This window comes from Methanococcus maripaludis, assembly GCF_013760955.1.
GTDB lineage: Archaea > AGJL01 > Methanococci > Methanococcales > Methanococcaceae > Methanococcus > Methanococcus maripaludis_A.
This window is the reverse complement of sequence record NZ_JACDUL010000003.1, coordinates 254,872-370,214: the sequence shown is the minus strand read 5'-3', so window position 1 is coordinate 370,214 and position 115,343 is coordinate 254,872. Positions and strand designations below refer to the sequence as shown.

Here is a 115,343-nt window from a genome sequence, read left to right as displayed (position 1 = left end):
AGTTCTTTTTTGTCTTGATCCATCAGTTCATTGACTTCTTTAATACTTTTAGCCATGTTATTAAATGAATTAGCCAATTCTTCTAATTCATCGCCAGTTTTAACACTTACGACGTGATCGTAATTTCCTTTACCGAAAATTTCTGCACCTTTTTTAAGTTCATCAACCGGTGTTGTAATTTTTTTATTGCTGAATAATGTGATAATTATTGCAATTATTAGACCTACTAAACCAATCAAAATGATCGTTGAAAGTATTTTGGATACTACGTCATCAAAAGGAGCTGCAGGAGTTCCGGTAAATACCATACCAACGGCATTACCCTGGCAGTCGTAAAGTGGAGCATATCCACAAAGGTAAGGCGTTCCTAAAACATCAGTTCTAGCATAGTAGTCCTGTTTTTGATTAACTACTTCATTATATATTTCGTCAGAAATTGCAGTTCCAACAACCCTTTGACCATTATTTTCTAGGTTTGTGGATATTCTGTATTTTCCAAGGGAAATCGTTGCAACATCTCCTGTAGCTTTTTTAATGCTATCAACTATAGTGTAATCATTATTTAGTACATCAATTGACACGATGTATCCTACAACGTTATTTCCATCGTAAACTGGTGAAGAAACAACAATTGCAAGAGCACCTTCAACGCTAGATATCTTGCCACTTGAAATTTTTTCTGTCATTTCGGTAGATATTTTTTCAATAGAATATGTATTTCCAGATCCGGAAATTTTTTTAACAAGAGAACTAACGGAAACATCTGAATTAATGTTAGATCCAATAATAGTTCCATCGGAATCTGTAAATCCGACAAAATCTGCTCCTGCAGATTCATCAACAATATTTGCAATTCTAGATAGTTCATAAGAATTTTTTTCTTCAATATCATCAATAATTTCACTATCTTTTGAGTTATATTCAGTAAAAAGTTCTAATTTTTCAATATGTTCTTCAAACATTGCTTCAGAGATTCCAAGATCTTTTTCTATCGCATCTTGGCCCTGTACTTCCATGCTGTCTTTTACAGTATTTGTTGATATAACGCCCAAAATTAGTATGGGAATCAATACAGTTAATATCGAGTAAAAAAGTAGCTTAGTACTTAATTTTTTAGTACTCAATTTCATTTTAGCACCTATTGGATATTGTGGGAATAGTGTTTTTTAATCGGGGAGAATATATAATATTTTTATGTATGTGCTTATGTAGGTAGTAATAAAAAAATATAAAAAATGAGTTTAAATGTAATATTCTCATTATATGGGTATTGATGTAAACAAAAAGTCCTAGCAAAAACCATATATACTAAAAAAAGGTATTTTTGTTGCTTATCGTAAGGGTAAGCTAAATACTGTTACATTTTTTGTTAACAGTGTTCGAAATATGCTCTCAACTATGCCGTACTTCGTATTGGCACCAAGACACTCTATTAAATATTTTACCTACAAATCTATCAGATAGGCGCTTTTAAGTACATGGACACCACCCATGTACTTTTCCAAGATAATTTTATTTTACAATTATTTCTGACGTTAAATCGAATGGATTTGACCGCATTGCAAGAGAAAATAAATATGGATAGTTGTTTTTTAAGTACATCATGTAATCTAACCATTCTGACACGAGTCTCTCGTATGCCCTTACAATGTCTCCGGAAATGTGTTCGATGTCTGATTGCGGTAAATTATCAATATCTTTTCTTTTCATGAGTTCTTCAGAAATGTGTGAAATTGCCCTCAAAAGTCCTGTAAATTTTTCATGTTCTAAAAGTGCAGGATTTTCCATTAATCGGAGTATAAATTGGGATTCACTGTTTAAAAACTCTTTTAATTCCTTGATATTATCAGGTGTTATTTTTATACTGTATTTATAAGTTTTTAAAGTTTTATGGGCGTTTTTGAATTTTTTCTCGTCCCAGTTGTTAGTTACCAGTAAATTTTTTCGAATTTCTTCTAAATTCGGGTCATTATCCGAAAAATATGTCAATAATTCTTCTCCAACGCTCGAAAAGAACGAACCTATAACCATATTTAATTTTTCAAGAGTCTGTTTTTTATCCCTGTGTTCGAGCAACCTGTGAAGAATCAAAGTTACAAGAAGGACTTCTATTGGGGTAAATGCGATATCGCCCAAAAGATATATCGAGATATGGTGGATATCGTGGAATATTAAAAAATGAATGTAGTAAAGAACAGTAGATAGTGCAACCAAAGTTACTGCAATTCCTATTTCCCATTTAGTATCACTCAAAATATCACCTATTCTATTGGAAACCGCAACAGTGCCGAAATTCCACCGAGCGCTTTCAACTGTTTTCCTGCATCGTGTTCTGTTGAAATGATAAGTATGCTTCCATTGATATTTTCAACACTGTTCATTAATTCTTCGATAGTTCGCCTATTTCTTCTCAAATATTCATCAGTTAGTAAAAGGGTGTCGATTGCAGAGTAATTCATTGCATTGTTTACACTTTCAATTCCGTAAGCTGCAAGACCTTTTTTAGAAATTTCTTCGAGTAATTTTTCTATAATTTGTGTTTCCTTGCTGATTCTTGCTTCTCCGTAAATTTTATCGATAATTCCTGATTTCAATATTTCAGAAAGCCCTGATTTTCCAGTATGGTTTGCGGATTCCACGACCACGTTTGGAGCCAGATCTTTATGCTTTTCAGAAATGTAGTTTTGAATATTGTTTTTTCCAAATCCTGGGCCTGCAAAGAGTATTTTTCCTTCAAATTCTGAAATTGAATTGATAATATCAGAATAGTAGCTAAATTTGGCCTGTTCGTTCTGTTTATAATCTAATTTTTTAGAAACGCCCGATTTAATACTTGCAAGTTCTTTAATTCCAAATTCACGAACTAAAAATATATCCGCTTCGCTATCATCCATAATAACGACTACTACTTTTGGCTTTTTGGAAGAGTCTTCTGCATCTTTTAATCTTGCAAGATCCCATTTTTTCCAGTTCTTTTGAACTGAAACCTGTAAAAGAGGTTCAATATCGATTGTGTGGTATGAACCAATCGGGATGTCCTCTGGAGCATGAATAATTTTTCCGCTTACCCGAAGTCTATTGAAATCTTCATGGAAATTAATTTTTTCAGCTTTTATTCCTAAAAAAACCTTTCTCTTAGTTCCTCTATCTGCACGTAGTTTGTCCCCTTTATCCTCAGTTCTACGTTCAGTAACTGCATAAATTGCATTATATGGCTGTATTATGTTTGATAAATGCCATAAATCATCTAAATTTTCTGGAATTAGTTTTATTATATTTTTTTCAGGTATCTCTTGAATGATCTTCATTATATCTCTTTTTTTACTTATTGCTCACTTTCTTCATAATCGTGAACGAATATATCTCCGTTTTGAAGTATGGTTACAATAAATGGCTCCACTACCATTCTGTTTTTAATGTACCTTTGAGCATTCTGGTTTACAAACTCCATGATTTGAAGTGAGGAGTAGTTTACGTGTATTTCGTCCTGATCTGACTTAGAAAAAATAATCTTTGGAATATTAAATACGTCTGTACCCTTATCTATCTTAATTTTAGAAGGTGCGATTATATCGTTGTAAATACTCAATGTATTTCGCGCCTTTTCAATATTTTCACGAGCTCTTTTTTCGATCATACTGATGTTCGCCCTACTTGTCCCCATAATGTTGGCAATCTCATCTTGTGTGTGCCCTCGTTTTCTGAGGTTTAGCACATTTATTTGAATTTCTGTCAAAAACGATTCCATAGTTCCACTTTTCATAATTAATTATCATATATTATCTTAAAATTGGTATATAAAATAAATGATTTAAATGTTTTTTAATTCGTGAAAAGGTCTGTTCTTTAAAAATTCAAAAAAAGTTTTTAAAAGTGAAAAATTATCTTCCAAGTTCAGAATGCGCTTTTGCAAGATGTCCTGCAGCAAGGGCGCCAATAAGTGATAATTCACCTGCTAAAACAACAGCTCCTGCAATTTCTGCAAATTTAACTGCCTTTTCAGCACCCGCGCATCCAATTATTTCGAGACATTCTCGCTGGGTTTCAACTCTTGTTCCGCCACCAATCGTGGCTACAGGTAAATCTGGAAGCGTAACTGAGAAATAAAGTCCGTCGCCAGTACATTCTGCAGTTGTGATTCCCATACTGCCTTCAACGATGTGTGCTTCGTCCTGTCCTGTCGCTAAAAATAGGGCTCCAACAATATTTGCATACTGCGCGTTAAAGCCTAAAGAGGAACTTATTGCTGAACCAATCAAATTTTTGTAAGTATTCACCTGTTCAATCGCTTTTGAGGTAGTTTTTAAATATTTTTCAACGTATTCTTCTTTTAAAAATACTTCTGCAACAACACTTTTTCCCCTTCCTTCAATCAAATTTATTGCAGCCGGTTTTTTATCAGTACACACATTACCGCTCAATGCAACAGTATCCACAATTATTCCTTCTTTTTTAAGTTCCGATTCGATAAATGAACAGGCTTTTTCAGTTGCAATAGTAACCATGTTCATCCCCATCGCATCTCCTGTTTTAAATGTAAATCTTGGATATACATTTCTTCCAACTATTAAAATTGGGGATATTTGAATTAGTTTTCCATGTCTTGTTGTAGATTCAGCGACTTCTTTTATCTTCGTGAAGTTGTCTAATATCCACTCTTTTAATTTCAAAGCATCGACTATAGAGTTCGTTTTAATTATTGGTGCACGGGTCATCTTGTCGTCAATCACGCGTACAGTTGCACCACCACATTTTGTGATAATACTGCAACCTCTGTTAATAGACGCAACGAGAGCACCTTCCGTAGTCGCGAAAGGCACGTTAAACTCACCTTGTGCATACTTTCCATTAATTGAAATTGGTCCCGCAAATCCGAGTGGAATTTGAATTGCACCAATCATGTTTTCAATGTTTTTCTGCATCGCAAGTTTTTCATCAAGAGTGTATTCCTGAATATGTCTTGTTTCAACGTTTGATAGCTTTTCAAGGTATTTTCGTCTTGCAGTAACTGCATTTCGTTCTCCAAATTCTGAATCAAGCTGGTAAACTTTTATTTCTTTTTTAATCAGTTTTTCAACGATTTCTTCAATATTCACGTTATTTTCCATTTTTCCACCATGCCGAGTTCATAAGGTCTTCTTTTGAAGTATTCAATGAGTAGGATACAAAATCATGAGTTATTCGTTTTGCAAAAGCTTTTGAGAAATTTTCCATGATTTCTTCAGGATCTTTACTTTTGGAAAGTTTAATCGCTTTTTCAAGCTCTTTTACCCTAATTTCTTCAATGTATGTATTAAACTCCTTTAAAACTTCTTCAACATTGATTTTTTCAATCTGTTTCATAAGAACATCGTATTCTTCTTCAATAATTTTTTCAACAGTCGGTATCTCTTCAATTCTTCTTTGCAGATTTTTATCAGATATATTTCTTAAATCGTCAATAGTATACAGTTCAATATTTTCAAGTTCCCGCACCGAATCGTCAACGTCTCTTGGATTTGCTATATCGATTATTATTTTATTTCCCACGTCAATTAAATCTTCTTTTTCCAATATGTAATGGGGTGATGATGTAGCACATATTATAACATCACTGAAATTAACTGCTTCCCTTAATTTATCAAAATGAACAGCCATTCCTTTTAATTCTTTTGCAAGCGTTTCAGCTCTTTCGTAAGTTCGGTTTGCAACGATAACGGCTTTAATATGCTTTTCTACAAGTGCTTTTGCAACCAATGTTCCAATTTCTCCCGCACCGATTAGTAAAACATTCCTGTTTGTAAGTCCGAAGTTTTTTTCCGCAAGTTCGACTGCCGCACTTCCAATTGAAACTCCGCCTTCGTTAATTTTAGTTTCTGTTCGTGCACGCTGTCCGACGTGGATTGCTTTTAAGAAGAGACTGTCTAAATATCGGCTCGTTTTTTTAAATTCACGTGCTTTTTGAAAACTTGTTTTTATTTGGCCTAAAATCTGGTTTTCTCCAAGTATCATCGAGTCCATTCCACAGGACACTTTTAAAAAATGAAATGTTGCATTTTTTCCTTTTAAAATGTCAAACCCTTGAAAATCTTTTAAAATGTCATCAACGTTTGAGTTTACTTCCGTATCAAAATACGCTTCAATCCTGTTGCAGGTTTGGACTACAACGCAAGCCTCGTATTTTTTATAAAATTCATCCTCGTCAATTCGCATCTTTTCAAGAACTGGTATCGGATATTTTTTGTAATCTGCTTTAACAACCAACATAGATTCACCTATGTTTTTCAATAAGTTCTAAAAGTTCTTTTTTAAATTTTTCATCGCTAAAAACGTTTTCAAGAACCTTTTTTCTTTCATTCTGATCTTCAATCTCATTTTTCAAAAAATCACGGAGTTTGTTTTGAAAACTGATTTCAAATTCAGAATTTTTTAAATATTCTTCAACATTTTTGCGAATTTCTCTTGCAACTATCGGGCTTTTTCCACCAGTGTATACTGCAAATGAAACACCATCAACACTGCAATATGCAGGAACTATTAAATTTGATTCCTTTTCAAAAGTTGAAGAGTTTATGAATTTATTTATGCTTTTTGCAATTGAAACAATCCTTTTATTGTTTTTTTCGTCGATCGCGGTTATTATAATATCGTGATTTTTTATTATTGAATATAGTTCTTCATCACTTAAATTACTTACATCGCATTCAAAAAATCTCGCATTTTCGTATTTTGAGATATCCTTTTTCGCAATGCTTTTGGAATAAACGGTAATTTTTGCACAACTATCCAAGAATTTTTCAAATCTTCTTTTTCCAACATTCCCAAATCCAAAAATTAAAACATTAAATCCTTTCAACTCTAAAAAAACAGGAATCATATTTTCACAAGCAATTATTCCGTTAATAATGAATTATATATTTCATAGGTTTTTTTTGCAGAATATCTCCAAGAAAAGTTTTTTGAATAGTTCAAACCTTCTTCTCCGAGAGATTTTCTTAAATTTTTATTATAAACAAGCATGTTTATTCTGTCTTCAAGCACTTTTGTATCTTTTGGATAAACAATGTATCCATTTATTCCATCTTTTATTAGTTCAGGAATCCCTCCAACATCAGTTCCAATAACTGCCTTTTTACAGGCCATGGCTTCGATAATGCTCATTCCAAGTCCTTCTGAAACTGAGGGAAGTATTAAAAAGCTGCAATTTTTTAAATACTCTGAAACTTCGGCTTGTGTTTTTGGTCCAAGTAATTCAACGTTTTTAATTTCGTTTAATTTTATAAAATCCAATATTTTATTATATAATGGACCATTACCAATAATTTTAAACGTAAAATCGATATTTTTGATACTTTCTAAAAAATAAAAGATTCCCTTCTGTTCAACAAGGGATCCGACAAATAATCCGTAATCGCAATCATTATTCGAAGGATTAAATAATTCTTCATCAAATCCGTTGTATATAACGTTCGAATCAATATTAAAATTTGTTTTTAAATTAGTTTTTAAAAATTCGCTAACACATATTATTTTTTCGGAATTGTTAAGTGCATATTCAAAAAAATATTTTCCAAAAGTGTTTTTTGAGAGATTCAATACATCGCTTCCATGAAGTGTCAAAACTGTTGGAATATTGCATTTTTTTCCTAAAACTGCCCCTAAAAAACCCTGTGGTGCTGCATAGTGGCTGTGGATTAAATCTATTTTTTCATTCTTAATTATTTTTTTTCCGAGTTTATATCCATTTAAAATGTAGCTTGGGCCCCTTAATTTTGAAAAGTACGGAATTTTATGGACTGTAACATTTTCAAAAGAATTTTCAATGGTGACATCAAAATTGTAGTTTAAAATATGAAATTCAAAAGAGTCAATTTTGTTTAAATTTTTTATTAAATTTTCAACGTGGATTGAAATTCCACCAATAAATGGATAGTATATTGAAGGAAGTAATATTTTCAAAATAACACCAAAAAAGAGATTAGTGGCTAATTTTCCACTTTACAAAGATATAATGTTTTTGAGGTTCTTTTAATTCCTCTTCAATTCTTTTTGCGAGTGGATCAACTATATTTTTCCTAACTCTATCTTCAAAATCCTTAAAGCTTTCAAATTTTTTTATTTCCCTTTCTTCGATTACTTTCCACATTGATGTTTTACCAATTCCTGGAAGTAACTGTAATGTGTGCATTCTGTTTGTAAGTGGCCCACAATTATTTAAAAATTCAACGAATCTTTCTTCCTGGGCTTTAACTGCTTCTTTTATTACGTGAAGAAGTTCAGTTTTTGCAGTAGGGGTTAGTTGGTCGTATTTTAACATTTTTGATACGAACTCTACTTTTTCCCTTTTTCCCTTGCCGATATAGAGTTTTTCTGCAAGATCTGCAACCTGATTATCCTTAAATGTTAATTCCATCATTACAAACTGTTTTTCACCAAAAGCTTGTGCAATCGGTTTTTTTTGGTGAAGTGGCCTAGTATCGTCAGGGTACCCATATTCTAAGAAGTCCAAAACGTATGCGTATTCTTCAAACTCTCGTTTATTTTGTTCATGCCCCTCTCTCATACTTACACCTATCAAATGTTGGAAATTAAAATAACATTACTTAATATCGAGTTAATTCAATAAAAAACTAATTGTTTCAATAATAAAATGGTAGAAAAGCGTTATTTGAATTTACTAACTACTTCTAAAATGTCGTCCTTGTTTTCAGGAACATCGACTCTGTAAAATATGATTTTCAGGTCTTCTTCTGTTTCTGGAAGTAAGTCTATAATTTTAACTGCCATTTTTTCAGTTAGCCCTAAATTTGTGAGCTGTTCAAACATGGTGTCAGCATCTTCTTTACTTATTGTTGAAAATTTTCTTAAATAGTCGAGTGAACAACCGTGTTCGTACGATAATTCGTCAAAACCTGCTCTTTCATCCATAATTTCGGTTGCATGAGCAATTGTTGTGTACTTTTCGGAAATAATTTCTTTTCCAATCATAATCTCCCTCAAAACAGATTAGTCTAAAAAAAAGATATCTAAAAATAATTATAATTTAGATTCTCTTAAGTGTTGCGGTCTAGCAATAATGTCTTTGTATTTTCCGCCATCTTTTACTCTAACTAAGAATGATCTTCCTCTTTGAGCAACAACAACTCCAGTTTTACCGTGGAATTTTGGGTGCGGCATTCCTTTCTGTACTGAAGGGTCGAGTACTACGTGAACTCTGTCTCCTTCGGTGTAGCATTTTAAAGCTCTTGTTAACGGAGCCATTCCTTTCTGTCTTGGGTGTTTCTGAAGTTTATATCTTGTTTTGCTTCTAAATCCTTCACTTTTTTGCATAGTTATTCCTCCTAATGTGTTTCATGAACATAATTGGCATAGTGTCTATCCTTTTTTTCACTACCAATATATAACCATTTCTATTTTAGATATTTTCTACATCATCATAGTCGTGAACATCCAAAACATCTAAAAATTTACAGATGCATTTATTGTTTAGCAATTCCGAAACGGAAGGGGTAGTTCTCCCTTCATCGCTGCTAATGAGTTCTTTGATGTATAATCCGCCATCGCAGAATATCTTAAGTTCAAAGTTATAATCATCAATCATATGCGGCCAAGCTTTATATACCTTACGTACACGCACGAGGTCAGCCCTTCGATGTGAGACCCTATCGGGCGTCCTTTGGTCAATTACTAAATCTTCGAGTTTATTTACTAATTCAGCCACTTCTTCACTCGACACTTTTTCGTCGCACTCAACTTGAGCAAGATATGTTTTTTTATGGGGCTCATTTTTGAAGAAGTGAACGTCTTTTTTAAGGCCGTATTCGACATTTAGTATTTCAACAGTCTCAGATGCATTAACTTTTGAAGCAAGTTCTTCTAAATTAACTTTTCTTACCTTTGGCTCTTTTATTTCAATTACAAAAGGCCTTCCATTTCCAAGCATTCTAACATCAATGTCTTCTCGCCCTGCACCGTGAAGTGCTTCTGAACTTCCTTTCATAACATCCATAAACGGTTCTGCAATGATTTCTTCAACTGAAGTCATGTACTGTTTTCCAGTGAAGTTACATTTTTCACAGCCTTTTCCTTTGCAAGACCTGCAATGCCAGTGGCTTTGCGGAATTCCTCTAACTAGCTTTTTATATCTTCCTTTGATAAATACGGGGTTTACTTGAAGTGTAACTTTTTGATTGTATGGATTTACCATGACTACGATATCAGGATTTTCCTTGTCAACTCGTCTTTTAACTAATGGTACTACTACTTTTCCAAGTTCTCTTCCAAATTCCTGCCTTATACTTTCCATAAATGGAGTTTCAATCTCATTTTCAAGTTCTTTAAATCTTTTTGGAAGTTTTGTACCGATTAAAAAGCTGTCAAATTCGTATTCAGAAAGTGCATCAACTACATTTTCAGCAACTTTTTCAATATTTTCAATTTCAAAAATTCCTTTACACCATGGGCAGAGTTCTTCACACTCTTCGGTTTTTTCATATTCAGCTTCATTTTTAAATTTTGTTTCGTATTTTTCAATATCTTCAATTAAATCAAGTTTTATTCCTGAAATTCCTGATTTGTAGAGGGAATACATCAGTTCTTTAATTTCTTCCAATTTTTCAGGATTAATTTGATTATCAGAATTTTCAGAAGATTCATTCATTTTTTCAAGGGCATTTCTTAAATCTTCTTCAAGTTCGATTGCTTTAGCAAGTTTTAAAGCATGTCCTCTCTCAAAATTACTGGATCTAATAAGTTTTCCGTAAAGTCTTCCAAAACATCTGTCGCACAAGGGGTATTTTTTTAAAACAGAATAATCTATATTCATATAATCTCACCAGGTGATTTCATGATAATTAATGCGGATCTACATATTCACTCAAAATATTCTATGGGAACTTCTAAGTATATGGATATCGAGCATATATTAAAATATGGGCCAGTAAAAGGTCTCGATTTAATTGCGACAGGGGACTGTTTACACGCAAAATGGCTCGAAGAAATCGAAAAATACGCGGATAAACCACTTCTTCTTTCAACAGAGGTCGAGGATAGAAATCGGGTTCATCATTTGATATATCTGCCACAAACTTCTCAGGCTCACGATTTAAGAGATAAATTCTCAAAATATTCAAAAAATATCGATGCTGATGGAAGGCCGAGAGTTTCATTAAATGGACTGGAAATTATGGATGCAGTGCAAGATGTAGGGGGACTTATCGGGCCAGCTCATGCATTTACGCCATGGACAAGCATGTACAAATCATTTACTTCAATTTATAATTGTTATGGAAAAAAACCTGATTTTATCGAGCTCGGACTTTCAGCAGACACGGATATGGCAGATATGGTCGAAGAACTTCGAGATCTACCTTTTTTAAGTAATTCTGATGCGCACTCATTCTATTCCCACAGGCTTGGAAGAGAATTCAACCAAATGGACGTAGATGAACTTGAAGGGCTTGAAACAAACTTTGAAGAGATAAAAAAGGTTTTAAAACACAATAAAATAACTGCAAATTATGGACTCGATCCAAATCTTGGAAAATACCATTTAACCGCATGCACTAGATGTTTTACCAGGTTTAAATTGGAAGATGCAGAAGAAAATAACTTTAAATGTCCTGAATGCAAGGGAACGATTAAAAAAGGAGTTCATGATAAAACTTTGGAACTATCAAAGGATAAAAAAGTAATCCACCCTGATTTCAGGCCGAAATATCACAAAATAATTCCCTTAGCAGAAATAATTTCACTTGCAATCGGGAAGAATATCGGAACAAAATCAGTAGATACCATCTGGGAGCAGTATATTAAAAAATACGGAAATGAAATCGATGTTTTGATTAACGAAGATATCAATGAAGTTAAAAAGATAAATGAGCACGTTGGAAAAATAATCGAGCTTTTCAGAACAAATAAAATATATATTTACCCTGGTGGCGGCGGGGAATACGGCCATATCTCAAAAGTTCCGGTAACCGTTAAGTGGTACAAACCAAAATTAACCCTTGATTCATGGGTAAAAAAATAAAAAAGTAAAAATTAAAAGTTAATTTAAATATTCTTTTAAAACTTTTGAAAGTCTTTTAATTCCTTCAATTATTTTTTCATCGGGCATATTTGAGTAGTTAAGTCTAAATGTATTTTCATGGCCTCCGTTTGGGAAGAATGACCCTCCTGGGACAATTGCAACATTATTTTTCAGACATTCATCCAAAAATTCACGTGCACTGTATTTTTCAGGAAGTTCAACCCATGTAAAAAGTCCCCCTTCAGGATTTGTATATTTAATTCCTTCTGGAAATTCTTCTTTTATCGTGTTTATCATCAAATCTCGTCTGCCTTTGTATAATTCTTTTAATTTTAACACTCGTTCATCAAAATCATAATTTTCAAGCATTTTTGAGATAATTCTCTGGGAAAATGACGAAGTATGTAAATCCGCACTCTGTTTTACAAGAATATATTTTTCGAGGATATTTTCTGATGCAGCAATCCATCCTACCCTTAAACCCGGACAAAAAGTCTTTGAAAACGTTCCCAAATGAATTACAAGACCTTTTGAATCCATTGATTTTAATGAAGGCAACATTTCCCCGTCAAATCTTAATTCTCCGTAGGGGTTATCTTCAATTACTGGAATTCCATATTTTTCAATTATTTCCATGAATTTTTCCCTTCTTTCAAGAGTCCACGTTTTTCCAGTTGGATTTTGGAAATCAGGAATTGTATAAATGAGTTTTACATTATCTGTTGTTTTTAAAATTTTTTCAAGTTCTTCTGGAATCATTCCAAAGTCGTCAGTCGGAACTTCCTTAAACTGGGGTTCGTATGATTTGAATGCGTTGATTGCTCCAAGATAAGTTGGACTTTCACATAACACCACATCATTTTCATCCAAGAATACTTTTCCAGAGAAATCTAATCCTTGCTGGGATCCACAGACGATTAAAATATTATTTTCTGTAACATCTGTTTCCAGTACTTTATTCATTCTTTCTGAGATTTTCTGTCTAAGTGGGGGGTATCCTTCCGTTACATCATATTGGAGGGATTCTGGGCCCATTTCATCAAGAACTATTCCAGAAATTTCTTTTATTTCTTTTACCGGGAAGAGTTCGGGTGCGGGAAGACCTCCTGCAAAGGATATAATTTCAGGGCTCTGGGTAATCTTTAATATTTCCCTTATTTCAGACGATTTAATTTTTTCCATTCGTTTTGAGTAGCTCAATGCCATATTCGTCCCCTAAATTTCGATAAAGATTTAATCATGGAAGTTCATAACATACAAATATACGTATATTGAATATGGTAGTATATCTTAATCTATATATACATTATAGTGCACAGGAAAAATCATGAAGGACTTAAACGACGTAATTTCTAAAAATTTAAAAATCATCCGAAAAAGAAAAGATTTAAGTTTGGATGCTTTATCTAACATAACCGGAGTAAGTAAAAGCATGCTCGGCCAAATAGAGCGAGGAGAAGTAAATCCTACAATTTCAACAATTTTAAAGATTTCCAATGGATTAAAAGTTTCATTTACATCACTTTTAAAGAATGAAAAACCCGAAGTTGATTTAATTCCATTTGAAGATTTAAATCCAGTTTTTGAGGGTGAAGGCCATAAATTATATCCTGTAATTCCATTTGAAGATGATAAACGATTTGAAACATATATTGTTGAGATAAAACCCGGACATAAATACTATTCCGAAGGACACGTAAAAGGAACTGAAGAGATCATAACTGTTTTTGAGGGTGAACTTGCACTCAAAATCGGTGAAGTTGATTATTTCCTTAAAAAAAATGATACAATTAGGTTTAACGCAGAAAAATCCCACGTATATGAAAATAGGGGTTCAAAAATTACAAAATTAAATCTTATCCTTCATTATGAGTAATTTAAAAATAGATTAAATTGGGAATGTATTATAGAATTTCAAATTTATTCTTCTTTAATGCATGCTACAGGGCAGATGTCAGCACAATCGCCACAGCCAGTACATTTAGCAGGATCGATAACTGCTTTACCGTCAGCTTTTTCTGAGATAGCGTTTTCAGGGCATGAAGGAACACAAGCTCCGCATGCGATACATTCATCTTCGTTTACTTTATATGCCATAATTACACCTCAATTGGTATTTTTTTCTAGTTTATTTCCAATAAGCATTACATATTTTTATAGGTTTGTAAACTTTACTGATTGCCACATAGTATTTATCTATCAAATGCGAGTGTATTATAAAAATAAAATGTGAAAAGTCATGCAGGAAAAAATGAACGGTATTTACGTTCTATGGATCACAATTTTTGTGACGATGCTCGGTATTGGTCTAATTGCGCCACTTTTAGCAATATTTGCAAAATCGTATGGTTTATCAAATTTTCAGATCGGGCTGATTTTTGGTTCTTTTGCACTAGTTAGGACAATCTTTCAACTTCCTGCAGGAACACTATCAGATACTTACGGAAAAAAAATATTTTTGGTTGCAGGAACACTTCTTTACGGGGTAACCACTCTATTTTATGGATTGGTATCCGGATTTGCAAGCATGCTCATAGTCAGGACTTTCACAGGCGTATTTTCGGCATTTGTAAATCCTGTTGCAGGTTCGTATATTGCACAAGTCTCTCCGAAATCAAAACTTGGGGAATATATGGGAGTATTTAACTCCGCAGTATCTTTAGGATTTGGCGTTGGACCATTACTTGGAGGATTACTTGCGGATATGTATGGAATTATGGTTCCATTTTACGTATGTGGTATTTTAGGAATTATCGCATCAATAATTGCTTATTACAAACTGGAAGATATTTCCAAATCACAAGAAAAACAAAAATTATCTGGTAAAAAATTATTTTCGCTTGAATTTTTAAAAATGAGAAATTTTAGCGCAGCTTTTATAATAAATATCGCGATAACAATTTCAAGGGGTGCACTTCTCGCATATTTAGCAATTTACGCGTATGATTACGGAGTTTCTGCTTTTAAAATTGGAATAATGCTTGCAGCAATGAATATGGTTCTAGCAGTGACGCAGAAAAAATTTGGAAAAATTTTCGATAAAAATGGAAACAGAATAATATTAAATGGAATAATTATTGGAAATTTAGGGATGTATATTCTTGCAATGTCCACATCGTTTACTTCAATGTTTTTTTCATTAATTATCGCATCAATTGGGGCTTCAATGAGTACTCCAGGGATAAATTCAATTGCAATTCGAGATATTCCGCATGAAAGAAAAGGTGAAGCAATGGGGCTTTACACTGCAAGCATAAATGTTGGAATATTCGTTGGTGCAGTACTGCTAGGATATATTTCAGATATTGTTGGAATTTCAAACATGTTTAAAATAGGGGCAGTATTTTCATTTTTAATAAGTTATATTGCGTATGTTTTAATAAAAAATAAAAAATAGATTTAATTTTCCACTTCTTCTGCAAAAGCCCATTTTAATAGCGGGGGCGTTGAAATAATTGATATTGTGATGAATATCATCGTTGCAGCAATGAATTTTCCGACATTGGCCTCGGAAATTACTCCTGCATGTATTGCAACCATAAGGTTGATTAACGCAATTTCAGCTCTTGGAATTGAACCAATTCCCATTTGAAGCGATTTTTTAAGATTCCATCCCATGATTCTCGCACCAAAGCCCCTTCCAACAACCTTACTTACAATTGCAATTGCTGTCAGTACCAAAGCAAGGTAAAGTGCGTCAAAATCTCCAAAAATTGTTAAATTTAATGATGCCCCAGTATACACGAAGAATAATGGAATTAAAATACTGTAACCTATTGTTTTTACATCTTCAATTAAGTTTTTACCTTCGGGAGTTCTTGAAAGGACTAGCCCTGCCATGAAAGATCCTTCAATAGCAGCTTCAAACCAGTTCTCTGCTAAAAACGAGAATAAAAACATAACTGCAATTGCAAGGGACAGTATTCCTTTTTCTACTTGGAGTTTTTCTGAAAATGAAATGAATTTATGTACAAATTTCATGGCGAGGAAACCTGTAATTATAAAGAAAATTGCAAATTTTCCTAAAAGTCCAAGAATACTGCCACTACCCACTGCAAATATAATCAACATAATGCCTAAAAAATCATCCATAATACTTGCACTAAGCGATGCTGCACCAACTTCACTTTTTAGCACGCCTAAATCCATCATTACTCTTACAGTAATTCCAATACTCGTCGCAGTTAAAACCACACCGCCTGCAAACGATTCAACATTGTTGTATCCCATATGTTGCATTGCAAAATAACCCATCACTAGCGGAACTAAAACACCAAAAACTGTTGAAACAGTCGCAATTTTGCCAGTTTTCTTTAAAACCGATAAATCTGTGTCAAGCCCCCCTAAAAATAACAAGAATATAATTCCTAACCTAGATAAAAAATCGAAAACCTCATTGTTATGAATTGTGAGATGCTCAGGACTTACTACTCCAAAAAATACTAGATTTCCAATTAGCATTCCCATAATCATTTCGCCGAGAACGCCCGGAAATCCCAATCTATTCATCAGGTGGTCACCAAGTTTACCAAAAATTAGCGCAATTCCTATGGTAAACAACACCCAGCTAGCTTCCATTAAAAACCCCTCTATATGTTATTGAGCTAAGCAAAGACTCAAAAATTTGTTAATTAGTATTTTTAAACTTATTTCACCAATTAATCTTTCATCATCATCGAGCACCGCTAAAATCTGAATTCCATATCGTTTCATCTTTATCAGGGCTTCGAGTACTGTTGCGTTGTGATTAATTGCAAGTGCATTTTTTTCCATAACTTCTTTTGCAGTTTTTGCACCACCGATTACGGATTTTAGTGCAGAACGAGTACTTCCGATGTATAAATTATGCTTATCCGGAGGTAATAAAAAGTCTATGACGCTTAAATATTTGATTACTCCAAGTAAACTGCCTTCTTCTTCGCAATTTATAACCCAAACGTGATGTCTTGATCTTAATATTTCCATAACTTTAATAATTGGGTCATTACAGCAAACAACCGGCATCGTGTTTATTGGAGGTATTACATGTTTTAATTTAATCTCATGATACTTCCCAAGTGCATTTTCAAGATTTTCCATATAGTCCACCTAAGAGTTTAAAGCCGATTTATATATCTTTTTGAAGATATAAATATTAATCAATTTTTTAGGGGGGGGGCATGCCTTTAAACGAAATTGTCGGGGTTATTGGAAACTTAATTTCAAACGGCTACATCAAAAAACAAAGCGTAATAGATGCATTAATGACCGTTCCAAGGCACAAATTTATTCCAAAAAGCATGGAAGAGTATGCATACATCGACAGTCCTCTGGGGATCGGATACGGCCAGACCATTTCTGCAATACATATGGTCGGGATAATGTGCGAAGAACTCGATTTGGATGTTGGTCAGAATGTACTTGAAGTTGGAACTGGTTCTGGATACCATGCAGCAGTAGTTTCTGAAATAGTTGGAGAATCTGGAAACGTTACAACAATAGAAAGAATACCTGAACTTTTCGAAAAATCAAAACAAGTACTTTTAGAACTTGGATACGAAAACGTTGAAGTGGTTTTAGGGGATGGTACAAAAGGATATCTGGAAAATTCACCATATGATCGGATATATGTCACTGCATCGGGTCCAGATGTTCCAAAAGCTCTTTTTGAACAGTTAAACGATGGTGGAATTATACTCGCACCTGTTGGAAGCCATTTTCAGACTTTAATGAGATACAAGAAAATACATGGTAAAATATTTGAAGAAAAACTTTTAGAAGTTGCATTTGTTCCATTAATTGGTGAAAATGGCTTTTAAGATCACTTATTTTTTCTAAATTAAATATATTAAAAAAATCGACATACTTTTTTATATTTGAAAACAAAATTAATTTTGAAACGCTTATTAAATTAGGGCACACCATACATGGGGAGATAGAATGAAAAAATTAGGAACAGACCTTTTAAAACGAGGATTTGCTAAAATGGTAAAACACGGGGTTGTAATGGATGTTACAAACGTGGAACAGGCACAGATTGCAGAAGACGCGGGAGCTGCTGCGGTAATGGCTTTGGAAAGAGTTCCTGCCGATATCAGAGTACAGGGCGGCGTTGCAAGAATGTCTGACCCAGAAATGATTTTAGAAATTAAAGACGCAGTATCAATTCCAGTAATGGCAAAAGCAAGAATTGGACACTTTGTAGAAGCTCAGGTGTTGGAATCAATCGGTGTTGACATGGTTGACGAGAGCGAAGTTTTAACCCCTGCTGATGAAGTAAATCACATCGACAAAAGAGCATTCACAGCACCATTTGTTTGCGGTGCAAGAAACTTGGGCGAAGCTTTAAGAAGAATTGATGAAGGGGCAGCAATGATCAGAACTAAAGGGGAAGCTGGAACTGGAAACGTTGTTGAAGCTGTAAAACACATGAGGGCAGTTAACGAAGGAATTGCAAGGGTTGTGGGATACAAAGAAATGGGCCTCGAAGCAGAATTAATCCAAATGGCAAGAAACGAATTAAAAGTTCCAATGGAACTTATTTCAGAAGTTGCAGAACTTAAAAGACTTCCAGTTGTAAACTTTGCTGCGGGTGGAATTGCAACACCTGCTGATGCTGCTTTAATGATGCAGATGGGCTGTGATGGGGTATTTGTTGGATCAGGAATTTTCAAATCCGGAAACCCTGCAACAAGGGCAAAAGCAATTGTTGAAGCAACCTACAACTTTGATAAGCCAGATGTAATCGGAGAAGTAAGCAAAAACTTAGGGGAAGCAATGGTTGGAATAAACATCGATGAAATTCCAGAAGAAAAGCTCCTCGCAAAAAGAGGAATCTAACTCTACATTTATTTCTTCAATCTTTATTTTAAAATGATTTTATAATATCTTTTTAAATCTAAAACACGATAATTATTTGAAAAAATAATTTAACAAGAATATTGAACTACCGAAAGCTTTATATATAATGATACTATTATTGAGTATGCGAACAAATTGCCTCGGTGGCTCAGCCTGGTAGAGCGCCTGACTTGTAATCAGGTGGTCGGGGGTTCGAATCCCCCCCGGGGCTTGAGTTACCTTTATAAATAGGTAAGTTCAAATATAAGTCGTCTTATGGGCCTGTGGGGTAGCCTGGTCATCCTTTGGGATTTGGGATCCTGAAACCCCAGTTCGAATCTGGGCAGGCCCACCACTTATATTCCCGCGATAGTTCAGACTGGTAGAACGGCGGACTGTAGATCCGCATGTCGCTGGTTCAAATCCGGCTCGCGGGACTCACATATTCTTTCGGGGCCCGTAGCTTAGTCTGGTAGAGCGCCTGACTTTTAATCAGGCGGTCGAGGGTTCGAATCCCTTCGGGCCCGCTCAAAAAACACGTACATTGGAGTTATTAACTCCTAGCTGTTTTGATACGGCGGTCAAAGCGGGGGTGTCCATCCGATCCCATCCCGATCTCGGAAATTAAGCCTCCCAGCGATTCATTAAGTACTGCCATCTGGTGGGAACAATGTGACGCTGCCGGTCACTTCTTATTTCACATGCCCTGGTGGTGTAGCTCGGCCTATCATACAGGACTGTCACTCCTGTGACTCGGGTTCAAATCCCGGCCAGGGCGCCTTACTTCTATTTTCAAAACAAGCAATCTGGGCCCGTAGCTTAGTCTGGTAGAGCGCCTGACTTTTAATCAGGCGGTCGAGGGTTCGAATCCCTTCGGGCCCGCTCAAAATTATTTATTTCACATGCCCTGGTGGTGTAGCTCGGCCTATCATACAGGACTGTCACTCCTGTGACTCGGGTTCAAATCCCGGCCAGGGCGCTTTTTTGATAATATTCAAACTAATTGATACATTTGGATTTATTGTGAAAACATGTCTTACGACGACGAAGAGTTTAACAAAATTTTTACAAAAGGAAAATTTTTGAAAAATATTATTTTTAATTTATTTAAACCACATAAAAATCCAGAATTTCTCGGAGAAACTAAAAGCCCGGAACTTGAAGAATGCATCTGTTGTGGATTGTGTGTTGATGTATGCCCAACTAATGCAATATCTGTTTTTAAATTTAGGGATACAATTTGTGAACACTGTGGAGCATGTTTGAATGCATGTCCTGTTGAAGCAATTGAAAAAAATAGGTTTTCAGTAGATCCTGAAAAATGTATAAAATGCGGGTACTGCTCAATAGTTTGTACAATTCCTATTTTAAAAAATGAAATGCCAGTTTCGAAAGTTCCAGAAGTTACAAAGGAATGCAATAACTGCAAACTCTGTATTCAAAAATGCCCTAAAAAGGCAATTTCTTTTGAGAATGGTAAAATATTGATAAATCCTGAAAAGTGCAATTTATGCTTAAAATGCGTTGAATTCTGCCCTCTAAATGCATTATTATCTCCAGAAGATGCATTAAAATCTAAAATTATCAAAGTGGATTTAAATTCATGCATTTTTTGTAAGGACTGCGAAGAAGTATGTCCTGTTAGAAAATAAAATCTCTAAATCCTTTCAAAACTTAACCTTTATATATTACTTTTTTGGATAGTGTTAATATCACATTTGAGGGGATGTTTTGAGATACGGAGTTTTATTTTCTGGAATTTTATTGCTTAGTATGGGACTAAATATTTTTGGTTCATATGTTGAAAGTGTTTATCTTTTTCCACTTTATCTTGACAGTATCGGAACGATATTCAGTGCAATGGTACTGGGCCCACATATTGGGGCGCTTGTAGGGCTTGCCACAAATTTGATAACTGGTATTTTAATATCTAAGGAAAACTTTCTTTTTGCAGTCGTAAATGTTTTAATCGGGCTTACTGCTGGAATAATGCTTCACACAAAAAATATTAATTTTAAAACAATATTTTTAGCCGCAATAGTTGTATCAATAATTTCTTCAATCATGGGAAATATGGTTTCGATATATTTCTTTGGCGGAATAACTGACGGTGGAGTGGGACATATTACTCAAACGATAATTGCGCTTGGACAGGGGATTCCAACTGCTGCATTTGCCGCAGGACTTTATACAAATTTCGCAGACAAAATTCTCTCTTTCATGGTTGCATTTTTTATAATATACTTATTACAGGACAAACTTTCTGTTTATGATTTAAAATTTGGAGATTAACTTTTACTTTTAAATTGCACCCATATCCATTAATAATTTTAATGACAGTATTAAATACTTTATAATCCAGAATATTGCCATTAAACTTTAATGGTGCTATAATGAACAAAAAAGTACTTTACATGACAACAATTCCCGTTGGAATCGCAATCAATGCGATCGGTGGCCAAATTGCAACTTTTTTAAATTTGCCTATCTTTTTGGATAGCATTGGAACAGTATTGAGCGGTTTTTTGTTAGGCCCTGTTGGTGGAGCTTTGGTGGGTCTTTTTACAAATATTTTACTTGGATTTATACTCGACCCATCATACATTCCGTTTTCGCTAGTAAATATTGTAATTGGAATTGTTTCAGGGTTTGCTGCAATGAAAGGGGGAATAACCCTTAAAAATTCAATAATTGTGGGTCTTGTACTTGCAATACTTGCACCAATGGTTGGAACACCAATCGCAGTTTACCTATACGGCGGACTTGTTGGCGGAGGTGTTGACCTATTAACTGCGGTATTTTTACATTCTGGCCAGGATATTTTTTCATCAGCATTTTTAGCCAGAGTTCCAGCGAATTTGGTGGATAAACTCCTGTCGTGCGTGCTTGTTTACTACATAATAAAACCATTCCCAAAAGACATACTTTCAGAATTAGGGGTAAAAATAAACTAGGTTAAAATATGGAAAACGGTAAAATAAAGATATACATAATTTTTACCCTTTTATTACTCATTTTAATAATTTTCAATCCATTTTATGGTTTTTTAGTATCAATTACAGTTGTTGTAATAACTAAAAGATTTGAAGTAATATCAAAAAAATGGATTTTCTTTTCAATATATTTGGTGCTGTTTTATTACTTTGTAATGGGCCAAAATGGGTTAATTAACGCTTACAGATTGCTTGCTTATGTTTTTACAATACAGTGGTTTATCAATTCAGTTTCAATTGAAGCATTAATTAAATTTATTTCAAATTACAATCGAGACCTTGGAATTGGGCCTTGGATGACATTTTCAACGATCGAAGTTGCCAAAAGGGAGTTTGAAACTACAAAAAATGCCCAACTTTCAAGGGGCCTAAATAAAAAAGGTTTAATTAATAAATATCGATCTTACTACTCAATAATATCTCCTTTAATTGTAAAACTCTATATTTCTGCACTTAACAGGTCAAGATCCCTTCTGTCAAAATGCTACGATTAATGTTTATTCATATTAATTTTTATAATTGGCATATTCTATATTTTTTAATCTAATGACATTATTAAATACTATAATAAACACTAAGTAATGTATTTCGGAGGTGTAATCTTGAAAAAATTAAATGGCATACTCGCTATTTTATGCATTATGGCAGTTCTCGTATTTGCAGGATGTACTGAACAACAAGCTTCAGCAGTTTCTGAAGAAGAAAAGATTGTTACCGTATATGTTGCATACGGCGGACTTGATCTAATTGCAGAAGAATTTGAAAAAGATACTGGAATAAAAATGGAATACGTATCATTATCCTCTGGTGAGGCACTTTCCAGACTAAAGGCTGAACAAAGTAATCCTTCAGCAGATGTATGGCTTGGAGGGGGAATAGATGCATTTATAAGTGCACAAAACGATGGATTGCTCGAAGCATACAAATCTCCAAACGCAAAAGAGATTGATCCATTATTTGTTGAAGAAAATGGTTATTGGACAGGAGTTTCCCTCGTTACAATAGGAATTTTGGAAAATACTGATTTAATGTCGGAAAAAGGATTACCTGAGCCAGAAACTTGGGATGATTTAATAACTGAAGAATACAGTGGCGAATTAATCGCATCAAACCCGACTGTGTCGGGCACGGCATACTTTACAATATGTGGAATTCTTCAAATGTATGGTGAAGAAGAAGGTTGGAACTACCTTGATAAATTCTACCAAAACACCCCGTTCCTTACAAAAAGGGGAAGTGGACCAGGAAATTTAGTAACTGCTGGTGAATACGCTTATGGTGTAGCACCTGATCCACACACGACATTAATCGCAGATTCAGAATTACCTGTAAAATCTGTATTTTTAGATAACGTTATCTGGTGGCCTTCACCAGTTTCAATAGTAAGTGGTGCAAAACACCCTGAAAACGCAAGAATATTTGTTGATTGGTGTCTTTCAAAAGAAGGTCAGGAAGTGTTGATGCAGGCAAGCCCTCGTGTACCGGTGAGGGGAGATATTGAAGTTATTGAAGGAGTTCCAAACCCTGAAGAGCTCGACTTCATCGACATGGATTTCGTGTACTGGGGAGAAAACCGAGACAGAATTTTGGACGAATGGGAATCCAGATACCGGGAAATTTCAACTACTGAATAATTTTTTATCTATTTTTTTGCAGGTGCAGTAAATGAAAGAACTTTTTAAAAAAGAAATGCTACAAAAAATTTACCCAAAAATCCTTGAAAATGGTTTTTATATACTTGCAAATGCTTTTTTATTGTTATTCATAATGTACCCAGTACTTATTGTATTTATGCAGTCAGTTTACGGTTCAAACGGTTTTACACTCGAATTTTATTCTAAATTTATTTCAGATTCGTACTATTTTGGCATTTTAAAAAACAGTGTCGTTGTAGCATGTTTTTCAACAGTAATTTCTCTCGCATTGGGTTTTATTTTTTCAATAATAATTTTTAAAACAGATTTTAAGTTTAAAAATTTTTTTAAAATTGCAGTTTTTCTACCCATAATTACTCCGGGCTTTATTTCATCACTCGCATATGTTTTTCTTTTTGGACGGCACGGGGCCATCACCTATGGATTACTGGGACTTGAACCAAGTATTTACGGCTGGAAAAGTGTTGTAATAATGCAGTCTATCGACTACACGACAACCGCATTTTTTATAATTTCTGCGGTACTTCTTGGAATTTCTGGAGAATTTGAGGATGCTGCAAGAAATCTCGGTTCAAACGAATTTCAGGTTTTCAAAAAAGTAACGTTACCCCTATTAATTCCCGGAATCTTGAGCGCGGGGCTTTTGATATTTATGCAGTCAATGGCTGATTTTGGAACCCCAATAATCGTCGGCGGAAATTTTAACACCCTTGCAACAGCATCGTATTTTGAGATAATCGGGAGGTATAATACCCAAATGGCATCAACACTCAGTGTGATACTTCTTTTTCCTTCATTGGCCCTTTTTTATTTATATTCAAAATATCACAAGGGTTACGGACTTAAAAACTCTAGATTAACAAAATATTCACTAAGTAATATGCAAAAAGTAATTCTGGGACTTCCAGCGGTATTTTTCTCAATAATTGCATATCTTTTGTTTTTCGCAGTGTTTGTGGCTTCATTTACGAAGAGTTTTGGCCATAATTATACTTTGACGTTAGATTATTTTTTCGAAGCAATCAGCGCAGGAGAGTTGGCGATAAAAAATACGCTTTTATATTCACTATCGTCAAGCATATTGGTGGCATTTTTAGGGGTTGCTTATGCTTATGTCGTATATCGGGGGAAGTTTTTTGGTCGAAAACTGATGGATTTGATAATAACACTTCCATTTGCAATACCTGGAACATTTATGGGTTTGGGATATCTTTTAGCATTTAATAATTATCCGTTGTTACTTACAGGAACGTCTTCAATTATAATTTTAAATTGCATGGTTAGAAAGCTCCCATTCTCATTTAAAACTGGAAATTCGGTACTTTCCCAGATAGAGGAATCTGTTGAAGAAGCATCCCTTAATTTGGGTGCAAATAGGTTAAAGACATTTTACAAAGTAGTACTCCCCTTATTAAAGCCTGCAATAATATTTAGCATGATATATACATTTATTGCAACAATAAAGTCGTTAGGATCCATAATTTTCTTAATGACTGCAAATACAAAAGTTTTATCTGCAATGGTGTTTGAATCCACGATAAATCGGCAACTTGGTGTTGGGGCATGTTATTCACTGTTTATGGCCATACTCTCGATAATTGGAATTCTAGGGATATTGAGATTGAAAGGGGATAAACAATGGTTTTAAAACTTGAAAATGTTTCAAAAAACTTCGAAAAAAACACAGTTTTAAAAGATATTAATTTTGAGTGCGCTGAAGAACTGGTTTCTCTTGTTGGTTCCAGCGGGTGCGGAAAAACGACGTGTTTAAGGGTTATAGCGGGGTTCGAAAAACCTGATCAAGGCAGGCTTTTTTTGAATGGCGAGGATATAACAAATATTCCACCAAATAAACGGAATATTGGCATGGTATTTCAAAACTATGCATTGTTTCCCCATTTAACTGTTTTTGAAAATATCGCATATGGTTTAAAGCTAAAAAATCTTGGTAAATGTGAAATTTCTGAAAAAGTGAAAAATTCAATAGATATCATAAATTTAGGCGGGTATGAAAAATATTCCATTGAAGAATTGAGTGGGGGAATGCAGCAACGAGTTGCGATTGCAAGAGCAATGGTAATTGAACCAAAAGCAATGCTTTTAGACGAACCCTTAAGCAATTTAGATGCAAAACTTAGGATAAAAATGAGAAAAGAGCTTAAAGAATTACAAAGGAATTTGGGAATTCCAACGATTTATGTGACACATGACCAAGAAGAAGCACTTGCATTATCGGATAAAGTCGCAGTAATGAATAAAGGGGAAATCGAACAGTTTGGAGAACCTTATTCGGTTTATTCAAGCCCTAAAACAGAATTTGTCGCTAAATTTATTGGGGTCGTCAATGAACTCCCTCTTTCAGTTATCGAGGAATTAAATATTGAAAATCACGCTGATAAAAAGTATTTTGTGAGGCCAGAATCACTGGATCTTGGTAATGGAAAATTTCAGGGAAAAATTTTAGATCGTGAATTCTTAGGCAGTATTACACGATATGTTATAAAACACAGTGATTTTTTATTCACGGTTCAAACTAATACTCCAACAGATTTTAAAATAGGGGACGAAATTTCGTTTGATATTGATAAAAACAGCATAATTTTAATTTAATTATTTTTAACAAATTTTTAAAATTTTTAAGTATTCATCAACTATTTTTTGATATTTTCCATTAAATTCAAACTCAGAAATATTATAAAATGAATTTTTTTTCCAGTTTTTACACGTACTCCTATCAATATTTAATTTTTTTAGAAAATCGCAGTTTCCGTTTAAAACAAAGTTTTTAAAAGATTCTAATTCAATGTTGAACTTATTTTTCAAAAACGCATCAAAATAATTGTAGATTAAGGCATTTTCTTCAATCGAAATATTATTTTTAAGCCTTATTTCATATTTCCAGATATTATCTAAATACAAATGAAGTTTATACCCTTTTAAAAACGATTTTTCAGAACCCGTATTATTTTCAAAAAATTTTTCCGGAGCAGAATCGTAAAAATGGGTAATTTTTCGTTCAACATCTGAAAAATACCCAATATCGGGTACACAGGCCCCCAAGTAGAAATTATTTAAATCAAAACTATTTTCAGCAAATTCCTTCTCAAGAAATATTTTTGATAAAACAAGATGGGAGTATAAATTTGGCATAATTATTACCTATCTCAAATGTTCAATCGAATCATCGTCTGGAATATATCTTAAAAATTTATTTCCAATTCTTGTATCATATAATGCCGCTTTGTTTGTGTAAAGCAGTATTAAATTCATCAAATCTTTTGATTCGATCTTTATATATCCTTTTGAGCATTCTTTTTCGTTAAAATATTTATTTGAATCAGTTATAATTCCATTTTTAAATACTGCAATCGGAACTTCTTCTCCAGAATGGATTAATGTTCCAACAGAGGGCGTAGAATGGTCAGACGTAACAATTATTAACTCTTCGTTTAATTTATTTATCTTTTCAAGACATTTATCTATTTTTTCAATAACTTCAACTTTATTAGCTGGATTTTTAGTATGTGCTGCTTCATCGGGTTCTTTGGTATGGATGTGTACAAAATCGTAATTTTTTAATTCAATTCCTTTTAAAAATGCTTTTTGAAAATCTCCTTCAGGATAGTAATCCATTTTCAGCAATTTTGACAGGCCCTTAAAAACGCTACTTTTTGCAATTATGGCAGCATTCATACCCCACCTATCTTTAAATGAGTCAATTTCAGTTTTTTGACCTGCCCACTTTGTAAGTAAGAAATTTGCAAGTTGAAGTCCATTTTCTTCTCGTTCAATATTTAGGGGGTGGTTTTCCAAAATTTCGTTACATTTTAAAAGATATTCGTTCAATATGTTGGCAGTTTTTTTTGCATTTTCAAATTCTAACGATTTTAGTAGATTATTAAGTGGTTTTATTTTCAAAACATGCCTTTCTCGATAAAATGGATCGCTATCGGATATTTTATCAGATATTTCATAATTTGGAGAAGTTATTTCTAAAATACAGTGTGTATCAAATGAATAATGTAATTTAAATTCATAATTTTCAATTTTTTTTGGAAGGGACTCTATAAGGCGTTTTATTTCTTTGGTTGAAACATTTTTAGTGCGCCTGTCTTTTACAAAAAATCCATTTTTTCTTTCCACGTACCCAAAAGTAGCCCTTAGATAAATGGCATTATCTTTAGGTTCAATATCTTCGCCTAAAGCTTCAATAACGCCCCTTCCAGGAAATTCTGATAAACTGTATCCCCATAGTAAAAAATGGGCAACTTCCGTTCCAAGCGGTACGCCCCTTTTATATGGTGTCATCAACCCAGTTATGCTTTTTTTCGCAAAAGCATCTAAGTTTGGAGTTTTTGCATATTCGAGTGGAGTTTTATCGTTTAAAATACAAGAAGGCCTATCTCCAAGCCCATCTAATAATACAAGCAAAGTTCTCATGTTACATCCATTAAAGAAACTTTTTCACTGTTTCGAGATAGTTAAAATTGTTTTGGTATCCTTTTTTCAATATTTCAATGGATGCAGGGTATATGAATTCGTTTAATATTTTTACAATTTTTTCCTTTTCAAATATTACTTTGCCGTCCAGATCTCGGTAATTTCCACTAAACATGCAAGAATACTGGTTTTGACCCTGTTCCCAATTATCCCCAATAATTTCTTTTATTTTGGACCCATCTTTAATGTCTTTTACTGGAAAAATAAGTTCTACATCGAATTCTTCGCATATTTTGTAGTAAGTTTCGAGAGTTTCTTTGAACTGGTCTATTTTAAAGTCATTATCGTGGAGTATCCTCTCCCCACTAATAATTTTTTTTCCAAGATGTTTTGCAAGAGGAACTCTTAACATTCTTAAATAAGCATGACACCCGATACACGGCGTGTAATAACCGTATTTTTGAACAGTATATGCAACAAATCTTCCGTTAAGCGCATTCCAGAGTTTCGGTTCAAAAATAAAGTGAAGGGGCAGTAATATTTTATTTTCGTAAGTTTCTTTAATTTTTTTATTTATTACATTCCAGTTTCGATAAAAAATTTCCTTTTCACCGTAATCTGTACCAGTAAATGCTAAAATGGGTAAAACTGCATCAATTTCTGGATTTTCAAAAGCTTTTATAATTGCAGCCGCACTATCCCTTCCAGAAAATTCTCCAATTGCAATTTTTTTTAAATCAATTTTATTTTCCCCTATAATTTTTAAGCAATCTTTAGATAAAGTTAACTCTTTAAACGATTTTTTAAACTCGATATCCAAAATAACACCCAAATTAATTAGAAATACTTAATTTATTTATGGTATTCAAGGTATTTATTTAACATGTTTTTCGTATTTTTTATTTCTTCGACATTCATCAATTCTATAAGCCAGAAATCACAGCCAACATCTAAAAGGCCATCTAAAACAGGTTTTAAATTTGTTAAATCTTTTGGAGCAACATGCCCTATTTTGTCGTATTCTTTTTCGTAAGTGTGTACGTTGTAAATTTTATCTGAAAAAAGGTCGATACAGTGCATTCTGTTTTCATAGGCAACATGTCCGATATCAAAAGTTATTCTGCATCCGGTTTCCTCTGCAACATTCATTATATTTTCAGGTTTTGAGGAAAATCCCTTTCTTAAATTTTCGATACAAAGTTCAATGTTTCTTTTTTTTGAATATTCGTTCAATTTTGAAACATTATCTAAAAGAGTATAGTATTCAGGCTCTTTTCCATTGTGGAGGTGTATTGTTAAATAATCTGCTCCATGGATATTATCAATTATATTTTTTAATTTTTCAAGTCCTTCTGTTTTATTCGGGGTTCCTATATCTACGATAGGCGCATGAAACCCATTAAGTTTATTTTTGAAGTGTTCATCAATATTTGGGCAAAAATGAAGGCCCCAATCTGTAAAATCTACTCCTTTTTCAGGTTTTGAAAATCGCATGCACGTTCCTATCATATGAGCACCGATAGTCACTATAGCAATCAAGATATATAAAATTGTCATTAGGTTATCTAATAATTAGCACTCAGTGGTAAAATATATGTCTTTGAAGGATTGATATTTTATATGTGGAAACCAAATTTAGGGGTTAAAATACATTTAAACGAAAAAGAGGGGTTAAAATATGAATGCAGTGTTTGAAAGAAGAAGTATCCGACACTACACTTCTGAAGACGTTTCAGAAGAAATTGTCGACGATCTGCTCAAAGCAGCAATGTCTGCACCGAGTGCCTGTGATCAACGACCTTGGGATTTTGTAGTTGTTCGGGATAAAGATATGCTTTCAGGAATTTCTAAAATAAGCAGGCAAGCAGAAATGTTAAATGAAGCACCGGTTTCAATAGTAGTTTGCGGAAATATGGGTAGGGTAAATGGGTCATGTAAACAGTTCTGGGCTCAAGATTGTGCCGCAGCAACTGAAAATATATTAATCGAAGCCCAGGATCGGGGAATCGGCGGGGTTTGGCTTGGATTTTACCCCGTAGAAGAAAGAGTCGAAAAAATGAGAAAAGTTTTGCATGCACCGGAAAATGTGATTCCATTTTCAGTTGTGGCGTTAGGACATCCTGCAGAAAAGCCAGTTCCTGTGGAAAAATTCGATAAAGAACGAGTACACTACGAAAAATGGCAGATAGGATACTTTTAATTATTTTTAATTTTTGAAATATGCAAAATGATTTCTAATGTGGAAGAATCATTACTTTTTTATTTTATCAAGGTTTATTTTATACAGCAAAAATATTCGTATTATTTTAAAAGGTGGTTTTAATGAAAACGGTTTCGATAATAGGCGGAACGGGTTATACAGGTTCAGAACTTTTAAGACTCCTTTCAACTCACGAGAAAGTCGAAGTTTTGAATGTGACGTCACGAAAAGAGGCTGGAAAAAAGTTAACCGATTTTCACCCGCAGGTAAGAAATTTAAGAAACTATAATGATTTAGAATTCCAAAATATTGCTCCAGAAGATATCGATACAGATATTGTGTTTTGTGCAACGCCTCACGGGGCATCAATGGCAATAGTTCCGATACTACATGAAAAAGGAATCAATATAATCGATTTGAGTGGAGATTACAGGTTTGAAGACATTGAAATGTACGAATCATGGTATGGTTTGAAACACACTGGAAAAATAGAATCTGCGGTTTACGGCCTTCCAGAACTTCACCGGGAAAAAATAAAAAAGTCAAAAACAATTGCAAATCCTGGATGCTACCCAACAGGAGCAATTCTTTCAATGGCACCATTGGTTGCAAATGATCTAGTTGATGAAAGGATAATTTTTGATTCAAAATCTGGAGTAAGTGGTGCAGGGGTTGAAGCAAGTCAGACCACGCATTTTCCAAACGTAAATGAAAATCTTGGGGCATACAAAATAACGAAACACAGACACAGCCCTGAAATTGGAAAAGAACTCGAATATCTTGGAAATAAAAAATTAAAAGTCTCATTTACTCCCCATTTACTTCCAGTTACAAGGGGAATTTTAACCACTGCACATTCGTATTTAAAAGAAGACGTAAGCAGGGCGGATGTAATTGAAATTTATGAAGAATTCTACGACGGCGAATTTTTCGTAAGAATTTTTGAAGAAGGGATGGTTTCATTAACTGGAGTTCGTGGAACTAACTTCTGTGACATCGGAGGATTTGAAATCGACCAGCACGGAAGAATTGTCGTAGTTTCAGCAATAGACAATCTTGTAAAAGGAGCAAGTGGTCAGGCAATTCAAAATATGAACATTATAATGGGATTCGACGAAAAAATGGGTTTAAGTGTTGGGGGCATGAGACCCTAACTTATTTTTAAAAATATATTTTTATTTTCTTATTACATTAAATCTTCCGGCGGACGAATGTTTTGGCAGTACTTCTATACCGAGATTTTTTAAGTACTGATATGTTTTTGTGTCAGTTCCATGAATGTAAATTTCTCCTAAGTCTTCAACGGTGTTTACATCTATCGAAGTGTAGAAAGAATGGCATTTTATTACTTTTAAATTGTTTTTTTCGGCTTCTTCAATATGTTTTAAAAAGCTAAATCCTTCAAACTGTGTTTTGATGCACTCTTTGGGATTTAAAAGGAGCAAATTCGTGCCACCACCCCTTGAAGGACATATAACTATCGAATTTTTAACTGATTTATCGGTAACTGCTTTTAAATTCTCTTCTTTTAAGAGCGGAACATCTGCAGGAGTTATTAAAATAGAATCCTCTTTTATAAATTTTAAAGAAAAGCTTATAGCTTCGTTTAATCCTTTAACGCTGCTATCTTCTCTAATTGGGATTATTCCAAGATTTTTTGAAAATTCTAAAATTTCTTCATCCTTACTTACAACGTAGCAGGCATCAGAACATTCTTTCACGGTTTCGTAAGTATCGAGAAGAATGTTTTTTATGAGTTCAATTCGTTCTTCAGAACTTAAAAATTCTTTCAGTCTTGATTTAACATTTGATAGGGGGGATACGGGTATTAGTGCCGCCAACATCTTTTACCACAACATTTTAAAACGATGATTAGTTTGGGGGTTTAATTTATATAAATAACATTGCATTTGAAAATGCGCTCAAATCGCCAGCTTCTCCGTGGCCAGGGTATATTTTTAAAACTCCGTTTTTATAGGCTATTTTTTCGAGCAAGTTTATGGATTCTCGCAAACTTATAAGATTTCCTGTTGGAAGATCACTACGTCCAACGCCGTACGCAAATAGCGTATCTCCAGTAATTAGCGAATCTTTATACAAAATGCTTATTCCTCCAGCAGTATGTCCTGGAGTATGTATTATTTCAATTCCAATTTCGTTTAATTCGGATTCAACTTCCCCAATTGTAAAAATATCTTTTGGGGGCGTTAAATTAACACCAAAAAGCCTGCTAACTGTTACTTCAGTATCTGTTGCAAGGTGTTGTAATTCGGATTCATGTATTAAAACAGGAGCATTGAATTCTTCCTGAAACAGATAATCGCTTCCAGCATGGTCAAAATGGCAGTGGGTGTTTATAATATAATCTATTTTGTCAGTATACTTTAAAACATCCTTTTTTAAAAGTTCAAAGGTTCCTGGAGTTCCAGGATCTATTAAAATGACCTTTTTATCCACTATCAGGTACGAATTTGAGTCATAACCTCTTCCATTCAATTTGTAGATCAAATTATCACCTTTTTATCTTAAATGGATGCAATCTCCAGCGTTAAATACTTCAACGTAATTTCCGGTGTTGATATGAATTCCGTTGTATGAGATATCAACAACCTTTCCAGTTACTGTTTTTTCGAGGATTATCAAATTCACATTTTTAAACATGGTTTTTGAGTATTTTTTGTAACGTTCAAGAAGTAATTCATCGTCAATTTTTAAATTTTTAGTAAATATTTCAATAAATTTATTTAAAATTAAATCAACGTTAAATTCTAGATTTTCTATTTCTTTTAACGAAGTTCCGATCTCTTTAATTTCAGAATCAATTGTATTGTTTATATTTAGTCCAATTCCAAGTACCAAATAACCACTACTCACGTTTAATTCAGTTAATATTCCGCATATTTTTTTATTTTCAAATAAAACATCATTAGGCCATTTTATCTCAAATTTTTTATCCGAAAATTCTTTTAAAGTTTCTACAACCGAAAGAGATCCAAGGAAATTTATTTTTTCAAGTTTTCCAACGTCTTTAATATCCATTAAAACCGAGAAATAAAGTCCACCTTTGTTAGAAAACCACGATCTGTCCAACCGGCCTTTCCCGTGAGTTTGAATTTCTGAAACTACGATTTTATTTCGTTTACCCAATTTTCCCAAATCGTAAGCGTAAAGATTTGTGGAATTTATCGTTTTGTAGGATATTATTTCAAAATCCACTCTAACCACACTAGTAATTTTCAAAGACATTTAAGAAAAATTCGTCAGCTTCAACTTTTCTAACGATTTCAGGAAATACGTATGTATTTTCTTTTAAATCTTTTCTAAGCCTTCCAACAACGAGTACAACGTCTCCTTTATTGAAATTTTCAAGTTTTTTGGCCATTCCTTTAAAACCTGAAACTCGAATATCATCAGTTAGATCTTCGACAGTAACAGAACAGAATTCCTTTGCAATATTTGAGTATTTTGAAACTATCACACCATATAGTGCAACCCTTGAGACCTTTTCCGAGTTTTCGGTTACAATGTAATTTGATTCCCACTGGCCTTCGGTTTCAACAAATTTTCCAGAAGTTATTTCTTTTATCGGTATTTTTTTTACAGGTATCCTCATGATAATACACCGTTAAATATCGTAATTTTCTATTTTTTCCATAAATTTCCCAAGTAATTTTGGAGACGACTCGCTAACATCCACTACAGCTTCTGAAAATATAATAAGCCCTTTTGGAGTTATTTTTACAGTTCCAAAAACCAAAACACGTGAACTAGGAATTATTTCAATAGATTTATCCTTAGACACAAGAATTTTTCCAGAAGCATCTTCAATTTCTAATTTATCGTAATTATCTTCATTTTCCATTCCAATAACGGTCCCGATAAGTGCGATTTTGCCATCAATCAGCGACTGGTCAACGTCTCCAATTTTTTGAAGTTTATACATGATTTATCCCTTTAATTTATTGTTAAATTCGTCCATAACATTTATTTTATTCCATGAATTGCATCTAAAAGCCGTATCTTTTAGATATTCATCGTATATTGTAAATCCGGATGCTAATATGTCTAACCCCAGCATTTTTTCGTTTAAAACATCCAAAATATTTTCATCATCGATAATAATTCTTTTAAGTTCTTTAAATTCTAAATATTCCGTATTATCATTTAATGTAGTTCTAATGGTTTCTGATCCATCATCAAGCGTGCAGGTGCATAAAAACAGCCATTTTAAATTTTCATCTTCTTCATCAACTTTATTTCCGCATTTACAAATCGCATAACCTTTTTTTAAGACCATTTTTTTATTGCATTTATCGCAAACTGGAAAGTAGGGTTCTTTTGAATGAATTGCAACAATTAATCCCCTTAATTCAGCACCCATTCCCTCTTTTAGTTCAGAAATAAGTTTCCTTGAAAAATCGTTCTTTTTAGCATTGGAATTTTTCAAGAGTTCATCAATGCTGGGCAGACCTGACTCATATTTTGAGATATTACCAGATTTTGAGAGTGCCAGATGTATTCTATCTTTATATTTTTTTGGAGCATGCGCATTTTCAATCAATATTGCATCTCCTTCGTTTATACCGTTCAAAAGATCAATCTGTTCAGACCAAAGAGATAAAAGCCCTCTTGCAGATCCATCATTTACAACGACGTTTACAACTGGGTTTCCAGACACGATCTTTTCTTCAAAGATTTTTTCAATTCTAACGATCGAGTTTATTTCGATCATTTTTTCGATTATATCGCTCAATTTTATGGTTTCGATATCTTTATTTTGGGACATATTTTCCAATTTTTCAGAAGTTTCTAATATATCATCAAGACAGGAGTCTTTTTGAGGCATTTAGTTCACCGATTAGTTTCAAAGTTATATCACAAGTTTTGATTTTATTTCAAAACAATTAAAAAATGTTGAAATTTAAAATAAGCCATGATTAAACTTATAATATATTATAACAAAATTTATTTATATTTTTTATCTATAAAATTTAGAATACTGTTATGAATTAACACGCTTGGTGAAACAATGGTTGGTACTCCTCTTTTTTCAAATGCTAAGAAAATACTGCTTCTTGGAAGTGGGGAATTAGGAAAAGAAGTAATTATCGAGGCTCAAAGGTTTGGTGTAGAATGTATTGCAGTTGATTCTTACGAAAATGCACCTGCAATGCAGGTAGCACATAGATTCCACGTAATAGATATGAAAGACGGTGGAGCTTTAAGGGCAGTAATTGAACGGGAAAAACCTGACTTAATTGTTCCCGAAATCGAAGCCATAAACACGGATACATTAAAAGAACTGGAAACAGAAGGATATCACGTAGTTCCAACTGCAAATGCAACAAAGCTTACAATGGACAGGGAAGGAATCAGAAGGCTTGCATTTGAAAAATTGGGGTTAAGGACAGCAAAATATGAATTTGCAGAATCACTGGAAGAATTAAAAGAAGCAGTTCAAAGAATTGGAATTCCATGTGTCATAAAACCAATCATGTCATCATCAGGAAAAGGACAGAGTACGATTAAATCTGAACGTGATATCGAGAAATCATGGGATTACGCAAAAAGCGCTGCAAGGGGAATCGGAACAAAGGTAATCGTCGAAGAATTTATCAAATTTGATTATGAAATTACTCTTTTAACTGCAAGAACTTCTGAAGGAACCAAGTTCTGCGAACCAATAGGGCATATTCAAATTGACGGGGATTACCATGAAAGCTGGCAACCTCACCCAATGTGCGCACCAACAAAGGCAAAAGCACAGGAAATGGCAAAGAAAATAACCGATGAACTTGGTGGATACGGTATTTTTGGTGTAGAACTCTTCGTTTTGGATGACGAAGTGATATTTAGTGAAGTGTCACCTAGGCCACATGATACAGGAATGGTTACAATGGTAACTCAAAAAATGAGCGAGTTTGAAATTCATGCAAGGGCAATATTGGGACTCCCAGTAAACGTTGACATATTGTTTCCAGGTGCAAGTCACGTTATAAAGTCAGAAATTCTCAAATGGGCCCCAGAATATGAAATCCACGAAGCTTCAAAAGTAAAAGACACAAAAATAAGATTATTTGGAAAACCTATCGCAAAAGTTGGAAGAAGAATGGGTGTTGCCCTTGCAGTGTCAGATGATATTACAAAAGCAAGGGAAAATGCAGAAAAAGCAGCGCACCTTGTAAACATCAAATAATTTTTATTTTAGTTTATTTTTTATTTTTAATTTAAACGAGTTTTACAACATAAAAGACCAAGAGTGCCCATATTGCAACTCCAAAAAAACCTTCTTTTTTTCTAAATGTATAATTTGATGGATAAAGTGCCTTGCACCCCATTGGCGTTATGCAGTCACCCACGATATGTGACAAATAACCGATAGCGATTGGAATTATGTAAAATTTTAACCCCTGAAATGTCGTAAAAGACGTCGAAATCATACTGTACAAAACCCATGCAAAAACAGAAATTGCAATACTTTTTCCAAGCAAATTGTTGTTTGTAACCATTATCAAAGCAATCAAAGAAGCCATTATTGGGGATATTATCGATAATTTAAACGTTAAATATCCCAATATAATTGACATAACGCCCAAACTAAAAAAAGTGTGCGTAATTCCCCTATGTTCTGCATAATATGGAATAACGTAGATTAAACTGCTCAAAATTGCAGCTATAAAAAATCCCACGTTGAAATATTCTGGTCGAAATAGGTATGCTAAAATAGAAACTAAGATAAGGCCTCCTGAAATATAGAGTCCCCTTTGAACTATTTCTGATTTTACGTCGTGATCTAGATCTGGATAGAGTGCTCCAGCAACCAGTAAAAAAATCTGTTCAGGAGCAGATATAAATGGAAGCCCCATTATTATTCCAAGAGTAATATGTCCTTTCCAGTTCATCTGACCACCAAAAGAAGCGCCTGCCTCTCTTGGCAGGTTTAAATTAAAGATATAGCATCAAATTTATTTTTAATTCTGATTAATATTTCAGGTATCATGGTAGTAATTACTGATTTGTCAGCACTTTCAAGAGCCTTTTTATCACTACCATTGCAAGCATATGCATTTATTCCGTTATCATTTAAGATTTTGACGGTTGCATGCTCAACCCACGGGTCAACATCGCTTACGTATAATTCTTCAGGTTTCAGTGCATCTGCAATACCCCACGAAATATACCTTCCGCCAAGAACCCCGACTTTATTACAGTCTAATTCTTCTTCGAGAGAATCAAGTGTTTTTCCAAAGTATGGCGAGTTATACATTTTGCTGTTCGTAACCGCTACCCAGTGGGCGTCACCCATAAAATAATCTCCAATCATCGAAGGATATATCATATGGTTTCCTTTGTAGTTTAAAAATCTGCTGCTTTTTGCAAGCACTTTTAAAAGTTCCCTGTTTGCAATACAAATGTTAATTTTTTCAGCTTCTTCTTTCATTATTTTTAAAACTCTTGGAAGTCCAAAATTATTCCGTCTAGCTTCCTTAATATTATATCCACACATGTATCCGTGGTGGTTACCACTAAATCCTGATAATATTACGTTTAATCCACTTCTAAGTCCAACTCTACATTCATCTTCGTATGCACCGTTTGTTGCAACAACTCCCCCTTTAACGAGGATTCTTGAAACAGCAACTGCTTTTGCAAAATCTTTGAGTCTGTCATCTGACCTGTTAAATGGCCCCCCTTCGACTACGAGTGCATCAACTTCCAAATCGTTGCAGGCCTTTAAACCGGATATTAAATCTTCGTAACCGTTTCCGATATGGAATATTCCTTCAACCCCCCTACCAAATTTATGAGCCGCTTTTGAAACGTCTTCCATTTCAGAAATATCTGCACCGTGGTCTCCAGCACCCTGTTCTTCAACAACATTTACACAGACTGTTGCCGATTTTTTTACCCATTCTCCAAATTCGTTGGAATATTCCCTTTCTTTTATGCTGAGTCTTTTATGAATCCTGTCCCTTGGGCAACCTTTGTACGGCGGTCCGTTATAGTAGCAGTCTCCCATACAGTGTGTTATTTCTTTTGGAAACCTCATTGGACCAAATCTTCCAAAATGGTCGAGATCGAGTGGAACTTCAACGTTATCATATACTTCGTTCATAACCGCAACTGGTGTTAATCCTTCTTTTTCTGCAATATCTGCAAGAGCATATCCGCAAAGGTGTATTGGAAAACCCATATGATCTGTTAAAACACAGTTTTCGATAAATTGTGGCAGGGTTAATGATGAAGCACAAGGCCCAACCCCAATTTCCAATATATCGCAACCTAGTGGGAATCTACGAAAAATACTTCCTAATTTTTGTGTATCTTCAAAACTTAGATCATCAACAGCATCTACAATTTCGATAATATCCGATTCTGTTAATTTTTGATTGTTAATTTTGTTGATAACAATTTCACGAAGTTCCATTGCAGAATCAAGATCATTTAATGAATTTTGTATGAGTTCTTTCATAATTTCACCTTATTTGCGGATGGGAATAATTAATTTAGTTTTGGAATTAGTCCAAGTTCTTTTATCATACATATGACATCGTTGAGATTTCCTGTTTTTGGATTTCCAACACCTTTAATGTTCATCGGGTGGTTATCGGGAATTACTGTAGCAATATTACTTGCACCGCCCAAAAGTGCAAATTGGGCTAATTCTGGGCCCATTGTTGGAGTTGGTGACGTAATCCGAATATCTGGGAACAATAGTCTTGCAATCGCGATAGTTTTTGCCTGCTCAATTGCAGAGCATTTCGGACACTTTTCCATAGGCGTATCTTTGTACGGATTAAAGCCCATTATTGGAATTTCTTCAACATCCCGTTCTTTTAAAAAGAAGAGGTGTTCAGCCCTATCTTCGTAAGTTTCCCCTATTCCAATTAAAAGACCAGAAGATAGTTCAATTCCATATTTTTTAACTAGATTACAAACAGTTATTCTATCATCCAGATTTTCTCCGGGTTTAACTTTATTAAAAATGGATTTATTAATGGTTTCAAGATTGCAACATATTGTGTTTATATTATATTTTTTAAGTTCTAAAATACAGTCTTCAGTTAAGTCGGCTCCAGCATTTACCAAAACTTCTAAATTGGAAGCTGATTTAACTGCTTTAAGTGCCCTTATTACTTCTTTTCCACTGTAACCATGTCCGGAGGAACAGCTAACTCTTTTAATACCTGAATTTTCAATTGCAACAGCAGAGGATTTTATCTGATCATCATCTGATCTAAATGGTTTTACATACCCTTCAGAGCTCGTTCCTGCAGCAAAACCGCAGTATTCGCATTTTGGATTTACAGAACAGACGTTTGTTACGTGAACTGTTGAAGTGATTTCAATCTCAGTTTTAAAAAAATCCCTAACTTCAGAAGCTATTGAAAAAAGTTCTAAATAATCCTTCCAGTTTTTAATATTGAATAATTCAATTGCATCCGATTTTGTGATTAAACCCTGTTTTACACTTATTTTTCCATCTTTGAGGTCTTGAAAATTGCCTCTTATTTTCGAAAATATCATTAAACCACCGGATTGTAAATTACGCTGAAAATTAAAAAAGAAATATATTTTATTGTATTTAAGGTTTTATTGAATTGCCACATTCGCATTTGTTTTCGTTTGCGTGTTTTTCGAGCACTTTTAATGAAGCAGGAAGAATATCTGCTAAAGGACCAAAGCACATGCTGTCCGCAGTACCGGTTAATGCTTTAGGATTTAATTTATCTTCCATGTTTTTAATGCCTTCGCTTCTCATTAAATCTAAGAGCTGTGTAATTGCTTCGTCAGCCATCATTTGAGCGAAGTCTGCAGGAGCACCTAAAATCTGGGTTACTGCATCTCTGTAAGCTAAAATACCTGCGTAAACAGGTGCGGTAACTGCTGAACCCATGTCACATACCGGGCTGATTAATTTTGCAGGCATTTTGAATGCTTCTCCTCTAGCAGCTTTTGCAATACAGTAGAATTCTTCTACTTTTTCTGCATCAGCTAAACCTTCTGAAAGGAATGCCTGGCCTTTATTTTCAGGAACTGCTCCTGGGTGGTATGCAATAATGTTTAAATCGTCTCTTCCTAAGTCTTTGAAGATTTTTGCGAATTTAGGTGTTGGAATTGTACATGCGTGTGTTACAATTGCACCTTTTTTGATTTCGCTTGCGAATTTTTCAATGATTGCTGGCTGGCTTCCGCCTTTTGGTAACCATGTAATTACAATGTCTGCATCTTTTACAGCTTCAACATCGCTTGCAGTTACTTTTAAACCTATTGTTTCAGGGTGTACGAAGTGAATACATCCTTTAGGAGGTTTTGGAGTTTCCTTTGCTTTAGCTGTCACAGCTGCTCTGATTTCAGGCATTACTTTTTCAGCTTCACCTGCTAGGTGTGCTTCCATAACTGCTTTGTAGTCAAACTGGTCGAGTACTATCATACCAGGTTCTTCACCAAAGCAAGGGTCTGAAACAACAACTTCTGTAATTTCAGGGATTAAGTGTAACAATTCTGCACCCATTGTAATTGTTGAATGCGTCATTGCAATTTCTGGCATTCCTGCTTCTTTTGCAACTTGAGCTGCTCTTGAAAAGTTTGTAATTCCGGATGCCGCGTGTGTTCTGTAACATCCTGCACCTAATATTGCCACTTTCATATCTTACACCTCAATATATACTATAGATTAATCTAGGTAATATAAAATCTATTAAGGGTTAATACCTATATAAATATTGGTCATTAACTTATCTAATAGATATAGTTGAAGATAGCTATTTTAATAAAATATTTGCAATATGTCATATCAAAGTATTTGTTATTAGTATATAATACATACAGAAAAATTATTTTTTTGTCAATAAATACTATTATAATCCTTAATAAAAAAATCAATGTTATCAAAAAATCAAATACCAATACAACACTTTTTTAAAAGGTAAATTTAAAAAATAGTATTTTTAAAGAAATGCAACCGCATTAATTGGAGATCCATCTATTTTTTCAATATTCAGTGGAAATCCAAAGAATTTGAACGATTTATTTTCCAGAATTTCAAGATTTTTCATATTTTCAATTATTTTAATTTTTGAAGATAAAATTTTTTCATGAACTTCGAAGTTCCCGATAGAATAGCAATCTATTCCAACAGCGTTTAGATTTAGGGAAATTATCTTTTCAACATATTTTCCAATATCGCATTCCTTTTCAAAGTACTCTTCATTTCCCCAATATTTTGAAAAACCCGTATTTATTAACAATATTTCTAAATTTTTGGGCGGATTTTTAAAAAAATTGTCTAAATTTTCAATTGAAATACAGTAGCCCTTTCCAAAAACATTTTCAAATTTTTCATTTGTAAGCCCAATATGCAGCGGGTAATCGATATGCGTTCCCGTATGAACGCCCATTTTTAATTCTGAAACCGAGTATTTACCATTTTTTTTAGTTTTTACGCTAAATTCAGGGTCATTCGGATATACAAAATTCTTAATTTCATGAGACAAGTTTATTATTTTTTCTTCTGCCATAATTTCTCCACATGGAAATTATTTATTTGATATTAGTTATAATTGGATACATTATAAATTTGGGCTTTGGTGATATTTTGAGGTACGACTTTCACACCCACACGATATTCAGTGATGGGGAACTTATTCCTTCAGAATTGGTAAGAAGGGCTATTGTATTGGAACACAGGGCAATAGGAATAACCGATCACGCAGATGCAAGTAATTACAAGGAATTAATCGAAAAAAATACTTTAGCAAAAGAAGAACTTTCAAACTACTGGGGCGATATTGAGATTGTTGTGGGTGTTGAATTAACACACATTCCACCAAAATCAATCCCAAAAATGGCCAGAAAATGTAAAGATGAGGGTGCAGAAATTGTTTTAGTTCACGGAGAAACACCAGTTGAGCCTGTGGCGGAAAAAACAAATTATTACGCATCATCTTCAGAAGATGTGGATATTTTAGCACACCCTGGATTAATTGACATCGAAACTGCACAAAATGCTCTTGAAAATAATATATTTTTTGAAATAACATCTAGAAAAGGCCACTCACTTACAAACGGTCACGTAGTGTCTGTTGCAAGGGAATTAAAAATTCCAATGGTTATAAATACAGATACGCACGCTCCAAGCGATTTAATAACCTATGAATTTGCAAGAAAAGTGGGACTTGGTGCAGGAATGTCATTTAGGGAACTTGAAAATTCATTAACAACAAATCCGTTAGAAATTTTAAAAAGGATATAATTATTGGTGTTTTTATGGGTAATATTTCAGAAATAGTTGTCGAATTATTTAAAGAAGCCTCAATTTATCTTCCAGATGATGTAAAATCCAAATTAAAACACGCTGAAGAAATAGAGCATGGTGCATGTAAGGGTATATTAAAAGCAATCGAATTAAACAATAAAATTGCAGAAGAAAAACAGATCCCGCTTTGTCAGGATACTGGGGTTCCAGTTATTTTTTTGAAAATTGGAACTGGAATTTCAAGTGAAAAAATAATTGAAATACTTAAAGAAATTGAAAACGGCGTAAAAAAAGCAACAGCCGAGGTTCCACTTAGGCCAAACGTTGTAAATCCGATTACAAGGGAAAATTTGGGTACAAATACAGGAATGGGGGCACCATTTATAAATTTTGAATTTAGTGAAAATTTGAATAATGAAATCGAAATATCCGTATTTCCAAAAGGCGCAGGAAGCGAAAACATGAGCGCTTTAAAGATGCTGACCCCTTCTGAAGGTTTAAATGGAATAAAAAAATTTATACTCGAAACAATTGCAAATGCGGGCGGTAAACCATGCCCTCCAATCGTATTGGGTGTAGGAATAGGTGGAACTGCGGATATTTCATTAAAACTCGCTAAAAAAGCTCTTTTAAGGGATCTTGGAACTAGACATCCTGAAAAAATAATCGGAAATCTGGAAAAAGAATTACTGGACAAGATAAATCAGCTGGGAATCGGTGCAATGGGGCTTGGTGGAAAAATAACTGCCTTAGATGTGTTCATTGAGGTAAATGGATGTCATACTGCATCTTTACCTGTTGGAATCTGCATTCAATGCTGGGCTGACAGAAAAGCAAAAAGAAAAATAAAATTGTAAATATTTACAAAAATCTCTTTTTTAAATAGTTGAATTAACTGATTAGATGTGATTTTAAAATTACAATAATTTTATAAACAATTAAAATTAACAGAAATTAGAAAATCTTTACTGGTAGATTACTGATGGACGAACAGGATATTTTAAAGGAATTACGAAAATATAGGAGCCAGGATTTAAAATATGAAGAAGGCTACATTTTAGGCTCAATGTGCACAAAACCACACCCAATGGCTCGAAAAATTTCAGAAATGTTTTTTGAAACAAATTTGGGGGACCCAGGATTATTCAAAGGTACTTCAAAGCTAGAAAAAGAAGTAGTTTCAATGCTCGGCGGTATTTTGCATAATAATAACGCTTTTGGATATATTATTTCTGGTGGAACGGAAGCAAACCTCACGGCAATGAGGGCATTTAAAAATATCTCAAAATCAAAAGATAAACAGCAAAATATTATAATTCCTGAAACTGCACACTTTTCTTTTGATAAAGCAAGAGATATGATGGATTTAAACGTTGTAAGGCCCCCTTTAACGGAATATTTTACAATGGATGTAAAATTCATTCGAGATTATATTGAAGACTCTAAAAACGAAATTTCTGGGATTGTCGGGATTGCAGGATGTACTGAACTTGGATCAATCGATAATATCTATGAATTATCCAAAATTGCGGTTGAAAACGATATTTTGCTCCACGTGGATGCTGCATTTGGCGGTTTTGTAATTCCATTTTTGGACGATAAATACAAATTAAAAGGCTATAATTACGATTTTGATTTTTCACTGAACGGAGTTTCTTCAATTACCATAGATCCGCACAAGATGGGACTTGCTCCAATTTCTGCGGGAGGAATTTTATTTAAGAACAATACCTTTAAAAACTATCTGGATGTTGATGCCCCGTATTTAACTGAAAAACAGCAGGCAACATTAATTGGAACTAGATCTGGAGTTGGAGTCGCGTCCACTTGGGGAATTATGAAATTACTTGGAATTGATGGATACAAAAAACTTGTAAACGAATCGATGGAAAAAACAATGCATTTGGTAAAAAAAGCCAGAGAATATGGTTTTGAAACTGCAATCGATCCAGTAATGAATATTGTTGCACTAAAAGACGAAGATAAACACGATACCTGTATGAAATTGCGAGAAGAGAACTGGTACGTTTCAGTTTGTAGGTGTGTCGAAGCATTGAGAATTGTTGTAATGCCGCATCTTGAAATCGAGCATATCGATGGATTTTTGGAAAGCCTTTCAAATACAAAAAAATATTAAGAATTAAAATCTAATCTGCATTAAACGTATTTTTGATGGTGGTTTAATCATGAAAATTTATCTCGATGGAAAATTCGTAGAAAAAGAAGATGCGAAAGTATCAGTATATGACCACGGATTGCTTTATGGTGACGGGGTTTTTGAAGGAATCAGGGCATATGATGGAGTAGTATTTAAATTAGAAGAACATATCGAACGTTTATATGACTCAGCAGATTCGCTTGCAATGAAAATACCTGTTTCAAAAGTAGAAATGGAAGAAATCGTTATTGAAACGTTAAAGGCAAATGAATTAAAAGATGCTTATATAAGGCTCGTAGTTACAAGGGGAGTCGGGGATTTAGGACTCGATCCAAGAAAATGTCCAAAAGCAACAATTTTTTGTATTGCAGAATCCATGAAACCGCTTCTTGGAGAAGACGGAATAAAAGTTATAACCTCCTCGATAAGAAGGTTGCCTGTTGATGTTTTAAACCCTGCAGTAAAATCCTTAAATTACCTAAACAGCATTTTAGCAAAAATCCAGGCAAATTATGCTGGAGTTCAGGAAGCTTTTTTACTTGATAGCGAAGGATACGTTGCAGAAGGAACTGGGGACAACATATTCGTTATTAAAAATGGGAAAATAAAAACACCGCCTCTTTCTTCAAGTGTTTTAAAAGGAATTACAAGAGATACGGTTGTAGATCTTGCAAAAGAAGCAGGATATTCAATTTTCGAAGAAAAAATGACATTACACGATTTATTCGTTGCAGATGAGATATTTATCACTGGAACCGCAGCAGAATTAATCCACGTAGTTGAACTTGATGGAAGAATAATTAACAACGGAAAATTAGGCCCAGTTACAAAAGATTTAAGCGACAGATTCAAAGAAATAAGGTCAAAAATCGGTAAAAAGTATATCGAGTAATATTTAATTTTTTTAAATTATTTTAAAAATATTTTAAACTTTTTTTAAATAAATAAAAAATAAAAAAGAGATTTATCTTTCAGTATTTATCGGATAGTTTGGAGCTTCGTTCGTGATCAAAACATCGTGAGGGTGGCTTTCTTTTTGACCACTTTGGGTGATTATAACAAATCTTGCCCTTTCGTGCATTTCAGAAAGGTTCTGTGCACCGCAGTATCCCATGGATGATCTCAAACCACCAACGAGCTGGAATATAATGTCGCTTGTAGGCCCTTTGTATGGAACTGCACCTTCAATTCCTTCAGGTACAAGTTTTGAGTGTTTCATGTGTCCGCTCTGGAAATACCTGTCTGCAACGTTTCCAGAACTTCCGCACATTGCACCAAGGGAGCCCATTCCTCTGTATTGTTTGTATTTTCTTCCGTTGATGGTCATTAATAATCCTGGAGCTTCTTCAGTACCTGCTAAAAGACTTCCAACCATTACGGCATCTGCACCAGCTGCAATTGCTTTTGCAATGTCACCACTGTATTTTATACCGCCATCTGCAATTACTGGAACACCGTGCTTTTTAGCAACTTCTGCAACTTCTGCAATTGCAGTTAACTGTGGAACTCCAACTCCTGCGACAACTCTTGTTGTACATATTGAACCAGGCCCAATTCCAACTTTAATCGCATCTGCACCAGCGTTAATTAAATCTTCTGCAGCTTCTTTTGTTGCAATATTTCCAACGAATAATTTTGTTTTGGATCCTTTCAAAATTTCTTTTAATTTTTTAACGTTTTCTACGACCTGCATATTGTGTGCGTGTGCACAGTCAATTGCAATTGCGTCAACGCCAGCTAAAAGCAATGCTTCAGCCCTTTCAAAGTCGCTTGGACCACAAGCTGCTGCAACAACGAGTTTTCCATCACTATCCCTTGCTGCATCAGGGTATTTTTTCCTTTTTAAGATATCTCTTAAAGTAACCATTCCAAGCAATTCTCTCGTGTTTTTATCCAAAATAGGAAGTCTTTCAATTTTGTTTTCGTAAAGTCTATTTAAAATTTCTTCGTAAGGTGTATCTTCGTGTACGTGGAGTACGTCCTTAGTCATAACTGTTTCTACAGCTACCTGTTTATCCGGAACGAATTTTAAATCCCTTGTAGTTAGAATTCCGACAAGAGTTTTGTTCTCGCAAACTACTGGAAGACCGCTTACGTTGTATTCGTACATTATTCTTTCAGCTTCTAAAACAGTACTGGATGGGGTAACCGTCACAACATCCCTAATTACAAGATTTTCTGCCATTTTAACAGCTCTGATGTGTTTCAGCTGTTCTTCAACAGTCATGTTTCTGTGGATTACTGCAATTCCCCCCCTTCTTGCAAGAGCAATTGCTAAATCTTTTTCAGAAACTGTGTCCATTGCAGCAGAAATAATTGGGATGTTGAGCTTTAAGCCTACAATATCAATAGAAACGTCCGTAGTTTTTGGATCAACATAGGACTTGTTTGGAACCAATAATACATCGTCAAAAGTGTAGGCTCTTTGAGCACTAACTATTTTATCTAAAAACAAAATAACCACCATTACCTTTTTTTGTATATTATTTTAATTAATATATAAATTTGGTGGTAACGTGGATGAAATCGGTATTGCTTCAAAAGAGCTTGCAAAGGGGGCAAAAATGCTCGGAAAACACTGCAGTTCATGTGGGTTTCCAATATTTGAAAAAGACGGTGTAGAGTACTGCCCAAACTGCAACGCTCCTAAAATCGAAATTAAAGAGTATTCAGAAGATTCGAAAAAAGAAGTAAAAATAACGTCTGAAAATTCAAAAAATGAATATAAATTAAGGATAATCGATAGAAAAATCGAGTATTTATTTTCAAAATTGGATTCAGAAGAAGAAATTGGTAGAATTAATGAAATAACTTCGTCAATTAAAACACTATTAAAAATAAAAAAATATCTGTAATGGTGGAAAGAAAAAAAGCTTTCCAATGAAAATAGAACTTATCCAAGATGCACAATATCTACAATGGTTTGATATCAATTGGTGGCATGATAGTTACAAGATTATGTTCCCCAATTTCCTTATTCGATTATTAGTATTTATGATTTATGCTATTAACTTTTCTAAATCGAAAGTTTTCAAGATTTTTAAGGTATCGATAATCAATTCTGAAGTTCTTATTTAGTGATACATTTATATTTTATAATTCGATAGTGGTATTCAATCAAAATAACAAGTGAGAATATGATTCAAAAATGCAGAGTATGCGGAAAAGAATACGATGTTGACACCATAATTTACAACTGTGAATGCGGTGGATTACTCGAAATTAAATACGATTTTGAAAGCATCAAAGAAAAAGTTTCAAAAGAGTCCTTAAGGGAAAGAGAACTCGGTGTATGGAGATATTTAGACTATTTACCTGTTAAAGATCCTGCAAAAATTGTAAGCCTTCACGAAGGTGGAACGCCTCTTTATAAATGTGAAAATCTCGCAAAAAAATTGGGATTAAACGAATTATTTGTTAAAAACGAAGGTGCAAACCCAACAGGAAGTTTCAAGGATCGGGGAATGACTGTAGGAGTTACAAGAGCAAATGAACTCGGTGTTGAAACAGTGGGTTGTGCTTCAACAGGAAACACGTCTGCATCACTTGCAGCGTACTCTGCAAGAGCAGGTAAGAAATGTATCGTTCTCCTTCCGGGAGGAAAAGTAGCTCTTGGAAAACTTGCTCAAGCAATGTTTTACGGTGCAAAAGTTATTCAAATCAACGGAAACTTTGATGAAGCTCTTGTAATGGTTAAAAACCTTGCATTAGAAAACAAACTCTACTTATTAAACTCTGTAAACCCATTCAGACTTGAAGGTCAGAAAACAATTGGTTTTGAAATCTGCGACCAGTTAGACTTTGAAGTTCCAGATATGGTAATTTTACCTGTCGGAAATGCTGGAAACATCAGCGCAATCTGGAAAGGATTTAAAGAATTCAAAGAAACAGGAATGATTGACAAGTTACCAAAAATGACTGGAATTCAGGCAGAAGGGGCACAGCCAATCGTAAAAGCAATAAAAGAAGGGCTTGAAGAAATAGTTCCTGATGAACACCCTGAAACAATCGCAACTGCAATTAGAATCGGAAACCCCGTAAATGCTGCAAAAGCGCTTGAAGCAATCAAATCTTCAGGCGGGCTTGCAGAAAGTGTAACCGATGAAGAAATTATTGAAGCTCAGAAACTTCTCGCACAAACAGAAGGAATTTTCGTAGAACCTGCTTCAGCTTCATCAATCGCAGGTCTTATCAAGTTAATAAACATGGGATTGATTGACAAAGAGCAAAAAATCGTATGTATTACAACAGGTAACGGATTAAAAGATCCCGATGCTGCAATCAAAGCAAGTACAATGCCTACAGAAATTGAATGTGACATGGAAGTACTCAGAAAAGCAATAGAAGAATAATTAAATTGGTGGAATTATGAAAAAGACTGTCGAAGGCAAAACATGGGTTTTTGGGGATAATATCGATACTGATGCGATATTACCTGCAAGATACCTTGTATACACTACCGAAGAACAGCTTGCAAAATACGCAATGACTGGAACCGACCCAGAATTCCCGGAAAAAGCTACTGTTGGCGATATAATCGTTGGCGGCAAGAATTTCGGTTGTGGAAGTTCAAGAGAACACGCCCCAATTGGTTTGAAAGGTTTAGGAATATCAATGGTTATTGCAGAAAGTTTTGCAAGAATCTTTTACAGAAATTCCATCAATATTGGATTTCCATTATTGGAATGTAAAGATATTTCAAAACACGTGAAAGAAGGCGACGTTTTAAGAGTGGACCTTGATAAAGGCACTATTAAAAACGTTACAACAGGCGATGAATTAACTGGCCAAAATCTTCCAGATTTCATGATGGAAATCTTAAACAATGGTGGGTTAATGCCACACTTGAAGAAAAAGATTTCAAAAGCTTAAATTTTTTTATTTAATTTTTATTTAATTTTTATTTTATTATTTTTTACATTATTTTTCGGTGATTTTTATGTCAGATCCAAAAAATGTAGTTTTTAAGGAAAGCGAGGATTTAAACGGTGTTTTTATCGAAGGACCCGATTTTGATAAGACTATCGATTTAAAAGACGTTTTAACAGATTATTATGAAAAAATAGGTTTTCAAGCAACGCACCTTGGAAAAGCAGTTAAAATCTGGAAACAAATTGAAGATATCCGTAAAAACGAAGAACTGGTCGTTTTTATGGGATATACTTCAAACATGGTGTCGTCAGGTCTTAGGGAAATTATATCTTACCTTGTAAAGCACAAAAAAGTTGATGTGCTTGTTACCACTGCCGGTGGAATCGAAGAAGACTTTATAAAATGCATAAAACCGTTTGTTCTTGGAGAATGGGACATGGCAGGTTCAGATCTTCGAGAAAAAGGAATAAACCGGATTGGAAATGTATACGTTCCAAATGATAGGTACATTGAATTTGAAACATACATGACCAGATTTTTTGAAATCCTTTCTAAAAAACAGCAAGATGAACATAAAATAATAAGTGCAAGCGAGTTTTGTTTCGAACTTGGAAGATTCATGGACGAAAATTTAGGCGAAGAAAAAGAAAAATCAATTATCTACTGGGCATATGTAAACAAAATACCGATATTCTGCCCCGCAATTACTGACGGGTCAATTGGAGATATGCTCTACTTCTTTAAAAAGAATGAGAATGAAACTGATTTAAAAATTGACGTTGCAAGCGATATCGTGAAATTAAACGATATGGCAATCGATGCAAATAAAACAGCATGCATCGTTTTAGGCGGCTCACTTCCAAAACACAGCATAATAAATGCAAATCTATTCCGGGAGGGAACTGATTATGCGATATACATTACAACCGCGGTTCCATGGGATGGTTCATTAAGCGGTGCACCTCCAGAAGAAGGTGTTTCGTGGGGTAAAATCCAAGAAAAAGCAGACTTCGTTGAGATATGGGCAGACGCAACGCTCGTATTTCCTATGCTCGTTTATGGGGTATTTAAATAAGAATGACAAAAATATCATTTTAAATTTTTTTAAAGTTTTTGAAAAAAGCTCTTTTAAAAGGATATAAAGAAAAGATATTTCTTGATATCTCTCTATTGTTGGGACAAATATTTTGGGTGATCTTTAAAAGTGGAATATGAATGTCACTTTTTAAGATGTGCAACTATCGCACATTACAATATGGAGTTCCAGTAATATATATAAGTTACTATATGGATCGAGGTAATGAATATATAAAAGACCACTCTACGAAATATCAAAAATAAATATTTTTTTATATTTTTATTATTTAACAAGTTTTATGTTCTATTTTTCGTTTTTAATGGTTTTATGTAGAAGTTAACTGATTTGGAATATTTTTTAACGAATAATAATTACGTATTAATAATTTCTAATTACATAAAATCGATAAGTAATTATATGTAGTAAACCTATATGTGAAGGTGTGGCCCCACAAGACCACAATATTCACAATGGAACAAGCGAAATTTTTGAGATTAATTTTTACATTTTTCTCAAAAAATATTTTTAAATTAATTTTTAACTTTGAATTTATGATTCACAGACTTTTAAATTTTTAATTTAGTCAGGATTTTAAATTTACGGTTAAAATATTTATAACAAATCAAAAGGTGGATAAATGACCGAATTTAAGGTTGTTCATACCATATGCCCCTACTGCGGTACGGGTTGTGGTATTGACCTCGTAGTTAAGGACGGTAAAGTAGTAGATTCCCACCCTTTCAAAAGACACCCTGTAAACGAGGGTAAGGTCTGTATAAAAGGTAATTACTGTTATGAATTCGTTCATAGCGAAGATAGGCTAACAAAACCACTCATCAAAAAGAATGGGGAGTTTATTGAAGCTACGTGGGATGAAGCATTAAGTCTTATTGCAGGAAAATTAAAACAATATTCTCCTGACGAAGTAGCATTCTTTTCATGTGCTAGGGGCACTAATGAAGAAAGCTATGCTTTGCAGAAATTTGCAAGAACAGTACTGAAAACGAACAACGTAGATCACTGTGCTAGGATATGACACGCGCCAACGGTTGTAGGTCTTGGAGAATGTTTTGGGTCAGGTGCAATGACCAATTCAATCACTGATTTAGCACAAGCAGATGTACTGCTTATCTACGGTTCCAATACTTTTGAAGCTCACCCTTTAATAGCAAGAAGTATTGTAAAAGCCAAAGAAAACGGAACAAAAATAATTGCAATTGATCCAAGAACAACGCACACTGCAAAAATGGCAGATTTGCATTTAAAACTTATGCCTGGATCAAACATTGATTTAATAAATACTATCACGAATGTCATTATCCAAGAAGGACTGGCTGATGAAGAATTTATTAAAAACAGAACTGAAGGCTACGACGAACTAAAAGAAGTAGTTTCAAAATACACTCCAGAAAAAACAGCAGAAATTTCAGGAATTCCTGCAGAAACAATAATTGAAGCAGCAAGATTGTACGGCGGTGCAAAAAATGCGGCTATAATGTACTGTTTGGGTGTTACCGAATATACCTTTGGTGTGGACAACGTTAAATCATGCTGTAACCTTGCAATGGTTACTGGAAACCTTGGAAGACCTGGAACTGGTGTAAATCCATTAAGAGGCCAGAATAACGTTCAAGGTGCATGTGACATGGGTGCACTTCCAAACGTATTCCCTGGATACCAGAAAGTTGGGGAGACTTATGAAAGACTCGAAGAGTTATGGGAAACAGCAGATTTAAACCGGGAAATTGGATTAACAAGTCCTGAAGTATTACACGAAGCCGGAAAACAGATAAAATACCTCCACATTGTTGGGGAGGACCCAATGATTGCTGATGCAGATATAAACCACGTTGAAAAAGCTTTAAAAAGTCTGGATCTATTTGTGGTTCAAGATATATTCTTAACTGAAACTGCAAAACTCGCCGATGTTGTACTTCCTGCAGCTTGCTGGGCTGAAAAAGACGGAACATTTACAAATTCCGAAAGAAGAGTACAAAGAATTAGAAAAGCAGTGGACGCACCAGGGGAAGCGCTTCCAGACTGGCTCATCGTTCGAAAACTTGCCGAAAAAATGGGCGCTGGTGAAAAACTCAATTTCGAAAGTGCATCAGAAATATTCGATGAAATGGCAAAAGTTATTCCGCAATATGCAGGAATGTCTTTTGAAAGACTCGGTATCGATGGACTTCAGTGGCCATGTAAAACTCCAGAAGACCCTGGAACACCGATCCTCCACAAAGAAAAATTCTTAAGGCCAAACGGACTCGGTAAATTTGTTCCAGTTGAACACAAAGATGCTGACGAGCTCACAGATGAAGAATACCCACTTATACTCACTACTGGAAGGATAATATTCCACTACAACTCTGGAACCATGACCAGAAGGTGTGAAAGTATCACAAACGAAATTGACGAAAATTTCATTGAGATAAACACCGAAGATGCCAAAAACTTAGGGATAAAGGCAGGAGAAAAAGTTAGAGTTTCTTCAAGAAGAGGAACTGTAAATGCGAATGCTAGAGTAACTGAAAACGTCATAAAAGGAGTAGTTTACATGTCATTCCACTTTTTAGAGGAAGCAACAAACAAACTAACAAATTCCGCATATGATCCTGTATCAAAAACCGCAGAACTCAAAATATGTGCCGTTAATGTTGAAAAAATTTAATAATTATTTTTGAGGTGATTTAAATGAGCTATTATTTAGTTCAGTCAACGGACGAAGATATTTTAAAGCATGCGGAATGTGGTGGGGCAGTTACTGCATTTTTCAAGTACCTTCTTGATAAAAAACTGGTTGATGGAGTTTTAGCACTTAAAAAAGGAGAAGACGTATATGACGGACTTCCCTATTTAGTTACTGATTCAAAAGAACTGGTTGAAACTTGCGGTTCACTTCACTGTGCTCCAACAATGTTTGGAAAAATGATAAGCAAGCACTTAAAAGATATGAATCTTGCAGTATCTGTAAAGCCATGTGACGCAATGTCCATAATAGAACTCGAAAAAAGACATCAAATTGACAAAGACAAGATATACACAATTGGATTGAATTGTGGTGGGACAGTACCTCCACAAACTGCAAAAAAGATGATTGAACTATTTTATGATGTAGATCCAAGAGATGTAATCAAAGAAGAAATCGATAAAGGTAAATTCATAATTGAATTAAAAGATGGAAGCGAAAAATCCGTTAAAATCGATGAACTCGAAGAAGAAGGATATGGAAGAAGATCAAACTGTCAAAGATGCGAATTAAAAGTTCCAAGAAATGCAGACCTCGCTTGCGGAAACTGGGGTGCTGAAAAAGGATGGACTTTTGTTGAAGTTAGTTCTGAAAAAGGAGAAGAATTACTTAAAAATGCGCAAAAAGAAGGCTACATAAATGTTAAAGCACCTTCTGAAAAAGCGCTTGAAATTAGGGGAAAAATCGAGAAATCAATGATCAATCTCGGTAAAAAATTCCAAAAAGAACATTTGGATGAAAAATACCCTTCAAATGAAAAATGGAATGAATACTGGAGCAGATGTATAAAATGCTACGGTTGTAGGGATGTATGCCCGATATGCTTCTGTAAAGAATGTGCTTTAGGTGAAGATTATCTTGATAAGGGAACAATACCGCCTGATCCAGTAATGTTCCAGGGAATAAGGCTGTCACACATGAGTTTCAGCTGTATAAACTGCGGACAGTGTGAAGATGTATGTCCTGTGGAAATTCCACTATCAAAAATCTACCACAGAGCACAGCAAAGAATTCAAGAAACAACAGGTTTCGTGCCAGGAATTGATGACACAATGCCATTTTTATACAAATAAGATAGTTACAGGTAATGCCCTTTCTTTTTTCTTTTTTTTAAATAAATCAATTGGAATTTAAAAGATATCCGATAGCTTGGCCAAAGGAAATTCCGCCATCCCCATTTGGAATTCGCTCATGAATCAATGGTTTTAATGATTCTTTTTCAATTTTTTCAACAATTCGTTCAGAAATTATTTTGTTGTACGAAACTCCGCCAGTTATTCCGATATATTCAATACCTTGTTTTTTTGCAGTTTCAATTGCAATTTTTGATAGCCCGTCTGCAAGCGCAATATGAATGAAATACGCTATTTTTTCAATTTTTTCATTGTTATTCAACATTTCTAATGATTTAACGATCAAAGAAGTCGTATCGATTATATTATTTTCAATTTTAAGAGAATCTTCTACTAATGTTTCAATTTCCGAGATTTTTCCATTATATGCATTTGCAAGTGCTTCAAGCCTTATCGATGGCTCACCATCGTAAGTTCTCTCAAAACAAAGAGAAACAAGTGCAGAAATTGAATCCAGAATCCTGCCAGTTGAGGTAGTTTTTGAAACATTTATGTTTTTTTCAAGCTGGAATAATATCAATTTCAGTTCTTTTTCTGAAAAATAGTTATATCCTTTAATAATTTCAGAAACGTTTAGATTGGCTTTATGTAACACAGAAGCAAGCATTCTTAACGGATATTTTGATGCAAGATCGGCTCCAGGCTGAATTTGTTCTTCAAGGTGACCAGTTCTTTCAATTTTTCCATCTTTAAATAAAAATATCTCTCCACCCCAGATATTTCCATCGTTACCGTATCCAAGGCCGTCAATTGCAATTGTGACGTTATTTTCAAAAATATCTGAATCTCCCATTAATGAATAGCAGTGGCTTTCATGGTGTTGTATTTGGGTTACAGGAATTCCATACTTTTCTCCAAGTTCTTTTGCAAAAATCGTTGAATTAAAAGAAGGGTGCAAATCGCAGACTATTGTATCAATTTTGTTCGTGTTCGTGATTTTTATCAAATTTTCTACAGCTTCCTTTAAATAATTAAAAGTTTCGTATTTTCCAGTATTTCCAATATACTGCGTTAAATAAAACTTGTTATTTTTAACCAAACATGCAACCGAGTTTAATTCAGGGCCAAGAGCAAGAATGTTTTTGTTACTGTTTTTAATTGTTCCATAATTTACTTCAACAGGTTCTGGAGCAAAGCCTCTAGAACGCCTTAAAAGTTCCATTTTTCCATTTATTTCTTTTAAAACGCTGTCGTCACATCGATTTACAATTTTTCGGTTGTGGAGTAAAAAATAATCTGCAATATTTCCTAATTTTTCTAAAATCTGTTCATTGTCTATCGACATTGGAAGTCCGGGCATGTTTGCAGAAGTCATTATATATGCAATTTGGTCAGTATTTTCAAAAAGAAGGTGGTGAAGTCCGGAATAAGGGAGCATTACTCCAATGGTGTTTAGGTTTGAAACGTGTTTTGAAAAATATTTTCCATAAAGTTCATTTTTTTTCAGGGCAACAATTGGTTTTTTTGGAGATTTTATTGCATTTAATTCGTTTTCATCAATTTTTGAAAATAAATCTAAATATTCTTCTCGACTCATAATTGCAAAAGCTTGAGTTGGTCTGTTAAGTCTTTTTCGAAGTTCTAAAACAGTTTCATCGGAATTAATTGAACAAACGAGGTGAGTTCCACCAATCCCTTTAATTGCAAGGATTTTTCCATTTTCTAGGAATTTAACGGCATCAACAATGTCATTACTTACTATTTTTCCAGAATTGTTGGTTATAAAAAGTTCTGGACCGCAAAATTCACAGCAGGTGGCCTGAGCGTGGAATCTTCGATTTTCTGGACTTTTATATTCTTCGATACAGTTTTCACACAATGGAAAATCTTTCATTGACGTGTTTTCTCTATCATAAGGCAGTTTTTCAATGACAGTAAATCTTGGACCGCAGTTTGTGCATGCGGTGAATGCGTAATTTGATCTTCTGTCCGTTTTATCCATTATTTCTTTTAAACATTCATCACATATCGAAATATCGGGAGGAATAGTTCCTTCTTCTTCAATTTCGGAGTTTTCACTTAATGTTATTGTAAAATCGCTGTAAATTTCGTTTAAATTTTCATCTATATTTTTAATAGAAATGCTATCGATTTTTGATAGTGGCGGTTTTTCGAGTTTCAAATCTGATAAAAAAGCATCAATATTTTTCAATTCTCCAGAAACTACTATTTCAACGTAATTTCCCATGTTTTTGACATAACCTTGCATGTCGTTTTTTTTAGCAATTCTGTATACGAAAGGCCTAAAACCAACGCCCTGAACGATGCCTTTGACATCTATTCGTTTTGTAGTCATTGAAACGTCACCAAAATAAATCGATAATTAAAAAAAGAATTATTTTATTTTTTATTTAAAAATCGCCTGTAAAGGCATGTTGGATAAGAGGAGCAACCTAAAAATTCTCCTTTTTTGGTTCTTATGAGCCTTAATTTTTCCCCACACCAAGGACAGGTATTTTCGTCGTTATGTTTTTTCAACTCTTCTGCAAGCGAATATCCTGAAGTACAGAGCCTTTCACCATTGTATCTAACGACACTGTTTATCGTGTCAACGTAGATAAGGTAGTTTTCGAAAACTTCTGTATTTTCAAGGTCTATCGTTAAATCACAGTCTTCTTCAACGAAACCTTTTGTTAATTCCATCTGGGTTTTCAAAGGAAGTAACCAGTAGCCTTGACCGGAATAGTTGAATAATTTGCCTTTATATTTTAATCTGCCGATTAACCAGTTGTAATCTCTATCAGCAATATACTGAGCACTTTCTTCAACAGATTCAAAGACATTTCTATCTTTCATTCTTTCTAAAACTTCGATTGTATGTGCATCTCCTCTTTTGTACTCTTCAAGGAGCATACTTTTGAAAGTGTTTATAAATTCAGTTTTTCCTATTTTTATTCCGAGTAATAGGCCGTTAAATCCGTTTGCAACAACGTATTTTTCCTTTTCAACAATTGTATCCTTACAGAATCTGAAGTAAACTCTGGCATTTATGTATTTATTGCCGTTTTCTGAAGTTCCTTTTTTTAAAACGAAGTTTGTTCTGTAATTTTCAGTAAGCCCGTAGTAGAATACAGGTTTTTTACCATTCTTAAGTCCTACAATTGTAATCAGGTTTTCAGGAACCATCCAGTTTTGATTCCACGTTTTTCTACCCATTTCTGTCACATTAAAGTGAATATTACTTGTAAGGGTTTCAAATAATTCGTTTGACATATTTTCACCGAATAAGTTATGTGTTAATTTTAAATAAACGGTTTTGGAAGTTTTTCATTTTCGCATTCTACAACCATAACGTATGGAATGCTCTTTTTTAAGAAGTAAGATACATTTTCACCGATTTCATCGCTGTTTTGGATGTAAACATTTTCAATTCCGTATGCATCCGCTATTTTATTGAAATCGGGCGTATTGATTTTGCCAAACATGTTTAAATGATTGTTTTTCATCACTACAATAAGTATTTTTAAATTGTTTTCAGCGACAGTCCCAAGTTCTTGGATATTCATCTGAAAACCGCCATCTCCACTGATGGAAACGACTTCTCGGTTTATATTGTAATCATTGCATCCAAATTTGACACCGATTGAGGCAGGAAGCCCAAAGCCCATAGTGCCCATTGAATGAGAAGAAATGATATTTCGTGGAGCCACACATTTTTTTAATAAAGAAACGAAAACAGTGTGATTTCCAGCATCCGTAGTTATTATTGTATCTTTTGGTAAATTTTCCAATATTTCATGGATTTTAGTAGAATAGTCGCCGAATTTAAATTCGTTTCGGCTTAAATTTTGTCCGGACAGCTTAACGTGGCCGGAAGAAACGTTTTCATTAAATGTATTTACAATAGTCTTAATGTCGTTGGTACTATTGATACCAAAATTAAGGGGAATTACATTATATAAAATTTTATCCCTTATGCTTTCTGGAAGTGTGTTGTATGAAAGACTTGCACCTATTGAAAATACTGCATCGCTTTTTAAAATGAGTTCATTTGACTCTAAACTTCCCCTTCTTCCAACCATTGCGTATACATTTTCAAAATTCTCATCAACTACCCCTCTTGCAGGATAAGTTGTTAATATTGGAATTTGAAGCTTTTTTAAAATTTTACCAATTTCAATCATTTCATAGTATTTTAAATTTCCATAAATTCCCTGTCCGATGAGTAAAACGGGATTTTTAGCATTTTTGTACTTTTTTATCGTTGAAACCGCATTTTCAATCGATTCACCAAAATTATTTTTTAAATCCATTTCTGAATCAATAACGGATTGGTCGTAGATATCTGCAGGAATATTTAATGAAATCGGTTTTTTAAGTTCATAAACATCATTATATGAATTAATTAAATATTTGGAGTCAGGACTCTCGATAAAATATCCTTTTTCAAAATTTAAGAAATCCATTGGAATTTCTTGAAAGTAGTTTTTTCCAATATAATTTGTAGAACACCGTCCAGTAATTGCAAGAACTGAAGAAGAATCTTTAAAGGCAGTTGCTATACCAGTTGTTAAATTTGTAGCGCCTGGGCCAGCAGTTGCAAGGCAAATTCCAACTTCATTTGTACCCCTAAAGTATCCATCTGCCGCATGAGCAGAAGCTTGTTCATGTTTTACATCGATACAGTTTATTTTCGAGTTTTCATGAAGTGCCCTATAAATTGGAAGAATCTGCTCTCCAGGATATGCGAAAACAGATTTAACGCCTTTATTTTCAAAAAAATCTATCATAAAATCCAAATATTTCATAAAATCCCCATTTTAAACTCAATGGATTATTTATTTTCTTTATATTTATTAGACTTGTATTTTGCACTACCGTGGCCAAAATGTTCTGAAAGTGGTTCTTCACAGGAATGTATTATGTTATTGTCTTTATCCATTATTATTTCTTTATATGTGTTATTTTCTCTATCTATTATCATTTCCCGATGATTCCAGACACCTGATTTTTTATGTAAACTATCGCCTTGTTTAAACTCAAATAATGGCTTTTTTAAATCCATTTTTTTAGTTTTACCACGTATTTCTTCATGCACGGTTATGGTTGTTGTATCGACAATATCAATTATGATTTCCTGTTTTAAACTTCCACAATTTGGACACGTTTTATCGTTCTTATTTAATTTTAATCCGCAATCCATACAAAATATTTCCATCATCTTTTCACATAATTACGTTAAATAAAAATGGAGTTATGATTTAGTTAATAGATTATTTCTTCAAATTCAATACATTCTCTCTTCATTATCTGTTTTATAGTTTCCACGTATTTTTCAAAATTCCCCAATTTTTCAAAATTACCAAGTTCTTTTTCAAGTAATTCCCCGACATCGTCATCTTTTTGATTTTTAATCAGAAATACAACAGAACCGCTTAAAATACTCGGATTTTTTAAAATATCGTCTTTATCCCCGTCAGTAATTCCAATTATTTTAACTCCAAATCTTGAGAGGATATCTCCGCAGATTGTTGTTGTATCGTCACCAACCGTTATGACAGCACATATTTTTTTATGCTTTATGGTTTCTAAAACGTCTTCTCCAGCATGATTTACAAATAAAACTTCTCCTAAATCAGAATTTAAGTTATATTTGGCAATTTTCTGGTTTTTTGAAGGGTGGCGCCTTAAAAGTCCTGTTTTTACAACAACTTTTTCAAGGTCGATATTTCCTAACTTTTCAACACCATGCCATTTGACAGTTCCACCAATAATATCCACGATATTTCCATTTTCAGAAACTATTGTAACATCGTTTTGATTAGATCGTCCAATTATGATGCCGTTTAGCATAATGGACTCGTCAATATCTACACCATTTATTTTTCTAAACGATTTAGTTCCTTCAACCCAGAAATTTAATCCTTTACTGATACATTCGTCAACGTTTAAATCGAGTTTATCCGAAATTTCGTCCACAATATTTCTTAAATTTTCATCATCTTTTGTAGTATTCCATAGTATTATCGTTCCATCAGATTCTCCAGGCCTTTCAATCTGAATAACTGGCTTTTCAACGTTTGATCTTTCAACAACGATTTTTCCGAAAGTGTGGCCGGTAATTTTTGATTTTCCATAGTTTAAAAGAATTAATATGTCATTATTTTCAAGTTTTTTAAGTGATTTTGATGGAACCAGCTTTTCAGAAATATCGATGATATCTTCAAGGGAATTATCGATTACTGCAACCCTTCCAATGGTTCCGCCTAATTTAATCTGTAAATTGATATTTTCATCTAAATTTTTTAAAATAGCAAAAATTTTTTCTGCAAATCCCGAATCAATGATTTCAGGCCCATGTACAACAATTCCTACGTTCAAAGTATCACACATAAAAAAATATTAAATTATTCAACGAAATTTTTCAAAATTCCAATGTTTTCAATTTCAATTTCGACAGTATCTCCTTTTTCAAGTTTTCCAACTCCTGGCGGAGTTCCTGTCGAAATAATGTCATCCGGATAAAGTGTCATTACCGATGAAACAAATTCAACAAGTTCTTCGACATCAAATATCATATTATTGGTGTTAGAATCCTGTTTTATTTTTCCATTAACTCTTAACTGGATTTTTAAGTTGTTTGCATCTATTCCAGATACTATTTTTGGACCAATTGGACAAAACGTATCGAAGGATTTGGCTCTTGTCCACTGCCCATCTTTTTCCTGAATGTCTCTTGCAGTAACATCATTTAAAATTGTAAATCCTTTTATGTAGTTTTTAGCATCTTCTTTTTTTACAGATTTACAGGTTTTTCCAATTACAATTGCAAGTTCAGCTTCGTAATCAACTCTTTTAGATGCTTTTGGTATTTTTATTGCTTCTTCGTTAAATATTATCGAAGAAGTGGGTTTTAAAAATATGACTGGCTCTTTTGGCAACTCCATTTTAAGTTCTTTGGCATGGTCTTTGTAATTTAATCCAGCACACACTATTTTTGAAGGAATTATGTCCAAAATTTCACCCAAATTTACTCTAATATCTGTACTTTTCCATCAACAACTTCAATTTTTACAAGAGTTTTTACTTTGTATCCTGTTTTTTCTTCAACAACGTTCTGCCCGTTTCCTCTATCGATTATACACAAAACATCTTTGATATCTGCACCAGCTCTTTTCAATGCGTTTATAATTGCAACAAGGGTTCCACCGGTTGATATAACATCATCGAGGATTACAACTTTGTCTCCTTTATTTATCCCGTTTAAGTAGAGTTCCCCCTTACTGTATCCAGTTTCTTGGTGAACTGGAATTTCGCCTTCGAGTAAGTATTCTCTTTTTCTCATTATGACATAAGGAATATCTGTTGCAATCGATACTGCGGTCACGATTGGAATCCCCATGGCTTCTGCGGTCACTATTTTATCAATGTCTGTGTCAATCATCTTGATGACTCTTGTTGAAACGTCTCTTAATAATTCTGGTTTAACAAGTGGAACTCCATCAGATATGGGGTGTATAAAGTAGTGGTATTCTCCTCTTTTTACAATAGGGCATGTTTTCAATGATTCTTCCAATAATCTGCTCATAAAATTCACCGATTTAAATTTAATTTATTTTTTAGCTGATTCGTTCTGAGTATCGTAGATATTTTTAAATTCAGATAACATGACTTCAACAGAATATGCGGCTCTTGTTATGCCCATACTTCGGGGATCAGAATCTGTTCCAACAACAAAGAAACTATCATCAATTTTCGGGTAAACGAAGAACTGTCCAATTGAGCAAGATGCCTGCTCTGGAACCGTTTCTTGAACATAGAGCATATCGACTTTATCGGTATTTAAATTTAGTTTATTTTCAATAGTTTGCAAAGCATCTTCTCTCTTTGAATTTACGAAAGAAAAGCCCATTAAGTGTTTTCCTTTTGGAGCTAGGCTCTCATCGTAGTTTGAAATGGTAGACGCCCAGCAAGGATTCTCTATCCAGATTTCAGAACCCAAATATGGGAAGTAATTTTTTTCGTCCCCGATCCAGACAGTAGTTGATTTTGTAAACTTGATGTTGCTTAATTTTTCCTTATTCTTTTGAATTTTAGTTATTTTCGCCACTTTTGGTAACGTAATTGCAGGTGCAGAATAAACAATAATATCTGACGTGTATTCTCCTTCAGAAGTCTTTACAGTGTATTTTTTACCGTTTTTTGTTATTTTTTTGACTTCTTCGTTTTTTATTTGGGTATTTGTAAGTGAATAAGTTACACAATTACAGATAGACTGAACTCCACCAACAGGATAGCCTTGTGTTGAATATCTGTGCTCAGTCATGAATTTATTGATGTATTTTTTTGAACCGTTTTTTATGGAGCTTATAAATCCGGCATTTAAGATATTGATGATTCTTTCAGTTCCAAATTTCTTTACAAGTGTTGATTTCAGCGGATTTATTTTCATATCCTTGTAGATGAATGGTAAAATATCGTCTTCAGGAATATAGCCTGCACCGGTAAAAAATCTCCAGAGTGGTGTGTGTTCAAGGTCTTCTCCACTTAAAAAATAAGCAATAGTGTTGAAAAAGTCTATTGACGTTTGACTAAGGCCCATTTCTTTTACAAAATCATGTACAGAAGCATCTTTTGTAAAACCCATCGTCATTAAGTCCATAATCTTTGAAGTGATCAAAACTTTGTCTTTATTTGGAATTACTGGTGTAGTCATCCATTCATGCATCGAAACAGGGATTCTGTGTAATTTATCAGTTCTTATGTAGTAATCCCCATAATTTCTGAAATTTGGAATGTATCGCGAGTACTTATTCAAAAGTCTGATTAAAGGTCCGTTATCGAGCATGGTAATTGCGTGGACTCCAATATCAACAGTATATCCGTCAATTTTTTCACTCCTACATAAACCGCCTACAACATCTTCTTTTTCAAATACGATTACATTATGCCCTTCTTTTTCAAGTGCAAGTGCTGAAAGAAGTCCCGAAGTTCCGCCACCTACTACAATTACATCCATTGTTTCACGCATCTCTTATTCGACAGTTTTCTGTTTTTTTATTCTTTCTTTAATCATTTTTCCAATCTGCATTATTTGGGCGTTTTCAAGCGGTTTTGGAGTCGTTCCAGTATTATTTTTATATATCGTTTCTGCAAGTTCCATGTATATTTTACTTATTTCTTCTTCTGGAGCGTATTCTATTGCAGTCTGTCCATCGATTTCAGCTTCGTTAATTATTGAAGAATTTGGAACTTTTCCAATGATATTTGCATTTAACTGACTCGCAAATTCACTTACAATATCAAATGCATCCATAGATCCCCTGACGTTGTATACAATGCCTCCAAGTGTACTTCCTCCACGTTTTACAAACTGGCTTATTCCGTTGCAGATATTGTTTGCTGCATAGAGCGCCATGTAATCTGAAGAAGTTACTACGTAAATCTGGTCAGCAAGCCCCATTCTAAGCGGCATTGCAAATCCTCCGCACACAACATCCCCTAAAACATCATAAATAACTATATCTACACCGAGTTCTTCAAAAACGTTCATTTTTTTTAAGAGGTCGATTACAACAATCACTCCTCTTCCCGCACAGCCGTACCCGGGTTTTGGGCCGCCTGCTTCAACGCAGTAAATTCCATTAAATCCTTCGTAAATTATGTCTTCTTTTTTTAATAAATTCTCGCGAATTATGGTTTCAATTCCAAGTTTATCAATTCCTTTTTCTCTCAAAACATCTAAAACAGTAGGTATATCTTCACCACGTCTTAAATTGGACGTACAATCGTGTTTTGGATCACATCCTACAACGATAACCTTTTTACCACTTTTTGATAATGCCGCTGCCAAATTACAAACAGTAGTCGACTTTCCAATGCCTCCTTTTCCGTAGAACGCAATCTGTTTCAAAATATCACCGATTAACCTGAATATGATGGATTCTCGCAATTTAATTAAAACAATATAGTACATATAATCTAAATAACTAATATAATTTATTATGGGATTATTGATTGAAAAATCCATAGTTAGAATCTTTGAATTATCAAAACTAATTTTTTTAAAACCGATATTAAACGTAATCGCTATTTTATTTAGAATTATTTCGTCATCAGACTAACATATACCTACTTCATCCGAAATTTATATATACTTTGTCGTATCTATAATGATTAATAATGACAAATAAATTTGAGGGATGATAATGAAAACTGGAGACAAATACATAATGCTCGAAAAATATTCGGAAATGCAGCAGAAAGCTTTGGATGACCCTGAAAAATTCTGGGGAGAACAGGCAAAATGTTTAGAATGGGATAAAACCTGGGATAAGGTATTGGACTGGAATCCTCCTTACGCAAAATGGTTCAAAGGCGGTATTTTAAATGCAAGTTACAACTGTGTTGATAGACACATAAAAGGAAACCGGAGAAATAAAGCTGCTATAATCTGCGAAAAAGAGGATGGGAGCTGCGGAATTTTAACATATTATGAGTTATACCGGGAAATAAATAAATTCGCAAATGTTCTTGAGAATTTGGGCGTTGAAAAAGGCGATGTTGTTACAATCTACATGCCGATGATGACAGAGGCAATTATTGCAATGCTCGCATGTTCGAGAATTGGGGCAATCCACAACGTTGTATTCTCTGGATTTTCATCAGATGCGCTCGCTGATCGGATAAATGATTCAAAATCAAAAATATTGGTTACTACAAACCTGTTGTACAGGCGTGGAAAAGAGATTGACCTTAAAAAAATACTGGATAAAGCACTATTAAATTGTAATTCAATAAAACACGTAGTTTATGCAAAAAGAGGCAGTGAAGAATTTAATTTAGTTTCCGGAAAAGAGTACTTCTGGGATGAATTGATGGGCGGAGCTAAAAGCTACGTAGAACCGGTTCCTGTAGAGTCAGAGCACCCACTATTTATTCTTTACACGAGCGGTACAACAGGAAGTCCAAAAGGGGTAGTTCACTCAACAGGGGGATATTTAACTTACGCTACGAAAACCATGGATTGGACATGGGGATTAAATGAAATGGATGTATTTTGGTGTACTGCAGATATTGGCTGGATTACCGGCCACACGTATGTGGTTTATGGGCCGCTATCACTTGGTGCTACGATAGTTCTTTACGAAGGTGCGATAGATTACCCTGAACCTGACAGATTGTGGGGTATTGTAGAAAATCACGGAGTTACATTACTCTACACTGCACCAACCGCGATAAGAATGCTCATGATGTACGGTGAAAAATGGGTAAATACTCACGATTTATCAACACTGAGACTTTTGGGAAGCGTTGGTGAGCCGATAAACCCAAGAGCTTGGAAATGGTACTATAAAGTAATTGGAAAAGAAAAATGCCCAATATGTGACTGCTACTGGCAAACAGAAACAGGGGGACACATGATATACCCTGCAATTGGACTCCAGTCAGTCCCATTAAAACCAGGTTCTGCAACGTTCCCAGGAATTGGAATTGACGTTGATGTTGTAGATAACGAAGGAAATCCAGTTGATGCAAATGTAAAAGGAAATCTTATCATAAAAAAGCCATGGCCAGGAATGCTTGCAGGGCTGTGGAATAATGATGAAAGGTACCGTGCAGCATATTGGGATAGGTTCAAAAACAAATTCTCAACATCTGACTATGCAATAAGAGATCAGGATGGATATATATGGGTACTGGGACGATCTGACGAAGTATTGAATGTTTCAGGACACAGAATCGGAACTGCGGAACTCGAACACGAACTTGTATCGAATAAAATGGTTGCAGAGTCTGCAGTAGTTGGAAAACCTGATGACGTGAAAGGAGAGGTTCCTGTTGCATTTGTGATATTAAACGAAAAATACCGGGAACTTCCATCAAATGAAGTAAAAGCTACACTTATAAGGCATATCCGGGATACTGTTGGTCCAATTGGAACTCCAGCAATGATATTCTTCGTAAATAAACTTCCAAAAACAAGAAGTGGAAAGATAATGAGAAGAATCTTGAAAAAACTTATAATGGGCGAAGATATAGGGGATGTTAGCACTTTGGAAGACAATACCAGTCTAGAAGAAGTTAAAAAAGAGCTTGAAGATTTCAAGTACGATTAAATAATTTTTTCTTTTTTAAATTTAATTTTTCCTATAAACGTGAATATACCTTGTAAGGCTTTTGTGAACTCTCATTTCGTAGAATTTAACTAACTCTAAATTAAGTTCCATTTTATTTGGGGCTGCAAAGACTAAATAATCGTTATTCTTTAAAACACCAGCAATTTTTTCGAAAATTTCTAACATATCTCCTTTTTTGAACGTGGAAATCCCGTATGGGGGGTCAGTTACAATTCCATCTATTTTTTCAATTCCCAATTCTCCTAAATATTTTGAGACGTTTTTAGCATCGTTCTGCTTTATTGAAATGACCTGTTTTGATAAATCATATGTATTTAAGTTTAAAATTGCACCTTTTACCATCTGTTCATCGATGTCACTACCAATTAATTTGCATCCTAAAAATCCGGCTTCAATTAAGAATCCTCCTGTTCCGCAGAATGGATCTAAAACAATCTCTCCTTCTTTAACTCTCGATAAATTTACAAGACACCTTGCAAGTTTTGGCATTATACATCCTGGGTGGAAATATGCTCTTAAATGGGGCCTGTTATTTTGGAAATATTCAATATCTCTTTTTTCAAGAACGAGTCCTGTATAGATCTTATTATCTGAAATAACAACTCGAATAGTTTTTATCGGGTTTTTTAAACTTACTTCAGCAGAAGTTTTTTTCTTTATAATCCCTCCGAGTTTTCTTTCGATTTCCATCGAATTGAACGGGCTATCTTTTTCTAATTTTAAAACACGAACTGCAAAAGTTTCATCATGTTCAACTGGAAAATCAAGAGTTTCAGAAATTTTGAAAAAATTATGCAATGTTTCGTCTACATTCTGGTTAATTATCGGAGTTTCTGAGAATAAAACGTGTCCTTCGTTCGTATACCCACCTCTACTAACCATTTTTTTTATAATATCTTCTGAAATTGAACTTTCCAGTATCACGTAATTTTTAAAGCAGTTTAAATTACCATCAAGACTAAAAATATCGATTAAAGCATTTAGTTCTGCCAGTGGGAGTTTTTCGTGCTCAGCACTCAACAAAAAACCTGCTTTTGTGTTTCTTAAATTCAACATATCACCAGTAGGTTTAAATTTCAAAACATCATAGGTGTTGTATTCATATATATCTTAGTGATTTCAATGAAACTTTTCATATACCATGAAAAACAGTGCGACCCAAAACGGTGTACTGCACTAAAAATGGGAAAACTCGGGTACGCAAAGATAATTACAAATCCAAACAAGGTTCCGAGGAATTCACTTTTACTAAATCCATATTCGGAAAAGACAGTTTCCGTTGAAGATAGGGAAATTATCGAAAAATATGGAATTTTGGGACTGGACTGTTCGTGGAAACAGGCTGAAGTTGTATTTAAAAAAACAAACGCCAAGAATCAGAGAGTTTTACCGTTCTTGATTGCAGGAAATCCTGTAAATTACGGAAAACCCTGTAAACTAACTACTCTGGAAGCAATAGTGGCCACCCTCTATATAGCAAACTATAAAAATGAGGCCGTCTCTTTATTGAATGGTTTCAAATGGGGAAACACTTTTATAGATGTTAATAAAGAGTTACTTGAACAGTATTGTGGAAAAACATCTGATGAAATCATTAGGATTCAGAACGAAATTTTAAATAACATACGAAACAGGTGAGATAATGGCATTCGAAGAAGCAATCAAAAGAGTTTTCATGAAAAAGATTTGCATGAAATGTAATTCAAGAAACTCATGGAAAGCTACAAAATGTAGAAAATGTGGATACACAAATTTAAGGCCTAAAGCTAAAGAAGCTAGAGCATAATCCATTACTTTTCTTTTTTGGTTTAAATTTATATTTTATTTTACAAAATCGCTTTTTTAAAGAATTATTTTTTAAGTTCAGGGCACTATTTTTTTCCGATTCAAATGAATAGTAATAAATATTACACAGAATATAGGAATAAAAGTTCCTGATAGAATCTAAGAAAAATCTATTCAGGCAATATGTCGGAGACTAAACTTTTAACTCGAGAAATTCCTCGAAGTTCTTTAAAAACTAACAATTTATCCAGTTAGTATTTATTCAAAGCCAATAAACCTAGTTTTATATGCATTCTACTTTTATACGATTTTTTCAAAAGTTTTTCTAAAGTCGATTCGACGAGGTGAATTTATCGAAATTTAGATAACGAGGTGATTTTATGAAAAAAGCACTAATTTTACTCGTGCTTGCCGTATTTTTAATTGGTTTTACAAAGATCACGTACGTGGATGAAGAATCTGCTGACGGAATAAACAGCCAAAAATCGATAATCACGCTTATAATTTTGGGAACTGCAGCTGTAATGTTTTTTACAGAAGCACTCCCTCTACCCGTTACTGCAATGCTTGTTCCGGTCGCTTTAAGTTTTCCCGGGATAGATATACTGTCTAGTACGCAAGCTTTCGCTGATTTTGGGAATAAATGGGTAGTACTGTTTATGGCCGCATTTATACTTGGTGAAGCCGTATTTAGAACCGGTTTTGCAGATAAAATCGGGCAAATGACTGTAAAAGCAGCTGGAAAAAGCCAGTTAAAATTAATGCTACTTGTAATGCTTGCAATAGGTACAATGTCTGCATTTTTATCAAACACTGGAACAACAGCAGCATTTATACCAATTGTAATGGGAATCTGTGTTTCCGCAAGTTTAAAACCTGGAAAATTGTTAATTCCTATGGCTTATGCAGCGTCCCTTGGTGGAACCTTAACGTTAATTGGAACTCCTCCAAACGGGCTTGTAAACGATGCACTTGAAAAATCAGGAATTGCTCCATTTGGATTTTTTGAGTTTGCAAAAATAGGAATTTTAATATTCATTGCAGGAATTTTATATTATGGTGCAATTGGGCACAAATTACTGCCCGAATCAAAAGCAAAAGCAAGAGATTTTGTTTCTGATACTTTAAAATATAGAACTAACAAGATGTGGATTGCAACGCTGGTCTTTACATTTGTTGTATTGATGACCGCAACTGGAACGATTCCACTTGTAACTGCATTCATGCTTGGTGCATGTGTGGTCGTAATGACCGGATGTATCACGATGCAGGAAGCATTTAACAGTATTTCGTGGACAACGATATTTTTGTTTGCAGGAATGCTTCCGCTTGGTACTGCAATGGGGGTTACCGGTGCTGCTACAATGATTGCAAACACAGTTATCACATATGTTCATAGCCCACTTGCACTTCTTGCAGCAGCATATATCTTGACTGCATTAATTACTGAAGTAATGTCAAACACTGCAACAGCTGCTCTGGTAATGCCACTTGGAATAGCTCTTGCAGATGCATTTGACGTTAGTGCAAAACCGATATTGATGGCAATTGCAGTTGCAGCATCATCATGCTTCTTAACTCCAATTGCGACACCTCCAAACATGATTATACTTGGTCCTGGAGGTTATTCATTTAAAGATTACGCAAAATCAGGCTGGCCACTTGAAATAATCTGTGCAATAATTGCAATTATATTTATTCCAATAATTTGGCCATTTTAATTCTTTTTTTATTTTGATTTTAATTGTAATACTAATTTTAAGAAATATAATTTTCAGTATGATTTTTTTTTAATTCGTAATACTTATATAGTATAAGTGTGAAGTAATAGTATGGTTGCAACCATTAGACCATCACTAGCCATATGCGTACAAACATGATGTTAAACTATCTCTCTATCTATCTCTTTTAGTCACCACTCCAACTAATCGGGAAAAATTTCTATTTTTAAAATTTTTTAAAAAAATTAATAAAAAATTAAATTAATACGCTAAGCGCGTAAACAATCAGAATTATCGCTGCAAAAAGCAATATTAATTTTATTGTTGTAAATACCATTTTAAAAATAAACTTTAAGATCAAGAATACGATAATTGCGGCAATAATTGCAGTTATTATCCAGCTAAACAAGTTCCCACCTTAAAAAAGTTTTAAAGTTATTTAATAATCTTATCGACAATGTTTTTAAACACTTCGTCGCTTATTTCGGTACCTTCTTCCCTAGTTTCTTTTGTTTTCTTTACAATTTCCCAGAGTTCATTTCTGGATGTTTCAAGACCAAGTTCTTGCAACCTGTGAGCAACTGCCCTGCAACCTGAATGTTTTCCAAGTATGATTTTTCTTTTCTGACCGATTTTTTCAGGTAAAAATGGTTCATATGTTAAAGGATTTTCTAAAACCGCATCAACGTGTATTCCACTTTCATGGTAAAATGCCATTTCCCCAACAAGAGGTTTATTTTCAGGAATCCTGATTTTTGAATATTTTTCAACAAGTTTTGACATTTCGGTTAAGATTTCAGTGTTTAAGCCCATGTCGTAGTCGTAAAGTACTTTTAAAGCCATTACAATTTCTTCAATTGCAGCATTTCCTGCTCGTTCGCCTATTCCATTGACTGTGGTAGATACTGCTTTTGCCCCACCTAATAACCCATATATCGAGTTTATAACTGCAAATCCAAAGTCATTGTGGCAGTGTACTCCAATATGTGCTTTTTTCAAATGTTTGCTTAATTCAGAACAGATGTAGTACATTGATTGGGGTGTAGCACATCCGAGGGTATCTGCAATATGAACCCTATCAGCACCGTGTTCTTCTGCATTTTTGTGAATTCTGATGATATCTTCAATCGGAGTTCTTGTTGCATCTTCTGCAGAGAACGCTACGAAAAGTCCGTGGTCTTTTGCGTATTCAACGGCTTTCATACCCATTTCTTCGACTTCATCGAGGCTTTTATGTAATTTATACTTCAAATGCATCGGAGAAGCTGCAATAAATGTGATTATCCCATCAACGTCACATTCTATTGCTTTATCAATATCTTCCTTCAAAACTCTTGATAATGCCAAAATTTGTGCGTTCAGTCCTTCGCCAGTAATGGATTTAATACATTTTCTCTCGTTTTCAGAAACAATTGGAAAACCTGCTTCAATCTGCTTAATTTTAAGTTCATCCAATTTTTTAGCAATTTCAAGTTTTTGATCATGTGTAAAACAGACCCCGGGGGTTTGTTCACCATCTCGCAATGTTGTATCATACAAGTAACAGTCTTTTAAATCTAATTTTGGGTTGTATGGGGATACCGCTTTCCAATCCATAATCATTCCTCCAGTTAAATAATAAAGAAATAAAAGTTTCACATAAAGTTACTAGTTTTTATTAACTTCAAGTATGTATATGTTTTCGCCCTGTTTAACGCTTTTTAAAATTTCCGAGTTTTTAACTACTTTTCCAACGACATTTGTACCTTCAAAAGTTTCTCCCGTAGGTCCATATTTATCGTTTGAAGAAGTTCTAACTCCAATATATCCTTTGTATTTTTTAACCATGTTTGTAACGGCAATTATTCCAGGATCAACAGATTTTTCAGGCGTATTTTCAGGCAGTAATCCTTTTGAATAATCCCAATCTCTTTCAAACATTGAAATGTCATCGTGTCTGAAATAAATCTTCAATGTACCGATTCTTTTTGTAGTAAGTCCCGTGATTTTTCTAAAGTACCAAGCGGTAGTTGGGGCATCTTTGTCGTATATTTCGACATATAATAATTTTTCAGGTTCGATTCCCTTTGTAGTAACTTCTTTTGATTTTAATATATCCATTGTACATTCCGGGATTTGTTCAACGATTATGGCATCTTCATTTATATTTCCATCCATTTTTAAGGCTATCCCATGTTTTCCAAACAAAATTTTGGCATCTTTTTGTGTTTTTCCAATTACATTGAGTCTTTCAGGGCTCGTTTTTACTGTAATATACCCAGAATTTGAAAAATCAACGATTTCAATTCCATCTGTAACTTTCCCAACTACGGTATGGGACAGGGATGATGCACGGTTTTCTTGATAGATGTATACTTTCCCAACGCCATTTCCAATATTTCTAACAGTAATAGTTCCTCTATCTCTATCTTCAGGATTTTCTTCATCTATCAAAAGGGTTTGAAGTCTACAATCTGCAACATACGTGTTTGTATTTTCCGATATTTCTAAAGTGCCGTTTTCAAGAATTGCAAGGGTATGTTCCGTACTTTTCGAAGGGCCATCAAATTCTGCTTTACAGTAAGTGTATATTTTCCAATCATCCTGAATTTCTTTGTCTAAATCAGTAGTTATTTCATAATTGATATTTTCTTTTGATTCCCGCATCTGTTCTATTGATATTATTGTATCCTTGGCAGTCAATGTTTTTAAAACTCGTTTTCCACCAATTAATATACCTATTTTTGGATTTTCAAGCCCGTATAATTCCAATACATCTCTTTGAACGAATATCAGATTTCCTTCACTAGTATCTAGTCCTGAAACGCTTAAAACAACGTCCCACTTTTTAAAATTTTGTTTTAAGCTACTTACCGGAAGGGGTATCTCTATAGATCCAAAAGATACATCAGAAATACTTTTCCAGATCAGAGATTTATCTTCAAATGATTTGTAATTTTTATTCCAGAAAGCAACTGTTTCATTTTCTTCAGTTATTCCAACTACAAATGAGCCCTTGGTAGTTTTTATCAGGTATTTCTTAGTTTCTTCCTTAATTACTGTGGAGGTTCCTTTTATAATCACGATATTTGATCCCGGAATATAATATTCGTCTTTTATTACGTCTTTCAAGGTTTTTCCGGATTTTGGGTTGTTGTTTACTAGTACATTCATATAACCAGCCCCTTTTGGCTTCTTAAATAATATTCCAAATAGTATGATAAAAATTTTCCAAAAATATATTTATACTTAAATAACAATAAGTATGTTGCTAACTGTACATTATATATATGATATTTTAAATAACTTAGCGGACAGATTAATTTATTGATTATCGTAATAATTTTACTGTTTTAATGGAAAATTAACTCATGACATCAAATTATGCGCATACATATCAAGGAGAGAGATTATGACCGAAAATACTGAAATAAAGATATCATCCAAAGCCAAAAAGATGTTAAGGTCCCAATCACACGAAATCGAACCAGTAGTCTGGGTTGGAAAGGAAGGGATCGATAAAACTATCGAAGAAATTAAAAGGCAGATAAAAGATAAAAGCCTTATAAAAATTAAAGTAAGAAAAAGTGCACTTGAAAGTGGCGATAAAACAGAAATGGCTGAAAAAGTTGCTAAAGAAACCGGTGCAGAAATTATTAGCGTAGTTGGAAATGTTATTACTATTTTCAAGCCAAAAGAAGGATGGAAAAAGTATTCAACAAAGAAAACAAAGAAAGAAAAGTATGTTGAAGAATTTGAAGAAATGCGGTCTAAAAAAACACTCCTTAAACGATAAAGGATTATTTTAATAAAGGATGATATTTTAACCTTTTTTTCATTTTTTACTCTTTTTTTACTCTTATTTATATTGCTGAAAATCGGGGAAAGTAATATATATGGGATACGATTATTATAATAAGATTGCTCGGTCTTAAGGATTTTTAAATATTGTTTTAATGAATCCGTTAATTGTCCAGATTATCCGAATATGAGTTACAAAAGGATGAACTGAACGTTATTATTAGAGGTGTTTACATGGTAACCGTTTACGATGTACCAGCAAACGATTTAATCGCAAAGTTAGCTGAAAAATTGAAAGAAATGGGCGTAGAAGAGCCTGAATGGACAAGCTTCGTTAAAACAGGGGCTCACAAAGAAAGAAGACCTGACAACGAAGACTGGTGGTACGTAAGATGTGCTGCAATATTAAGGAAAGTATACATCAACGGCCCTGTTGGTGTTGAAAGATTAAGAAGCGTATACGGTGGAAGAAAAAACAGAGGATGCGCTCCTGAAAAATTCGTTAAAGGTAGTGGAAACATTATCAGAACAGCTTTCCAAGCTTTAGAAGCTAAAGACTTACTCGCTAAAGCTGAAAATGGTGGAAGAATCATTGCACCAAAAGGCCAATCTTTAGTAGACAACACTGCAAAAGAAGTAGCTGATTCAGTAGCACAATAATTTAATTTTATTAGAGGGGGTTTCATGAACCCGGAAGAAATAAGGCAAAGAAGATTGCAGGAAATGCAAGCAAAAGCTCAAGAGCAAGGGGCAGCAAATGATCCTGAAGCTCAGAGACAAGCGCAAGAGCAGCAAATGCAATACGAAATGCAAAAACAAAAAATTCTCAGGCAGATTCTTTCTGAAGACGCAAGATCGAGATTAGCAAGAATAAAACTTGCAAAACCTCAGTTTGCAGAACAGGTTGAAATGCAGTTAATACAACTCGCACAGGCAGGAAAACTTCCAATTCCACTCACTGACGAGTACTTTAAGGGCCTTCTCGATAGAATATACGAGATGAACAAACCTGCTAAGAAAGAAATCACAATAATGAGAAGATAATTGATTCATATGAAAGCTCACGTTTTATTCAGCGGTGGAAAAGATAGTTCCCTTTCTGCCATAATTTTGCATAATCTGGGCTATGAAATTCAATTAGTAACCGTTAATTTCGGAGTTTTGGATTCATACCGTCATGCAGAAGAAACTGCCAAGATAATTGGCTATTCTCATAAAGTTGAGTCATTGGATAAGGAATTAATCGAAAAATCTGTTGACATGATTTTAAAGGATGGATATCCTGGAAACGGGATTCAGTTTGTGCACAAGCAGGTTCTCGAAATAATTTCCGAGAAATACGATGTGATTGCAGATGGTACAAGAAGAGATGATCGTGTTCCAAGACTCGATCACTCTGAGATCCAGAGCCTTGAAATGAGGAAAAATATTCAGTACGTGACTCCTTTAATGGGATTTGGTCACAAAACTTTAAGAAATCTAGTTAACAATTACTTCATAATTTCTGAAAAAGAAAGTGAAGAACTTTTGAAATCAGATTATGAAACCGAAATAAGGGAGTTAATACGGCAAAGAGGAATCGATCCGCTTGAATACTTCCCAAAACATATTCAATCAAGAGTTATTGGTTTAAAACGATAAGTTCAGAGGTGAAAAGATGGCAGGCAACAAACCTTTGGGTAAAAAAATCAGACTTGCAAAAGCTTTAAAACAGAACAGAAGAGTTCCTATGTTTGCTATTGCAAGAACAAAAGGAAGCGTTAAACAGCACCCAAAAATGAGACACTGGAGAAGAAAAAACCTTAAAAAATAATTAAAATATCTTCTTTTTTTCATCAAATTTAAAATTAAAAAAATAATTGAATTTAATCGAAGTTTCTTAAGTCTTTTACACGTTTTGCTTTACCTTCAAACCTTTCAAGGGTTCTAGGCTGGACTATATTTATTTTAGAGCTTAAACCAAGTACTGTTTTTAATTTGTGATCTACTTTTTTACTGATCTGCTCAAGGCAGCTGAATTTTTCGAGGAATTTTCCATCCGCAAGTTCAATGTTGATCGTCATCTGATCAAGGTGCCCGTTTTTAGTAACAATTATTTCATAGTGTGGTCCGATTTCTTCGATTCCTTCTAAAACACTTTCAATCTGTGTTGGAAATACATTTACTCCTCGAATGATTAACATGTCGTCGCTTCTTCCTTTCATTTTTAACATTCTTGCGGTGGTTCTTCCGCATTCACATTTTTCGTAAGTGAGGCTCGTCATGTCTTTTGTTCTGTATCTAAGAACTGGAAGAGCTTCTTTTGTAAGTGTTGTAATGACGAGTTCTCCAACTTTGCCTTCAGGTAACACTTCACCGGTTTTTGGATCGATTATCTCTGCAATAAAGTGGTCTTCAGAAATGTGCATTCCACATTTGAATTTGCATTCTCCAGAAACCCCTGGACCCATTAATTCACTCATACCGTAGTTTTGTGTGGCCAACATTCCCCATTTTGATTCAATCTCCGCTCTTGCAGATTCAGAGCACGCTTCTCCACCGAAAAGACCTATTTTTACTTTCAAGTCTTTTTTAGGGTCAATTCCCATTTTCTGTGCAACTTCTGCAATATAAAGGGCGTATGATGGAGTGCAGATCAAAACTGTTGTTTCGAAGTCTTTCATAAGCATTAACTGTTTTTCAGTATTTCCGCTTGAAATTGGAATTACAGAAGCTCCAACGTTTTCAAGACCGTAATGTAGCCCAAATCCCCCTGTAAAAAGTCCATAACCAAATGCAACTTGAGCAGTATCTTCATCAGTTACTCCTGCAGCACTTACAACTCTAGAAATTAGTTCTGCCCAGGTATTGAGATCTTTTCTAGTGTACCCTACAACAGTTGGTTTTCCCGTGGTTCCCGATGACGCATGGATTCTCACAACTTCTTTTTTTGGAACTGCAAACATTCCAAAAGGATAATTAGCTCTGAAATCATCTTTTACCGTAAAAGGAATCTTTTTAAGGTCATCTAACGTGTTTATATCTTCCGGTTTTAATCCAATACTGTCAAATTTTTCCTTATATAGTGGGACATTTTCATAAGCCTTTTTTACAGATTCTTTCAATCTTTCAAGCTGTATTTTTTTGATTTCATTTCTATCCAGTGTTTCTTCTTTGGACCAGATCAATTTGCTCTCCCCCATCTTTTTTATCCGATTTAATCTTAAATTACCAAACTCTGACGAAATTAAACAATTAAATTAAAAATAATCCTTCAATTATAAGATTATTAATATAAAAACTCAAGTTTAATTATATATTATTTTCTAAATTAGATAGGTAAAACGGTTCCAGATTTTTTATCAAAAATTCCAACGGAGTTCTGGCTGTTTTTCGAAGTGCAGAATATTAAATCTTCAAAGTAACCTAATTTTTTCAAGTTTTCTCCGGAATTTGACTCAAATATCTTTCTTACCCAGTCAGATTTAGTCAAAGATCTTGCAGGAATCAATTCTTCAAATTTTTCATTGGGAATTTCTTCATCGTATTCTTTAAAAAGATAATTTGCAATAATTCCGGCCCCGATAAAATCTTCAACTGCGAAATTTCCTTTTCTGTGTGCTGGAACAAGCATTATTCCTTTTTTATTTTCTTTTGCAATTTTGTAGGCTTTTTTAGCAACTGCTTCTGCGTTTGTAATTGAACCTATCAGGACGTGGTTTGAAACGATACTTTCAAGAACTCTCGTTCCGTTTGTTGTAGTTAATACAATATTTCCCCCGTTATTTGCATGCTCTTTTATTAAATTTTTATTCACAATTAATTCAACAGGAGAATTTCCAAAATCGAATCCTTCAATTTTTTGAGCGTTTCTTTCACCTATTTTAATAGAATTTTCTATTTTTTCGGCTTTTTCGAGACTGTCTGTTATATATATCTTGTCACATAACTCAAGTAGTGTACAAATGGTAGTAGAGGCCCTTAAAACATCGATTACAATAACGCAATAATCGCTAAAATCAACTGTTTTTGGGTTTTCATCGCTATCAAAAAAATCAAAAGAAATTGAAATTTTCATTTAGTTCACCGTGATAAAATGGATATTAGTAGTATGTGGATTTTTGAGTATTTGGGGATAATTTCATCAATATTAATTGTTTTAGCAATTCTTTTATTGTTAACTGCAATTATTCTCGGATATTATCTTTTAAAGAAGAATAAAATCCTTTTTCCTAAATTATCATTGTATATTACAAATAACTTTTATTCCATTCTATTAAGAATGTTTCTAATAATTGGAACGGAAGATACATTTTACAAAGTTGCGAGTGACTTTTATAACAAGTACTACTGCGAAGAATTTAAAAAATCAAAAAATAAAGTTTTAATCCTTCCACACTGTTTGAGGGACTTAAAATGCCCTGGAAAACTCGGTCCTGATGGGGTAGAGTGCATATTCTGTGGAAAATGTCCAATTGGAAGAATAATAAAAGTTGCTGAAGAAAATGGCTACAAAACTTACGTGGTTCCAGGTTCTACTTTTTTAAAGAGAGTTTTAAAAGAGAAAAGGCCAGACGGAGTTTTTGCAGTAGCATGCCATAACGACATGTTTCATGGAATGAATTCACTTTCGAGAAAGAATATACCTATTCAGGGACAACTTTTAATGAAGGATGGATGTATTTCAACACTCGTAGATGTTGAAGAATTAATTAGTCGACTTAAAAATGAACCGTGTTAATTAAAAACCTATAAAAACGTGTAACTACTAAGTATCTTAGATTATCAGTAAGGTGATATTTTGGTATTATCTAAATTAAAGGAATCATTAAAAGGAATTACCGCTAAAAAACTTGAAAAAGAAAACGGAACCAAGTACATCATGTTTGGTGGAAAAGGTGGAGTTGGAAAAACTACAATGAGTGCCGCTACAGGTATTTACTGTGCAGAACAAGGCATGAAAACAGTTGTAGTTTCAACAGACCCTGCTCACTCATTAAGAGACAGCTTCGAACAGTCATTTGGTCACGAACCAACAAAAGTAAACGGCATGGAAAACCTCTATGTTGTAGAAATTGACCCGGAAGTTGCAATGTCTGAATACAAAGAAAAATTAAAATCACAGATGGATGAAAATCCAATGATGGGCGGAATGCTTGAAGATCAACTTGAAATGGCTTCATTATCTCCTGGAACTGACGAAAGCGCAGCATTTGATGTATTTTTAAAATACATGGACAGCGACGAATTTGACATAGTTGTATTCGATACCGCACCAACTGGACACACGTTAAGATTCTTGGGTCTTCCAGAAATTATGGACAAATACATGACCAAAATGATCAAGTTCAAAAAACAGATGAGCGGTTTCATGAACATGATGAAAAAAGTCATGCCATTTGGCGGTAAAGGCGAAGATGTAGACTACGATAAAGCCTTGGAAGAAATGGAAGTAATGAAAGAGAGAATTACAAAAGCAAGAGGAATTCTTGCAAATCCTGATAGAACAGCATTCAGACTTGTTGTAATTCCTGAAGAAATGAGTATTTTAGAAAGTGAAAGGGCAATGCAAGCTTTGAACAAGTTTAAAATACCTGTAGATTCAGTTATCGTAAACCAGATAATCCCTGAAGATGTGGAATGTGACTTCTGTAGGGCAAGAAGAAGCTTACAGGAAAAAAGACTTGAGCTCGTAAAAGAAAAATTCGGCGACAAAGTTATCGCAAACCTTGAATTATTGAGAACTGAAGCAAAAGGACTCGAAGTTTTAAAAGAGATTGCACACAAACTCTACACAGAATCTAAATCTGAAGAAAAAGAAGAAGTAATCGTAGCGTAATTAAATAAAATACTTTTTTTATTTTTTTAAAATTAAAAAAATTTAAATTAAAGTCCGTTAGCTCTATCGAGGACTATATCTATAATTCTATCATCTGCACCCATCGGTTTTCTGTAAACTAATTCAACACCTTCTGGAATATCTACCTTTTCAGTGTCGTGATGGTGGTGATGGTGTTCGCAATCGTGGTCGTGATGGTGGTGATGTCCACAATCATCGTCTCCTTCATAAATTCCAAGTATTTTTGGAATATCTCTTTCAGTATGGTTTCCTGGAGCTAAAAATACCGGGGTTACGATTACTTTTTTAGCGCCTGCATCAATTACTTTCTTTATCGCTTCAGGGATTGTAGGTTCGTTGAATTCCATCATACCTACTTCTACAATGTCGTAAATATTTCTTGCTTTTATTTTTTCAGCAACTTCTGTAACAACGTTTTTTGAGTGTGGGAGTCTGCTACCGTGACCTACCAAAACCAATGCTTCCATAATATGCACCTGTAATATTTTTGAATTCATTTTTAATATTTAGGATTATTTTACTTTACAGCCATATATAACTTACGTTTTAAATAGAAATTATTCGATAACTGCCTTTTCAAACGTATACATGGCTATAATTACGAGAGAAATGCTGAGAATCACTAAAATCGAGACATCTAGCATAATTGGAAATCTCGAAAAACCTGCCAGAAAATATCTTGCAGAATCAACAGCATATGTTAGTGGATTTAAGTATGCCAGAGTTTTCATCCAAATCGGCATTGCATCTATCGGATAAAATGCACCGCTCAAAAATATCAACGGTTGCATTAAAAGACCAAATATCAAATGAAAACCTTCTTGGCTGTTTATTTTTAATCCAAGGGTCATTCCAACACTCGCAAATGCTGTGGCTAGAACAAAACTTGTAAAAACCACCGGAATCATTCCATACGGGTTTAATGATACTAAAAAAAGGCTCAGTACCATTATTAAAACACCTTGAACGAGTGCTGTAAGGGAGTCCCCCATAATTCTACCTAAAATTGCTTCGCTTCTCGAAGTTGGGGCAACTAACGTTTCTTTTAAAAATCCAAACTGTTTATCCCATATAACAGTAACACCGCTAATGAAGCTTCCGCTAAATACTGTCATTGAAACTACTCCTGGAATCAAATACGTCAAGTAGTCAACTCCACCAAATATTTCTCTTGCTGCAGGGAAATTAAAGGCCCTGCTCCATCCGATTCCAAAGAAAACTAGCCAAACTAGCGGGTTTAATAAGGATCCAATTACCCTGGATCTTGCACGGGTAAATCTCCTAAGTTGTCTGTAAAGCATAGCTGAAAATGCGTCCATATCAATCACTTATCTAAATTTTACAGTTTCTGGTGTTAATGTTGTTTTTAATTGTTTTATTGTGTATAGTCCAAGTAAAAATGCAATGGATACTGCAATAACGTGCCCTAAAATCATTCCAAACCAGACGCCTGTTAGCCCCTGGTTAAATACTACTCCAAAGAGGTATGCCATTGGAACTTGCAGGATTATCGTTCTTAGGAATGAAATAAACAATGAATTTTTTCCCTTTGAAACGCCCTGAAACATTGCAGCAGTAAGCACTGCAAGCGGCATTGTCGGGTAGAATACAAACATGTATTTTAAAAATACGAGCAAATCTCCCAAAATATGCACTGAAGTTTCCGAGTAGGTAAATAAATAAGCAATCTGATTTTCAAATAATAAAATTAACGCTGCAACCACCAATTCAATGAGAATTCCCATTTTTATAGCATATTTGTATGAAATTTCCAGTTTTTCAGGATTTGCAGAGCCATACGCTGCTCCAGTTACCGCAGTAACTCCTGCTGCAAATCCCACCATAGGAATGACCCCTGTGGACACTATTCTCCAGCCGGTGGAGAAAACTGCAATTCCATCGTTTCCACCAGCTTTTGCTACAATTGCAGTCAATAAAAACATTGAAAAAGCCATCGTAAGCTGTGAAACGGAAGCAGGAATTCCTATTGAGAATATTTCTTTTATAATGTTCAAATTCATTTTAAAATCCTTAAAATGAATATTCACAAACGTATCTTTTTTTACGAAAAGCCAGTATACAAATAAAAGGCTTGTAATTAACATGGAAAGCAATGTGGCCCATGCGGCACCTGCAATGCCCATATTCAATACATATATAAAAATCGGATCTAGGACGATATTCAAAACTGATCCAAGAATTATTGCATACATGGCTCTTTTAGTGTCTCCTTCTCCTCTCAAAATTGCATTTGCAATATTTGTAAAGAGCAGTACAACAGCACCGCCGAATAAAATTGTGGAATATTCAACTGCCATTGTAACTGTGATTCCAGATGCTCCGATAACTGAAAAAATGGTCCCCAAAAATGGAATAAAGCTAATTAATAAAATTCCAAGAATTATTCCAAGTACGACGGAATGAACCGCAATATTATCTGCTGCGCTCTTATTATTCTGTCCAATTCGTCTTGAAATTGCGGAACTTCCACCAATTCCTACACCGTTTGAAATCGCTATCAATGCGAACGAGAATGGAAAGAATAATCCAATTGCTGCAAGAGCGTCAGATCCAAGTCCTGCAACCCATATTGCATCGATTATGTTGTATAACGACTGAAAAGACATTGCAATAACCATGGGTATCGAGATTTTTACAATGGCTTTTTTAGGGTCTCCAAGTAGGTTTTGAACACCTTTGGTGGTTTTCATTTAAAATCCTCTCCTTCCCATCATCATTAGAGGACGCATACTTATTTTTGAGTTTTCCCGTTCAGCCCTTATTTCTCTTCCAGTTAATTTTATAAAGACGTCATTTAAATTTGGCTTTTTATAGCTTATTTCCTGAATTTTCAGGCCATGTTCCTGTGCGAATTCGAATATTTTTGGAATTTCAGAATCTGCATTTTCAGTGTAATAATGTACTCTGCCATCTTCTTTAAGTTCACACTTTTTCGAATCCAAGTCTTTTGGAATTTCTTCAAATTTTATAGAAATGCAATCATGTCCAACGATTTTTTTAAGCTCGTTTACAGTTCCTTCGGCAATAATTTTTCCGTTATCGATTATTGCAACTTTATCGGCCAAAAGCTCTGCTTCATCCATATAGTGGGTAGTTAAAAATATGGTCATATTATTTTTTTTCTGCATCTTTTGGATATACTCCCAGATATGTGACCTGGTTTGAGGGTCAAGTCCGATTGTAGGTTCATCCAAAAATAAAACTTCGGGTTCGTGAATTAGTGACCTTGCAATTTCAAGTCTTCGAACCATTCCCCCACTGAAATTTTTTACAACCGTGTCTTTAACTTCCAAAAGCTCTACGAAGTATAATAATTCATCAATCCTCTTTTTTAAGTCCTCTCCTTTATATCCATATATTTTTCCATGAATATAGAGATTCTCATAAGCTGTTAATTGATTATCGAGGGTAGAATCTTGAAAAACAATTCCTATGGTTTTTCTAACTTTTTTAGGATCTTTAGACGCATCAAATCCTGAAATCAATGCACTGCCCGATGTTGATCTAAGTAGTGTTGTGAGCATGTTTATTGTGGTGCTTTTTCCAGCACCGTTTGGACCCAAAAATGCGAAAATTTCTCCTTTTTTAACATTAAACGAGACATTATTTACTGCAGTATTCGTATCAAATTTTTTTACCAGATTTTTTACTTCGATTGCATACATGTTATTCATCCCCGTATTCAATTAGATAACGAATATCTTTTGCGCATTTTTGCATTATCTCGCCTATTTTTTTCCTTTTTTCTTCATCCATATCAATAAATTCTTCAAAAGCCAAATGAACCGCTTTTTTAAGTTCACTTCCGCCGCCATTGTGGAAATAGTAAAGCGCTTCAGATTTTTTCATGCAGTAATCTACTTTTTCACGGTTTTTTTCTAAAAATGAATAACCTGTTTCAGTTAATCTGTAGATTTTTTTACCCCTATCTTCTGTTTTTTCAACTTCAATAAGGCCATTAGTTTTTAGATTGGATAATATCGGGTAAACCATGCTCGGGCTAACTGAAATTCCCGTGATTTCTCCGATTTTCGAAATCAAAAGGTAACCATGAAGGGGTTCTTTTTCAAGAAATTTTAGTATCAAAATTTTTATTAGTTCCTTTACTTTTTTACCATGCTTCATTGTATCACAAAATATATCTTAAGATATATTGTATTATATATAATATAAAAAGTTAAGTACTTTTGAAACATTTTTATTTGTAACTCTGATAATTACAAACGGTGAAGAAAAAATGGAACTTACGTCAACCGCAGTACTGTTGTTTTTTTTAATATTTTGGACAGTTCTGTATATTACAAATTATAATAAAGATAAATTGAGAATTAATTTAGATTTAAAAACATACCTGGGAATTTTTGGTATTTTAAGAACACAAATTGGAATGAATACGATAAAAAAACTTGGAAAATACAAAATATGGCAGAAACTTGCATATCTTTCAATTCCCGTATGTGTTGTAATAAGTATTTACACATTTTATGCATTTATTCTATCCACTGTTGGACTTTTTGATGGAACTGTTGAAAAAGAAGCTGCTAAACCGATTATATTTTTATTTGGAAGTACAATTCCATGGATTCCAGGAATTTTGGCAATAATTATTGGAGTTACAATTCACGAGCTCTCACATGGGATTGTTGCAGCATCATTTGGGCAGAAGATAAAGAGTTCTGGACTTTTAATGGCTTTGGGAATTCCTATGGGTGCATTTGTAGAACTCGGCGAAGAATTTAAGGATTCAAAACCTAAAATCAGAGGTGCAATTGCAGCAGCAGGCCCGATTTCAAATGTACTTGTGTTTTTCCTCGTACTTTTTGCAATGCCCTATTTTACAGGAATGAATTCAAACTTAACGATAACTGAAGTTTTAGAAGATGCTCCAGCTTATGGAATAATCTTTGAAGGCGATGTAATTTATTCTATAAATGGAAAAACGGTTAATTCTTTAAATGATTTTTACAATGCAGTAAGTGATATAGAACCAAAACAAACTGTCAAATTGGTCGTTTTAAGAAATAACGAAGTAAATTCGTATTTTATAAATACATCAGAAGAAGGAAAAATGGGGATAGTTTCAGAACCTTCAAAAACCGTATTATATGTACTTCAAACGCTTTACTGGACTTCACTATTAAACATGCTTTTAGGATTTTTCAATTTACTTCCAGCAGCCCCTCTCGATGGATATCACATCTGGATGGCATTACCTGATACAATAAGGGACTTTAGAAAGAATAACTGGTTAGTTTCAAAACTCGCAAATTTGGTTGGATGGATAATCAGTGAAAGAAATTTAAACTCGATAAGTATATTTGTATGGCTGGTGATACTAGCTTCAATGATATACTCATTCATTTAAACGTTAATATTGGGTGAATAATGATAACGATTGCCTGTGTAGAAGGAGGCTCTACAGTAAACTCCATTAAAAAAGCTATTGAAGATTTGGGCGAAAAATGTGATGTATTACTGCTTTCTAGCGATAATTTATTGATTGATACTGAATTTAATATTGAAACAGACCTGATACACTCAAGATGCGGTATTGGGGATTATTTGGATAGGTTGACCCTTTTTTCATGGCAGGTTCTAAAAAATCTGGAATCAGAAGGGCACTATTTCATAAACCCGCTTGAAACAATTTACAATTCATCAGATAAATTTAAAGCAGCAAAAATACTTAGTAAAAACGGACTAAAAACGCCAAAAACTGCACTGGTTCGTGATTACGAGGACGGAAAACACTTTTTAAACACGACTAAAATGGATTATCCTGTTGTATTAAAAAATTCCTTTTCAAAATGTGGGACGAAAGTGGATCGTGTAAATTCAGATTCTGAGTTAAAGAAACTTTCAAGAAATGCAATCTGGGAGAACAAACTGATTCAGGAGTATGTGGATTTTAAAGAAGGGGACACATATAAAGATATGAGAATACTCGTAATTGACGGGGATGTTATCGGGGGTTATCGAAGAGTTAGCGATAACTTCATAACCAATCTTCATATTGGTGGTCGAATTGAGCCTTTAAACGTATCCTCAGAACTTGAAGAAATGGCATTAAAGTGTTCTGAGTGCATGAATGGTTATATTATGGGAATCGATATCCTGCCTAAAGAGGGTGAATACTATATTGTCGAAGTAAACACTGCTCCGGGTACAATTGGTTTTCGATCTCTTGGAATCGATGTTGATAAAAGAATTGCAGAGTGCCTTATAAAATACAAAAAAAGCTAAAAGATGATAAAAAGTGTTTGAATCTCTTTTAATTTCCTTTTCATTTGTGTTACTTTCTTTAATATTGATATTTAAGGAAAAACTCGGTATCGGAAAAGAAATATTTGTCGCAGAACTTTTGGCACTGGTTCAGCTTTTTATTTTGGGATATATCATCGTTATCGTATTTGATCTAGGAATTTATTATGCGGGAATTATGATACTATTTATGATATCAGTTTCAGCGTTCATGGTCAAAAGAAACGTAACAAAAGAAAAAAACAGAAAAATTGTATTCACAGCATTTTTATCGAATCTTACCATTGCGATTATAGCTTTGACTATCTTAACCCTGTCAAAAACAATATTATTCGAAGTACGTTACTTAATTCCTTTAATGGGCATGGTTATTGGGGGTTCTACAAATGCAATGTCAATAGGGCTTGAAAGATTTTTGAGTGATTTAAAATCCGAAAAAGATGTACTTTGGGGTTATCTTGCACTTGGGGCAACTGAAAAACAATCGGTACATAGTTTTGTTAAAAAAGCAGTTCGGGCGGCACTGACACCGCATTTAAACTCTACAAGGGCAGTTGGACTTATATTCATTCCTGGGGCAATGGTTGGAATGCTTCTTGCAGGGACTGACCCTTTAGAAGCTGCAAAGATTCAGATAACAATAATGTGGATGATAATGTCTTCGAACATATTTTCTGTTACAATTGCCTGTTACCTGCTTTATAAAGAATTTATCTATCAAATATCTTAATAAATTATCGTACCGATCTGACCAACACTATAAAAAAAATACTGAAAAAACGGCCACAAGAACGAGTGCAACAAGTTTGCATGCATAAGGGGTTACTGAAAATGCCATAATAATCAAGGCAGTTATTATCAACGCAATAATACTTTTATTTGGACCCCTAAAAATGAAAAAAACAGATATGGAAACAATTCCACTCACAAATAACGGATAATATACACCACAATGCCCGAAAACCTGTTCAAATAATAAACTGTATAAATTAACAATTAATTCGAAAATTTCTGTAATACTCAAAACTATCCCTCGGATAATTCCCAAGAAATATTAATTAATGATTTAAAAATGTAACAAAAACAATTTTCTGGTGAATAAATGTTAATCATCGATATTAATCACGGTGCTTTGGATCTTGCAGTAGAATATGAAAAATCCGGGAAAAATCCGGTAATTTGGGATATCTATGGAAAATTGGAGCGAGATGAAAAATTTAAAGAGTGTAATAAAAATATTTTATCAAAATTTAAAATAATTTCAAAAAAAGAAATGCCGGATTTTTCAAATTATACAGAAGTTATAGCACCAGTGCACTGTCCTATCGATGTTGAATTTAAAACGTTTCACGATGCAGTTTCTGAAATCATTTCTAAAAAGTATCCAGGAGTTATCGAAAAAATGATAACTGTAACAGGAGTTAAGGGAAAAACTACAACCACTGAACTTTTAAAACATATATTGTCTGAAGAATATACTGTTTACTGTCACAATAGTAATGATGGATCGATTACTCCGATAACTGTGCTGAATATATTAAATAATTTAAGTGATGAAAGAAAACTTCAAATTTACGACTTTTTTATATTTGAAATTTCACTCGGGATTGTTTCTTCAAAATATTCTATTTTAACAAATATTTTGGAAAACTACAAAATTGCGAGAGGGATGAGAAGTGCTTCTATAAAAATAGATTCTCTAAAAAATTCCAAAATCGCAATTATTAACGACGATGTGATTAATATTTTCGATGTGAATCATAAAAATTTAAAAGTCGTTAAAAATGCAAATATAATTTCAAAATACCCTTTAAAATTTAATTATTTGAAAAATGACTTCGAATTCAATGAATCTATTCTTGGAAGTCACTTTATAGAAAATTCAATTTTTGCAATTGAATTGTGTTCAAATTTTTTAAGTTTTGAGAAAATAAAAAACAGCCTTAAAAAATTTAAAATCGAAAACCGGATGAATGTGGAAAAAAAGGAAGAATATACAATTGTAAAAAATATAAATCCTGGGCTCGATTTAAAAGCAATAGATTATGCGATATCTGATTTTTTAAGTTTGTTTGAGAATGGAATGGTAATTGTTGGTGGGGACTTTGGATGCACCTGCGAAGAAATAAACATCGAAAAACTGGCAGAGTTAATAAACCAATATCTTAAAAAAGGAGTTAAAATTACGATCGCAGGAGATGTTGGAATATATTTGAAAAAATATGTTAATTTGGAAATGGTCGATATTAAAAATTATGAATTTAAAGACAATACTTTGGTAGTTTACCGCTCGAAACTGTGTTAAATATCTATGGAAACCGCAGTGTAATCGTATCTATATGTTCCGCGTACGGGTTCAACTTTTTTGTCAACTAATCCGCAGAATATCAATTTTTGAAGTTCAGAATGGAATTCTACATCGTTTGGACTTTTTTTCAGGAGACCTGCTAGTTTTGTAACTCCTTGAACGGTCCCCTGTTCGTTTAAAACATCTAAAATTGAATTAGCAATTGGTTCGTCACCGATAAACTCAAATAAGAATTTTTCCTTCTCTTTTATTAATTCAGATAGTTTTTTTGCAGATTCGGGTTCTGAATAGACCATAATACTCCAAGATTTCTTGTAAGCTTCTTTTAGACTCTCTGCAAGAGGGGATATTTCATCGAGTCTTTGTTTTCTGTCCCCCATCATGACAGTGATTCTATGTTCGGCCATTTTAGGAGGTTTTGGAATATCTAAAAAGATTCTCGATTCAAAATATTCGGTCATTTCGTTTTCAATGAGGCCCATTTCGTTTTCAGACAGATTTATTAAATTCCATCTCTCTTCGGGGGACAATTCATTGTACCGTTGAATGGAAATGCTTTTAAATAAATCTCTCTTATCCAATCTCTTCATCATTTCATTTGCAGGGCCTTCAGATTGCCTTAGTGTGCATATAAGATCAATATCATCCATTACCGATAAATCGCTTAGTTTGAAGACGTCATCTTTTATTGCATCGATCGTTGCATTTTTTATCATAGTTTCTGAAATTCTGGATGCGGGATGCATATAAACAGTTGGATACATCTGATATCGTGCAGTAAGGAGTGATTCTACAGTAGTTCTTCCTTTTTCAATGATTCCGAGTTTATTAGTATCTTCAAGAACTACAATACTTCGTATAAGTCGTGGAATATCGATTGAACCATAAGCTACCCCGGTGTGGTGGCTATCTCTTACCAAATAATCCATTCTGTCAGCATCAACATCCCCGTGAATCAAAGAACCTTCTAAACCCTTTGATGAATAGACATCCAAAACATCTTTTGAAGTATAGTTCTCAAAACTCATTTTTTTTATTTTTTCTTTAGTAAATTCTTCATGTTCATATCCTGCAACTTCTAAAGTATGTGAAAAAGGAGGGTGGCCAATATCATGCAGTAATGCAACGATTTTGGTTAGATTTTTATCAATATTTTCTAAATTTTTGGCAATTTCACCTGCAACGTGCATTGTACCTATAGAATGCTCAAAACGAGTATGGTTTGCACTAGGATATACTAAGCAAGTAAGTCCGGTCTGCTTAATATTTCTCAATCTCTGAATTTCGGGCATATCAACTATTGAAATCTCTTCTTCATTAAGTTTGATATCTTTGTGGATTGGATCCCGTATTATTTTGAGTTTTGACATGCTACAAAATATATTTAAACAAATATATAAATTTATATGGATATATTGGTAGTTTAGTTGATTTTTCGTTTAATTTTGGCTTTAGCATAACTATAATATATGAAACTGAGATATTACGTCATTAAGACTTCAGGTGGCAAAAATGGAATTTAACAATAGCTCATATTTTGTAGATACGTTTTCAGAAAATAGTTCAATTTCATCAATGATCAAAAAATATGAAGAAAAGCTTTTAGGGCTAGAAAAAGACTCTTTCAAGGTAAACGACCCCTATAAGTATATAAAATTTTGTTTATACTCTATTTTAATATTTAGGATACTTGAAAAAGAAATTTCAAAATTAAACCTTTCTGAAGAAGAACTAAAGACCGTAAATCTTCTTAAAAAATATAAATACCGTGAATTTGAAGCCCCTTATGAGGAAAACTATATTAAATTTACAGTATGGAAAAACGAATCAGGAATATTGGTTTATCAGTTAAGTGATTTAAGGGATAATATCTCTGCAGGGGAAGGATGGAACAGGATTTATTCTGACTATGCAATTCGCCCAGAATATTTTAAACAGGTTAACCAAATTATTTCAAAAATAGTAGAATAAAAAAATTAATTAATATTTGTTTATTTTTTTATCTTTGTTATTCAGTATTTTCAGAAGTTTCAATTTCAGATACTCCTGTAGTTCTTCCATACTCTTTTGCAAGGTCCCTATACTCTTCCATGTCTTCATCTTTTACCGAAGGAGCAATTCTTTTGAACGCTGCTTCAAAATGCCTTAATTCAACATGTTTTGAATTGATGTCTTCTCTTAGTGCAATCATTGCAGCTTCTCTACATAATGCTTCGATGTCTGCACCTGTGTATCCATTAGTTTCTCTTGCAAGTTTTTGGAGATCCACGTCTTTTCCAGTAGGCATTCCTTTTGTGTGAACTTTAAATATTTCAAATCTTGCATTTTCATCAGGAATGGATACCAAAACAATCCTATCGAGTCTTCCAGGCCTTAAAAGTGCAGGATCTAATAGGTTTGGTCGGTTTGTTGCAGCAATAATTACAACGTCTTTTGGTTCTTCAAGACCATCGAGTTCAGTTAAAAGCTGGTTTACAACTTTTTCGCTAACTCCGCTACCGCCAAAGCTCATTCCTCTTTTTGGAGCTATGGAGTCAATTTCGTCAAAGAAAATGACTGTTGGTGCAGCCTGTCGTGCTTTTCTAAAGATTTCACGGATCGCTTTCTCGCTTTCTCCAACCCATTTGCTGAATATTTCAGGACCTTTTACGCTGATGAAATTTGCTTCACTTTCGTTTGCAACAGCTTTTGCAAGGAGTGTTTTACCAGTTCCTGGGGGACCAAAGAGTAATACTCCTTTTGGAGGCCTTATTCCCATTCTTTCAAACATTTCCCTGTTTTTAATTGGCCATTCAACAGCTTCTTTTAAGTCCTGTTTAATGTCTTCAAGTCCACCAACATCACTCCATTTGATATTTGGAACTTCTACCAATACTTCTCTTAATGCTGAAGGTTCTACTTCTTTTAAACCGCCCATGAAGTCGCTTTTAGTTACTTTAATATTATCGAGTACTTCTCGCGGAATTTCTTCTTTTTCGAGATCGAGATTAGGAAGCAATCTTCTCAAAGTTTTCATAGCAGCTTCTTTTGAAAGAGCAGCCAGATCAGCACCTGCAAATCCATGGGTCTTGTCTGCAAGTTCTTTTACCATCATCTGGTTTAATCTTACTTTTACTTTATCTTCTATATCTTCATCTTTGAGTATTTTTTCGATCTGTTCTCCAGAAGGTATTTTTTCAATATTTTCAGGGAGTTTTTTAATTTCTTCGTCTGAAGGTACTTTTTCAACCAATTTAACTATATTTTCAATTTTACTTCTGTCAAATTCCCCGATAAGTTCATTTAATAGGGGAATTACTTCATCTTTCTCATAATCTGGTTGAAGTGGCATATTTCTTGTATGTATCTGTAAAATTTCGTTTCGTGCATGTCTGTCAGGAATTCCAATTGTGAGTTCCCTGTCAAGCCTTCCAGGTCTTCTTAACGCCATATCGATTGAATCAGGTCTGTTTGTAGCTGCAAGAATTACGACCTGACCTCTACCTTCTAGACCGTCAAGCAATGTCAGGAGCTGAGCAACCATTCTTCTTTCAACTTCACCGCTTGCTTCATCCCTTTTTGGAGCAACTGCATCAATTTCGTCAATGAATATAATTGAAGGCGAGTTTTCTTCCGCTTCTTCAAATATTTTTCTTAAATTTTCTTCGGTTTCACCGACGTATTTACTCATAAGTTCAGGACCATTGATCGTGTAGAAATTAGCACCTGCTTCATTTGCAACAGCTTTTGCAAGCAATGTTTTACCTGTTCCTGGAGGTCCTGCAAGTAAAACTCCTTTTGGAGGTTCAATACCTAGTTTCTCAAATAATTCAGGATGTCTCATTGGAAGTTCTACCATTTCCCTGATTTTTTTGACTTCTTCTTTTAAACCACCAATGTCTTCGTATGTGACATTTGGAACTTTGGTTTCTTTTAATTCTGTAACAGGTTCAGTTTTTAACTCAATTTGAGTGTATTCGTTAATTTTTACCGGTCCTTTTGGATTGGTACCTGTTACAATGAATGGAAATGCAGTTCCAAGTACTGCAATGACTACCCTTGAACCCTTATCTACAACCTGATCTGTAAGCCTGCTCCCAACATAACTTTCAAATCCTGTGCTGAATCTTACCGCTTGCATTGGAGCTAAAGTTACCTTTTTAGCTTCTTTTACTTCCACTACAGTAATTTTTACCTTATCCCCAATACCTGCTTTAGTATTCTGTCTCAAAAGGCCGTCCATTCGTATGATACCTTTACCTTGGTCTTCAAGGTAACCTCTCCAGACAGTCGCGTAAGTTTTTTCCTTTCCTGCAATTTCTATTGCATCTCCGGCTTTTATCGACAATTTTTCCATTGTTAATGGATCAATTCTTACAATTCCTTTACCTACATCTCCCTGATAGGCTTCTGCAACTACTAAGTCTACCATATACACACCTCGCAAGTATAATTCGATAAATGTTGATATTTTTTATTAATTAAACTTAATAATCATTTGAGGTTCTATATATAGATTTCGGTTATATATTATTAATTTATTCGAATTATTCTCCCCCAGCAGGGTCGTGAATGTGGTATCGGTAGTATCTCGTAAATCCACAATTTCTACATCTGACATATATTCCATTTTCAGTAATTAAAATATCTTGAGGTCCAAACTCGCCGCATCGGGCACAATCTATATCTTTTTGCAGTACCCAGTTATCGTATTTTCTTTTAACGCTTAATTCTTCTTTTAACAGACTTTCGTCTTCAATATCTGCTTTTTTAATTACGTAGTATCTTGTAGCATTACAATTACTGCATCTGACTAACGCCTGATTTGGATAAATTTCAATAATTTGATCTGCAACTTTTCCACAACTGTAGCATTTTGTAGAATGGCTTAACTTCCAGTTTTCCATGAAATCCCCCTTTTAGTTATAAATTTAAAATATGTGGGCGAAATTATTTATAAATTTCTAAAAAAGTTAAAATTTCAAATTAATCTACTGAAAAATGTTTAAAAAGAGTAGTGGGGTAAAAAACTGGTTTTTAATTATTTGTTGAAGTATTCAACCGCATTTTTAAAGATTTGAATATTGCTTTCAATAAATTCTGGAATGATTTCTCCATTTCTTTTAGCAATTTCTTTTTTAAGTTGATATTCTGGTTCACTTATTGAGTAAAGTGACCTTTCAGGGTGCGGCATTAAACCCATGATTCTTCCAGATTTATCACAGATTCCTGCAATATCGTAGTAAGCACCGTTTGGATTTAATGGGTACTCTTTGTTAGCAGGATTTCCTTCAGAATCGCAGTAAGTAAATACAATCTGTTTATTTTCTTTTAATTCAAGGTAGGTTTTTTCATCGCAGTAAAATCGGCCTTCCCCATGGGCAATTGGGACGTGTATTATATCGATTCCTTTTGTAAATACACAAATGGATTCGTTTTCTTTAATATGCACCCACCTGCATTCGTACCTGTTGTTTGTGTTTGCTTCAAGGGCACTAATTCTTTCCCCGTAATCGGTTGAAGGAAGTGCAAATAATCCCAGATTGGTCATTACCTGAAAGCCATTACATATTCCCAAAATCAATTTTCCAGAATTAATAAATTCTTTTAAATCGTCAAATAAGTTGTTTTTAATTTTGTTTGCAAATGCGTTACCTGATCCGGTATCGTCTCCGTATGAGAACCCGCCCGGAAACATGATTATTTCGTAATCTGCCATTTTCTTTTTTCCAGCGATTAAATCGTTAATGTGGACAATGTCCGTTTTTGCACCCGCTTTTTGGAATGTGTGGGCGGTTTCTGTTTCACAATTTATGCCGTATCCCGACATCACAAGTACTTTTGGAACCACTTTTATCACCTAGAACTCCTCAAATCTCCTTCTGTATACTTCGTCCATGTTTTCAAGGCTTGAAGTTATCACAATATCTTCATTATTCTTGATTATGAATTCTTTTTCAGTAACTTTACCTATTTTTCCGATTTTGAATTCTTTCATTAAATTTTCAAATTCTTTTTCATTTTCAGGAGCAATAGTAACTATAAATCTTGATTGTGTTTCTGAATACATGATTTTTTCAAATTCAAGATTTTCATTTGGTGTTTTTGATAAATCAGCTTCTATTCCAAGCATACCTGAAATTGCCATTTTTGCAAGCGTAATTACAAGTCCCCCTGCAGCGACTGATGCACAGGAGCTAAGTATTCCATTCTGGCTTAATTCGTACATTTTTTTGTACAATTTTCTTGCAGATTTTGCATCGACTTTCGGAGATTTTCCACCAACTTCATTAAATGCATGGTAGAATTCACTTCCCCCGCATTCGTCTTTAGTTTCTCCAATAACGTAAATTAAATCGTCTTTTAATTTTAAATCCATTGAATTTGTATTTTCCACGTTATCGATTACACCAAGGGCAGACATCATCAAAGTAGGGTGCACCGAGATTTTAATTGGATTATTATTTTCGTCAAATCCTTTGAAATCGTTAAACATACTGTCTTTTCCAGAAATTAATGGGGTTAAGTATGTTTTTGCGTAATCGTAGCATGATTTTGCAGCATCTTTTAACTGGTATAACCTTTCAGGCTCATCTGAACTGCACCAGCAGAAGTTGTCCATTATCGCGATATGGTCGATATTTCCGCCAACTGCAACACAGTTTCGAATTGCGGTATCCATTGCACATGCAGCCATGTCATAGCAGCTAATTTCGCTCAATCTTGGGAAAAGCGACTGGCTCATTACGAGTCCTTTTTTACTACTTAAAAGGGGCCTTACAACTGAAGCAGTTCCATTTACTCTTCCTTTTCCTTGAAGTGGTTTTATTACCGAATTATTTTGCACTTCGTGGTCGTATTGTTTTGAAATGTATTCAAAACTGCAATTGTTGTGGTTTCCAAGTACTGTTTCAAAAGTTTTTAACTGGTTTTCAACAGCAATTTCTGGTTCGTCTGTTTTGTAAGGGTAAGGTTTTGTTATTAATTTTCTTTTTGGAAGCCCGTTGTGTAAAAAGTCCATATTTAAATCCATAATGGTCTTTCCATTGTAATTTACAACGGCTCTATCGGTATTGTTAAATTTACCAATTACAACAGCTTCAACGCCCCTTATTTTCATTAAATCCATGAATTCTTCTAATTTATCGTCTGGAACGGATAGTGTAACTCTTTCCTGTGATTCACTTATCCAGATTTCCCAAGGTTCGAGTCCAGGGTATTTCAAAGGAACTTTTTCGAGTTCTACAACAAAACCGCCACATTCTTCAGCCATTTCCGCAACCGAACAGGAAATTCCACCAGCACCGTTATCAGTAATGCTGTTGTAGAGTCCTTTATCTCTAGCTTCTTTAACAACTGCATCCGAGAGTTTTTTCTGGGTAATCGGGTCTCCAATTTGAACTGCTGTTGCAGGGCTTCCTTCATCCATGGCTTCTGAGGAGAACGTTGCACCGTGAATTCCATCTTTTCCAACTCTTCCACCAATAACTACGACGTTATCTCCGTTTTCAGCCGCTTTTTCGTGGCTTAATCTTCCGTCTGGAAGTTTTCTTGGAATTAAACCGATAGTTCCAACGAATACGAGAGGTTTTCCCTTGTAAGTATCATCAAAGTAGACGAATCCGTTAGGGGTTGGAATTCCTGATTGGTTTCCTCCAACATTTACTCCGTGAACGATTCCATCAAGTATTCTTCTTGGGAGTAGTGATGGATTTGTTTTGTTTTGTCCCCTGTAAATTATTTCTGTATCTTCGGGCCTTCCAACGCAGAATCCGTATTTATTTGCAACAGGGAGTGCTCCAAGACCAAAACCAACAGTATCCCTGTTAACTCCAACAATTCCGGTAATTGCACCACCAAATGGGTCAAGTGCTGAAGGGCTGTTGTGGGTTTCTGCCTTATCAGTCACCATCCATTCATCGTCAAATATGATTCCACCGGAATTATCTGAAAATACGGAAATACAGAAGTCTTTTTCGCCGAGTTCTTTTCTTATTTCGTATGTAGCATTTCTTATGTATTTTTTAAAGATTCCTTCTTCGATATCATCAATTTGTGATGCAAAAATAGTATGTTTACAGTGTTCTGACCATGTCTGAGCGAGTGCTTCTAATTCAATGTCTGTTGGATTTCTGCCTTCTTTTTGATAGTATTCTTTTATTGCGGTAATGTAATCGAGGTCAAGTGCAAGAGGGCCTCGTCTTTCGCCAGTTTCTGGATCCAATATCCCTTTTTTACCGATTTCGATTAATTCATCGTCGCTTACATTTAAATTAATTTCAATAACTTTTGGTTCAGACGTTAAATTTACTTTTGGGATAATGTAATCCATTCCGCAGTCTTTAACGTAATTATCATAAGTTTTAATGTGATATCTCTCGATTAAAATGTTGATAAGCTCTTCTGCAATTTTTTCAACGTCGTGTTTTGCTAAATTTCCGTTTAAATATATTATTTTTGATGAAAATACCTTGCTGAGTCCAATATCGATTTTTAAAAGATCGTTAATGATTTCAGTGGTCGTGTTTGCAACGTTATCGGTAACTCCTGGTAAAAATCCAAGTTCAAGTGCCCAGTCGAATTTATTGTTAAATGGAACATTTATTCTTGAGGTTTCCGTTACAGGATTGTGAAGTGAATTTGCAATTTTTTCAACATCTGCAATTGAAAAATCGTAGTTTATTGTGTAGACCTTGTTCACGTCTACGGATACATTGAATCCAAGTTCGAATAGCTTTTTTTCAATCGATTTTGCTTCAGAACTTTTTTCTTTTGTATCAATCTCTATTCTGTATATTTTTCCGTTGTTTTCAGCATTAATCGTTTGCATGAATACATCCCTCGTAGTAAATTAAGGATAATAACAATAATCTAGTGTATAAATTTTTTCTGTCGATAAACGTGAATAGAATATAATAAAACTAGATGAATTCAAGGTTTAAATAAATAACATAAATCCTGAATTTTTAAAATATTTTAAAGTTAAGAATTAGGAAAAAAGTAATTTATTTTCTTGCAGCTCCTGCATCCTCAAAGCCCTGTCTCAAACCTTTACCCGCACTTTTTTGCAAAAATTCCGGTTTAAAAAGCATGTAGTATACGTTTTCAGCATGTTCTTCAGCCCTTCTTTTTGCAAGCCAGTCTAATTCTTTTCCATCTTTTGCCTCATCTTCATGAACAAAAACTTCAATAATATGTTTATTAGTAAGTAATTGGGCCATCATCAATCCCTGGGAAGCTTCATGGGCACAGACTTTGTCTTTATCCTTTCCACCCGGCATTCCAAGGGCCATTGTAATTTCACAGCCCTGTTCTTCCATCAATTTTTTACATGCAACAGGAAGGTCTTTCATTCCCGGAACAGTGTACCTTATTATTTTAATACTGGAAGTCATTTCGTTTAGTTTTTTAATTGCAGCAGATGCCATGTCGACCCGTGCAAATGTCGTGTCTGCAATGCCTACTTTGACTGTCATGATTATCCCCATAATTAAATTGAATCTACAAAGTTATAGCATATTTAAACTATAAAAAACATGTCACGAAATTGATAACATTAAAAACACATTTAAAAAAGTAAATTTAAAAAAGAAATAATATATTTAAAAAGCAATGAATAGTTATTTTTTACTTTTTTTAGCTTTTCTACCTTTTTTAGCTTTATTTTCTCTTTCTTCAATTTTTGAAATTGCGACGTGGTAAAGTTCCCTATAAGCGTCTGCTTTACTGAAAAGTTCTCTAATTTTAGTTTTATTCTTTTTAGCCTGCACAGTATGCTTCATTTTAAAATGCATGGCCCCAGATCTCATATTTGATGGTAAAATAAATTCCATATTCCCCCTCTGGTTTTTGTTGACGATAATAAATTTATTTTTAGGGGTATTTATCTATATCCATGAATTAATAAATACGCTAAATATATCAAAGAAAATTCCTAAAAAAAAGCAATTATTGGGTAAATTTTAAAAAAAGAAGGTAAATTCAGTTGAATTTAAAAAATAAATTATTCTTTTGAAAATTCATTGAGGTAGTATTCAATTAATTCTTGACCGTTTATTGTAACGAGGTTGTTTTCTTCAGCATACTTTTTAACTAGGTCTTTTGACATTGCTTTTCCGTTATCGCCCATCATTTCACAAATGGTCGTGATTGGGGTTAGTCCGGCCATTTCTGCAAGTGCAACAGTCATTTCTGTATGTCCTTGCCTGTTTTTAACGAGTCCTTTTGTAGCTCTTAAAAATGCAACGTGGCCAGGGCATCTGAATTCTTTTCCAAAATCGTTAAATCTTTCTTCACTGCAGAGTTCTGTTATTTTTTTAACAGTTAATGCTCTGTCGTTATCTGTAATTCCGGTGAATGTTTTTCTGTGATTTGCATAAAGTGCAAATGTTGATTTTTCATCGTATGGAATGTCATTTGGATATAATTCTTTTAAAACTGGGAATTTTTCAGCTGCAACATCTAAAATGTCAACCATGAATGGAATACCGAGTTTATCACAGAACTCTGAATGAAGACAGGTGCAGATCAAGCCTCCTGCATTTTTTCTCATTTCGCGAATGTGTTCGGGGGTGACGAACTCAGACGCTACAACCATGTCGGTTTCTCCTTCTCTGTCATCGCTATCGTAAAGTAATACTATTTTTCCACTTTTTAGAGCATCAATTGCTTTTTCGACGTTACTGATTTTTTCATCTCCAGATATTTTTATTTCTGAATTTCTCGCATTTTTTAAATCTGTAGTCACATTATCACTCTATTATTTTTAAGTTTTTACCAATCTGTTTTTAAGACTATATATCTGTTAGGATACGGATTTGGGATTTAAAAATAAAAATAAAAAAAGAGCAAAATTGATGTATTAATTTTAAATTACGATTTTTACAACATCGGAATTATTCAATGATAAAAATTTTCTTAAATGAACTGGTGCAATAAGTTCTAACGTCTTTTTGGAGTGATCGGTCTTTTTTGGAGCAACAATTGCGCAATTTATCGAATGCCCAGATTTATCAAATAGTTTTACTAAAAGTACCTTTCCGCCAAAGTATTTTTTCCCGTCGATTTCAAATCCATCAAATTCTATTGGATTAAATTCATCTAAATTGAAATTATGCTTTAATTTTACATTCAAGGTTCCTTCAAACGGAGTAAATCCAGTTAATTCTTTAAATTTATTTTTGTACGGGGTTAATCCAACAAAAAACCTACCTTCTCCAAGTCCGCTTACGACATTCCCAAAAATTTCCAAAAGTGTCACCGTCACTATATATAATTTGAAACCGTTAGTATTTATTCAAAAATATTATCTAATAATTTTATTTTATCGCATAAATATTTGGTATATTTGGGTGATTATTTGATTGGCATCATTGGCGGAACAGGAATTTCTTCGATATTAAACAAGGGCGAAGAAAGAATAATTGATACAAAATACGGAAAATCTAAAGTTTTAATCGATAAAGAAAGTGATGTTGTATTACTTTTTAGACACGGGGCTGAACACAACACTCCACCACATAAAATAAATTATCGTGCAAATATCTGCGCTTTAAAGACACTTGGCGTTGAAAGGATCTTAGCATTAAGTTCAGTTGGATCCCTTCGTGAAGAAGTGGTTCCAGGGGACTTTTTAATTCCAAACGACTTTTTAGAATTTACAAAAGCAAGAAAAGGTACATTTTACGATGGAGACGATGGAAAAGTCGTTCACATTGATGTAACTGAGCCATACTGCCCAGAATTAAAAGAAGTTACAAAAGAAATTCTCAAAAAAAGAGATTACAAGTTTGATGAGGGAGTTTACGTTTGTACTGAAGGCCCGAGATTTGAAACAAAAACAGAAATTCAAATTTATAAAAATTGGGGGCACGTTGTTGGAATGACAGCGTATCCAGAAGTAGTTTTGGCAAGAGAAATGGAAATGTGCTACACTTCAGTCTGCAATGTTTCAAATTATGCGGCAGGAATTTCTAAAAATGTTTTAACAGTCGATGAAGTGTTAGAAACTTTAAAAGAAATGGAAGAAAAGATTTTAAATGTTGTTGACGACTTTATTAATTATGAATTTGATGAAAGAACATGTTTTTGTAAATCTGCACTTGAAAATGCGGTAATGTAAAAAAAGGGATATTTATGAAAACTTTCGAGATTTCGGAAAGTAATCTCAAAAATTGTAATGATGAAATAGAATCTGCAAGAAAAATGATATTGGATGGAAAAATTATTCTTTGTGGGACTGATACACTTTACGGCCTTTCTACAAATGCTTTAGATAAAAAGGCAATTGAAAAAATCTATTCAATAAAAGAAAGGGATCCAAATAAGCCAATTTCGATAAGTCTCGGTGAAAAAGACCAGATTGAAAATTACGTTTATGTTGATAAACCCGCAAAAAAAATAATCGAAAAATTCATGCCTGGTCCAATTACCGTTATTTTAAAGAAAAAAGATATAATTCCTGATATTTTGGGAAAAAATGATGTCGGAGTTAGGATTCCTGATAACGATGTTATAAGAAAGATTGCAATTGTTCCATTAACAACGACAAGTGCAAATATCAGTGGAAAAACTGCCCCAGCATCTCTTGAGGAAGTTGATTCTATAATAAAAGAAAAAGTTGATTTAATAATTGATACCGGCCCATGCAAATACAAAGTTCAGTCTACGATCGTAAAAGTGATTGACGGCAAAATAGAATTGATAAGGGAAGGTAAAATCCCATTTGAAGATATTTTAAGAACAGTAAAAGAATAATTTTTTTATCTATTTTTGTAAATTTTAAAATTTTAATTAAAAGTTAATAAAAATTAAAAAATCAGTTATATTTTATCTTTTTCCAAGTTCTTCGACCATTAAAAGGGCGCAGTAGTCTCCACAGACACTGCATGCTTTTTCATCTTTTGAAGGAATTTCTTCTCTCATTTTTCTTGGTTTATCGCTATCAAGCGCGATTTCAAACTGCCTATCCCAGTCGTGTTTTATTCTTGCATCAGCCATTTCTTTTTCAAGTTTCCATGCGATTGAATGTCCTTTTGCAACGTCTGCAGCTTGTGCAGCAATTTTTGATGCGATTAATCCTTCTTTCACGTCGTCTTCTTTCATGAGCCTTACGTGTTCAGCAGGAGTTACGTAGCAGAGGAAATTTGCCCCACTAACTGCTGCAAGAGTTCCACCAATTGCTGCCGTGATATGGTCGTATCCAGGTGCTAAATCTGTTACAATCGGGCCTAAAACGTAGAATGGCGCATTTTTACACACTGTTTTTTGAATTTTCATGTTTGCTTCGATGTTGTTGTATGGGACGTGTCCCGGTCCTTCAACCATTACCTGAACTCCTTGTTCCCTACATTTGTCCACTAGTTCTCCTAACGTAATTAATTCCTGGATTTGGGCTCTATCCGTATTGTCCTGTAAGCATCCAGGTCTCATTCCATCCCCGAGGCTCAAAGTTACGTCATGTTCTTTTAAAAGTTCGAGCAAGTAATCAAATTCTTTGTAAAGCGGGTTTTCTCTGTCGTGGTACATGATGTATGCGGTTAAAAATGCGCCGCCCCTACTTACTACGCCCATTTTCCTTGGATCGTTATTCAATGCGTTAACAGTCTGTTTTGTAATTCCGCAGTGAAGTGTCATGAAATCAACACCTTCTTTTGCCTGCCGTTCAATCACGTTAAATATTAAATCCTCGTCCATATCGATGACTCTTCCGTACTTTTGTTTTGCATCAACACCGACTTCATATATTGGAACGGTTCCGATTGGAAGATTCGTGTTTTTAATAATCTCTTTTCTGATTTCTGGAAGATTTCCGCCGGTACTTAAGTCCATAATTGCATCAGCACCGTATTTATTTGAAATTTCAACTTTTTTAAGTTCGCAAGCGATATCTACAAAATCTGGAGAAGTTCCAAGATTTACATTAACTTTAGTTCTTAAATTATCGCCAATTCCAACTGGTTTCGTGTTTCTGTTTACGTTTTTTGGAATTACGACGTATCCTTTCGCAATCAGGTTTTTGAGTGTTTCAACATCCATTCCCTCTTCATTTGCTACGAACTTCATCTCTTCGGTAATTATTCCGGATTTTGCGTCAGTCATCTGGGTCATAATATCACTTTTATAACTTTAATTAAATAGTATTGAATCATCTGTATTAGTATGTAGTGATTATTTAAATAAATATTCGAAGTGGTATTATGTGGGATTTAGAGACAGATAGGGTCTTAAACGAGATAAAAACAAGAAATGCGAGAAAAGTATTATTTCAAGCACCTGAAGGACTTAAAAGGGCAGTTGAAAAGGAAATAGAATTTTTAAAAACGAAAGTTGATGCAGAACTCATGATATGGGGCGAAACCTGTTTTGGTGCGTGTGATCTGTGCGATGAAGAAGTTAAAATTTTAGGAATAGATTTAATTATCCATTACGGGCATGAAGAACTTTCATACGTTCATTCAGAAATTCCCGTAGTATTCGTTCACGCTTATTTTAAAGAAAACGAGTATTTTTTAGAAGATGTTGAAAATATCGTTAAAGAAATGGAAAATCCGACCGTTACGACAACTATTCAATTTAAAAAAGCGCTTTCAAAGTTCAATCCCGTTGTAATTTTGGGATGCAAGGCTCCGGTTGAAAATGCAGAAAACGTCCTTTTTGTTGGAACTGGAATATTTCACCCCTTAATGATGGCTTATAAACTTAAAAAAACTGTTAAAATTTATAATCCGGTTACAAGGAAGATTTCTGAAATAAGTGACCAAGAGATAAAAAAACTGATAAAATTGAGGATCGGGCGAGTTTCAAAGTTATTATTAAATCCACCTAAAAAAATTGGCGTGGTTTTATCGACCAAAAAAGGACAGTGCAGGTTAAAGTCATTTGAAAATGTAATTGAACTTTTAAAGAAGAATAACATTGAATACATTCCAATAGTTTTAAACAACTTATCACAGAGCTATTTAATTTACAAAGTCGACGCATACGTGATCTGTGCATGTCCGAGAATTGTGATGGATGACTACCAAAATTATGAAAGTACGTTAATTACTCCAGAAGAACTCAGAATGTATCTTTCAAACGACTTTGAGTACAAATTCGATGAAATTTTGGAGAATAATTTCTACTAAATTTTTTAATTTTAAATTTTTCAAAAAGGAAAAGTATATATATTAGATATCTATAGGTATAGATGCAAGCAATATGTCTCATTGGAGGGATTGCCAAGCCTGGTCAAAGGCGTCGGACTTAAGATCCGATCCGGTAGCGGTTCGAGGGTTCAAATCCCTTTCCCTCCACTTTTTTTAAAATCAACTTCAAAACGAACGTCTTTTTTGATATATGTCGTTTTTTATTGTCAGTTTATTTCTATCTCGATGTTACATCGTCTGTTATGTCAATTTTTTCAAAAATTTACCATCGGACTAGCGATTTCCGGAGATACCGGATCGGACTTTTTTTTGGTCGTTAAAAAAATATGCCCAAATCGGGCTCTATTTTTGAATTAAAGGATTTCATTAGTCCGATCCGGTTTAGTTATCTTATTCGACACGATATGCCATATTTTACCATATATTTGATATATATCTGTTGAATACATCTTTTCTATCTTTTCCGTGACCCAACTGAACTGATACTTCTTCACATGCCTGTTTTATTGTTTTTCCTTCATGGCGTAATTTATTGTACAATTTCTGTGCCCACAATTTCCGAATGGCGTGAACAGACGTTTTTGCATCTTTGTAGTCATTTATTCCGTGAAACTCGAAAACCCGATATATGAATTTGTTGACCGAATCATTCTTTAAAGGGCAGAGTCTCTGATTTTCATCAAATTGATTCTTGATTTCTTTTAAAAATTTCAAATGCAATTCTGCAATTGGAATGTCTCTACTGAGTCCACCTTTACTTCGATGAATATGCAAAGTCCTTTTTTCAAAATCAATATCTTTGGCCATGATTTTGGTAACTTCGGAAACACGCAGTCCAAACATCAAAGCAAATCTAACCCCAATCGCAGCCTTTGCAGTACTGTTTTTACAGTAATTTAACAAAAGTTCAGCATGTTCTTCTGTCATCGTGATATCCCTCTTTGATTTTCCAACCAAAGATTGGGGAATTACCACATTTGAAACCTTCATTGCACATGATTGGAATGCATGATTTACGCAAAGTGCAATTTTTTTAAATCTTGCACGATAATTGTAAAGAGTTTCAGTTGTACACACATCAGCTTTAAAGTTTAAGAATTCTTGAATGTGTACTTCATTAATGTCTTTTAATTGATTGATTTCTCCATGATTTTCTTTTAAAAATCTAAAAAAAACCGATCTGCTAGTTTAATAAATGTATTACTCAACAATTTTTTTGTATTCTGTCAGATCAACAGTTTTAAATTAATTCATTATGAATAATGAAATGAAATTAAAATCGATCAATTAATCGAATTTCCGAAAATAGATTAAATATAGTTTGATTTTAAAAAAACAGCAAAAATTTAAAATTTTTAAATATTTTTAATTAATAATTCAAATATTGTTAAAATTAAGTAAACCTTATCATGTTGTTCAATATCCAATAATCTTACAGTATTTCCATCAATTTCGTAAACTATGGCATAAGATGATTGAACATTGGCTCGTCTTGATCACTGCATATCACCACGTAGTGGCTTGTAGTGTTCGGGATTTTCCAGAATTTCGCTTACTTTTTTATTTACAGTTTCTATAAATTTTTTTATCACAAGAATGCTTTTTTATTTTTTTTATCGGCTTTTTTAGAGATTAGTAAGTCATTATTTTAACCCATAGTGTTTGGCAAAATCCTTAACTGGAATAAACTCTCCTTTTCGAATTTCTTCTAATTTTTCAAGGTATTTTGGCCTAACTTCGGATCCTTCGACAACATATTTCATGAAGGTTTCAATCTGTTTACCCATGTTGAGCCCCCTTTCGTCACAATATTCCGAAAATTTTTTAACTACTGTTTCATCAATGCTGTAAGTTCTCTTAACGTTCATAGTATCCTTTTCAAGTTTTATATTTACATGGGAATATTTATTTACACATAATACCTTTTCAAATTTAGTTTTAAATTTTTTTATAAAGCATCAAAAACAACAAGATATGTCATATTTTTAAATTTAAAGAATATAGTGGTCTAAAAAAAAAGAAAATTTTATTCTATTGAATCGAGTTCTAACTGAAATTTCAAAGATTCTAAAATACTGTTCTGAATGATTGGATTTGTTATAGTCCCTATTTTATTATTAATGCGACTTTTGTCAACAGTTCGTATCTGGTGACACAGTGCAATGGATTCATTTTTAAGTCCTGTATCCTCAATTGGAACCAAAGTTTCATTTGGATAAATAATTCTTCCATTTTTATGGGTGGTTATAGGAATTATGTTTAAAACAGGTAATATTTCGTTTAATTCAGTTCTACTTATTATAATTGAGGGTCTTTTTTTGCCTTGTTCAGAACCAATCACTGGTTCTAAATCTATCCAGTAAATATTCCATCTATCAAACAAATTACCAACCTACTGAATCAACATATCTAAAATCTTCGTTAATTTCTGAAATATCTTTTAAATACATTTTATCCTTGGCTGCCATTTTCATTAATTCTAATTTCTGAGACAATGTTAATTCAGATGGATTTGCAGTAATAACTATCTCTATTTCTTCATTTTCTTTTAAGAATTTTGGAAGTTCTATCGTTACTTTATGATCTCTTGGGATCTTTATTTTTTGAACTGTTTTAAACATATTTACCACTTGAATTATTTTTAATTATTCTATATCTATGTATTTTCTGTTATAAAATATTTAATAATTGATTATGTTTCAAGTTCATTACCCCATATATGGGCAAGTAACAGGTTTTAAAATACGTTTTATTTTTGAACTGACTAACACATGTTCATGTGTTAGTCATAAATCATTATTTTATCATTAAATACTTTTTTAAATTTGGTTTTAATTTTTTAAAAAAACATCAAAAACAACAAGATATGATTTTTTTACTCAAAAAACATTTAAATCCAACTAAAAAATAAAAAAAGAAATATTTATATTTGGATAATTATTCAGCTATAACAGGACCGGTTTGTGTCCATTCAACAATTATTGGTTCTTCAGGAAGTTCTTCCAAAGTTTTAAAGTATTCTAATGCAGCATCTGTTCCGTATCGATCACTTCCTGCAATGTAGATTACTTGGTAGGTTTTTATGAGGTTTTCAGAATTTACTTCGATATCCTTAATTTGAATGATTCCTTTATTTTGTCCAGGGAATTCATTTGTAATGTGTATTTCAAATTCTGAATCGTACTTGTTGGCGCAAACATTGGCTTTAGGCCCCCCAACAATCACTGTGTTTCCAATAAGTTCATAATTATATCCACTTCTTATGTTACTCCATAAATTCAGTGCATATTCTTTATCCACGAGGTTTCCATAAACAATTATTGATTTGGTTACGGCTTTTCTAATTGATTCTGAGTTAAATGTATATTCGTCATCTGAATTCAAAGCTCCCCCACCAAGGCCCCCTCCGCCACCGCCGGAAGTTGTTGTGGGAATTGTAGATGAGAATTTAACTGTAACCAATGGATCATTTACAAGAGTTATTTCTAAAATTCCAGTACTTGGAATTCTGTACCAACCAATTGTGCTAGAAATATTATTTTCTACCAACGTAACGTTTTCTGATCCTGTATTTACAATGATTTCATCAAGAGTTAAGTTTCCAATCGGAAGTCTAACGATTAATATTCCTTTTTCGGAGGTATTTACTGCATTAAATGTGAAATTTGCGTTTACGCTACCACCATTATTTTCAATCAGGTACGTAATGTTTGATACATTAAATCCTTCATTTAGTATTTCCACAAAGGTATTATTGGTAAAGTTCAAGATATACGAAATATCTTCTTCGCTTGTAATAGTGATATTGTTAAAAAGTTCTGTTTCATTGGTTAAATTTTCCATTTTTTCCAAGGTATCTTTAGGTAATGTGATATTTTCCAATTCTTCAAGTAATGGCAAATACAAGCTATCGTTAGTGGTAAAATCTATTTTTGAAATATTAAATTCACTATTTTCAATAATTGTAGTGTTTGTTATATCATCAGTTAGATAGATAATCGAAACATTTCCAAAAGTTTCTTTTGTGATTGCAGTAATTATTTCGGATTTTGAAATATTTGATATAGTTTCATTTTTGGAATTTACTAAACTAAATGTTAAGTTATAATCTCCAGGTTTGCTGAAGTTCAGTTTCCACGTCATGGACATTAAATCGTTTTCGTAAACATTTGGAACGCTAAACGAACTTTCTGGCCATAACGCAGTATTTATAAAAGTTAAATTATTGTTGGTAAAACTTACGTTTCCAGGCCCTGTCGCACTTACCAAGTATTTAACATCCTCGTACCTATTGTCCATTGCAAATTGAATGCTCATTTTATCAGAATATTCATCAAAATCGACTCTAGCATAATTTGCAATTTCAAATGTTTTGAAATTATTGATATTATCTACATCGTTTCCTACGTATTTTAAACCCATTCCAACGATTTTACTATCTGAAATATTGTTCTTAAATTCCAAACCCGATATGGAGGCCACGATACCACGGGCTTCCCAATCTGGCAAATATTCTTTACCAAATTCTACATGAGAAATATTATCCAATATTGCTAATTCTACAAATCCTTTATTTTCATCTATATCGATTATTGCAGTATTTGCAATAACCCCAACATCCATACAAATTATTTTAAATGGATGTCCTTCCTCCACAGTATCAAATTTTGATGCAACAGTTCTTCCATCTTTTAAAATCTGTATTTCTGCTTTGTATCCTCCTGTAACATTCAAAACATTGGTAATGTTTACCAAATATCCATTTCCAAGGTCATAAGCCATTCCTTCTTCTAAAACTCCTTTAAATACTTCTAAACCTAACGTTATCTGGTTGTCATCACTATTCACGTCAATAACAACCTTTTCGTTACCCAGAATCGGAATTTTTGTACCCGTGGCTAAAGTTACATAATCATTGACGGTATTTCCAGATTTTTGATTTTTTACTGCTAGTGTAGTGTAAAATGCACTGTTATTTTTTATTTTTAAGTCTGGATTTTCAGCACTACCAAAAGTAGTATTTAAATCAGTATTGATTACTGCTGAAACAGACTCAAATGTCTGAACTGTACCTGTATATTGGCTGTCAGATGAATCATATCCAAAGTACCAGTTCCACATGTTGGCATTTTCAATAACTTTCATGCCAGGTATTTCTCCAAGATTGCAGTAATTTTTATGTATATCACCAATTGATGCATCTTGAACATCATATTCAGATATTTTTACATTTTCAGAACTTAAAAAGCCGAGTAATCCTTCAGAATATGTCTCATTCCCTGTAGCGATTATAAATAATTCATTATCCGTACTAAACGTACCGTTATTTTCCCATATATTTTCAATTCTGTTGGATTCCAATTTTCCCGTAACATTAAGTGTTAAATTAATTTCTGTTTCTTTTCCAGAAATAATTTCTTCAGGAATTTCATATTTGAAGTCGTAGTTTGGGTATTTGGGATCCAAAACCTTGATTAAAACAGAACTGTGATTTCTAAACACCCATGACGTATCTGAAGTGTTTGTTGCATTTACCAAACCCACTGTTATTTTGTAAGTTCCTGCCTCAGTGAATTTTAATTTCCAGCTAGATGCATTTGAATATCCATTAAAAATGTCAAAAGACTCATCTGGCCAAATACTATTGTTTATAAAACTAAAGTTTCCGTTAGTAAAGTATGCATCTCCGGGTCCTGTCGTGTTAATTACATACTTAACATTATTGCAAGTGTTTGATAGATTTCCAACATCAGAAATTGCAAATTGGATGGACATTTCTCCATTTTCTTTGTCGAATTCTAATTTTGTATAGTTTGCAATATCTAATTCTTCATTAGAGTTAATATTGTTAATTATATTGCCGACGTATTTCAAAGCTATACCTACGATTTTACCTTGGGCAATAGTATCGTTTGATAATTTAAGTCCAACACCCGGAATTAGATCAACAGTGCATGCTTCATAATATTCAGAATATTCTTCACCTAAATCTAAAGTAACCAAATCTTCTGCGACAAAAAGTTGTGCATAACGAGTTCCATTTTCATCTCTAAATGCATCGTTTACAACAACCCCTATATCCCCACAAATTAGGTTTATCTGGGTACCGTTTCCATCCACAGTATCAAATTTTGAGTCAATAACATTTCCGTCTTTCAAAACCTGTATTTCAACCTTGTAATAATCAGGTTCTTCAAATAATATATTCGATACTTTAACAGAATAGCCTTCCCCGATATCCTGTTCGGTACTGTTTTTCAGAATTCCTTCATATAATTCATTACCCAAAACAACCTGATCATTGTCACTATCGAGTTTTACAACTAGCATTTCTTGACCGAGGAATGGTATTACCATACCTGGGGAAAGGGTGCCGTAAGTATTAGAATTTTCCCCATCTCCATTTTGAAATACTATTGAGGCATATACCATTCCATCTTCGTCAACTTCTAAATCTGGTGATTCGCTAAAATTACTCGATTCACTATTAATTAACGCTACAATGATTTCTGATGCTTCTAAATCATCAGAATACCATTCAAAAGGATCTACCTCCCAGCTTCGAGATAACAACATTAATTCGCCTAAATCCATTGAAATATCGGCATTAGTTATATCAAACAAATCTGTTGTATTTGATGTACCATTTACAAATGAAAGCATGCCTTCACTATAACGGTCATTTGCAGCAGCAATTAAAAGCACACTAGTTAAATTTGCAGTTACTGCTGGATCATCTGCCCATATATTTTCAATTTCGTTCGAGGTAGTCCTGTCTATCGTGTTGAATAATATATTAAAATCTACCTCTTCTCCCGAGACTACATACTCGGACGATGGTTCATTGTGGTTTATGTCAATTAAAAAATCTAAATTGTAATATTCAGCACAGCAAGAGTTTAAAACAAAAAGCGTTACCATGCATACCATTAAAATCTTCAATTTCAAAGGTATCACCCCATAATTTTTAAAAAATACCCAATTATTGTAGGATTTAAAAATATATATTAATTTCCTTATTGTTCTCATTAATTAGATTAATCGTCTAAAATTAGCATTAAATTTTATGAAAAATCAAAAAATCACCGGATCGGACATTCTTACCGTATCGGACTAAGTCCGATCCTGTTTTCAAAAACAAATGAAACGAGTTTTGTAAAAAATTGATAATATCGATTAAAAAATTGTTATTTTTCACAAATCTCAAAAATAATGCGTCCGATCGGGTAAATATTCCTTAAGATCCGATCCGGTAGCGGTTCGAGGGTTCAAATCCCTTTCCCTCCACTTTTTGAAATAACGCACTCTTTTTTGGTTTCTTTCAAGACCGTGGGTTTTTAACAAGATTTAGCTTTTTTGCAGTATTTTACATCCAAAGGACCCGGAATTGTTCCTCAAACTATATCTGATTTTTACCAATGGCACCGATTTTGATGGTTTTTCACTAGTCCGATCTATCGATTTTCAAAAATCCTGAGTCCGATCTATCGAGTCTATTTTTAAGAATTTAAAAACGGTTTTTACAGACTTATACACGATTTAACGAACAAATTATTTATATTTCAAATAAAAAACCTTTCATGTAGTATATTACTATCAATAACTACGTGAGGGGTTTTAGATGATTCGAATATGTCCAAAGTGTTTGAAGGCTGTGGTCCATTACGATAAAGAATACATAACTGGAAAGGTAAGGCCAGTTTTTGTTGATACAGAAAACAAATGCTGTGGATACCTGCAGACCGAGTCAGTATTCGATAATGCAAAATGTTCCAAAATGCAATTATTAAAAACTCAAGCTGGAAAAATATCAAAACAACTCAACTTATCTGAAGAGTTGAAATATGAATTCTTTGAAAACCTGAAACGCTTTAAAAGAGATCATAATGAGTGGAAAGATTATCGAGTACTTGAAGAGGCATTAAACGTGGGCTATCGACATTAAACATAAAACTTCAGAACGAACAGGCTATTCTTAAAAAGAAAGTTAAAATATAAGTATATTACCTTTTTAAAAAAGAAAAAAGAGATCTAGAACAATTCAACAACCCCCCAGAAATTGAACTGTTCTCGTGGTCTATGACACCCATTTAACAAACGATGAAAATTACTCCCCGTTTCCCAAGATCTTTCCCACCTCGGGTAATATAATTTTTGAAAATAGTATTACTTAAACTTTTAGGGTAATCAAAACCAATACGTCGGGTTAAAAACGAACTTAAATGATTTTTAATTTTTCTTTTTTAATGTTTAATTTCAACAGTATTATATTTAATTTGAATTTTTTAACAAGTAATATGTTCATTGTCGTATATCATGCCATTTTTTATTTTTAAGTTGCCCCATATCTTTTTGATTTTTAATTAAAAAAACTAATTAAAATAATTTGTTTATGTTTAATATCCTGCATAATTGTCATCACTGTTTTTAAAGTTTTAAAAAGATATATTGGGGGCCAAAAATATTTTTAAGAAATTTAATATATTCTGGGGTAATGAAGTTTTTACAACATTAGTCGTAAGTTATTAGTAGTACTTAGAAGATACCAAATATTGGAACTTCGGTTCCAATTGGGTTGTTATTATGGGGATTTTAACTTCTCGAGGATAGATATGGAATACTGGTGCAGTGATATACTGCACTGGTTTTATTCCGTTTTAAAATAATTCTTTTTTAAATAGTTTTAAGGTTTAAAACAGTTTAGATATTCAAGATCAAATTTCGATTAAAATTTATTGTAAAGTCAAAAAGTAGATACGATAACAAAAAAATCTTAATTATTTGATATAAAAAAAGTGATCCTGTTTTAGCAATAAATGGGGATTTAACCATATCAAGGATATTATTAAAATAAATATCTTAATAACTAAAACAGGATCTAAACTAAATAAAACTATATTTTATAAATACATTTCGTAATTGGGATGAGTTTATGCCGTAAAAGTTACAACAGAACGATAATACTGATTAACTTGTAGGTAAGGGCCCACAAAGTGCATAATACTTTAAAAAATCTACAATTTATATATTAAATTAATTAATATGTATTTGATAAAAATTTTAATTATCATTTTTAAAATAAATTTTAAGAAAGTTATCGTGGAATTATACTTCAATTCCAAAGGATCTTTTAAAAAAATTTGAAAAATTTTTCAATTTAATTTGTGTAGGGTATCCGTTTTTTAATCTATTTTTTTACATCGTAAAATTTAAAATCTAGAAACTATCGTGAATATGGTAAAATTCAAAAAAAAAGAAATTTAAAACAGGCTTGATCTTTAAAATATAATTTCCAAAATTGCAATCCCAATTATCGAAACAAACATGAAAAAGCCCAATAACACATAAATGTCGTGAGATAGTTCATTTAAAAACGGATTTCTAAATACAAATAATTGAAGTGTCGCCAATATAATGAATGCTAAAAACATTACTAAAAGAACGTTAAACAGCATATATGATATATCTTTTCTAAAATATCTTTTTATTCGAGATTCAATGTTCATTTTAATCCTTCGCCCCAACAATATATTATTTTTGACATATTCTAGCTACAATATATCTTATTTGCGATTTAATCGAATAATGATGATACTAAGATTTCAAATATGGTTTTGTTGTTAAATTCTAGACTTTTTAATTGGGACAAAATCAACATTTTTAAATATATTTTTAAAAATAGGATAATTGGGACATAATTATTATCTGGGACTTTGAACTTTTTGGTGTGAAAATGGATATGAATGAACTTCAAAATTCTATTTTAGAAAAAATGTATTTGGAATATCGTAGGGGAAATTCGAGCCTTCAAAGAAAGGATTTTAGGGGTATTGAACCTGAAGATAACACATTAGATTTGATATTTAAAAATCTGAAATCAAAAGGATATATTGAAATAAAGTCAAGAGTTCAAACTACTGTCGGAATTTTTTATATCGTAAAATTATCAAAAAGCGGAATTGCATTTATTGAAAATTCACAGTATTTTAAAAATAAATTTCCTGAATTTAATCCAGTAATCTGTGATAATGATATTATTTTTGGAATGGGTAGTGAACATCTAATTACAATACTGCCTTTTAAAGAAGTTTACAATGAAATTAATGATAAAAATCCTGAAAAAAGGTTTGAAATTATCAGAAACGTTAGGATAATTGAAAAAGAACTTTCAAACGAAAAAATTGAAAAATCAAACATCAAAAGTGCGTTAACTTATTTGAAATCGGATGCAGAATGGATTTTAACAAGTGTATTTGGTGCAATAATTGCAAGTTTTGAATAATTTCTTTAACTGGTGTTTGAATGTATTCGATTGATATCTCTATTTTTATAATTTTTTAAAAAATAAATTTCCATTAAAATTTCAAAAAAAAAGAAAATTATTTTTTAAGTCCAACAAAGACTCCATACAGCCTATTTTTATAAACTAGCATTACATCATCATAGCCTGTAGAATTCATCTTTTCGGTAAAAGCAGAAATTTTATCGAGATAATCGTGGTTAGCATCTCTCTTTTTTATCATTGAGTCTGCCTCTTTTTCAGACATATTATTTTGAAGCATAGCCTTATGCCACCAAGAAAGAATTCTAGCCTCTTCTTCCTCAGTTTCCCCTAAAAATACATCTCCATTTATGAATGCCCCTCTTGGATTCAATGAATCGTATATTTTGCCAAGAATATCCGTTCTGTCATCATCTGGAAGGTGGTGTAGGCAAAGAGTTGATAAAATCACGTCAAATTTTCCATCGCCCCATGCTTCACGAAAATCTCCTTTAATAAATTTTACATCGGAAAGTTCAGGTTTTCCTCTCGCAACATCTAACATGCCTTCTGAAAGGTCAATACAAGTTATTTCTGCTGAAGGGTTCAATTCAACAATTCTTGTAGTTAAAAACCCAGTACCACTACCAAGTTCAAGAATTTTGGTATTGCCCTCAGGAATAAATGAGAGAACAGCACCAAAGAAATCTTCTGATGAAGGGACTATTTTTATTATCATGTTCTCATACGAATCTTCAATTCCATCAAAATGCTCCTTTCCTTTGTCCATGTCGACCACAACCAATTTTTAAAATGTTTTTGTAAATTAACGTTGATGAAGTATGCATCTTCAATACAAAATCACGCCAATTTTTAATGCAAGTTAGTTTTAACCTACGTTTAATTTACCCTCGCTGTTTTGCAATGTTCATATGCCATATTATGTCATAATGTATATATTAATACTATTCTTTAATTTATAGGACTATTATTTCATTAATTATAAAATATTATTATACTTTTAAAATGTATTTTCGTCAATAATACTTGCGATATTGCAAAAAAAAAACGATTTTTAGGAATTACTGGATTTTTAAGAGAATAATCTTACATTTAGAAATTAATAGTTTTTAAATTATCTAAAAACAGCTATTGGACTATTTTTTTAAATTTTAAAAAACGTTGAAGTCTGTTCAACATTAATTTATAAATCATAAGTTTAGCTAGAAAATCATATATATTACTATTTATTCAATTTTATTTGTATTTTTACAAAAAAATTTAAATTAAAATATATTGGAGGTAGGACAAATCGGGAGTTTTGGGTGATCAGGTAATTAACTGTTCAATAAAATCCAATTAAGCAAATAATTATAATAAATCTGTTTTCAATAACGAAAACCCTAAAATAACGTTAATATTGATTTTTTAGGCAAAATACTGGTTTTAACGATTTCAAAATTAAGAACATCGACTAAACATTAAAAACCCCTTTAAAAAATTAATCAGGCCTATTTACTAAATTCAGGTGAACGAATGCGGTTTAAAAATATATTTTTGATAATAATGAGCGTGCTGCTTTTATCATCTCTTACAGCAGTTTCAGCAGATGCTGGAGACGATGGTAAAGTTAGGGTAACTTACATCTGCTACACCCCAAACGAAGCTCTTGAACTGGCAAGCGAGTCTAACGACTACCGCGACCTTATAGAGTACACGTTTATCGATTACTTAACAGCTGATTATTCAGCCCTTACAAGTGACGTATTAAATGCAACAGAGTCAGGATTCCTTGA

Annotated in this window: 117 protein-coding genes, 8 tRNA genes and 1 rRNA gene (1 of these 126 running past the window's edge); 56 read left to right on the top strand and 70 right to left on the bottom strand. The window is 33.7% G+C overall.

All coding sequences use genetic code 11. The annotated features are described in order from the left end of the window. The 12 genes from HNP90_RS07275 to HNP90_RS07220 all read right to left on the bottom strand — a co-directional run. Positions 1-1,130: the 5' portion of a methyl-accepting chemotaxis protein gene (locus HNP90_RS07275; RefSeq protein ID WP_011977460.1), read on the bottom strand. Its footprint begins 1,063 nt before the window's first position; only the first 1,130 of its 2,193 coding nucleotides appear in the window; its start codon is at positions 1,128-1,130; its stop codon lies off the left edge, out of view. Positions 1,131-1,512: 382 nt separating this feature from the next. Beyond that, positions 1,513-2,253, bottom strand: a complete 741-nt coding sequence (locus HNP90_RS07270) for a hypothetical protein (RefSeq protein ID WP_011977461.1) — start codon at positions 2,251-2,253, stop codon at positions 1,513-1,515. 8 nt (positions 2,254-2,261) lie between these two features. After that, the gene (locus HNP90_RS07265; RefSeq protein ID WP_011977462.1) at positions 2,262-3,308 is read right to left on the bottom strand and encodes an mRNA surveillance protein pelota; all 1,047 of its coding nucleotides are present in this window, start codon (positions 3,306-3,308) and stop codon (positions 2,262-2,264) included. A 17-nt stretch (positions 3,309-3,325) separates the two neighbouring features. After that, the gene (locus tag HNP90_RS07260; protein WP_011977463.1) at positions 3,326-3,763 is read right to left on the bottom strand and encodes a Tfx family DNA-binding protein; all 438 of its coding nucleotides are present in this window, start codon (positions 3,761-3,763) and stop codon (positions 3,326-3,328) included. 118 nt (positions 3,764-3,881) lie between these two features. Further along, positions 3,882-5,108, bottom strand: coding sequence for a hydroxymethylglutaryl-CoA reductase (NADPH) (hmgA, locus tag HNP90_RS07255; protein WP_011977464.1), 1,227 nt, complete (start codon positions 5,106-5,108; stop codon positions 3,882-3,884). After that, on the bottom strand, positions 5,098-6,246 hold the full coding sequence (gene hemA / locus HNP90_RS07250; protein WP_011977465.1) for a glutamyl-tRNA reductase: 1,149 nt from the start codon (positions 6,244-6,246) through the stop codon (positions 5,098-5,100). Before hemA ends, hmgA begins: the two co-directional genes overlap by 11 nt. 4 nt (positions 6,247-6,250) lie before the next feature. Next, positions 6,251-6,856, bottom strand: a complete 606-nt coding sequence (locus tag HNP90_RS07245; RefSeq protein ID WP_011977466.1) for a precorrin-2 dehydrogenase/sirohydrochlorin ferrochelatase family protein — start codon at positions 6,854-6,856, stop codon at positions 6,251-6,253. A gap of 14 nt (positions 6,857-6,870) precedes the next feature. Further along, positions 6,871-7,938, bottom strand: a complete 1,068-nt coding sequence (locus HNP90_RS07240; protein WP_011977467.1) for a glycosyltransferase family 4 protein — start codon at positions 7,936-7,938, stop codon at positions 6,871-6,873. A gap of 19 nt (positions 7,939-7,957) precedes the next feature. Next, positions 7,958-8,542, bottom strand: coding sequence for a DUF655 domain-containing protein (locus HNP90_RS07235; protein ID WP_011977468.1), 585 nt, complete (start codon positions 8,540-8,542; stop codon positions 7,958-7,960). 101 nt (positions 8,543-8,643) lie between these two features. Beyond that, entirely contained in the window at positions 8,644-8,967 is a 324-nt protein-coding gene (locus tag HNP90_RS07230) for an RNA polymerase Rpb4 family protein (protein WP_011977469.1), read from the bottom strand. 48 nt (positions 8,968-9,015) lie between these two features. Further along, positions 9,016-9,309 (bottom strand): 50S ribosomal protein L21e, encoded by a 294-nt coding sequence (locus tag HNP90_RS07225; protein WP_011977470.1) that lies wholly within the window; start codon positions 9,307-9,309, stop codon positions 9,016-9,018. A gap of 85 nt (positions 9,310-9,394) precedes the next feature. Continuing rightward, positions 9,395-10,804: a tRNA pseudouridine(54/55) synthase Pus10 gene (locus tag HNP90_RS07220; protein WP_011977471.1), complete on the bottom strand. Its 1,410-nt coding sequence runs from the start codon at positions 10,802-10,804 to the stop codon at positions 9,395-9,397. A 21-nt stretch (positions 10,805-10,825) separates the two neighbouring features. On the opposite strand from HNP90_RS07220, the gene HNP90_RS07215 reads away from it, so the two are divergent. After that, positions 10,826-12,010, top strand: coding sequence for a TIGR00375 family protein (locus HNP90_RS07215; RefSeq protein WP_011977472.1), 1,185 nt, complete (start codon positions 10,826-10,828; stop codon positions 12,008-12,010). Positions 12,011-12,028: 18 nt separating this feature from the next. Here the strand turns inward: HNP90_RS07215 and HNP90_RS07210 are convergent, their stop codons facing one another. After that, entirely contained in the window at positions 12,029-13,216 is a 1,188-nt protein-coding gene (locus HNP90_RS07210; RefSeq protein ID WP_011977473.1) for an aminotransferase-like domain-containing protein, read from the bottom strand. A 121-nt stretch (positions 13,217-13,337) separates the two neighbouring features. On the opposite strand from HNP90_RS07210, the gene HNP90_RS07205 reads away from it, so the two are divergent. Further along, the gene (locus HNP90_RS07205; RefSeq protein ID WP_011977474.1) at positions 13,338-13,886 is read left to right on the top strand and encodes a helix-turn-helix domain-containing protein; all 549 of its coding nucleotides are present in this window, start codon (positions 13,338-13,340) and stop codon (positions 13,884-13,886) included. A 44-nt stretch (positions 13,887-13,930) separates the two neighbouring features. On the opposite strand, the gene HNP90_RS07200 is transcribed toward HNP90_RS07205, so the two are convergent. After that, positions 13,931-14,107 carry a 4Fe-4S binding protein gene (locus tag HNP90_RS07200; protein ID WP_011977475.1) on the bottom strand — a complete coding sequence of 59 codons (177 nt, stop codon included), beginning with the start codon at positions 14,105-14,107 and terminating at the stop codon, positions 13,931-13,933. Between the two features lie 142 nt (positions 14,108-14,249). On the opposite strand from HNP90_RS07200, the gene HNP90_RS07195 reads away from it, so the two are divergent. Next, positions 14,250-15,407 (top strand): MFS transporter, encoded by a 1,158-nt coding sequence (locus tag HNP90_RS07195; RefSeq protein ID WP_011977476.1) that lies wholly within the window; start codon positions 14,250-14,252, stop codon positions 15,405-15,407. Positions 15,408-15,409: 2 nt separating this feature from the next. On the opposite strand, the gene HNP90_RS07190 is transcribed toward HNP90_RS07195, so the two are convergent. Then, positions 15,410-16,588: a cation:proton antiporter gene (locus HNP90_RS07190; RefSeq protein ID WP_011977477.1), complete on the bottom strand. Its 1,179-nt coding sequence runs from the start codon at positions 16,586-16,588 to the stop codon at positions 15,410-15,412. Between the two features lie 18 nt (positions 16,589-16,606). Next, positions 16,607-17,089, bottom strand: coding sequence for a CBS domain-containing protein (locus HNP90_RS07185; protein ID WP_011977478.1), 483 nt, complete (start codon positions 17,087-17,089; stop codon positions 16,607-16,609). Between the two features lie 80 nt (positions 17,090-17,169). Between HNP90_RS07185 and HNP90_RS07180 the strand changes: the two genes are divergently transcribed. The 17 genes from HNP90_RS07180 (at position 17,170) to HNP90_RS07100 (ending at position 26,087) form a co-directional block, all read left to right on the top strand. Next, the gene (locus HNP90_RS07180) at positions 17,170-17,808 is read left to right on the top strand and encodes a protein-L-isoaspartate O-methyltransferase (RefSeq protein WP_011977479.1); all 639 of its coding nucleotides are present in this window, start codon (positions 17,170-17,172) and stop codon (positions 17,806-17,808) included. Positions 17,809-17,929: 121 nt separating this feature from the next. Next, the gene (gene pdxS, locus HNP90_RS07175; RefSeq protein ID WP_011977480.1) at positions 17,930-18,829 is read left to right on the top strand and encodes a pyridoxal 5'-phosphate synthase lyase subunit PdxS; all 900 of its coding nucleotides are present in this window, start codon (positions 17,930-17,932) and stop codon (positions 18,827-18,829) included. Between the two features lie 158 nt (positions 18,830-18,987). After that, positions 18,988-19,061 (top strand) — tRNA-Thr (locus tag HNP90_RS07170). 46 nt (positions 19,062-19,107) lie between these two features. Beyond that, a tRNA-Pro gene (locus HNP90_RS07165) sits at positions 19,108-19,184 on the top strand. A gap of 8 nt (positions 19,185-19,192) precedes the next feature. Beyond that, positions 19,193-19,266, top strand: a tRNA-Tyr gene (locus HNP90_RS07160). 16 nt (positions 19,267-19,282) lie between these two features. Continuing rightward, positions 19,283-19,356, top strand: a tRNA-Lys gene (locus tag HNP90_RS07155). Between the two features lie 46 nt (positions 19,357-19,402). Further along, positions 19,403-19,516 (top strand): 5S ribosomal RNA (gene rrf, locus HNP90_RS07150). A gap of 16 nt (positions 19,517-19,532) precedes the next feature. After that, positions 19,533-19,607: transfer RNA gene (locus HNP90_RS07145), tRNA-Asp, on the top strand. A gap of 30 nt (positions 19,608-19,637) precedes the next feature. After that, positions 19,638-19,711: transfer RNA gene (locus tag HNP90_RS07140), tRNA-Lys, on the top strand. 22 nt (positions 19,712-19,733) lie between these two features. Further along, positions 19,734-19,808 (top strand) — tRNA-Asp (locus HNP90_RS07135). A 52-nt stretch (positions 19,809-19,860) separates the two neighbouring features. Continuing rightward, positions 19,861-20,481 (top strand): 4Fe-4S binding protein, encoded by a 621-nt coding sequence (locus HNP90_RS07130; RefSeq protein ID WP_011977481.1) that lies wholly within the window; start codon positions 19,861-19,863, stop codon positions 20,479-20,481. Positions 20,482-20,560: 79 nt separating this feature from the next. Continuing rightward, entirely contained in the window at positions 20,561-21,121 is a 561-nt protein-coding gene (locus HNP90_RS07125; RefSeq protein ID WP_011977482.1) for a hypothetical protein, read from the top strand. A 101-nt stretch (positions 21,122-21,222) separates the two neighbouring features. Then, positions 21,223-21,783, top strand: a complete 561-nt coding sequence (locus HNP90_RS07120) for a CD3073 family putative ECF transporter S component (protein ID WP_011977483.1) — start codon at positions 21,223-21,225, stop codon at positions 21,781-21,783. A gap of 8 nt (positions 21,784-21,791) precedes the next feature. Beyond that, positions 21,792-22,316 carry an energy-coupling factor transporter transmembrane component T gene (locus HNP90_RS07115; RefSeq protein WP_011977484.1) on the top strand — a complete coding sequence of 175 codons (525 nt, stop codon included), beginning with the start codon at positions 21,792-21,794 and terminating at the stop codon, positions 22,314-22,316. Between the two features lie 108 nt (positions 22,317-22,424). Then, a complete protein-coding gene (locus tag HNP90_RS07110) occupies positions 22,425-23,456 on the top strand; it encodes an ABC transporter substrate-binding protein (protein ID WP_011977485.1) in 1,032 nt (343 codons plus the stop codon). A gap of 31 nt (positions 23,457-23,487) precedes the next feature. Further along, entirely contained in the window at positions 23,488-25,125 is a 1,638-nt protein-coding gene (locus HNP90_RS07105) for an ABC transporter permease (protein WP_011977486.1), read from the top strand. After that, positions 25,116-26,087 (top strand): ABC transporter ATP-binding protein, encoded by a 972-nt coding sequence (locus tag HNP90_RS07100; protein ID WP_011977487.1) that lies wholly within the window; start codon positions 25,116-25,118, stop codon positions 26,085-26,087. Before HNP90_RS07105 ends, HNP90_RS07100 begins: the two co-directional genes overlap by 10 nt. A 6-nt stretch (positions 26,088-26,093) precedes the next feature. On the opposite strand, the gene HNP90_RS07095 is transcribed toward HNP90_RS07100, so the two are convergent. Genes HNP90_RS07095 through HNP90_RS07080 form a run of 4 tightly spaced genes read right to left on the bottom strand, consistent with a single transcriptional unit; the run spans position 26,094 to position 29,426 of the window. Then, entirely contained in the window at positions 26,094-26,627 is a 534-nt protein-coding gene (locus tag HNP90_RS07095) for a zinc dependent phospholipase C family protein (RefSeq protein ID WP_011977488.1), read from the bottom strand. Positions 26,628-26,636: 9 nt separating this feature from the next. Further along, entirely contained in the window at positions 26,637-27,917 is a 1,281-nt protein-coding gene (locus HNP90_RS07090) for an alkaline phosphatase family protein (RefSeq protein ID WP_011977489.1), read from the bottom strand. Between the two features lie 10 nt (positions 27,918-27,927). After that, entirely contained in the window at positions 27,928-28,737 is an 810-nt protein-coding gene (locus HNP90_RS07085; protein WP_011977490.1) for a hypothetical protein, read from the bottom strand. 32 nt (positions 28,738-28,769) lie between these two features. Next, positions 28,770-29,426 (bottom strand): sugar phosphate isomerase/epimerase family protein, encoded by a 657-nt coding sequence (locus HNP90_RS07080; protein WP_011977491.1) that lies wholly within the window; start codon positions 29,424-29,426, stop codon positions 28,770-28,772. Between the two features lie 169 nt (positions 29,427-29,595). Between HNP90_RS07080 and HNP90_RS07075 the strand changes: the two genes are divergently transcribed. Together HNP90_RS07075 and argC are read left to right on the top strand one after the other, a co-directional pair. Beyond that, positions 29,596-30,117: a nitroreductase family protein gene (locus HNP90_RS07075; RefSeq protein ID WP_011977492.1), complete on the top strand. Its 522-nt coding sequence runs from the start codon at positions 29,596-29,598 to the stop codon at positions 30,115-30,117. A gap of 122 nt (positions 30,118-30,239) precedes the next feature. Further along, a complete protein-coding gene (gene argC / locus HNP90_RS07070; protein WP_011977493.1) occupies positions 30,240-31,271 on the top strand; it encodes an N-acetyl-gamma-glutamyl-phosphate reductase in 1,032 nt (343 codons plus the stop codon). 21 nt (positions 31,272-31,292) lie between these two features. On the opposite strand, the gene cofC is transcribed toward argC, so the two are convergent. From cofC to HNP90_RS07040, 6 genes are read right to left on the bottom strand one after another with little or no spacing between them, the layout of a single operon-like run. Beyond that, positions 31,293-31,961 (bottom strand): 2-phospho-L-lactate guanylyltransferase, encoded by a 669-nt coding sequence (gene cofC / locus HNP90_RS07065; RefSeq protein ID WP_011977494.1) that lies wholly within the window; start codon positions 31,959-31,961, stop codon positions 31,293-31,295. A gap of 46 nt (positions 31,962-32,007) precedes the next feature. Further along, the gene (locus tag HNP90_RS07060; RefSeq protein ID WP_011977495.1) at positions 32,008-32,625 is read right to left on the bottom strand and encodes an MBL fold metallo-hydrolase; all 618 of its coding nucleotides are present in this window, start codon (positions 32,623-32,625) and stop codon (positions 32,008-32,010) included. A gap of 12 nt (positions 32,626-32,637) precedes the next feature. Further along, positions 32,638-33,363 carry a biotin--[acetyl-CoA-carboxylase] ligase gene (locus tag HNP90_RS07055; protein WP_011977496.1) on the bottom strand — a complete coding sequence of 242 codons (726 nt, stop codon included), beginning with the start codon at positions 33,361-33,363 and terminating at the stop codon, positions 32,638-32,640. Further along, positions 33,344-33,730: an OB-fold nucleic acid binding domain-containing protein gene (locus tag HNP90_RS07050; RefSeq protein WP_011977497.1), complete on the bottom strand. Its 387-nt coding sequence runs from the start codon at positions 33,728-33,730 to the stop codon at positions 33,344-33,346. The genes HNP90_RS07055 and HNP90_RS07050 overlap by 20 nt, the downstream gene beginning before the upstream one ends. 12 nt (positions 33,731-33,742) lie before the next feature. Beyond that, on the bottom strand, positions 33,743-34,060 hold the full coding sequence (locus tag HNP90_RS07045) for a hypothetical protein (RefSeq protein ID WP_011977498.1): 318 nt from the start codon (positions 34,058-34,060) through the stop codon (positions 33,743-33,745). A gap of 3 nt (positions 34,061-34,063) precedes the next feature. Next, positions 34,064-34,963 (bottom strand): hypothetical protein, encoded by a 900-nt coding sequence (locus HNP90_RS07040; protein ID WP_011977499.1) that lies wholly within the window; start codon positions 34,961-34,963, stop codon positions 34,064-34,066. 183 nt (positions 34,964-35,146) lie between these two features. On the opposite strand from HNP90_RS07040, the gene purT reads away from it, so the two are divergent. After that, the gene (gene purT, locus HNP90_RS07035; RefSeq protein ID WP_011977500.1) at positions 35,147-36,313 is read left to right on the top strand and encodes a formate-dependent phosphoribosylglycinamide formyltransferase; all 1,167 of its coding nucleotides are present in this window, start codon (positions 35,147-35,149) and stop codon (positions 36,311-36,313) included. A gap of 31 nt (positions 36,314-36,344) precedes the next feature. Here the strand turns inward: purT and HNP90_RS07030 are convergent, their stop codons facing one another. The 5 genes from HNP90_RS07030 to HNP90_RS07010 all read right to left on the bottom strand — a co-directional run bounded on the left by HNP90_RS07030 (position 36,345) and on the right by HNP90_RS07010 (position 41,639). Beyond that, a complete protein-coding gene (locus HNP90_RS07030) occupies positions 36,345-37,019 on the bottom strand; it encodes a metal-dependent hydrolase (RefSeq protein WP_011977501.1) in 675 nt (224 codons plus the stop codon). Positions 37,020-37,057: 38 nt separating this feature from the next. After that, positions 37,058-38,590, bottom strand: a complete 1,533-nt coding sequence (gene hmdC, locus HNP90_RS07025) for a 5,10-methenyltetrahydromethanopterin hydrogenase cofactor biosynthesis protein HmdC (RefSeq protein ID WP_011977502.1) — start codon at positions 38,588-38,590, stop codon at positions 37,058-37,060. Positions 38,591-38,619: 29 nt separating this feature from the next. Beyond that, positions 38,620-39,645 (bottom strand): 5,10-methenyltetrahydromethanopterin hydrogenase cofactor biosynthesis protein HmdB, encoded by a 1,026-nt coding sequence (gene hmdB, locus HNP90_RS07020; RefSeq protein ID WP_011977503.1) that lies wholly within the window; start codon positions 39,643-39,645, stop codon positions 38,620-38,622. Positions 39,646-39,703: 58 nt separating this feature from the next. Further along, a complete protein-coding gene (hmd, locus tag HNP90_RS07015) occupies positions 39,704-40,768 on the bottom strand; it encodes a 5,10-methenyltetrahydromethanopterin hydrogenase (protein WP_011977504.1) in 1,065 nt (354 codons plus the stop codon). Between the two features lie 301 nt (positions 40,769-41,069). Beyond that, the gene (locus HNP90_RS07010; protein ID WP_011977505.1) at positions 41,070-41,639 is read right to left on the bottom strand and encodes a cyclase family protein; all 570 of its coding nucleotides are present in this window, start codon (positions 41,637-41,639) and stop codon (positions 41,070-41,072) included. 77 nt (positions 41,640-41,716) lie between these two features. On the opposite strand from HNP90_RS07010, the gene HNP90_RS07005 reads away from it, so the two are divergent. The 4 genes from HNP90_RS07005 (at position 41,717) to ilvE (ending at position 45,426) form a co-directional block, all read left to right on the top strand. Further along, positions 41,717-42,373 (top strand): histidinol phosphate phosphatase domain-containing protein, encoded by a 657-nt coding sequence (locus tag HNP90_RS07005; protein ID WP_048060434.1) that lies wholly within the window; start codon positions 41,717-41,719, stop codon positions 42,371-42,373. 14 nt (positions 42,374-42,387) lie between these two features. Continuing rightward, positions 42,388-43,233: a fumarate hydratase gene (locus HNP90_RS07000; RefSeq protein ID WP_011977507.1), complete on the top strand. Its 846-nt coding sequence runs from the start codon at positions 42,388-42,390 to the stop codon at positions 43,231-43,233. A 125-nt stretch (positions 43,234-43,358) separates the two neighbouring features. Then, the gene (mfnA, locus tag HNP90_RS06995) at positions 43,359-44,513 is read left to right on the top strand and encodes a tyrosine decarboxylase MfnA (protein WP_011977508.1); all 1,155 of its coding nucleotides are present in this window, start codon (positions 43,359-43,361) and stop codon (positions 44,511-44,513) included. A gap of 49 nt (positions 44,514-44,562) precedes the next feature. Next, on the top strand, positions 44,563-45,426 hold the full coding sequence (gene ilvE, locus HNP90_RS06990) for a branched-chain-amino-acid transaminase (RefSeq protein WP_011977509.1): 864 nt from the start codon (positions 44,563-44,565) through the stop codon (positions 45,424-45,426). Between the two features lie 72 nt (positions 45,427-45,498). Here ilvE and guaB read toward each other — a convergent pair whose 3' ends face one another. Then, positions 45,499-47,001 carry an IMP dehydrogenase gene (guaB, locus tag HNP90_RS06985; protein WP_011977510.1) on the bottom strand — a complete coding sequence of 501 codons (1,503 nt, stop codon included), beginning with the start codon at positions 46,999-47,001 and terminating at the stop codon, positions 45,499-45,501. Positions 47,002-47,050: 49 nt separating this feature from the next. Between guaB and HNP90_RS06980 the strand changes: the two genes are divergently transcribed. From HNP90_RS06980 to HNP90_RS06955, 6 genes are all read left to right on the top strand, one after another. Further along, positions 47,051-47,389, top strand: coding sequence for an Sjogren's syndrome/scleroderma autoantigen 1 family protein (locus HNP90_RS06980; RefSeq protein ID WP_011977511.1), 339 nt, complete (start codon positions 47,051-47,053; stop codon positions 47,387-47,389). 282 nt (positions 47,390-47,671) lie between these two features. Then, entirely contained in the window at positions 47,672-48,886 is a 1,215-nt protein-coding gene (gene thrC / locus HNP90_RS06975) for a threonine synthase (protein ID WP_011977512.1), read from the top strand. 16 nt (positions 48,887-48,902) lie between these two features. Further along, positions 48,903-49,406 carry a 3-isopropylmalate dehydratase small subunit gene (locus tag HNP90_RS06970; RefSeq protein ID WP_011977513.1) on the top strand — a complete coding sequence of 168 codons (504 nt, stop codon included), beginning with the start codon at positions 48,903-48,905 and terminating at the stop codon, positions 49,404-49,406. A gap of 67 nt (positions 49,407-49,473) precedes the next feature. Then, entirely contained in the window at positions 49,474-50,481 is a 1,008-nt protein-coding gene (locus tag HNP90_RS06965; RefSeq protein ID WP_011977514.1) for a deoxyhypusine synthase, read from the top strand. A gap of 640 nt (positions 50,482-51,121) precedes the next feature. After that, complete coding sequence (locus HNP90_RS06960) at positions 51,122-53,152, top strand: formate dehydrogenase H subunit alpha, selenocysteine-containing (protein ID WP_011977515.1); 2,031 nt, start codon at positions 51,122-51,124, stop codon at positions 53,150-53,152. 23 nt (positions 53,153-53,175) lie between these two features. Beyond that, positions 53,176-54,303, top strand: coding sequence for a Coenzyme F420 hydrogenase/dehydrogenase, beta subunit C-terminal domain (locus HNP90_RS06955; RefSeq protein WP_011977516.1), 1,128 nt, complete (start codon positions 53,176-53,178; stop codon positions 54,301-54,303). Positions 54,304-54,349: 46 nt separating this feature from the next. Here the strand turns inward: HNP90_RS06955 and hypF are convergent, their stop codons facing one another. The 9 genes from hypF to nifH are packed head-to-tail and all read right to left on the bottom strand — an operon-like array spanning position 54,350 to position 64,216. Further along, positions 54,350-56,659, bottom strand: a complete 2,310-nt coding sequence (hypF, locus tag HNP90_RS06950) for a carbamoyltransferase HypF (RefSeq protein ID WP_011977517.1) — start codon at positions 56,657-56,659, stop codon at positions 54,350-54,352. 44 nt (positions 56,660-56,703) lie between these two features. Continuing rightward, on the bottom strand, positions 56,704-57,576 hold the full coding sequence (locus HNP90_RS06945; protein ID WP_011977518.1) for a topoisomerase DNA-binding C4 zinc finger domain-containing protein: 873 nt from the start codon (positions 57,574-57,576) through the stop codon (positions 56,704-56,706). A 29-nt stretch (positions 57,577-57,605) separates the two neighbouring features. Continuing rightward, entirely contained in the window at positions 57,606-59,111 is a 1,506-nt protein-coding gene (locus HNP90_RS06940; RefSeq protein ID WP_011977519.1) for a thiamine pyrophosphate-binding protein, read from the bottom strand. A gap of 26 nt (positions 59,112-59,137) precedes the next feature. Further along, positions 59,138-59,524 carry a zinc ribbon domain-containing protein gene (locus tag HNP90_RS06935; protein ID WP_011977520.1) on the bottom strand — a complete coding sequence of 129 codons (387 nt, stop codon included), beginning with the start codon at positions 59,522-59,524 and terminating at the stop codon, positions 59,138-59,140. A gap of 44 nt (positions 59,525-59,568) precedes the next feature. Beyond that, the gene (locus HNP90_RS06930) at positions 59,569-60,684 is read right to left on the bottom strand and encodes a DUF2117 family protein (RefSeq protein ID WP_048060438.1); all 1,116 of its coding nucleotides are present in this window, start codon (positions 60,682-60,684) and stop codon (positions 59,569-59,571) included. Between the two features lie 26 nt (positions 60,685-60,710). Beyond that, positions 60,711-61,319: a fumarylacetoacetate hydrolase family protein gene (locus HNP90_RS06925; protein WP_011977522.1), complete on the bottom strand. Its 609-nt coding sequence runs from the start codon at positions 61,317-61,319 to the stop codon at positions 60,711-60,713. A 14-nt stretch (positions 61,320-61,333) separates the two neighbouring features. Then, positions 61,334-61,891: a hypoxanthine/guanine phosphoribosyltransferase gene (gene hpt, locus HNP90_RS06920; protein WP_011977523.1), complete on the bottom strand. Its 558-nt coding sequence runs from the start codon at positions 61,889-61,891 to the stop codon at positions 61,334-61,336. 24 nt (positions 61,892-61,915) lie between these two features. Then, the gene (locus HNP90_RS06915) at positions 61,916-63,322 is read right to left on the bottom strand and encodes an FAD-dependent oxidoreductase (RefSeq protein ID WP_011977524.1); all 1,407 of its coding nucleotides are present in this window, start codon (positions 63,320-63,322) and stop codon (positions 61,916-61,918) included. A 15-nt stretch (positions 63,323-63,337) separates the two neighbouring features. Beyond that, on the bottom strand, positions 63,338-64,216 hold the full coding sequence (nifH, locus tag HNP90_RS06910) for a nitrogenase iron protein (protein ID WP_011977525.1): 879 nt from the start codon (positions 64,214-64,216) through the stop codon (positions 63,338-63,340). A gap of 295 nt (positions 64,217-64,511) precedes the next feature. On the opposite strand from nifH, the gene acs reads away from it, so the two are divergent. After that, positions 64,512-66,422 (top strand): acetate--CoA ligase, encoded by a 1,911-nt coding sequence (gene acs, locus HNP90_RS06905; protein WP_011977526.1) that lies wholly within the window; start codon positions 64,512-64,514, stop codon positions 66,420-66,422. A gap of 21 nt (positions 66,423-66,443) precedes the next feature. On the opposite strand, the gene HNP90_RS06900 is transcribed toward acs, so the two are convergent. Further along, positions 66,444-67,499 carry a DNA methyltransferase gene (locus HNP90_RS06900; RefSeq protein WP_048060439.1) on the bottom strand — a complete coding sequence of 352 codons (1,056 nt, stop codon included), beginning with the start codon at positions 67,497-67,499 and terminating at the stop codon, positions 66,444-66,446. Positions 67,500-67,565: 66 nt separating this feature from the next. On the opposite strand from HNP90_RS06900, the gene HNP90_RS06895 reads away from it, so the two are divergent. The 3 genes from HNP90_RS06895 to HNP90_RS06885 all read left to right on the top strand — a co-directional run bounded on the left by HNP90_RS06895 (position 67,566) and on the right by HNP90_RS06885 (position 69,949). Continuing rightward, positions 67,566-68,081 carry a DUF367 family protein gene (locus HNP90_RS06895; RefSeq protein ID WP_011977528.1) on the top strand — a complete coding sequence of 172 codons (516 nt, stop codon included), beginning with the start codon at positions 67,566-67,568 and terminating at the stop codon, positions 68,079-68,081. Positions 68,082-68,085: 4 nt separating this feature from the next. Next, on the top strand, positions 68,086-68,229 hold the full coding sequence (locus HNP90_RS06890; RefSeq protein ID WP_011170095.1) for a 50S ribosomal protein L40e: 144 nt from the start codon (positions 68,086-68,088) through the stop codon (positions 68,227-68,229). Between the two features lie 379 nt (positions 68,230-68,608). After that, complete coding sequence (locus HNP90_RS06885) at positions 68,609-69,949, top strand: SLC13 family permease (protein WP_011977529.1); 1,341 nt, start codon at positions 68,609-68,611, stop codon at positions 69,947-69,949. Positions 69,950-70,205: 256 nt separating this feature from the next. Here HNP90_RS06885 and HNP90_RS06880 read toward each other — a convergent pair whose 3' ends face one another. Genes HNP90_RS06880 through mmp3 form a run of 3 tightly spaced genes read right to left on the bottom strand, consistent with a single transcriptional unit; the run spans position 70,206 to position 73,102 of the window. Then, complete coding sequence (locus tag HNP90_RS06880) at positions 70,206-70,358, bottom strand: hypothetical protein (protein ID WP_181486645.1); 153 nt, start codon at positions 70,356-70,358, stop codon at positions 70,206-70,208. A 26-nt stretch (positions 70,359-70,384) separates the two neighbouring features. Further along, the gene (locus tag HNP90_RS06875) at positions 70,385-71,545 is read right to left on the bottom strand and encodes a homocitrate synthase family protein (protein ID WP_011977530.1); all 1,161 of its coding nucleotides are present in this window, start codon (positions 71,543-71,545) and stop codon (positions 70,385-70,387) included. Between the two features lie 51 nt (positions 71,546-71,596). After that, entirely contained in the window at positions 71,597-73,102 is a 1,506-nt protein-coding gene (gene mmp3, locus HNP90_RS06870; protein WP_011977531.1) for a methyl-coenzyme M reductase-associated protein Mmp3, read from the bottom strand. A 238-nt stretch (positions 73,103-73,340) separates the two neighbouring features. Between mmp3 and yhbY the strand changes: the two genes are divergently transcribed. From yhbY to HNP90_RS06845, 5 genes are all read left to right on the top strand, one after another. Then, positions 73,341-73,724, top strand: coding sequence for a ribosome assembly RNA-binding protein YhbY (yhbY, locus tag HNP90_RS06865; protein WP_011977532.1), 384 nt, complete (start codon positions 73,341-73,343; stop codon positions 73,722-73,724). A 239-nt stretch (positions 73,725-73,963) separates the two neighbouring features. Continuing rightward, positions 73,964-74,389, top strand: a complete 426-nt coding sequence (locus HNP90_RS06860) for a 30S ribosomal protein S19e (protein ID WP_011977533.1) — start codon at positions 73,964-73,966, stop codon at positions 74,387-74,389. A gap of 24 nt (positions 74,390-74,413) precedes the next feature. Beyond that, the gene (locus HNP90_RS06855; RefSeq protein WP_011977534.1) at positions 74,414-74,773 is read left to right on the top strand and encodes a DNA-binding protein; all 360 of its coding nucleotides are present in this window, start codon (positions 74,414-74,416) and stop codon (positions 74,771-74,773) included. A gap of 9 nt (positions 74,774-74,782) precedes the next feature. Then, positions 74,783-75,370, top strand: coding sequence for a DUF7411 family protein (locus HNP90_RS06850; RefSeq protein ID WP_011977535.1), 588 nt, complete (start codon positions 74,783-74,785; stop codon positions 75,368-75,370). 16 nt (positions 75,371-75,386) lie between these two features. After that, complete coding sequence (locus HNP90_RS06845; protein WP_011170103.1) at positions 75,387-75,542, top strand: 50S ribosomal protein L39e; 156 nt, start codon at positions 75,387-75,389, stop codon at positions 75,540-75,542. Positions 75,543-75,594: 52 nt separating this feature from the next. Here HNP90_RS06845 and HNP90_RS06840 read toward each other — a convergent pair whose 3' ends face one another. Together HNP90_RS06840 and comB are read right to left on the bottom strand one after the other, a co-directional pair. Further along, positions 75,595-76,896 carry a phenylacetate--CoA ligase family protein gene (locus HNP90_RS06840; RefSeq protein ID WP_011977536.1) on the bottom strand — a complete coding sequence of 434 codons (1,302 nt, stop codon included), beginning with the start codon at positions 76,894-76,896 and terminating at the stop codon, positions 75,595-75,597. 143 nt (positions 76,897-77,039) lie between these two features. Beyond that, on the bottom strand, positions 77,040-77,786 hold the full coding sequence (gene comB, locus HNP90_RS06835) for a 2-phosphosulfolactate phosphatase (protein WP_011977537.1): 747 nt from the start codon (positions 77,784-77,786) through the stop codon (positions 77,040-77,042). Positions 77,787-77,804: 18 nt separating this feature from the next. Here comB and HNP90_RS06830 point away from each other — a divergent pair, with 18 nt between their 5' ends. Next, entirely contained in the window at positions 77,805-78,449 is a 645-nt protein-coding gene (locus HNP90_RS06830; RefSeq protein WP_011977538.1) for a DUF116 domain-containing protein, read from the top strand. Between the two features lie 60 nt (positions 78,450-78,509). Then, complete coding sequence (locus HNP90_RS06825) at positions 78,510-79,547, top strand: TRC40/GET3/ArsA family transport-energizing ATPase (protein ID WP_011977539.1); 1,038 nt, start codon at positions 78,510-78,512, stop codon at positions 79,545-79,547. A 47-nt stretch (positions 79,548-79,594) separates the two neighbouring features. Here the strand turns inward: HNP90_RS06825 and cfbA are convergent, their stop codons facing one another. From cfbA to HNP90_RS06800, 5 genes are read right to left on the bottom strand one after another with little or no spacing between them, the layout of a single operon-like run. Beyond that, complete coding sequence (gene cfbA / locus HNP90_RS06820) at positions 79,595-80,065, bottom strand: sirohydrochlorin nickelochelatase (RefSeq protein WP_081430736.1); 471 nt, start codon at positions 80,063-80,065, stop codon at positions 79,595-79,597. A gap of 60 nt (positions 80,066-80,125) precedes the next feature. Further along, positions 80,126-80,887: an ABC transporter permease gene (locus tag HNP90_RS06815; RefSeq protein WP_011977541.1), complete on the bottom strand. Its 762-nt coding sequence runs from the start codon at positions 80,885-80,887 to the stop codon at positions 80,126-80,128. A gap of 9 nt (positions 80,888-80,896) precedes the next feature. After that, positions 80,897-82,279 (bottom strand): MATE family efflux transporter, encoded by a 1,383-nt coding sequence (locus tag HNP90_RS06810; RefSeq protein WP_011977542.1) that lies wholly within the window; start codon positions 82,277-82,279, stop codon positions 80,897-80,899. Next, complete coding sequence (locus tag HNP90_RS06805; RefSeq protein ID WP_011977543.1) at positions 82,280-83,254, bottom strand: daunorubicin resistance protein DrrA family ABC transporter ATP-binding protein; 975 nt, start codon at positions 83,252-83,254, stop codon at positions 82,280-82,282. A 1-nt stretch (position 83,255) separates the two neighbouring features. Next, a complete protein-coding gene (locus tag HNP90_RS06800; RefSeq protein WP_011977544.1) occupies positions 83,256-83,714 on the bottom strand; it encodes a PadR family transcriptional regulator in 459 nt (152 codons plus the stop codon). A 112-nt stretch (positions 83,715-83,826) separates the two neighbouring features. Here HNP90_RS06800 and HNP90_RS06795 point away from each other — a divergent pair, with 112 nt between their 5' ends. From HNP90_RS06795 to HNP90_RS06785, 3 genes are read left to right on the top strand one after another with little or no spacing between them, the layout of a single operon-like run. After that, positions 83,827-84,954, top strand: a complete 1,128-nt coding sequence (locus HNP90_RS06795; protein ID WP_011977545.1) for a site-2 protease family protein — start codon at positions 83,827-83,829, stop codon at positions 84,952-84,954. Between the two features lie 20 nt (positions 84,955-84,974). After that, positions 84,975-85,832 carry a coenzyme gamma-F420-2:alpha-L-glutamate ligase gene (gene cofF / locus HNP90_RS06790; RefSeq protein ID WP_011977546.1) on the top strand — a complete coding sequence of 286 codons (858 nt, stop codon included), beginning with the start codon at positions 84,975-84,977 and terminating at the stop codon, positions 85,830-85,832. Positions 85,833-85,845: 13 nt separating this feature from the next. Continuing rightward, positions 85,846-86,580, top strand: coding sequence for an ABC transporter permease (locus tag HNP90_RS06785; protein ID WP_048060441.1), 735 nt, complete (start codon positions 85,846-85,848; stop codon positions 86,578-86,580). Positions 86,581-86,607: 27 nt separating this feature from the next. Here the strand turns inward: HNP90_RS06785 and HNP90_RS06780 are convergent, their stop codons facing one another. Beyond that, positions 86,608-86,874, bottom strand: coding sequence for a hypothetical protein (locus HNP90_RS06780; RefSeq protein WP_048060442.1), 267 nt, complete (start codon positions 86,872-86,874; stop codon positions 86,608-86,610). Between the two features lie 78 nt (positions 86,875-86,952). Here HNP90_RS06780 and cfbE point away from each other — a divergent pair, with 78 nt between their 5' ends. Further along, positions 86,953-88,155, top strand: coding sequence for a coenzyme F430 synthase (gene cfbE, locus HNP90_RS06775; protein WP_011977549.1), 1,203 nt, complete (start codon positions 86,953-86,955; stop codon positions 88,153-88,155). Here the strand turns inward: cfbE and HNP90_RS06770 are convergent. Beyond that, a complete protein-coding gene (locus HNP90_RS06770; RefSeq protein ID WP_011977550.1) occupies positions 88,152-89,528 on the bottom strand; it encodes an HD domain-containing protein in 1,377 nt (458 codons plus the stop codon). The two genes, cfbE and HNP90_RS06770, sit on opposite strands and share 4 nt — an antisense overlap. A 142-nt stretch (positions 89,529-89,670) precedes the next feature. Between HNP90_RS06770 and HNP90_RS06765 the strand changes: the two genes are divergently transcribed. Then, a complete protein-coding gene (locus HNP90_RS06765; protein ID WP_011977551.1) occupies positions 89,671-90,129 on the top strand; it encodes a hypothetical protein in 459 nt (152 codons plus the stop codon). Between the two features lie 37 nt (positions 90,130-90,166). Here the strand turns inward: HNP90_RS06765 and HNP90_RS06760 are convergent, their stop codons facing one another. From HNP90_RS06760 to ribK, 8 genes are all read right to left on the bottom strand, one after another. Next, positions 90,167-92,569 carry a CDC48 family AAA ATPase gene (locus HNP90_RS06760; protein WP_011977552.1) on the bottom strand — a complete coding sequence of 801 codons (2,403 nt, stop codon included), beginning with the start codon at positions 92,567-92,569 and terminating at the stop codon, positions 90,167-90,169. 115 nt (positions 92,570-92,684) lie between these two features. Next, on the bottom strand, positions 92,685-93,044 hold the full coding sequence (locus HNP90_RS06755) for a hypothetical protein (protein ID WP_011977553.1): 360 nt from the start codon (positions 93,042-93,044) through the stop codon (positions 92,685-92,687). 134 nt (positions 93,045-93,178) lie between these two features. Continuing rightward, positions 93,179-93,988: a phosphoribosylformylglycinamidine synthase I gene (gene purQ, locus HNP90_RS06750; RefSeq protein WP_048060443.1), complete on the bottom strand. Its 810-nt coding sequence runs from the start codon at positions 93,986-93,988 to the stop codon at positions 93,179-93,181. Between the two features lie 9 nt (positions 93,989-93,997). Beyond that, positions 93,998-96,967 carry a phosphoribosylformylglycinamidine synthase subunit PurL gene (locus tag HNP90_RS06745; protein ID WP_011977555.1) on the bottom strand — a complete coding sequence of 990 codons (2,970 nt, stop codon included), beginning with the start codon at positions 96,965-96,967 and terminating at the stop codon, positions 93,998-94,000. A 175-nt stretch (positions 96,968-97,142) separates the two neighbouring features. After that, positions 97,143-97,613 carry a riboflavin synthase gene (gene ribC, locus HNP90_RS06740; protein WP_011977556.1) on the bottom strand — a complete coding sequence of 157 codons (471 nt, stop codon included), beginning with the start codon at positions 97,611-97,613 and terminating at the stop codon, positions 97,143-97,145. Positions 97,614-97,757: 144 nt separating this feature from the next. Next, a complete protein-coding gene (locus HNP90_RS06735; protein WP_011977557.1) occupies positions 97,758-97,970 on the bottom strand; it encodes a hypothetical protein in 213 nt (70 codons plus the stop codon). A gap of 170 nt (positions 97,971-98,140) precedes the next feature. Then, a complete protein-coding gene (gene ribB, locus HNP90_RS06730) occupies positions 98,141-98,884 on the bottom strand; it encodes a 3,4-dihydroxy-2-butanone-4-phosphate synthase (protein ID WP_011977558.1) in 744 nt (247 codons plus the stop codon). Between the two features lie 120 nt (positions 98,885-99,004). Beyond that, positions 99,005-99,388 (bottom strand): CTP-dependent riboflavin kinase, encoded by a 384-nt coding sequence (ribK, locus tag HNP90_RS06725; RefSeq protein ID WP_011977559.1) that lies wholly within the window; start codon positions 99,386-99,388, stop codon positions 99,005-99,007. 108 nt (positions 99,389-99,496) lie between these two features. Between ribK and HNP90_RS06720 the strand changes: the two genes are divergently transcribed. Together HNP90_RS06720 and HNP90_RS06715 are read left to right on the top strand one after the other, a co-directional pair. Further along, positions 99,497-100,258, top strand: coding sequence for an MTAP family purine nucleoside phosphorylase (locus HNP90_RS06720; RefSeq protein WP_011977560.1), 762 nt, complete (start codon positions 99,497-99,499; stop codon positions 100,256-100,258). A gap of 14 nt (positions 100,259-100,272) precedes the next feature. Continuing rightward, the gene (locus HNP90_RS06715; protein WP_011977561.1) at positions 100,273-100,893 is read left to right on the top strand and encodes an L-threonylcarbamoyladenylate synthase; all 621 of its coding nucleotides are present in this window, start codon (positions 100,273-100,275) and stop codon (positions 100,891-100,893) included. Positions 100,894-100,965: 72 nt separating this feature from the next. Here HNP90_RS06715 and thiC read toward each other — a convergent pair whose 3' ends face one another. Further along, positions 100,966-102,246, bottom strand: a complete 1,281-nt coding sequence (gene thiC / locus HNP90_RS06710) for a phosphomethylpyrimidine synthase (protein WP_011977562.1) — start codon at positions 102,244-102,246, stop codon at positions 100,966-100,968. A gap of 89 nt (positions 102,247-102,335) precedes the next feature. On the opposite strand from thiC, the gene dph2 reads away from it, so the two are divergent. Both dph2 and HNP90_RS06700 read left to right on the top strand, forming a co-directional pair. Beyond that, positions 102,336-103,265, top strand: a complete 930-nt coding sequence (gene dph2 / locus HNP90_RS06705) for a diphthamide biosynthesis enzyme Dph2 (RefSeq protein WP_011977563.1) — start codon at positions 102,336-102,338, stop codon at positions 103,263-103,265. An 83-nt stretch (positions 103,266-103,348) separates the two neighbouring features. Continuing rightward, positions 103,349-103,433: transfer RNA gene (locus tag HNP90_RS06700), tRNA-Leu, on the top strand. A 267-nt stretch (positions 103,434-103,700) separates the two neighbouring features. On the opposite strand, the gene HNP90_RS06695 is transcribed toward HNP90_RS06700, so the two are convergent. The 5 genes from HNP90_RS06695 to HNP90_RS06675 all read right to left on the bottom strand — a co-directional run bounded on the left by HNP90_RS06695 (position 103,701) and on the right by HNP90_RS06675 (position 110,234). Continuing rightward, positions 103,701-104,363: a tyrosine-type recombinase/integrase gene (locus tag HNP90_RS06695; protein WP_048060444.1), complete on the bottom strand. Its 663-nt coding sequence runs from the start codon at positions 104,361-104,363 to the stop codon at positions 103,701-103,703. A 566-nt stretch (positions 104,364-104,929) separates the two neighbouring features. After that, on the bottom strand, positions 104,930-105,154 hold the full coding sequence (locus HNP90_RS06690; RefSeq protein WP_011977564.1) for a hypothetical protein: 225 nt from the start codon (positions 105,152-105,154) through the stop codon (positions 104,930-104,932). 158 nt (positions 105,155-105,312) lie between these two features. After that, positions 105,313-105,669 carry a type II toxin-antitoxin system PemK/MazF family toxin gene (locus HNP90_RS06685; RefSeq protein WP_011977565.1) on the bottom strand — a complete coding sequence of 119 codons (357 nt, stop codon included), beginning with the start codon at positions 105,667-105,669 and terminating at the stop codon, positions 105,313-105,315. 1 nt (position 105,670) lies between these two features. Next, complete coding sequence (locus HNP90_RS06680; protein ID WP_011977566.1) at positions 105,671-105,907, bottom strand: hypothetical protein; 237 nt, start codon at positions 105,905-105,907, stop codon at positions 105,671-105,673. A 316-nt stretch (positions 105,908-106,223) separates the two neighbouring features. After that, positions 106,224-110,234, bottom strand: a complete 4,011-nt coding sequence (locus HNP90_RS06675; RefSeq protein ID WP_011977567.1) for an S-layer protein — start codon at positions 110,232-110,234, stop codon at positions 106,224-106,226. Positions 110,235-110,907: 673 nt separating this feature from the next. On the opposite strand from HNP90_RS06675, the gene HNP90_RS06670 reads away from it, so the two are divergent. Further along, positions 110,908-111,231 carry a hypothetical protein gene (locus HNP90_RS06670; RefSeq protein ID WP_011977568.1) on the top strand — a complete coding sequence of 108 codons (324 nt, stop codon included), beginning with the start codon at positions 110,908-110,910 and terminating at the stop codon, positions 111,229-111,231. Positions 111,232-112,564: 1,333 nt separating this feature from the next. Here HNP90_RS06670 and HNP90_RS06665 read toward each other — a convergent pair. Further along, the gene (locus HNP90_RS06665; RefSeq protein WP_155810746.1) at positions 112,565-112,792 is read right to left on the bottom strand and encodes a hypothetical protein; all 228 of its coding nucleotides are present in this window, start codon (positions 112,790-112,792) and stop codon (positions 112,565-112,567) included. A 227-nt stretch (positions 112,793-113,019) separates the two neighbouring features. On the opposite strand from HNP90_RS06665, the gene HNP90_RS06660 reads away from it, so the two are divergent. After that, a complete protein-coding gene (locus tag HNP90_RS06660; protein WP_048060445.1) occupies positions 113,020-113,568 on the top strand; it encodes a hypothetical protein in 549 nt (182 codons plus the stop codon). A gap of 97 nt (positions 113,569-113,665) precedes the next feature. Here the strand turns inward: HNP90_RS06660 and HNP90_RS06655 are convergent, their stop codons facing one another. Next, the gene (locus HNP90_RS06655; protein WP_011977571.1) at positions 113,666-114,337 is read right to left on the bottom strand and encodes a class I SAM-dependent methyltransferase; all 672 of its coding nucleotides are present in this window, start codon (positions 114,335-114,337) and stop codon (positions 113,666-113,668) included. 746 nt (positions 114,338-115,083) lie between these two features. Here HNP90_RS06655 and HNP90_RS09355 point away from each other — a divergent pair. Beyond that, positions 115,084-115,343 (top strand): hypothetical protein (locus tag HNP90_RS09355; RefSeq protein WP_220127162.1); only part of this gene is annotated, 260 nt, incomplete at its 3' end.

Excerpts from the sequence above, each read along its gene's own strand:
- HNP90_RS07230 (WP_011977469.1), bottom strand. The coding sequence starts at position 8,967 with ATGATTGGAAAAGAAATTATTTCCGAAAAGTACACAACAATTGCTCAT.
- HNP90_RS06940 (WP_011977519.1), bottom strand. The coding sequence starts at position 59,111 with ATGAAATATTTGGATTTTATGATAGATTTTTTTGAAAATAAAGGCGTT.
- HNP90_RS07100 (WP_011977487.1), top strand. The coding sequence starts at position 25,116 with ATGGTTTTAAAACTTGAAAATGTTTCAAAAAACTTCGAAAAAAACACA.
- HNP90_RS06875 (WP_011977530.1), bottom strand. The coding sequence starts at position 71,545 with ATGGATTGGAAAGCGGTATCCCCATACAACCCAAAATTAGATTTAAAA.
- HNP90_RS07225 (WP_011977470.1), bottom strand. The coding sequence starts at position 9,309 with ATGCAAAAAAGTGAAGGATTTAGAAGCAAAACAAGATATAAACTTCAG.
- HNP90_RS06895 (WP_011977528.1), top strand. The coding sequence starts at position 67,566 with ATGAAACTTTTCATATACCATGAAAAACAGTGCGACCCAAAACGGTGT.
- HNP90_RS06715 (WP_011977561.1), top strand. The coding sequence starts at position 100,273 with ATGAAAACTTTCGAGATTTCGGAAAGTAATCTCAAAAATTGTAATGAT.
- hmgA (WP_011977464.1), bottom strand. The coding sequence starts at position 5,108 with ATGGAAAATAACGTGAATATTGAAGAAATCGTTGAAAAACTGATTAAA.
- HNP90_RS06805 (WP_011977543.1), bottom strand. The coding sequence starts at position 83,254 with ATGTATGCAATCGAAGTAAAAAATCTGGTAAAAAAATTTGATACGAAT.
- hemA (WP_011977465.1), bottom strand. The coding sequence starts at position 6,246 with ATGTTGGTTGTTAAAGCAGATTACAAAAAATATCCGATACCAGTTCTT.
- HNP90_RS07105 (WP_011977486.1), top strand. The coding sequence starts at position 23,488 with ATGAAAGAACTTTTTAAAAAAGAAATGCTACAAAAAATTTACCCAAAA.
- HNP90_RS06845 (WP_011170103.1), top strand. The coding sequence starts at position 75,387 with ATGGCAGGCAACAAACCTTTGGGTAAAAAAATCAGACTTGCAAAAGCT.
- HNP90_RS06655 (WP_011977571.1), bottom strand. The coding sequence starts at position 114,337 with ATGGACAAAGGAAAGGAGCATTTTGATGGAATTGAAGATTCGTATGAG.
- dph2 (WP_011977563.1), top strand. The coding sequence starts at position 102,336 with ATGTGGGATTTAGAGACAGATAGGGTCTTAAACGAGATAAAAACAAGA.
- mmp3 (WP_011977531.1), bottom strand. The coding sequence starts at position 73,102 with ATGAATGTACTAGTAAACAACAACCCAAAATCCGGAAAAACCTTGAAA.
- hpt (WP_011977523.1), bottom strand. The coding sequence starts at position 61,891 with ATGAGCAGATTATTGGAAGAATCATTGAAAACATGCCCTATTGTAAAA.
- HNP90_RS07245 (WP_011977466.1), bottom strand. The coding sequence starts at position 6,856 with ATGATTCCTGTTTTTTTAGAGTTGAAAGGATTTAATGTTTTAATTTTT.
- HNP90_RS06855 (WP_011977534.1), top strand. The coding sequence starts at position 74,414 with ATGAACCCGGAAGAAATAAGGCAAAGAAGATTGCAGGAAATGCAAGCA.
- HNP90_RS06890 (WP_011170095.1), top strand. The coding sequence starts at position 68,086 with ATGGCATTCGAAGAAGCAATCAAAAGAGTTTTCATGAAAAAGATTTGC.
- hmdC (WP_011977502.1), bottom strand. The coding sequence starts at position 38,590 with ATGAAAGAACTCATACAAAATTCATTAAATGATCTTGATTCTGCAATG.
- guaB (WP_011977510.1), bottom strand. The coding sequence starts at position 47,001 with ATGGTGGTTATTTTGTTTTTAGATAAAATAGTTAGTGCTCAAAGAGCC.
- pdxS (WP_011977480.1), top strand. The coding sequence starts at position 17,930 with ATGAAAAAATTAGGAACAGACCTTTTAAAACGAGGATTTGCTAAAATG.
- HNP90_RS06795 (WP_011977545.1), top strand. The coding sequence starts at position 83,827 with ATGGAACTTACGTCAACCGCAGTACTGTTGTTTTTTTTAATATTTTGG.
- HNP90_RS07180 (WP_011977479.1), top strand. The coding sequence starts at position 17,170 with ATGCCTTTAAACGAAATTGTCGGGGTTATTGGAAACTTAATTTCAAAC.
- cofC (WP_011977494.1), bottom strand. The coding sequence starts at position 31,961 with ATGTTGGCGGCACTAATACCCGTATCCCCCCTATCAAATGTTAAATCA.
- HNP90_RS07075 (WP_011977492.1), top strand. The coding sequence starts at position 29,596 with ATGAATGCAGTGTTTGAAAGAAGAAGTATCCGACACTACACTTCTGAA.
- HNP90_RS06830 (WP_011977538.1), top strand. The coding sequence starts at position 77,805 with ATGGATATTAGTAGTATGTGGATTTTTGAGTATTTGGGGATAATTTCA.
- HNP90_RS07030 (WP_011977501.1), bottom strand. The coding sequence starts at position 37,019 with ATGAACTGGAAAGGACATATTACTCTTGGAATAATAATGGGGCTTCCA.
- HNP90_RS06760 (WP_011977552.1), bottom strand. The coding sequence starts at position 92,569 with ATGGTAGACTTAGTAGTTGCAGAAGCCTATCAGGGAGATGTAGGTAAA.
- hmdB (WP_011977503.1), bottom strand. The coding sequence starts at position 39,645 with ATGATATTTTCGAAAATAAGAGGCAATTTTCAAGACCTCAAAGATGGA.
- HNP90_RS07210 (WP_011977473.1), bottom strand. The coding sequence starts at position 13,216 with ATGGCATTGAGCTACTCAAAACGAATGGAAAAAATTAAATCGTCTGAA.
- HNP90_RS07080 (WP_011977491.1), bottom strand. The coding sequence starts at position 29,426 with ATGATAGGAACGTGCATGCGATTTTCAAAACCTGAAAAAGGAGTAGAT.
- HNP90_RS07090 (WP_011977489.1), bottom strand. The coding sequence starts at position 27,917 with ATGAGAACTTTGCTTGTATTATTAGATGGGCTTGGAGATAGGCCTTCT.
- HNP90_RS07050 (WP_011977497.1), bottom strand. The coding sequence starts at position 33,730 with ATGAGGATACCTGTAAAAAAAATACCGATAAAAGAAATAACTTCTGGA.
- mfnA (WP_011977508.1), top strand. The coding sequence starts at position 43,359 with ATGGACGAACAGGATATTTTAAAGGAATTACGAAAATATAGGAGCCAG.
- HNP90_RS07185 (WP_011977478.1), bottom strand. The coding sequence starts at position 17,089 with ATGGAAAATCTTGAAAATGCACTTGGGAAGTATCATGAGATTAAATTA.
- yhbY (WP_011977532.1), top strand. The coding sequence starts at position 73,341 with ATGACCGAAAATACTGAAATAAAGATATCATCCAAAGCCAAAAAGATG.
- HNP90_RS07195 (WP_011977476.1), top strand. The coding sequence starts at position 14,250 with ATGCAGGAAAAAATGAACGGTATTTACGTTCTATGGATCACAATTTTT.
- HNP90_RS07215 (WP_011977472.1), top strand. The coding sequence starts at position 10,826 with ATGATAATTAATGCGGATCTACATATTCACTCAAAATATTCTATGGGA.
- argC (WP_011977493.1), top strand. The coding sequence starts at position 30,240 with ATGAAAACGGTTTCGATAATAGGCGGAACGGGTTATACAGGTTCAGAA.
- HNP90_RS06915 (WP_011977524.1), bottom strand. The coding sequence starts at position 63,322 with ATGGATGTAATTGTAGTAGGTGGCGGAACTTCGGGACTTCTTTCAGCA.
- HNP90_RS07055 (WP_011977496.1), bottom strand. The coding sequence starts at position 33,363 with ATGTCTTTGAAAATTACTAGTGTGGTTAGAGTGGATTTTGAAATAATA.
- ribC (WP_011977556.1), bottom strand. The coding sequence starts at position 97,613 with ATGACAGTCAAAGTAGGCATTGCAGACACGACATTTGCACGGGTCGAC.
- HNP90_RS06850 (WP_011977535.1), top strand. The coding sequence starts at position 74,783 with ATGAAAGCTCACGTTTTATTCAGCGGTGGAAAAGATAGTTCCCTTTCT.
- cfbE (WP_011977549.1), top strand. The coding sequence starts at position 86,953 with ATGTTAATCATCGATATTAATCACGGTGCTTTGGATCTTGCAGTAGAA.
- HNP90_RS06970 (WP_011977513.1), top strand. The coding sequence starts at position 48,903 with ATGAAAAAGACTGTCGAAGGCAAAACATGGGTTTTTGGGGATAATATC.
- HNP90_RS07040 (WP_011977499.1), bottom strand. The coding sequence starts at position 34,963 with ATGCCTCAAAAAGACTCCTGTCTTGATGATATATTAGAAACTTCTGAA.
- hmd (WP_011977504.1), bottom strand. The coding sequence starts at position 40,768 with ATGAAAGTGGCAATATTAGGTGCAGGATGTTACAGAACACACGCGGCA.
- thrC (WP_011977512.1), top strand. The coding sequence starts at position 47,672 with ATGATTCAAAAATGCAGAGTATGCGGAAAAGAATACGATGTTGACACC.
- HNP90_RS07205 (WP_011977474.1), top strand. The coding sequence starts at position 13,338 with ATGAAGGACTTAAACGACGTAATTTCTAAAAATTTAAAAATCATCCGA.
- HNP90_RS07000 (WP_011977507.1), top strand. The coding sequence starts at position 42,388 with ATGGGTAATATTTCAGAAATAGTTGTCGAATTATTTAAAGAAGCCTCA.
- HNP90_RS07200 (WP_011977475.1), bottom strand. The coding sequence starts at position 14,107 with ATGGCATATAAAGTAAACGAAGATGAATGTATCGCATGCGGAGCTTGT.
- hypF (WP_011977517.1), bottom strand. The coding sequence starts at position 56,659 with ATGACTACAAAACGAATAGATGTCAAAGGCATCGTTCAGGGCGTTGGT.
- HNP90_RS07115 (WP_011977484.1), top strand. The coding sequence starts at position 21,792 with ATGGAAAACGGTAAAATAAAGATATACATAATTTTTACCCTTTTATTA.
- HNP90_RS06860 (WP_011977533.1), top strand. The coding sequence starts at position 73,964 with ATGGTAACCGTTTACGATGTACCAGCAAACGATTTAATCGCAAAGTTA.
- HNP90_RS06745 (WP_011977555.1), bottom strand. The coding sequence starts at position 96,967 with ATGCAAACGATTAATGCTGAAAACAACGGAAAAATATACAGAATAGAG.
- HNP90_RS06965 (WP_011977514.1), top strand. The coding sequence starts at position 49,474 with ATGTCAGATCCAAAAAATGTAGTTTTTAAGGAAAGCGAGGATTTAAAC.
- HNP90_RS07235 (WP_011977468.1), bottom strand. The coding sequence starts at position 8,542 with ATGAGAGAGGGGCATGAACAAAATAAACGAGAGTTTGAAGAATACGCA.
- HNP90_RS07045 (WP_011977498.1), bottom strand. The coding sequence starts at position 34,060 with ATGTATAAACTTCAAAAAATTGGAGACGTTGACCAGTCGCTGATTGAT.
- HNP90_RS06665 (WP_155810746.1), bottom strand. The coding sequence starts at position 112,792 with ATGAACATTGAATCTCGAATAAAAAGATATTTTAGAAAAGATATATCA.
- HNP90_RS06935 (WP_011977520.1), bottom strand. The coding sequence starts at position 59,524 with ATGATGGAAATATTTTGTATGGATTGCGGATTAAAATTAAATAAGAAC.
- acs (WP_011977526.1), top strand. The coding sequence starts at position 64,512 with ATGAAAACTGGAGACAAATACATAATGCTCGAAAAATATTCGGAAATG.
- purT (WP_011977500.1), top strand. The coding sequence starts at position 35,147 with ATGGTTGGTACTCCTCTTTTTTCAAATGCTAAGAAAATACTGCTTCTT.
- HNP90_RS06945 (WP_011977518.1), bottom strand. The coding sequence starts at position 57,576 with ATGTCAAACGAATTATTTGAAACCCTTACAAGTAATATTCACTTTAAT.
- HNP90_RS06810 (WP_011977542.1), bottom strand. The coding sequence starts at position 82,279 with ATGAAAACCACCAAAGGTGTTCAAAACCTACTTGGAGACCCTAAAAAA.
- HNP90_RS06955 (WP_011977516.1), top strand. The coding sequence starts at position 53,176 with ATGAGCTATTATTTAGTTCAGTCAACGGACGAAGATATTTTAAAGCAT.
- HNP90_RS06885 (WP_011977529.1), top strand. The coding sequence starts at position 68,609 with ATGAAAAAAGCACTAATTTTACTCGTGCTTGCCGTATTTTTAATTGGT.
- HNP90_RS07130 (WP_011977481.1), top strand. The coding sequence starts at position 19,861 with ATGTCTTACGACGACGAAGAGTTTAACAAAATTTTTACAAAAGGAAAA.
- ilvE (WP_011977509.1), top strand. The coding sequence starts at position 44,563 with ATGAAAATTTATCTCGATGGAAAATTCGTAGAAAAAGAAGATGCGAAA.
- HNP90_RS06755 (WP_011977553.1), bottom strand. The coding sequence starts at position 93,044 with ATGGAAAACTGGAAGTTAAGCCATTCTACAAAATGCTACAGTTGTGGA.
- HNP90_RS06765 (WP_011977551.1), top strand. The coding sequence starts at position 89,671 with ATGGAATTTAACAATAGCTCATATTTTGTAGATACGTTTTCAGAAAAT.
- HNP90_RS06735 (WP_011977557.1), bottom strand. The coding sequence starts at position 97,970 with ATGGAATTTATTTTACCATCAAATATGAGATCTGGGGCCATGCATTTT.
- HNP90_RS07010 (WP_011977505.1), bottom strand. The coding sequence starts at position 41,639 with ATGGCAGAAGAAAAAATAATAAACTTGTCTCATGAAATTAAGAATTTT.
- HNP90_RS06900 (WP_048060439.1), bottom strand. The coding sequence starts at position 67,499 with ATGTTGAATTTAAGAAACACAAAAGCAGGTTTTTTGTTGAGTGCTGAG.
- HNP90_RS07265 (WP_011977462.1), bottom strand. The coding sequence starts at position 3,308 with ATGAAGATCATTCAAGAGATACCTGAAAAAAATATAATAAAACTAATT.
- HNP90_RS07095 (WP_011977488.1), bottom strand. The coding sequence starts at position 26,627 with ATGCCAAATTTATACTCCCATCTTGTTTTATCAAAAATATTTCTTGAG.
- cofF (WP_011977546.1), top strand. The coding sequence starts at position 84,975 with ATGATAACGATTGCCTGTGTAGAAGGAGGCTCTACAGTAAACTCCATT.
- cfbA (WP_081430736.1), bottom strand. The coding sequence starts at position 80,065 with ATGAATTCAAAAATATTACAGGTGCATATTATGGAAGCATTGGTTTTG.
- HNP90_RS06800 (WP_011977544.1), bottom strand. The coding sequence starts at position 83,714 with ATGAAGCATGGTAAAAAAGTAAAGGAACTAATAAAAATTTTGATACTA.
- HNP90_RS06680 (WP_011977566.1), bottom strand. The coding sequence starts at position 105,907 with ATGTTTAAAACAGTTCAAAAAATAAAGATCCCAAGAGATCATAAAGTA.
- HNP90_RS06815 (WP_011977541.1), bottom strand. The coding sequence starts at position 80,887 with ATGGACGCATTTTCAGCTATGCTTTACAGACAACTTAGGAGATTTACC.
- HNP90_RS06770 (WP_011977550.1), bottom strand. The coding sequence starts at position 89,528 with ATGTCAAAACTCAAAATAATACGGGATCCAATCCACAAAGATATCAAA.
- HNP90_RS07120 (WP_011977483.1), top strand. The coding sequence starts at position 21,223 with ATGAACAAAAAAGTACTTTACATGACAACAATTCCCGTTGGAATCGCA.
- comB (WP_011977537.1), bottom strand. The coding sequence starts at position 77,786 with ATGAAAATTTCAATTTCTTTTGATTTTTTTGATAGCGATGAAAACCCA.
- HNP90_RS06690 (WP_011977564.1), bottom strand. The coding sequence starts at position 105,154 with ATGAACGTTAAGAGAACTTACAGCATTGATGAAACAGTAGTTAAAAAA.
- HNP90_RS06660 (WP_048060445.1), top strand. The coding sequence starts at position 113,020 with ATGGATATGAATGAACTTCAAAATTCTATTTTAGAAAAAATGTATTTG.
- thiC (WP_011977562.1), bottom strand. The coding sequence starts at position 102,246 with ATGACCCAGATGACTGACGCAAAATCCGGAATAATTACCGAAGAGATG.
- HNP90_RS07190 (WP_011977477.1), bottom strand. The coding sequence starts at position 16,588 with ATGGAAGCTAGCTGGGTGTTGTTTACCATAGGAATTGCGCTAATTTTT.
- HNP90_RS07260 (WP_011977463.1), bottom strand. The coding sequence starts at position 3,763 with ATGAAAAGTGGAACTATGGAATCGTTTTTGACAGAAATTCAAATAAAT.
- HNP90_RS06670 (WP_011977568.1), top strand. The coding sequence starts at position 110,908 with ATGATTCGAATATGTCCAAAGTGTTTGAAGGCTGTGGTCCATTACGAT.
- HNP90_RS07220 (WP_011977471.1), bottom strand. The coding sequence starts at position 10,804 with ATGAATATAGATTATTCTGTTTTAAAAAAATACCCCTTGTGCGACAGA.